Raw genomic sequence first — 115343 nt, 5'->3', positions numbered from 1 at the left:
TGCGGGAGGGCCGGAGCGGTACGTTGATGCGCCTGTCCAAGGCTTTCAGCATCGGCGGCGCAGTAGGGCTGGCCCTTGGCGGTCACCGGTCGCGCACCGTCAGTGTCGTAGGTGGCCTCGCCGTGGCCGCGGGGTCGGCCCTGCTGCGGTTCGGTATCTTCGAGGCCGGAAAAGCGTCAACGCGCGACCCCAAGTATGTGGTGGTCCCCCAGCGCGAGCGCCTCAACGCTGCCGAAGCCGCCAGGAGGGAAGCCGCCGGCATCAAAGCAGCAGCCTGAGCCGGCCGCCCGAACGGAAGCCGGAGCCCGGGCCGGGACGCTGCGGAGCGCCCGGCCCGGTCAGAACCAGTCGCCGTCGGCGTAGGCGCTGCGTACGTGCGCCCGGAGGTATTCCCCCACCACGGCTGCGCCCAGGTCGCCGACGTCAGGAGCCACCACGCGGCCGTCCACCCGGCGTGCCAGGCGCTGGATGAAGCGCTCCAGCCCGGGATCGTTCCCAAGCCGGAAAAACGTGGTCTGCGTCCCCGCCCTTCCCAACCGGTCCAGCTCGGCAACGGTGGCCCGGATGGTTTCCGCGTCCGGCGGCCAGTTGAACCAGGCGTCTCCGTCCGGCAACAGGTGGGCGGTCGGTTCCCCGTCCGTCACCACCAGGAGCACCGGCTGCATGGAGGGGTGCCGGCGGAAGAAGCGGCCGGCCAGCAGCAGCCCGTGGTGGAGGTTGGTGCCCTGTTCCCGCAGGGCCGGCAGGGCCGTCAGTTCCGCGATGTCCATGGACTGGGCGTAACGGCCGAAGGTCACCAGCTGCAGCCGGTCACCGCGGAACCGGGTGGACACCAAATGGTGCAGGGCCAGCGCCGTGCGCTTCATCGGGACCCACCGCCCCTCCGCGGCCATGGAAAAGGAGACGTCCACCAGCAACGCGACGGCGGCCTGGGTCCGGGCCTCGGTTTCGGTTACCTCGATGTCTCCGACGGCGAGGCGCAGTCCGCGGGCCGGATCGCCGCCGTCGGCCATGGTGCGGCGGATGGCGTTGGTCAAGGTGCGCGTCACGTCCCAGGGCTCGGCGTCGCCGAACTCCCACTGGCGGCTGGAGCCGGACTGCTCGCCGGCGGCCCCCGCCGTCCGGGTATCCCTGTTTCCCTGCCGCCCGGACAGCTGTTTGGCGGTGTCGCGCAGCAGCGACCTGCCGAGCCGGCGCATGGCCTGCGGGGAGAGCCGGAGGTCGCCGTCGGCGCCGCGGCGCAGGTAACCGCCCTCCTGCATGGCCCGCTCGATTCCGGCAAGCGTGCGGGCGCTGACGGCCGCACCCTCACCAAGTTGCCGTGCCAGCGCGTCAAGGTCAAGGTCATCGAGCCGGGATCCGTTGTAGGACTGGGACAGCTGTTCGGAGAGCTCATCAAGTTCCGCGATGTCCTGCAGGACGCCTGTTCCGTCGCCCAGGCCGAGTCCTTCCTGCCCCTCGAACCGTTCCGAGCCGTTCCAGTCCTCCCCTGGACGCAGTGCCTGCAAGGAGGCGTCGAGCTCGCTGAGCTGGGCCATGAGTTCCGGCGAGCCGAATGCCTGGGCGGACAATTGCATCAATTCCGCGCGCTGTTCGGCGGACATGGACTGCAGGAGCCGCTGGGCGGCGGCGGCACGTTGCGCCAGGGCATCCACGAGTTCTTCCACCGATTGCGGGTCCTCGGGGAAGAACTGGCCGTGCTTGGCCATAAACTCCTGGAAATCGGCCTCGGTGTCTTCGCCGCGGCGGTGCTTCGCCAGCAGCCCGTTGAGGTCCCGAAGCATGGCATTGACGGCCTCGCGGTCCTCATCGGTGGCGCCCTCCAGCGCCTGTTTCATCCCGGCGAACCGCTGTTCCAGGACCTCCCGGCCCAGCAGGTCCTTGATCCGGTCGTAGGCTTCCTTGGCGGTTCCGGACTGCCAGTCGTAGGAGGCGAGCTCGTTGACCGCTGCGGCCGTGGACGCCGGCAGGTTCTGCAGCTGCATCTCCCGGAAATCGCGTTCGGTGTTGTCCATCATGGCGTCCCGGGCCAACTGCTTGCGTTCCTCCAGCACGGCGGTATCCAGGAGCTTCCTAACTTCCTCCAGCGTGCCGTCCAGCCGGTGCCTGCTGAGCAGGTCCCGCCGCCGCTCCTGCACGCGGCGGGCAAGGTCGTCCAGGCCTTCGCGGTTCCGTCCACCGCGCCGCAGGAACTCCTGCAGGGCATGCCGCGGCGAATAGCCTGCCATCACATCCTCGGCGACGGCGTCGAGGACTTCCGCCAGGTCCACCGGCGGAGCCAGCGGGTCAGGGCCGCCGGTGTACCGGCCGTACCTGGCGGACCGTTTGTGGATGGCCATGCTGCCTCCCGTGCTTAGCCGTAGATGGTTTCCTCGTCGTCGGACTCCTTGGAGATCCGCCGGCCCAGGTAGAGCCCTTCCAAGGCCAGTTCGACGGCGGCAGCCCGCTGTCCGTCGTTCGTCGCACCCAGGCGGCGGCCGATTTCGTCGTAGAGGCCGGAGCCGTTCAGGGACGGGAGGTTGCCGAGGAACTCCTGTGCCGTGACTTGCTCACCGGTGGTGACGGTCCGGTGGCCATCCAGGGCCGATACGAGCGGTCCCATATCCAGGCCTTGGAAGTGGGCCCTGACGGCCTCTGCGGTGGCGGTGCGGAGGAGGTGGTCCAGGATGCCCTGTTCGCGGCCTTCCTCACCCGATTCGAACTCGATCTTGCCGGTCAGGACTTCCACGGCCGGTTCGAGGTCGATGATCCGGGCCACGGCGTGGTCCTCCCCTCGGAGCCGGGCCCGGCGGAGCGCCGCCGCGGCCACGGTTTCGGCACCGGCGATCGCGAACCTGGCCGAAACTCCGGAGGTCTGGTTGATGGCCGGGGACTCGCGCAGCGCCCGGGTGTAACGGGCAAGGATCTCCAGGATGAAGGGCGGGACGTCAGCCACCAGCCGGCCCTCCTGGCGGATGACGGAGACCTCGTCCTCGAGTTCGATCGGGTAGTGGGTCCGGATCTCGGCACCGAAGCGGTCCTTCAGCGGGGTGATGATCCGGCCGCGGTTGGTGTAGTCCTCGGGGTTGGCGGAGGCCACAACAAGCACGTCCAGGGGCAGCCGCAGTACGTACCCGCGGATCTGGATGTCACGTTCCTCCATCACGTTCAGCATGGACACCTGGATGCGTTCGGCCAGGTCCGGGAGCTCGTTGATGGCGATGATGCCGCGGTTGGAGCGCGGAATAAGCCCGTAGTGGATGGTTTCCGGATCCCCGAGCCTTCGGCCCTCGGCCACGCGCATGGGATCAACGTCGCCGACGAGGTCCGCCACGGACGTGTCCGGCGTCGCGAGCTTCTCGACGTACCGTTCGGACCGGTGCCGCCAGCCAATCCTTAACCTGTCCCCCTCGGCGCGGACGCGGGCCAGGGACTGTTCGGTGATCGGCTGGTAGGGATGTTCGTTCAGTTCCGAGTCCTCAATCACCGGAGACCATTCGTCCAGCAGCCCGGCCAAGGTGCGGAGCAGGCGCGTTTTGCCCTGTCCGCGTTCTCCCAGCAGGACCAGGTCGTGGCCGGCGATCAGGGCACGTTCGAGCTGGGGCAGGACGGTCCGGCTGAATCCGTAGAGGCCAGGCCACGGGTCACGTCCTGATGCCAGGGCGGCGAGGAGATTGTCGCGGATTTCGTGCCTCAGGTCCTTGGGGACATGGCCCGCTGCTCGGAGTTCACCAACGGTGTAGATTTCGGGGCGGTCAGTCACTCCTCTACCGTAATCCCCACCCTGACGGTAATCGATAGGTTCCTCCAGATTCCTGGGCCGGCATGCCGCCCGCCGTCAGGAGCCGGCATATCACTGGGGTTCGGGGCGTCCTTGCACGGCCGCAGCGGCAGCCGGCGCTGCCTGCTCAAGGTACGCGCCGATGTGTTCCAGGAGGTAGTGCTGGCCGGCCACGGTGGGGTGGTCGCCGTCGGGGCCGATCAAGTCATCGAAGTCGCCGCTGATCCAGCCCTCGGCGATGGGGTCCACGAATTCACCACCGGCCCGGGCCGTGGCGGCTTTGAGCTGGCTGCTGATCTCCAGGAGCCCGGGATCCGGGTCCGAAGAGTACGACGGCGGTCCCACCACAATGATTTTGGCTTCCGGGGCGAGCGTCTCGGCCCGGTCCATCGCAGCCAGCGCGGCGTCGCCAACTTCATCGGACGCGTAGCCGAGGTCGTTTTCAGAGCCGAAGAACACCACAATGCCGGTGTTTGAGTTGACCAGGTCTTCAACCTGGGTGCCAAAAGTTCCGTCAAAATCGCCGGGGCTGACGTATCCGCTGCCGTCTTCTGCTGCGTTGACCACTTCCAGGCCGGCCCCTACGGGGTCGTTGCGCATCAGGGCCGGCCAGGCTTCCTGCGGCGAGGTGCCGTGGCCGGTGCTGAGGGAGTCCCCCACCACTACCACCCGGACCGGGGCCTCTCCCGTGGCCGGTGGCTGGGTCTGCGCCGCGCTGCCTGACGTAACGGCCAGCAGGACGCCGAATGTGCCGGCAGCAACGAGCCTGGCCGGGTGCCCGCGCAGCGGCACGTTGTGTTGCATGGGTGCCGCCTCCTGCCTGGAATCTGGCGGCGGCTATGTCGCCGGCCGCCACCTTATTGTCGTTTGTCCGTGTCCCATCGTAGGCATTCAGTGAGGATACTGTAGTGCCGGCGGGGCCAATGCGACAGATCGCACAGCAACTCCACAGGCAATTCACACCTTCTGCAACGGTTGCCGCCGGGCGGCCGGTCCCGTCCGGCGGCCCCTTGCCGGCTGCCCGGGACCGGCCCCAGGTGGTCAGCCCTGGTGCGGAACAACCACCGCGCGGGCGCTCAGTTTCCCCTCCGCCAGCCGGCGGTAGGCGTCCAGGCCGTCGTCAAGGGAGAAGGTCTCGATCTCCGGCACGATCTGGCCCGCTCGGTACATGTCCACCACCTCGTGGAGCTCCTCGATGGTGCCCCAGTAGGTGTTGGTGATGGTGGATTCGTAGGGCGTGTTGAAGAACGTCCATTCGTGGACTCCGCCGGCGATGCCCACCACGGTCAGCCGCCCGCCCTGGGCCACGGACCCGGTGGCGGTGGCGATCGTGGGGGTGACGCCCACGAAGTCGAAGGCCGCGTCCACGCCGCGGCCGCCGGTAAGCTCACGGATTTTGGCCACCTGGTCCGGGCCGCCGGGCACAGTGACGGCCCCTGCCGCTTCAGCTTTGGCCATGGCCTCCGGCTTCATGTCGGTGGCGATGATGGTGGCGCCCGTGAGTGCCGTGAGGATCTGGACTGCGATCTGCCCCAGCCCGCCAAGTCCCACCACCAGCGCAAAGCGGCCTCCGCCGTTCAGGTGCGGAAGGGCAGTCTTGATGGCGTGGTACGGCGTCAGTGCGGCGTCGGCCAGCGGTGCCGCGGCGATCGGATCCGCGGCACCGAGCGGGATGAGGTTGCGGACCGGGACGGTGACGTATTCGGCCATTCCGCCGTCGCGTCCCAGCCCGATGCCCAAGTAGGGGTTGGTCGCCGCATTCTCGCAGTAGGTGTCCTGGCCGCGGGAGCATGCCTTGCAGTGCCCGCAGCCGATGGGCCCGTACACCAGGTAGGCGTCGCCAAGGTTGATGCCGTCGACGCCAGGCCCGACCTCTTCAATCCACCCGGAGTTTTCGTGGCCGAGGATGAAGCCTTTTGACATGTTTCCGGGCACTTCGGCCGTGAAATCCTCGAAGATGCTCACATCCGAGTGGCAGGCACCGGCGCCGGCCACCTTGAGCAGGACCTCGCCGGGCCCCGGAACGGGCCGGGCTACTTCCTGAAGCTCGGGAAACTGCTTCCATTCGTTGAACACTATGGCGCGCATGCTGCTGCCCTCTTCTTTCTGTTGCGTTGTGGTGGGTTTCTGGTTCAGCGGGCGGTGTAGCCGCCGTCGACCACGAGTTCGGAGCCGGTCATGAACGCGGCGTCGTCGCTGGCGGCGAACAGGATGACCGCCGCCACATCCTCGGGGCGGCCCAGCCGTGCCATGGGAGTGGTGTCGGTGAGGAGTTTGCGGTCGGTGTCGCCCAGGATGGGCGTGTCGATAAAGCCGGGGTGGACGCAGTTGACGCGGACACCTTCCGTGGCCCAGCCGAGGGCGGTGTTCTTGGTCAGTGTCCGGACCGCGCCCTTGGCGGCCGCATAGGCCGGGGACGTCCCGAATCCACCCACGATGCCGAACATGGAGGACACGTTCACCACGGCGCCGTTGCCGGAATCCTTCAGGGCCGACGCGGCCGCCTTCTCGCCGAGGAAGACGCTGGTCTGCGTGACGGCTACCACCTTGTTGTAGGTTTCCACGCTGGTTGCTTCGATCGCTTCGTTGTCGCCAATCCCGGCGTTGTTCACCAGGACGTCAAGCCGGCCGAATTCGTTGAGGGCGTGGGCGACAACCCCGGCCCAGCCCGACTCGCTGGTGACGTCGAGGTGGAAGGCGCGCGCACGGCCGCCGGCCTGCTGGATCCCGGCGGCGACCTCCGCGGCGGCTCCGTCCTGGATGTCCGCGACGATCACAGCTCCGCCTTCGGCGGCAAACCTCTCGGCCGTGGCCCGGCCGATGCCGCTGGCGGCCCCCGTGATGATGCCGACTCGTCCGTCAAAGCGGGACATGGTGCTTCCTTTCAACCGTGGGCCGAAGGTACAGTGGCCCAATCGACTTATCCAACAAGTGTTGGATAGTTAGAACGCTACGCCCGCAACGACGGTTTATCCACCGCCGGCGGCCAAGATCACCAAGGAGTGTGACCGGCATGACAAAAGGACAGGAAGGGGGCGCGGTGGTACCGGCTGCTGAAGATCCGCGGGCGGCCAGGAGCCGTGCCAGGCTGGCCGCCGCCATCCTGGAGCTGGCAGCAAAGCACGACGCCGGGACGCTGGGGGCCGCGCAGGTCGCCGCTGCCGCGGGCGTCAACAGGTCGACGTTCTACCAGCACGCGGCATCCCCCGCCGCCTTGCTGCGCCAGGTCCTCTCCGCCGAACTGGATGCCCTGCGGGACGAGCACCTCTCCGTGTCCGGCGGCGACATTGGCCACGCCGTCGCAGCCGTAACCGCCGGGGTGGTCCGCCACGTGGATGCCCACCGCCGGATCTATCGCCACGGCCTGGCCGCCGAGCCGGGAACTGCGGGGTTGCACGGCATGCTCGGCGCCCATTTCGAGGGTTCGGTCCGCCTGCTGATCGAACGCCGGGCCATCGCCGTTCCGGCACCGGGCGGCCGCGACGTCCCGCCGCCCATGGTGGCGCGGTTCATTGCCTACGGCGTGGTGGGGGCACTGGAGTCACGCCTCCTGGAGGATCAGCCCCGGCCGGCGGAGGATTTCCTGGCGGACCTGTGGCAACTGCTTCCGGACTGGTGGCCCATCGGCTGACAAGACCGCTCCCTAGAACTTGCCGTACCGGGCCCGAGCCATGGAGTACACGCCGTAGCAGATGAGGCCGGCGGCGATGGCCGCCAGCAGGAACACGCCGTAGGGCTGTGAACCCAGTGCCTTTAGCCCGCCATCCAATCCCGAAGACTTGGACGGATCGGCGGTCGCAGCCGCCACGATGATCAGGACACCAACGACGGCGAGGACCACTCCTTTGGCGATGTAGCCCACGGTGCCGAGCCACTCGACAGCGGTACGGGCGTTTCCGGGATCCTGCAGGTCTTCCATGAACTTTCGGGTGAAGCCCCGGTACGCGTAGTAAACGCCGGCGGCAACGATCGCCAGGCCGACAACGACCAGCAGCACCACTCCAGCGGGCGCAGCCATGAGCTTGGCCGTGAAGTCACTGGCCGACTGGCTGGAACTCTTGGAACCGCCCGTCGCGAACACGGCGAACGTGAAGGCCAGGAAACCGAACACCACGGCCTTTCCCGCAGCGGATCCTGCCTCTTTCAGCTTTTTCTTCGAATCACTTTCGGAACGCGCACCGAACACGGCTTCGCCGACCATCCACAGGGCCAGGGCCGCGCAGGCAACCGCCCCTGCCCACAGGAGGATTCCGCCGCCGGGTTTTGAGGCAAGGGATCCAATCGCCCCTGACTGGTCCGCTTCTCCGCCCTGGCCCCGGTCCAGCTGCAGGGCGATCACGCCGATCAGCACGTGGACCAGGCCGATGAACACGAAACCGGCCCGGGCCAGAATGCGTAACGCCGGGCTGCGGCTGGCCGATGCCGCTTCCGAAACTGCCCGGTTAGCTCCCTGCGACGCGTTGCCCATGGTCCGCCCTTCCAGCTATGTACTTGATCCTCTGTTCCCACGCCAGCTTTCCCCGGCCGCAGCGTGTCGCGGGATGCTTCAGTGTAGATCCGCGGGGAACATCCCGACAGGCCTCCGGTGTGGCCTGATGCGCGGCTGACCGGCGCGTTTGTCCTCCGTGGGCAGGCTGGCAGAGCCTGTCCAGGGCCTCGTTGAGGGTGGACTCGATCTGGCCGTTGAGGAGGTCCCGGCGGCCGGTGCTGGCGGGGTCTTCAACCTCACCGGGCAGGGGCGGCGCCGTGACCGTCATTGCGGCTTGGTACCGCCCGTCGTCGCTGCTCACGGCAACGGTCTGGAAGTCCCGGAACGAGCCCTTGCCTTCCTGCCTCATGGCGGGTGAACACTGGTCCGCGAAGCGCCACAGTCCCAGCCCGAAGCGGCCAAAGCCGGGGCTGGTTTTCATCTCCTTCAGCGAGGACGAAGAAACGGCACGGCCTTGGAGGAGGGCGGCCATGAAAAGGTTCAGGTCCGCCACCGTTGACACCACCCCGGATGCCGGGGAGCCGGCGACGGACGCGTCGCCGGTGGTGTCGATGCGCTCGCCGTGAAGGGTGGCGTAGCCGTGGAGGACGTTCGGTGCCCGCGGGTCCGGCCGGTCCAGGGTGCTGTCCTTCAGTCCCAATGGGGAGAACACCTGCTCCAGCATGACCTGCGCGAATGGCTTATGGCGCAAGGCCTCCACCACGAGGCCCAGGGCCACATAGTCGGTGGTGGAGTATTTGAACAGGCCGACGTCGGAGGCCGGCCAAGGGAGCGTCCCGGCCGCCTGCACCTGCTTCCGGAGGTCCAGGGTCCGCGACAGGGCCGGGCGGAAGTCCACGTCGCGGGGCAGCGCCGCGGCGGCGTCCGGCATCCCGGACGTGTGGCTCAGCAGTTGGCGCACAGTGAGCGGTCCGGGCGGCCGCAGCACGCCCGCGAGTTCCGGGACGGCGTCGAGGACCGGCTCGTCAAGGCCGATGAGGTGGTCATCCACGAGCCGAAGTACCGCGACGGCGGTCATGGCCTGGGTGACGCCGGCAACCTCGACCCTGTCCGTGGGCTGCGCCGGCTCCAGGGAGTCGAGGTCGCGCACGCCAAACGCCTGCGACCATTCGCCGCCAGGCCAGCGGACCTGGACAACGGCCGAGACGGCGCCTTGGTCCAGGAACAGCTGGATCTGCTGGGCCATAGGCTCCAAGGCAGGAGGAAAGGTACCGGGCGGAAGGGGGTCGTCCGTGTAGGTGCAGCCGGAGACGGTGAGGGCCACCGCGAGCGCCGCCCGCCTCACGATGCGGTTTTTCGAGCCCACACCTCATGGTAGGGCGGCCCGCGCCTTATTGACATGCCGGGGCCGCTGCCCATAATTGGTGGCAGCACTTCAGTGAGACCGGAGAATGGCATGACGCGTTTGGTGAGCTCACTGCTGAGGCCCCGCAACAATTCAGAGCAGCGCGGACACGACCTTCTGGTCCACACCGACGGCAACCAGCGCCAGGCCGTCCTGGTGGAACTGCAGGTGGGGCACGGGACATTGGCCACATCCGCGGGGGCCCGGTTCGCCACGCTCTTCAACCTCACTTTTTCATCGGTTGCGGATCCGCCTTCCCCGCCGCTGCAGGTCTCAACCCTGTACCTCCAGTGCCGGCTCCGGCCCGACGAGCTCACCGACCTCCTGGCCGCGGATGCGGTACACGGCGTTGCGGAGCGCACCATCTACCGTGTGTGGCCCGACTACATCGTGCGCCCGCACATCGACAGGTCGGCCGCCACGGTCCAGGCTGATGCCGCCCTGCGCACGTTCGGGGCCTCGGGCCGCGGATGCGTTTGGGCCGTCATCGACTCGGGCATCGACGGCACGCACCCGCATTTCCTTCCCGTCCACGCGGGCAAAGCGGACAACCTGCATGACCCGCGGGTGGCTGATCTCCACCGCGACTTCACGGTTCTGGTCACCGGCCCGGATGCCGACGGTTCGGCTCCCAAAGACGCAGGAGACGTCCGCTCAGCCAAGGACCTGGTCCCGCAGGACCCGGCACCTGCCCTGGTGGACGACGTCGGACACGGGACACACGTGGCAGGGATCATCGCCGGCTCCGCTCCCCCGGCAGCCCTCATCATGATGAGCCGGTCCACGCCGGACGGGCTGCCGGAATGGATACCGCGGGAACTGGACCCCGGCCGGTCGCTGGCCGGCCTGGCCTCCGAGGCCCTGCTGGTGAGCCTGAAGGTCCTCAACAACCAGGAGCACACGCTGTCCAGCGCCGTCATCGCCGCACTGAACTACGTCAGGGCGGTCAACTCCTACGGCCGCAACATGGTGATCCACGGCGTCAACCTTTCGCTCGGCTGCGATTGGTATCCCGGTGACTTCGCCGCCGGCCAAAGCCCCCTGTGCCGGGAGATCGACCTGCTGGTGGGCTCCGGCGTCGTGGTGGTGGTCAGCGCAGGCAACGGTGGAGACGCCCGGGACGACAACGGCGACTTCTACGGCCGGCTCTCCACCATCACCGACCCGGGAAATGCGGCCAAGGCGATCACGGTCGGTTCAACGCACCGCGACCAGCCGCACGTCTTCGGGGTGTCCTATACCTCCTCCAAGGGACCCACCCTTGACGGGCGCCTGAAGCCGGACCTTGTGGCCCCCGGCGAGCGCATCACGTCAGCAGCCGCCGGAAAGAACCGCAGCCAGGTCCCGGGCTTCAAGGACGCGGCCGCTCCCATGCCCTGCTATGTGGAGGACAGCGGAACCTCAATGGCTGCGCCGCACGTTTCAGGGGCCATCGCCGCTTTCCTCTCGGCGCGGCCGGAATTCATCGGCAAGCCTGAGGTGGTCAAAGAACTGTTCATGCAGAATGCAAGCTCGCTGGGGCGGCACCCGTTCTTCCAGGGCAGCGGCCTGGTGGACCTGATGCGGGTCCTGAACTCGATCTAACCATCCACCAAGCAGGAGCAGCCATGACCGGTCGCATCGGGAACCTCGACTACTACGAGCTGGCATTCGCCGCCGATGGCAGCGCCGACCCCGGAAGCCCCTCGGACGGTGCTTCCCTGGCCGCCGCCGTTGCGGACGGCGGCATCCGTGACATCTTCGTCCTCTCCCACGGCTGGAACAGCGATGTCCAGTCAGCGCGCAGCCTCTACCAGTGGATGTTCGGCAATCTGTCCGACCAACTGGGGCAGCAGGCGGACGGCTGCGCCGCCGTCGGAATCATCTGGCCCTCCCTGCTCTTTCCCGAGGACCAGTCAACCGCAGCGCAGGCAGCCCCGTCCACGGGGGCAGCACTGGCGGCGCACCTGGCCGCGGCGTTCCCCCGGAACGAGCAGGACCTCGGCGCAATCGGAGACCTGTTGGACCGGCAACCGGAAGATCCGCAGGAACTCGAACGCTTCCACCACCTTGCACTCGGGCTGGTCAGCTCCCCCGTGCCGCCGCCTGAATCCGAGGACTCGAACCTGCAGGCAGCGTTGTCAGCCACCACAGCGCCCCTCCTGACGCACGCTGCGGCTCTGGCCGCCCCGTCGCAGTCGAGCGCGCAGGACATCGGGAACCCGTTCGGCATGCTGTGGAAAGGGGCCCGCGAGGTGCTGCGCGCGTTCAGCTATTACGAAATGAAGAACCGTGCAGGCGTCATCGGCAGCCAGGGACTGGGCCCCTACCTCGGTTCCCTCGCAGGACCCGGCGGCCAACCACGCATCTACCTGATGGGGCACAGCTTTGGGGCCCGGCTGGTGGCCAACTCGCTCGCCGGGCTGCCGGCGTCCGCTGCCGGCCCTGCCAGCCCCGTCAAGCTGCTCTACCTCATCCAAGGAGCCTTCTCACACTTCAGTTTCGCGTCCCCGCTCCCCACCGACCCCGCACGGTCGGGCCTCCTGGCATCCTGTGCCGGCCGGGTGGACGGGCCGTTCATCGCCACCTTCAGCAAAGCCGACCGCGCGGTGGGGACCTGGTACCCGACAGCAAGCTTCCTCCAGCGCCAGGACAACGAGGACGTGCACGACTTCATGTACCGCTGGGAGGGCATGGGCCACGACGGCTACCAGCAGGCCGGCGCAACAACGGTCCCCCTGCGCCGGCCTGGTGAGTCCTACGGATTCAGCGCGGGCGGGTTCTACTGCCTTGACGCCAATGCGGTGATTTCCCAGGACCAGAACCCGTTCGCCGGTGCCCACAGCGATATCAGGCACCCCGAGGTGCTGTGGCCGGCCGTGGACGCCTTCACTGCCGCCGCCGGACGGTGACGCTGCCCGGCCCTGCGGGTCGGCGCCCGTGTCCGTTCACCCGCCAAAGCGCAGGATCACCACCAGGCTGATCAGGGCGAGTACCCCGGCAAGCAGCATCCCGGCCCTGGGGTTGCCGAAATTGAGGGTCCAGCCCAGGCCGAACCGGCGCGGCACCATGAGCGCGTGGTCCTCACGGTTGATGTACAGCAGTCCGCCGCGCCAGAACCTGTCGTCGTCCCGGTGGGTCAAGCCGGTTTCCCGAGGAGTCCCGCGGGGTTCGCGGTTGTGCCGCGCGAGGACCACCATGCAAAGTCCGACGCCGGCCAGCACCGGGACCACCACGGCCAGCGCAGCCCACGGAGTCCGGGTCCCGGTCCACATCAGCAGGGACGCCCCCATCATCCCCAGCGTGATCATGCCGGCCAGGCCGAGCAAGGTCCGTGCCCCGAGCGAGGCGTACTCGCGGTGCCAGCGCGCCGAGGCATCCGGGTGTGCGGGGTCGAGGTCGGGCCGGCCGCGGAGGATGCCGGCTGCGATGGCGGACAGCAGCGCGGTGACGATCACCTGGACAATAACCAGGGAAAAGGCGGTTCCGATTGACTTCGGCGCCAGCCGGTCGGCCTGGCCGCCGGCACCGTAGTGCACGGCCAACTGACCGGGCATCGCCGGATACCGGATGATCCCGGTCACCGCGGTCGCCACCGTCACTATGGCCGGGAATGCCAGCCACAGCCAGGGGAACCTGGGCGGGTCCGACCGGAGACCGGTGTCGACGGCGACGCCCTGCCGAAGGCCGCCGTACCAGTTTCCGGCGGCCTTGGCGGCACGGATTTCCTGGTTGGCGAGAAAGAAGCAGCCGTACCAAGCGCCCAGGAGCAGCAGCACAGAGACGGGCAGCAGGAACGTTGCGCCCGTGACGGCGAACATGCCCACCCCGGCCACGGCGGTGACGACACCGCTGAGCAGCACCCTCCACCGGTAGTGCCTGGACTGCGCCACCACCACCGGATCATCGACGTGGCCGTCCGGCACCCGTACTCCAAACGGCACTGTGGGGCTGGTGATGGAGGGCAGTACCAGCGCCAGCAGGAGCACCAACGCCAAAAGAACTGAACTCAGGATGATCCCGACGGTCATGGCGAATCCTTGGTCTGCGGGGTGTGGAAGGAGGCGAGCATGGACTGGCAGGCGGCCATGACCTCGTCGGCCGGGACTCCCCTGGCAATGGCCTCAGCCAGCAGGGTTCGGGCCCGGGCCGTCCATTCCGCATGGAACACCGGGTCCGCAGCCGCCGCAGCCGCCACGACTGCCCCGGTCTTGCGGTTGAGCCTGATCAGGCCCTGCTGCCGCAGCAGGGCGTAGGCCTTATTGACCGTATGGAAGTTGATGCCGAAATCGGCCGCCAAGGCGCGAGTGGCAGGTAGCGGGCTGCCCTCAACCAGGGCGCCCTCGGCGATACCTTCCGTGATCCGGTCCCGCAGCTGCACGTAGAGCGGTACGTCGCTGGTGAGATCAAGCGTCAGAATCATGCTGCACCTCTTTATGCCATCTGTTATAGAACAAAGGAATCCCGGCGGCAAGGGGTCCGCGGCTTACGGGGACCCGTGGCAATTCCGGCCCTGGGGCGGGTGCGGCCCTCCGCCGTCGGCCGCTCCTTTTCTGTTGCCGCAGGCAAATATCAGCCCAGCTCTGGACTCTTGGGCGGGGCCCAATCAGACTGTCTACAACAGCTGGCCGGGCGCGCCGACGACGACGTGAATTTCGACGACGGGATACCGGACGGCTGCATTTATTGGGGATTTACCGTGATGCCTGTTCCGCGGCATCGAAAGGACCTGGACATGCCGGATTTCACCGCATTCTTCCCGCTTATTGCCACCATTCTGGCGGTGCTTGTCGCCATCGGATTCATTTGGACGGCAACAAAACTGATGTGGAAGGTGGCCGAACCCAACGAAGCCCTGATCATTTCCGGGCTGACCCGCGGAACCCTCGAAACCCGGGCCGGGATGGACTTCAAGATCGTCACCGGCAAGGGCGCCCTGGTGCTGCCCGGGCTCCAGACCGTGCGGACCCTCTCGCTCACGCTGAATGAAACGGAACTCAAAGTTTCCTGCGTTACCTCCCAAGGCATCCAGGTGATCGTGGAAGGGGTTGTCATTTACAAAATCGGCGATGCCCCGCCTTTTATTGCCAATGCGGCCCGACGTTTCCTGGGCCAGCAACCAAAAATGGAAAGCCAGGTCTATAACGTTTTTGAAGGACACCTGCGCTCCATTATTGGCAGCATGACCATGGAGGAAATCATCCGCGAACGCGACAAGCTGGGTTCGCAGGTCCGCAGCGCCAGCGGCGTGGAGATGGAGAAACTGGGCCTGGTGGTGGATTCGCTGCAGATCAAGGACCTGCAGGACCCCACCGGCTACATCCAGAACATCGCCAAGCCGCACATCGCGCAGGTGAAGATGGAGGCCCGCATTGCCGAGGCCACCCGCAACCGCGAGGCTGCCGAGAAGGAAGCGGAGGCTGCCGCGCTGATTGCCGACGCGCAGAGCGTCTCGGCGATCAGGCAGTCAGTGGCCCAGGCGAACGCCGAACGCGCCAAAGCCAACGCTGCGCAAGCCGGCCCGCTGGCGGAGGCCACGGCCCGGCAGCAGGTGGTGGTCCAGGAAACCGAAGTTGCCAAGCTGGAGGCGGACCGGGAAGAGCAGAAACTGCAGACCACCATCCGGAAGCCTGCCGATGCCAAAGCGTACGCCAAGCGCACCGACGCGGAAGGCCAAAAGGCCGCCGACATCTCCGCCGCAGAGGCCCTGGCCCGGCGCACCGAGCTTGAGGCCACGGCCAATGCCCGCCGAACGGAACTGCAGGCGCAGGCCAACGCCAACGCCGCAGCTGCTGCCGCCGGGGCCACCAAAGTCACCGGTGAGGCCGAGGCCGCGGCCACCAAGGCCAAGGGTGACGCTGCAGCCTCGGCAATCAAGGCCAAGGCCCTGGCTGAGGCAGACGGCATCAAGGCCCGGGCCGAGGCTTTGGGAACCAACCAGGACGCCGTGATTTCGCAGCAGCTCGCCGAAAACATGCCCGCGATCATCGCCGCAGCGGCCGAGCCCTTCTCCCACGTGGGCCAGATGACGGTCCTGAACGGCGGCGAGGGGGTCAACAAGATGCTGGGCGGGATCCTGGCACAGGTGGGTGACTATCTGCCGGCCCTCTCGTCCGCGCTCCGGAAGGGCGGCGAGGACAAGCGTACGCCCAAGGCTCCGGGCGCATAGGGACAGCCGATGCACAAAGAGGTGGACCGGAGCCTGACGGGAAAGATTGGGCGGGTGACCGGCCGCATCGGGCCGGGCACCATCGGGGAGGTCATGCTGCCATACCTGGGCGGCATCATGGCGTTCCACGCCTACCCGTACGACAAATCAAGCGGCTTCGCCGTGGGCGAGGAAGTGCTGGTGATCTACTACGACCCGCCGCAGACGGTGTACGTGGACCAACTGCCCGATGTGCTGAAGCACCCGGCGTAAAGGCCCACGCACCACCGCCTCCTAGCGGCCGCCCTCCATCTTGCGGCTGCGCTGCTCCTGCGCCATCGGCCCGTACGGGTACACACCCGTTTGCGGCCGGCTGGCCTCAGTCAGCAGGCTGACTTCATCGCTGCTGAGCCGCAGGTCCGCAGCAGCCATGTTGTCGGCCAGCTGTTCGGTGGTACGGGCTCCCAGGATCACCGAGGTCACCGCCGGCCGGTCCGCCAGCCAGGCCAAGGCCACCTGGGCCGGGCTTACCCCGTGGCCGGCGGCGATGTCTTCGACGGCGTCAATGACCGCCCAGGTCCGGGGGTTGTCGTTGCGTGCCTTCCACGCCTCCATGCCGCGTTCGGGGTTCTCCCCAAGGCGGGTTGCGCCGGCCGGACGCTGGTCCCGCTTGTACTTGCCGGACAACCAGCCGCCGCCCAACGGGGACCACGGCAGCAGGCCAATCCCAGCGTCGAGGGCCGCAGGGACAATCTCGAACTCGATGTCCCGGACCAGCAGGCTGTACTGCGGCTGCAGGCTCACGGGCGCACTCCAGCCCTGGCTGCGCGCCGTGTGGACGGCCTTGGTCAGCTGCCAGCCGAGGAAGTTGGAGAAACCGTAGTAGGCGATCTTGCCCCGGCTCACGGCGTCGTCGAGGAAGCGGAGGGTCTCTTCCAGCGGCGTGATGGGGTCCCACGCGTGCAGCTGGTAGAGGTCGATCTGGTCCACCCCCAGCCTGCGGAGGGAATCGTCCAGGGCGCGCGTCAGGCGCCGCCTCGAAGTTCCGACGTCGTTCGGTGCCGTTCCCATGGGGAAGCGTCCCTTGGTGGCGATGACCGCTGTGTCCCGCAGTGCGGGACGCTGGGCCAGCCAGCGGCCAATGATCTCCTCCGACGTGCCCGAACTGTAGACGTCGGCGGTGTCGATGAAGTTTCCGCCCGCGGCGAAGTAGCTGTCCAGGATGGCGTGCGAATCTTCCTCGGTGGCTTCCGCGCCGAACGTCATGGTTCCGAGCGCGTAGTTGGTCACGACAGTGCCGCTGTGGCCCAGGGTTCTGTACTGCATGGATGTCCTCACGTTCAGGGGTGGGTTGATGGAATGTTCCGGCTGGCCGCATCGCGGGTGCTGGTGCGGATCCGGTACAGGCTGGTGGTCGCGGTGAAATAGAGGTCCCGGCCGTCCGGGCCGCCGAAGCACAGGTTGGAAACCGTCTCCGGGACGTCGATGGAAGCCAGCAGCTCGAAAGACGGTGAGTAGATCCTGACGGCGGGGCCTGCGGAGGTCCAGATCCTGCCCTCGACATCGACCCGGAGGCCGTCGGCAGCCTGCCCGTCGGGGAGTTCCACCACGACGCGGCCGGGCCCGCAGGCGGCGTCGCGAACGTCGTAGGCCACGATCCTCAGCGGCACCCCGTGGCTGGATCCGGCGGTGTCCGCCACGTAAAGGACGGCCTCATCCGGGGAGAACGCCAGCCCGTTGGGGTGCACGAGGTCGGTGATCACTGCATCAAGGTTTCCGGACGCCGGGTCGAGCCGAAACACATAGCATCCTCCGTATTCCTGCTCGCCCTCGTGCCCTTCCCTGGTGCCGGGGAGGATGCCGTAGGGCGGGTCGGTGAACCAGATGGACGCGTCGCGGGCAATGACCACGTCGTTGGGCGAGTTCAGCCGGCGGCCCCGGAAGGAATCGACCAGGCCGGTCACGGTGCCCTCCCTGTCCCGTTCCACCCGGCGGCGGCCGTGGCTGCACTGCACCACGCTGCCGTCGTGGTCGAGCGTGCGCCCATTGGTGAACTCGACGTTCCGGGCGTAGTCGCGGACATCGCCGGTTGCGGGGTCGAATTCCAGGATGCGGTTGTTGGGAATGTCGCTCCAGCGCACGGTCTGCGTCGAGGGCACCCACACGGGCCCTTCAGCCCAGACGGTTCCCGTATATAGGCACTCCAAGGCGCCCGTCGTCAGTCCATCAGCCATCGGCGCACCTTCGCATAGGCACCACGATAGCCGCACGGCCGGACGCGGCGCCTGTCCCGCGCCGAGGCCGTGGATCAGTCCGTGAAGCCGTGCGGCACGGGTGGCTGCGGGGTCACCAGACGGAGTCGCCGCGCAGGACGGCGTCGCTGCCGCCGTCGATGTAGACCACCTGACCGCACAGATGGGTATTTTCCTCGCCGCCAAGCCAGGCCAGCAGGCGGGCCACGGCGATCGGTTCGGCGATGCCGTTCAACGGCATCGGCACCATCGAAAGCAGGGCCTCCCGGCCTTCGGCTGTTTCAATCAGGCCCGCCGTCATGGGGGTGGCAATGATGCCGGGGGCGACCGCGTTGAGCGGGATGCCTGCGCCGGCCCACTCCGGGGTGGCCGCCTGCCGCCGGACCCAGCGGGAGAGTGCCAGCTTGGTGGAGGCGTAGATCAGACCCCCTGTGGTTTCCGGTTCCCGGGCCAGGACCTCGGCGCGGGCCAGCGACGCCGCTTCGTCCCCTGCCGTAAGGAGTGAAACGAGGTCGGGGTCGCTGGGCATCAGGGCGGCCATGGAGGATACCAGCACGGCCCGCGGGGCAGGGGAACCGGCCAAGAGCGGGCGCAGGCCATCGAGGGTGGCGACGGTGCCGAAGAAATTCACCGCCACGGTGGCCGCCGTGGGGGTGGCCAGGCCGGCCACCGCATACACGGCGTCCACCTGCCCCGCCAGTTCCCTGACTCCCTGCACCAGTGCTGTCCGCCCTGCGGGGGTTGAAAGGTCGGCGGTCACATCAGTGCCGTGGATGTCCACGCCAATGACGCGGCCGCCCCGCTGCTCCAGCAGCTCCTTGGTTGCCTTGCCGATGCCGGAGGCGGCACCTGTGACGACTGATATCCGGGTCATTGGATCCCCTTGCGCGTTGCTGCGGTGACGTGTGCGGTTTCACAGTAAAGGGGGCGTTGGCGGGCAGGACAGGGTCCAACGGCCCCTACGGCCCGGACCGGTCCGATGGCTCCCTGTCCTCACTTGACCCCGCCGGGGGCCAGGCGTATACCGAAAGAATCATCATGCTGGCCCCCGCTGGGCCCTGTATGGAGCCGGCTGCCCCTTGGTCTTGGACACGAAATATCTGGAGTTGTGATGGGTAGCGAACGTTTCGACGTGCTCCGCGAACAGGTCCGCGGGCAGGTCATCGAAGAGGACGACGCCGAGTATGAGGCTGCGCGCCTCGTCTACAACGGCATGATCAGCCGCCGTCCGGCAGCAGTCCTGCGGGTCTCGCAGGTGGCGGACGTCCTGGCGGCCGTCCGGTTCGCCAGGGGCCTTGGGATCGATGTCGCCGTGCGCGGCGGCGGACACAGCGCCCCGGGATTCGGGACGGTCGACGGCGGCCTGGTCCTTGATTTCTCGGCCCGCCGCGGCGTCCGCGTAGACCCCGCGGCACGGCTGGCCCGGGTGGAGCCCGGCGCCACGTGGGCGGACTACAACCACGCCACGCATGCGTTCGGGCTGGCCAGTACCGGCGGGATTATCGGTTCAACCGGGGTTGCCGGCCTCACGCTCGGCGGGGGCATCGGCTACCTCTCCCGGAAGTATGGGCTGAGCTGCGACAACCTTGCTTCAGCGGACGTGGTCCTTGCCGACGGCACCTTCGTCACGGCCAGCGAAGCGGAAAATGTGGACCTCTTTTGGGCGCTGCGGGGCGGAAGCGGCAACTTCGGCGTGGTGACGTCGATGGAATTCCGGCTGCACCCGGTGGACATGGTGCATGTGGGGATCATGTTCTTCGATGCCTCGGCCGGGGCTGCGGTGGGCGCTGCCTACCGGGAGTGGATTGCTGCCGAGCCCGACGAGATGGGGGCCTTCCTTGGATTCCACCAGGGACCGCCGGTTCCGTTCCTTCCCGAAGAATGGCACGGGAAACCGGTGGCCGTGATTGCCGGCATGTGGACGGGCGATCTTGACGCGGGGCCGGCACACTGGCGGCCGATGCTGGACGCGGGAACGGTGCTGGGCAGCTTCTTCGCACCCATGCCGTACCCGGCGCTGAACATCATGTTCGACGGACTCAGCGGCGTGCCGGGCCTGCAGGGCTACTGGAAGGCTGATTTCCTGCGCACCCTCAGCGACGAGGCGTTGCGGACCGCCGTCGAGTACGCACCCGGCATTCCCAGCGTCCACTCCGCCAACCACTTCTATCCGATCGACGGGGCGGTCCAGCGGGTAGCGCCCGAGGCCACCGCTTTCGCGTACCGCGACGTTGACTTTGCACCGGTCATCGCGGCGCAGTGGCCCGACCCGGCAGAGAACGAGCGGAACATTGCCTGGGTCCGGGAGTACTGGTCCGCGCTGCACGAATTCTCCGAGCCCGGCGGCTACCTCAACTTCCAGGACGCCGACGACCAGTGCCGGATCGAGGACACCCTCGGATCGAACTATGCGCGGCTGGCCCACCTCAAGGCGAAGTACGACCCCGACAACTTCTTCCACGTGAACCAGAACATCAAGCCCGCCGCGGCGGCGGCAGCCACGCCTGGATCGGAAGCCGTGCCGCACGAGGACGCTGCGCCACCCGCGGCACATCCGGCCGAGGGGGCCGCAGCGTCCTGAGGTGCGGGTGGCCACCTTAGGAAGGCGCGGGTCCTAACGCCGGAGCTGCGCCCACACGGCGGAGGGGTCTACGGAGGTGCCGTCGGCGAACACGAACTGGCCATCCGGGCGGAAGCCGGCGGCGTCCAGTTCCGCAGTGGTTCCGTTCCCACCGAGCCCGACGACGGCCGCGTAGTCTCCGTCAACCGCTGCGCCGGTGGTACCGGCCCACGGAATGGCCACCTGCTCCCCCACCGGGTGCGGCGTGTCCGACTGCCAGGTGCCGGCGTCGTCAAGGTCATGCCCCCAGCCCACGGGTCGGACCACGCTGCTGAGCGTGGACCCGGCGGGGACCGGCCACCCGCCGATCCGCAGCCGTGCGTCCGCGCCGGACGCGCCGCGCACACGCACCAGGCGAAGCTCGACGGCGCCGCGCGTCACCGAAACCACGGTCACTTCCGGACCAGGCGTGGCGGTACCGGCAGCTCCGCTGCCGTGGTCCGGACCGCCGTCGGGATCGATGGCAATCCAGTGCGTGGCCGCACGGGAAGCGCCCACCTGCACCCCGCCGGCGCGGAACTGGCCCAGGAAGTCAAAACCTGTGCGGTGGGTCAGCCGCCCGCGGGAATCGGCGAACACCACCGCATTGTCCAGGGACTCGGATGCCAGGTCCGGGAAGGTGGCCGTGGAATAGCCCAGGCGGGCGTACAGCGGTGAATCAGCCACCCGGGTTCCGGGGTTGGCATGGTCGGTTCCATGGTTGCGGACCCGGACCACGCCGTCCGCTGCCGTGCCATCCACCTGCCACCCCGGCGCCGGGATGAACAGCCGGGTATCTCCGGTCTCCACCGGCAACGGCTCCTCGACGGCGGTCCACGCCGGGTGGTCCGCCGGAAGGGCCAGGCCCAGCATCCCCTTGGCCGCCCAGTAGGGCGAACCTGCTCCGGAGTAGGACTGCTTCATGCCCGGGAACTCGCCGTGGAACCCAATGGTGAGCAGGCCGTCGTCGTTCGTCGCCCCACGGCCCATGAAATAGGCCAGGACACCGGACGCGGCCCGCCGCGAAACACCCGGACCCAACCGGGTATGGCCCAGCAGCTGCCCGCTCCAGAACGGGGCTGCCGCCGCAAAGCGGTAGATCAGGCTGCGGCCCTGGACCAGGGGCGCACCGTCGGCCCCCACCAGGTGGATGGCGTCGTCGAGGAAGTCCGCCAGCCGGCCGCCGTCCAGCGCCGCCCGCGCCTGCACCCGGGGATCCCCGGGCGCCATGAGCTGCAGCAACTGCGGATACACCTGGAAGGCCCAGCCCACATAGTGGTCGTACGCGCGCTCCGGTCCGTCGGCAAACCAGCCGTGCCCGCGGTGGAGCGAGTCGTGGACGGCCAGGCCGGCGTCGATATCCGCGTCCGAGGACCTGCCGCCAACGCCGGCGAGGAAGATCTCCACCACGATCTGGAACCACACCCAGTTAATCGGCGGGTAGGTTTCGCCAATCACCGTCTCGAACCACGCGATCAGCTGTTCCTGCACCCGGCGGGGCAGGGTGTCCCAGAGGACGTCGCGGGTCAGGGCCAGTCCTACGGCCAGCGATGCGGCTTCCACTTTGGCCTGGTCCAGTTCGCCCGGCGTGGGCCAGCGGTCGGGGTTGGCGGGGTCGGTGCCGGCGTCGAGGCCTTGCGCGTACCAGTCCGCGAGCCAGCGGGTGCCCTGCGGGTCTCCGGCGATCCGGAAGGAGGCGAGCAGGAAGGTCCGGGCGAAGGCTTCGAGCGAGTCGCTTCGGCGACCGTAGGCGCTGGTGGCGCCCGGAAGGAACAGGTTGGCGTGGTCCGCGGTGGCGAATCTGTGCGCCGAACGCAGCAGGTGGTCAGCGTAGGCGCACCAGTGGTCACGGGTCAGGCCGGTGAAGGGCGACAAGTTCCGGTCCAGCGGGGGTAGGACGAGGGCGGCGGGTCGGGCAGGGACAGTCATGGATTCCTAGGTTGAGTGTTGCCCGCGTGCCGGGCAGCGGGCCGGGCAGCAGGCCGCCCGCGGAAAGGCGTCAGGATTACGGCGAGTCCAGCAGCACACCCGTGGCAGCGCGCGGCGCTCCCACCGATGAATCACGCAGGATCAGGTCGGGATTCAGTTCCACCCGGTGCACCGGCCGCATCCGGCCCTCAGCGAGCCGGGCGGCCATGAGCTGGACCGCCACCTTGCCCACGTACTGCTTGGGCGGGCGGACGGCTGAAATGGCGGGTTCGCCGAGGTAGGCCACCTCGTCGTCGTATCCCACCACCGCGAGGTCCCCCGGCACGGCCAGTCCCTGGTCCACGCAGTGCTGGACGAATGCGACCGCCTGGGTGTCCGAATGCACCAATATGGCAGTGGTACCAGTTGTGGTGCACAATTCCAGCACTTGGTCGAAGTGCTTGGCCCGGTCACCGTTGACCTGTTTGACGGAGTCTTCGAGGACCGCTCCCTGGACCGGAATCTTGAGCGCGGTGAGGGCCTGCTGCCAGCCCCGCACGACGTGCGGGCTGGTGGGACTGGAGGAGTCCGTCAGGCAGCCGATCCGCCGGTGCCCTTCCTGCCACAGGTGACGCACGGCCATGCCGGCGCCAAAGGCATGGTCCGTGGCCACCCACTCGAGCCGGTGCGCCGGAACCTCGGGCGGCGAGCGGCGTTCGGCCAGCACCACCGGGATGGGCAGGGCGTTGAGCCACCGCAGCAGCTCCTGCCCGTGCTCGCCGCCCATGTCCGGCGCCACGATCAGTCCGTCGATGTTCTGGGTATCCAGGAGGGCCTGGACCTGCCGCCGGTTGTCTGCCGCGTCATAGGCGGATCCACGGACCAGGATCCGGAGGTTCTGCACTTCCGCTTCGGCACGCGCACCGCTGATCACCTGCGGCCAGTAGTAGTCCAGCGACGGAACCACCATGCCGATCGAATAGCTGTGGTTTGCCGGCCGGGCCGCCGCGGTGCGGTCCAGGGGGCTGGGCAGCGTGGCACCGCCGTGGACCCGGGACACCAGCCCTTCATCCGCGAGGGTGTTCACGTCGCGGCGGATGGTCAGCTCACTGACCCCGAACCTTGCTGCAATATCCCTGACGGTGATGGCACCATGGGCGCGCAATTCCTCCATGAGCCGTTCCCGGCGCTGTAGCGAGAACAGTGATTTCGCCTCCGCGCCGGCGGATTTTTCAGGACTCATGGTGTTGCCTCCACAGTGAGGGTGAATGCGCCCGGGGCGCCGGACGGGGTTGGCGCGCGGAAGCGCAGGCGGGTGAGTTTCGGTCCCCAGACGGCGGACAGCAGCGGGTCTTCCAGGTGCCATTCGTCCACGAGGACGACGGCGGATCCAGGCTCCCAGCGCAAGGCGGCTCCCCGCCCGGTTGCCGGGGCGCCGCCGGAGTCCGTGCCGGGAATACCGGCCGGGTGGACTTCCGCGCTGCCCGCCGGACCGACGCGGACGGTGCCGGAGGCCAGGAACGTGATGTCGACGTCGGACGCCGCTCCGTCCGGTGTTGAAGCGTGCGAGCCTCCTCTGTGCGGGCCGGCCCGGAGGTCCCAGTGGTCGGCAATAGTGACCCGGCCCGTGGCACGGTCCAGGGTGGACGTGCGGATCCACTGGTGCGGCTGCAGCCCGTAGGCTGCCCCCAGGGCGAGTCGAAGTCGTGGCTGCTCTGCCGTGGGCAACCCGAGGACTTCGGCCGCGAACCCGCTGCCTGTTCCCTGCTCCATGCCGAACGGGGCGGGGACGTTGTGCCAGCTGCTCTGCATGGCGCGGATATGGTAGCGGTCCGGACCAAACGTCTTTGCGGTGTACGTGGGCTGGCCGGCGTCCACCAGCAAGGGGGTGCCGTCCACGGCAACCACCACGGATCCGACGTCGCGGTGGTTATGGTGCTCGCCGTTGTGGCCGCCCTTCGCGGCCAGGAGCAGGCCGCGGGTGGAACCTGCTGCTTCCCGGGCAACCATGATCTGGACCGACGGCAGGTAGGTGAACGGCACCAGCGGGAAGGGGGCATTGACGCCCTGGTGGTGGCGCCCGGGCGCCGATATACCCAGGAACAGCGAGTGCAGGACACGGCCCAAACCGGCGGCTGCCTCCGGCGCCCCGGAGGGCATCGAGGCCGCGTGCCGTGCCGCGTTGTCCTCCCCCAGGCGCACCGCCCAGCGGTGGAGCATGTCCCACGGAAGTGCCGTGGCGGCGCGTGCAGGACCATCCGCCACGTTCAGGAACCAGGTGCCGCCGATATGCATCCGGTGCGGGAAGGCCACGAGCTCCCGGATTACCGGCAAGTCGGCACCAAGAACACCGCCAGTGGCCTCCTCCAACAGCGCCAGGCCTTCCAGGGCGCGGCCCGCCCCATTCCACCAGTAGGCGAATCCTTCGTCGATGGCGCCGTCCGCCGGGATGGAGGCCAGGAAACGGTCCAGTCCCTCGATGCAGCGGGCCAGGACCCGGGCCTGCAGGCGGGGATCGTCCACCAGGAACAGTGCCGCGGTGATGAGGTTCGAATGGATCCACGGATTCCAGTTGTGGACGTCACCGTCCAGGCCCAGCCAGTGCCAGTCGAGCCGTTCCAGGAAGGGCTGGATCACCCGTTGGTGGGTTTCCTCGCGCAGGCGCTTCCGCAGGCCGGGCGCCCGGCTGTCCAGGCCGGCGCCCAGGACGTGGTCCAGCCAGGCCAGTTGGGCGGCCACCTCGCCGGCACCCAGGTCGAGGAACGGCCGCCCCCGGTCCGGAACCACGTCCCCGGAGCAGCGGAATACGTCGTCGTGTGCCGCCCAGGACCAGGAGCTTTGCTCGCAGAGGAGGTAGGCGCCGTCCACAACATCATCGAGCCACTCGCCGGCTTCATCACGGTCGGCAGGTGTCAGGGCCATCACCACGGCCCGCGTGAGCCTCTGCTGCCGGGCAGCCACCAGATCCTCGTAGGCCGTGCGGTTGCCGTCACGAAAGTAGCGCGCGTAGTGGGAAACCAGCGGTTGCGGCCAGGCGGTCCCGTGTTCCTGGACTGCCTGCCGCTGCAGCGCCGCCAGGCTGGTGCCGGCCACGGACCGCCAGGCGGGATCTCCTGACGGGCGGACAGTGATGCGGGCCTCCGCGCCCTCCAGGGCGCGCAGCAACTCATCCGGTCGGGAGTGCGTTCCCCATGCCGAAGCGAGGGGGGCGCCGGGCGGCGTTGCCACGGCGGGGGTCTGCGGAACTGGCATCAAAGAACCGATTCTGTTGTTCGATCTTGATCGCTTAAGAGCGATCCAGATTATCTTGGTTGTTCTGTCTTGTTCATGAGTATGTACTGATTGTTAGATGTGATGCAAGACATGAACAGCGGTTCGACCCGCTCTCCAACCAATGAAGAAAGGAGGCCCAAATGTCGCGTAAACCCAAGGCCCTGCTGGTCATGAACCAGGGAACCTTTGCCGACCAGTTCGATTCCGTGCGGCTCGCCCGGCTGGCGGCGCTGGTGGACCTCGGCGAAGCGCCGTGGACCGATTCCCTGGATGATCCGGCGCTGGCCAACCACCTGGCGGATGTCGAGATCCTGCTGACCAGCTGGGGGGTGCCCCGCCTCGATGCACCTGCCCTTGCACGGATGCCCAACCTGCGCGCGGTGTTCCATTGCGCAGGTACGGTCCGCAGCTTCGTCACCCCGGAGCTGTGGGAACGCGGCATCCTGGTGACGAACGGCGCCGACGCCAACGCCATCCCGGTGGCCGAGTTCACATTCGCTTCGATCGTGCTGGCCGGCAAGAAGGCCCACGTGCTCGCGAATGACGCACGGATACACCGCGAGGACTGGGGCTATGCCACGGCGCGTGGGGAACTGGGAAACATCGGCCGGGTGATCGGCGTGATCGGGTTTTCCCGGATCGGCCGCCGGGTGGTCCGGCTGGTCCAGCAGCTGCAGGACGTGACCTGCCTGGTCAGCGACCCCCATGCGGATCCCGCGGCCGTGGCTGCCGCCGGCGGGAAGCTGGTGTCCCTGCATGAGCTTCTGGAATCCTCGGACATCGTCACGGTCCACGCCCCGGCCCTGCCGGAGACCCGGCACATGATCGGGGCCGCCGAGCTGCAGGCCATGAAGGACCACGCAACACTGATCAACACGGCGCGGGGTTCGCTGGTGGACACAAAGGCCCTCGAAGCCGAGTGCGCCACCGGCCGGATCCAGGCACTGCTGGACGTCACCGAACCCGAGCCGCTTCCGGCGGAATCGATCCTCTATGACCTGCCCAACGTGGAGATCACACCGCATATCGCAGGCTCCCTGGGAACGGAAACCCGGCGGATGTCTGATGCAGCACTGAACGACCTTGAACGCTACCTGACCGGGCAGCAACTCGCGGCGCAAGTGGTCTCAGCAGACCTCTCCCTCAGCGCCTGAACAACCTCACGCCGCACACGGCACACAACCAAAACCTCAAAGGAGAACGCAATGAAGCGCAGGACTTTCACCGCCATGGCGCTGGCCGTCACCGCAGGGCTCGGCCTGTCCGGATGCGCCGGGGCCGCAGGCACGGCACCGCAGGCGCAGGACGGCAAGACCACGTTGACCGTATCCGTGTGGAACTACGCAGGGACACCGGAATTCAAGGCCCTCTTCGACGGCTACGAAGCCAGCCACCCCAACGTCCACATCGAACCCGTAGACATCCTCGCCGACGACTACCCGCAGAAAGTCACCACCATGCTGGCCGGCGGCGACACCACCGACGTCCTGACCATGAAGAACGTCATCGACTATGCCCGCTACGCCAACAACGGGCAGCTCCAGGAAATCAACAACGTGGTGGACGCCGTGGGCAAGGACAAGCTGGCAACCCTTGACGCTTTCAACATCAACGACAAGTACTACGCGGCCCCGTACCGCCAGGACTTCTGGCTGCTCTACTACAACAAGGACCTCTTCAAGGCGGCCGGCATCGACGACCCCAAGGACCTGACCTGGGACAAGTACGCCGAGACCGCCAAGAAACTCAGCGGCACCGCCCCCGACGGCAAGAAGGTCTACGGTACCTACCAGCACATCTGGCGCTCGGTGGTCGAAGCCATCTCCGCGGCCCAGAACGGCAAGGACCAAAACAGCGGCGACTACAGCTACTTCAAGGACCAATACACCATGGCCCTTGACCTTCAGAAGAGCGGCGCCTCCCTGGACTACGCAACGGCCAAGAGCCAGAAGACCAGCTACCGGACCATGTTCGAAAGCGGCCAGGCAGCCATGATGCCCATGGGCACCTGGTACATCGCCGGCCTGCTGCAGGCCAAAAAGGACGGCAAGACCAACGTCAACTGGGGCCTTGCACCCATGCCGCAGAAGGACACGAACGGCAAAGTCACCACTTTCGGCTCCCCCACCGCGTTCGCCGTGAACAAGAACGCCACCCACTCCGACGAGGCCAGGAAGTTCATCGAGTGGGCCGCCGGCGAAGAAGGAGCCAAGGCCATCTCCAAGGTGGGCGTGGTCCCGGCCCTGCAGGACGACGCCGTGACGGACGCCTACTTCAAGCTCGACGGCATGCCCACCGATACCCTGTCCAAGAAGGCATTTGCGCCGGACAGCACCGCCCTGGAGATGCCGGTCAGCGACGAGTCCGCGGCCACGGACAAGATCCTGAACCAGGAGCACGACCTCATCATGGTCGGTGAGAAGTCGGTTGCCGACGGAATCGCCGAGATGGGCAAGCGTGTCAAGAGCGAAGTCCTGGGCCAGTAACAGGCAGCCATGACTACCAAAACCATCACCCTGGCCGCCGCGCCCGCAGCAGCCCCGGCGCCCGGCCGGGGCAACCGGAAACAGGCGCGGCGCAACACCCTGATCGGCTGGACGTTCATCCTGCCGAACTTCCTGGGATTCCTGGCCTTCACGCTCATCCCGGTGCTGGCCGCATTCGCCCTTTCCTTCATGGAATGGACCTCCTTCAGTGCCCCCAAATGGGTGGGACTGGCGAACTTCCAGCGGATGCTGGCCAGCGACTCCTTCTGGGTGGCCCTGCGGAACACCGTGGTCTACGCGATCGGGCACGTGCCGCTGACCATGGCCCTGGCCCTACTGCTGGCCATGCTCCTGAACCGCAAGCTCAAAGGCATTGGCTTCTTCCGGGTGGCCATCTTCTTCCCGTACATCACCTCCCTGGTGGCTGTCGCCGTCGTCTGGAACATGCTCTTCAGCCCGGACAACGGACCCATCAACCAGTTCCTGCACGCGATCGGCATCGCCAACGCGCCGGGCTGGACCTCCAGCTCGGACTGGGCTCTTCCCGCCGTCATCATCACCAGCGTCTGGCGTGACATGGGCTATTACATGGTGCTGTACCTGGCGGGCCTGCAGGCCATCCCCGCGGAACTTTACGAGGCCGCGGAGGTTGACGGCGCCAGCGCCTGGCAGCGGTTCTGGAACGTCACCATTCCGTCGCTGCGGCCCACCACGTTCTTCGTGGTGGTCATGCTGACGGTTTCCAGCTTCAAGGTCTTCGACCTCATCGTTGTGATGACCAACGGAGGTCCCGGCCGCTCCACCACGGTCCTGTCCCAGCTCATCTACCAGGAGGGCATCGGCGAAGGGAAGTTCGGCTACTCGTCCGCGATCTCGCTCGTGCTGTTCCTGATCGTGCTGACGGTCACCGTCCTGCAGTTCAAGATCCAACAGCGGAGGGAACGCTGATGACCAACATGGCCGAAGACCTCAAGGCCGAGTCCCGGCTCCTGGGAACCGGGCTTCCCCCGAACACCGCCGAAGAGGACCGCCGCACCGAACGCCGCCGTTCACCGCGGGAGCAGAAAAAACGCACCACAGACCTTGTCATCTACGCCGTGCTGGCCGTGCTGGTGGTGGCGCTCATGGTGCCGTTCATCTGGATGGTCTCCTCCTCGCTGAAGGAAAACAACCAGGTCCTGACGGTGCCCATCCAATGGATTCCCAGCGAGTTCGTGTGGAGCAACTACACGGACATCTGGACCCGGATCCCCATGATGGGGTACCTGCAGAACTCGCTGTACCTGGCCGTGATCATCACCTGCCTGCAGGTGCTCACCGGATCGCTGGCCGCCTACGGCTTCTCCAAGGTCCGTTTCCCGGGCCGGGACGTCCTGTTCCTTTGCTACATCGGCACCATCGCCGTGCCCTGGCAGGCCTACATGGTGCCGCAGTACATCATGATGCAGAACCTGGGCCTGACCAACAGCTTCAATGCCCTGATCCTGCTCCAGGCGTTCGGCGCGTTCGGCGTATTCCTCATGCGCCAGTACTACATGACCATTCCTGATGAACTGTGCGAAGCGGCCCGGATCGATGGCTTGAGCGAATACGGGATCTGGGCCCGGGTGATCCTGCCGCTGTCCAAGCCGGCGCTGGCCAGCCTGGCGCTGCTGACGTTCGTGAACACGTGGAACGACTACATGGGCCCGTTCATCTACCTCACCTCCAACCGGCTCTGGACCGTGCAACTGGGGCTGCGTTCCTTCGTGGGCCAGTTCGACGCCGAGTACGCCATGATCATGACCGGCTCGGTGATCTCGGTGATCCCCATCCTGGCCATCTTCCTGATCGGGCAGCGGTACTTTATCCAGGGCATCGCCACGAGCGGGATGAAGGGATGACCTCCGTGGCACAGGACCACACGTCCCGGCCTGGAGGGCCCGCCCGGCGCGGCCTGGCCGGGCGCATCCCCAGCCCCGGGTTCGACGCGTTCGGCAGCATCTTTGGCTTCATCTACACCTTCCTGGCCGGGAACGTGCTCATGGCACTCGCCAACGCCCCGCTGGTGCTGTGCCTCGCACTGGTGGCGGATCCGGCTGCGGCATGGCCCTTCTTCCTGGCGCTGTGCGTCACCGTCGCGCCGTCTCTCGCCGGACTCTTCGCCTCCTTCCAGGCATTGCACGACGACGGCGCCGCGGCCAAGCCGGTGGCCTCCTTCCTGCGGGGCTACCGGCGCGGTTTCCGGCGGGCAGCCCCGCTCGGACTCGCGGCCGTGGCGGTACTGCTCTTCCTTGGCGTGGACCTGGCGATCGTGCAGTCCATGCCGGCCGCCGCACTCCTGGTGCCCGTGATCGCGGTGGCCGCCGCGATGACCATGAGCGTGGCCGTGATGGCGATTGCCGGCGTCGTCCTCCTTCCCGGCAGCGGGTTGAAAAGCCTGCTCAAGGCCTCCCTCTACCTGTCCGTCCAGCGCTGGTACCTGAGCCTGGCCATGCTGGTGCTGCTGGGGATCATTGCCTCCGCGGCCCTGCTGCAGCCGGTCCTGGGCGTGGCCCTGGCGCCGGCACCGCTGCTGTTCGTGGCCTGGAGCAACGCCGCCTACGCCTATTCTTCCGTCCTGCGCACTCCCTAGGATTCCCTCCGTGCACACCTTTGCCATCGGCAGCCACGACTTCCTGCTGGACGGGGAGCCGTTCCGCATCCTCTCCGGCGCCATCCACTACTTCCGCATCCACCCGAACCTTTGGGCAGACCGGATCCGCAAGGCGCGGCTGATGGGCCTGAACACCATCGAAACGTATGTGCCTTGGAACGAGCACTCCCCCGCCCCCGGAGAGTTCCGGACCGACGGCGGCCTGGACCTTGCCCGGTTCCTGGACCTGGTAGACGCGGAAGGAATGCGGGCCATCGTGCGGCCGGGGCCCTATATCTGCGCGGAATGGGACAACGGCGGGCTGCCGGCGTGGCTCTTCACCGATCCCTCCATCGGTATCCGCAGCAGCGAACCCCGTTACCTGGCGGCGGTGGATGGTTTTATGGGGAACCTGCTGCCCACCGTGGTGGAGCGGCAGGCCACCCGCGGCGGGCCGGTCATCCTGTTCCAGATCGAGAACGAGTACGGCGCCTACGGCTCGGACAAGGCGTACCTGCAACACCTGGTGGAGGTGGCCCGGCATGCAGGCGTGGACGTTCCCCTGTTTACCTGCGACCAGCCGTTCGGGACCATGATTGAGGACGGCTCACTGCCAGGGCTGCACAAGACAGGCACCTTTGGTTCCCGTGCCGCAGAGCGGCTGGCGTTCCTGCGGGAACGGCAGGCGGACGGCCCGCTCATGTGCGCAGAGTTCTGGAACGGCTGGTTCGACACCTGGGGAACGCACCACCACACCACGGACGCCGCCGCGTCCGCCGCCGAGCTGGACACCTTGCTGTCCGCCGGGGCGTCGGTGAACATCTACATGTTCCACGGCGGCACGAACTTCGGCTTCACGAACGGTGCGAACGACAAAGGCATCTACGAACCCACCATCACCTCCTACGACTATGACGCCCCGCTGTCCGAAGACGGATACCCCACCGACAAGTACTTTGCGTTCCGCGAGGTTATCGCGAAGCATTTCCCCGTTCCTCCGGAGGTCCCTTCGCGGCGCCCGGCTGCTGCCGGGTCGGCGGTGGTTGTGGGGTCGAGCGCCGCGCTACTCGACGTTGCCGGCGCCCTGCCCGCCGCAGCGGTACCCGGCCCCGTGCCGCCGGCCGAGGCCACCGGACAGTACCGCGGCTTCGTCCTCTATGAACGGCACATGCCCGACGCCGGAGTCCTCACCTTCAGCGACGTCCGGGACCGCGCCCAGTTCTTCCTCGACGGCGTCCCGGTGGGTGTCCTGGCCCGCGAACTCGGCGAACGGACCGTCGTCCTGCCGTCAGGAGGGAAACTGCAGGTCCTGGTCGAAGACCAGGGCCGGGTCAACTACGGGCCACGGATCGGCGAAGCCAAGGGCCTGATCGGGCCGGCGCTGCTGGATGGCGTTGAGCTTCCGGACTGGAGCATCCGGCGCGTGGACCTTTCGTCCCTCACGGCGTTCCGGGCCGCAGCGGTGCTGCTGCCTGGATCCGGGGGCGTGCAGCCGCACGGCTCCGGCGGCGTGGCCGGACCGTCCGTCTCCTTCGCCACCTTCACGGCCGACGGTCCAGGCGACCGGTATTTGCGGCTGGACGGCTGGACCAAGGGCAACGCCTTCATCAACGGCTTCAACCTGGGCCGTTACTGGAGCCGCGGGCCGCAGCGCACGCTCTACGTGCCAGGACCCCTGATCCGGGCGGGCAGCAACGAACTCGCCATTCTCGAACTGCAGGGCAGCGCCACCCGCGCAGCGCGCTTCGTGTCCGGGCCGGACCTTGGGCCGGACGAAAAGTAGGTCCGCCCGCCTGGAGGCGGCGACACCTGCCGCGGGACGTCGTCGTTAAAGGATGCGCTGGTACATGCGGTGGTCCTGCCACTGGCCCGCGATCCGCAGGTATGCCCGGGCGGTGCCGTACGCCTCGAAGCCATTCTTTTCCAGCACCCGTTGCGATGCCGTGTTGTGGACGAGCGTGGCGGCCTCTAGGCGGTGCAGGCCGAGTTGGGCCTTGGCAATGATCATCGCCGCGGCCAGCGCGGACGTCATGAGCCCTCCCCCTTGGGCGTCCTGCGCGGTCCAGTAACCCACATGGGCGTTTTGGAAGGCGCCGCGGACGATCGAGCTCAGGTTCAGCAAGCCGACCACTGAGTTGTCCGCCACGAGGACCATGGGGAGTGCGGTGCCGTCGTCGAGGTCCTTCAGCCGGCGGGTGAGGACGTCATGCTGGCCCTGGACCGTGTAAAACTCCTCGGGCCTGACCGGTTCCCACGGTGCGAGGTAGGCGCGGTTGGCCTGGAACGCAGCGGCCAGCGGCCCGGCATCGGACAGGTGGACGGGACGGAGCACGATGCCGTTGGCGAGTTCGCAGGAGAAGTCCACGCGCCCAGACTACCCGCCGTGCGGGTGTGGCGGATCGCCCCGGCAGGGTGCTACAGCGCGGCCCGTGCCCGCCGTGCTACTGGGCGGTGCCCGTCTTCGCGGCATACGCAATGGCCTGCGCGCGGACCTGCCGGATGTAGGGATCTGACTGGTTGTACGAGTAGATGGCATCTGTCCACCCCTGCGCGGTGGTCAGGTCGCGGCCGTGGGCGCACAGGTACGTCGCGGCGGTAAGGGCTGCGTCGTCCAGGTTGAACGGATCCGCCACGCCGTCGCCGTTTCCGTCCAGGCCCGCCATCTTCCAGGTGGAAGGGATGAACTGCATCGGTCCAACGGCGTGGTCCCAGCGGGCGTCACCATCCAAGGCACCGCCGTCCGTGTCAGGGATGGCGGCGAAGCCGGCGCCGTTGAGGCTTGGGCCCACGATGGGGCCCGTTGCTTGACCTTCACTGTCCAGGCTCCCGCCGCCGTAGCTTCCGTGCGCCGATTCGACGAAGCCCACCGCCGCCACCGTGTTCCAGCCAATCCCGCAGCCAGGATTGGACCCGTTGGCAGCCGCAGCCGCGGCAACATATGCGCGCAACGCGGGAGCGGGGATCCCGGTCTGCGCGGCCGCCTGCGCGAGCCACCCACCGTCCGGGGTTCTGGTCACATTCACCGCCGTCGTCATGCCGGCGGACAACGCATCCATCTTTACGGCCGCCCGGGGCGGCGGCGAAAAGACCCCGCGTGCGTCCGCCGCCGGCTGCCCGATGACCCAGAACGAGAACGCCGCGATGGCGCCCACCAGGAAGAGGCAGAGAACCAGGTAGCGTTTGAAACGGAGCACTGACCAATCAAACCATTTCCGGCCGCGGCCGGTTGACGGCTGGGTACCATCAGGCATGGGCAGAAGGAATTACCTGGTGGAAGGTGGTTCAGGGACTGGAAAGACCGCAGTATGCAACGAGTTGCGGCGGCGCGGTTTCCAGGCCATCAACGGCGACCGGGAGCTGGCCTACCAGGGTGATCCGGAAACCGGTGAACCGCAGGCGGGCATCACGGGCGTCGCTGCGCATCAGCACCACCTCTGGCGGGTGGGTGAGGTGGAAGCCATCGCCTCGGACCGCAGTGAAGCGCTGACCTTCTTCTGCGGCGGCTCAAGAAACCTCGAAAAGTTCGTCCACCTGTTTGACGGCGTCTTCGTCTTGGAGGTGGACCTGGAGACGCTGCAGCGTCGGCTTGACGGGCGGCCCGATGACGAATGGGGCGGGCGGCCGGCGGAACGGGCCCTGATTGAGCACCTGCACAGGACACGGGAGGACATCCCGGCTGGCGGCATCACGATCGACGCCACCGTGCCGCTCCGTGACGTGGTGGACGAGATCCTGCGGCGGGTCCAGCCGACGGGCGGGGCCTGACGTTCCCGCGGTGCCACCCTTAGGGCGGTCTCTTGAGGTGGACGGCCGCGGCCCGCGGCGCCCGCCGGGAAGTCACCCCGGTCCGGCGCCGGGGAGTTTAAGTGCGGTCTTCCATCGAGCGCGCGGCGGGAGCAAACTGCGAGAACGCGGGTGCCCGCGTACACACCATCCAGCAGAAAGGCGTTCCAATGACCACTTTCGAACCTCTCCTTGGGATCGGCGTCAGCGAGATGCAAAGCGCCGCGGGGAGGGAAGTCAAGAGGATCATGGCCGAGGCAGGCGGCGACCGTCTCAAGGCCGACAAGATCGTTCTCAACAAACTCCTTGAACTCCAGTTCATCACCGAAGCCGAGTTGCCCGTATTGACGCACATCTGCGAACTGGGATACGCCGTCACGGGCGGCAAACACGACGCTGCCGCGGCCCACACCGAGGTCAAGAAGGCGTACGAGGAGCTCCTGGTCCGCGGCAACGCCACCCCCGTGGCACTGTCCTATGCGTCGGGCGCCATGGGATCCTACGTGCCAACCGGTTCCGGCGGACAGACCACAGTCGTCTACAAGAAATCAGGCGGCAACTGGCAAGGGACCCTGGCCGGGGCGGGAGCCATCATCGGAGGATACTTCGGGGGGCCGGGCGGCGCGGCCGTCGGTGGCGCCATCGGCGGTGTCCTCGGCAAGATTGTCGACGACTGCTGACGTGGGGCACTGAAACACCCGGGTGCGCAACAGGTGCACACGGCATCTTTGGGTGTGCTGACTCGCGCCTCGCCGCGGAGATCATTTTCGACGTCGGCCTCGGCGATGTCTTTGTGGTGCGGACAGCAGGGCACGTCCCCGACTACGCCGTGCTCGGCCCGCTCGAATACTGCTCACGACAGCCGGCGTCCTCTGGGTCGGCCATACCGGGCTGGCGCCTGCAGGGCCTATTCGATTCCGGGCAAAGAAAAATGCAGCGCGCCATTGGCGCGCTGCATTTTGTAGTCACTTCTGAGGAGGCGTTAGCCGTCGCTGCCGGCAGCGGACGTGCCGGCAGATGAAGTGCCTGGCCGGGGGTGGCCGAGGGCCGAGGAGCCTGCGGCAGGGGAAAGACCCAAACGGCGGACGATTTCGGCTGCTTCCTCTGCAGGAGTCCGGCCCACGTCGATGACGACAGTATTTTCCTCTGGTCCCGGAGGTTCCAGCGTGGCGATCTGTGAATCCAGCAGGGTGGCCGGCATGTAGTGGTCCATGCGGCTCGTCAGGCGCCGGGCGATCTGTTCCTTGGAGCCCGACAGATGCACGAAGACGACGTTCTTTTCGCGGAGCCGGTCACGGTAGATCTTCTTCAGCGCCGAGCAGGTAATGATGCCTGGTATCCCGGCCATGGTGTGTTCGATGATCCATGAGGCGATCGTGTCCAGCCACGGCCAACGGTCGTCATCGGTCAGGGGGATGCCGGAGGCCATCTTTTCGATGTTCTCAGGTGAATGGAGATCGTCGCCCTCCTCGAGGTCCCAGCCAAGCTGGCCGGCGAGGATGCCAGCCACCGTGGACTTGCCGGAGCCTGACACACCCATGATGACAAGGACGGGCTGTTGGTCCTGCCCTGGTGCGTGCACTGAGTCCTGCGTCATGGAATCACCACGGAAAGAAGCATCACCAGGCCGAAGCCGACGAGCGAGATCAGCGTCTCCATCACGGACCAGGTCTTGAAGGTCTGGCCCACGGTCAAGCCGAAGAGTTCCTTTACCAGCCAGAATCCTGCGTCGTTGACGTGGGAGAGGAACAGCGATCCTGCGCCCACCGCGAGTGCCAGCAGGCCTGCGTGCACCGGCGAAAGGGACGTGGCCAATGGGGCGACAATGCCGGCGGCCGTGACGGTTGCCACGGTGGCCGAACCCGTGGCCAGCCGCATGGCCACGGCGATGAGGAACCCAAGGACCAGCACGGAGATGTTCGCACCGGTGGCCCATTTCGCGACGGCGTCTCCGACGCCGGCGCCGATCAGTGTCTGCTTGAACCCGCCGCCGGCGCCGACGATGAGGATCACCGCGGCGATCGGTCCCACGGAGGCACCGATTTTGCCGCCGATCTTGTTGCCGGAGAAGCCGACGGCGTAGCCGAAGGTCACCAGCGCCAGGAGCACTGCGAGGGTCATGGCGACAAGGGGTTCTCCGATGAAGTCGAAGAACACGCGTGCGGCGCTCGGGTTCTTTGCGTCCGGGGAGATGATGTCAACGATCGCCTTGAGGAGCATGAGTACGACGGGGAAGACGATGGTCAGCAGGGTGACGAGGAAGGACGGCTGGCGTTTGGCTTCCGGGTCGGCCTGCGTGTGTTCGGTGTCGATACCGCCGGCCAGCTTCGGTGCGTCGACGGGAACCCAGCGCGCGGCGTAGATCGCGAAAAGCGGTCCGCAGATAATAACGGTGGGAATGGCGATCAGGAGGCCGAGGGCCAATGTGATTCCGAGCGGGGCGTTCAGGCTTGAAATGGCAACCAGGGGGCCGGGGTGCGGCGGAACCAGTCCGTGGAGCACGGAAAGGCCGGCAAGGGCTGGAATGGCGACCCGCATCAGTTTTCCGCCGGACCGCTGGGCGACCAGCACGATGACCGGCAGCAGGAGGACCAGGCCGATCTCGAAGAACATCGGCAGACCGATGATCACCGCCACCAGGGCCATGGCCCATGGCAGGAGCTTCGGGGAGACCTTGCCAAGCAAGGTGTCCACCACGCGGTTTGCCCCGCCGGAATCGGCCAGCAGTTTGCCCAGCATCGCGCCCAGGGCAATCAGCAGGCCCACTTCCTTCAGGGTGTTGCCCACGCCATCTTCGAAGTTGCTGATGACCTTGTCCAAGCCGACGCCGGATGCCAGCCCGACAAAGGCCGAGCCGAGCACCAGTGACAGGAAGGGATGAAGTTTGAATTTGACGATCAGCAGCACAATGAGGGCGATGCCGATCGCGGCGACCACCACGAGTTGGGTGTCGTGGCCGTTCCAGGGCTGCGCTGCCGCAGGAAGGAGGAGGGGTGTCATGGGTTTCCTTGGGTTGGGGCGGAACCGGGATCTGTTTGTTTTTGACCGGACCGCCAAATATGCTGTGGATCACCGTACACACTAAATACGATTTATGGAACCCGGCGGCGCTGCCAACAAATTAACGTGCCTCCGGCCCAAGGGGGACGCTGCGATGACTGATCAACCAGGGACCGCCCGGCATGTCAGCCGGCATTCTGCGATTGTCGAGCGGCTCGGAAGCGACATTACGTCCGGCAAGCTGGCCACCGGCCTGGTACTCCGCTCCGAAGACATGGAGCAGCAGTACGACGTCACGCGATCTGTGCTCCGCGAAGGCCTGCGCGTCCTGGAAACACTGGGAATGGTGACCTCCCGGCGCAGCGTGGGCGTATCCATCCGCCCCCAAGCCGAGTGGAACGTCTTCGATCCACTCGTGGTCAGGTGGCGCCTGAACGGTTCAGGCAGGGCAGCCCAGCTTCGGTCTCTGACCGAGCTCCGCTCCGCCGTCGAACCGCTGGCCGCGAAACTGGCTGCCACGCGCATAGCGGCGGAGGACGGCCGCCTGCTGCTTGAACTCGCGGCAGGACTTGAAGTCACTGCCGAAGCCGGCGACCTCGAAGCCTTTCTACCCTTGGACATCCAATTCCACGCGCTGATCCTCAAAGCGTCCGGGAACGAGATGCTGCTCAACCTCGAATCGGCGATCGGAGAGGTCCTGACCGGGCGAACCCAACACGGGCTGATGCCCGACAGGCCCGAACCCGAGCCGCTCCGCCTGCACCTCGAAGTCGCACGGGCCGTTGTCGCCAGCGAACCCGCGGCAGCACATGCGGCCATGCAACGCATCGTGGACATCGCGGGCCAGGAAATGGACGCAATTTTGGGGTAGGGACCCGGTATGCAGGTAGAAACCCAGGTTCCCCTCCCCGGAGGCAGGGCGTTAGGCCCTGTCGGTGCCACCAGGTCAGGTATCTACTGAAAGGACGGCGGGCCTTGCGTGGCCCCTAACGGCCAGCGAATCGAGCGCATGGTGACTCACCCTGCCGGGCGGGAGAGGAGCACATATGAGCGGACAGCAGCCCCCTGCGCTGCAGTTCCTTGGCGCGACAGATACCGTGACAGGTTCCCGGTACCTGATTCGTTCGCAAAATCACCGGATCCTTGTTGACTGCGGACTTTTCCAGGGCTACAAACTCCTCCGTGACCGAAACCGCGCTCCGTCGCAGGTCAGCCCCGCGAACGTTGATGCAGTGATCCTCACCCACGCCCATTTGGATCACAGCGGGTACATCCCCGCCTTGGTACGCGATGGCTTTCGCGGTCCTGTTTACTCAACACCCGGCACCGCGGAACTGTGTTCCCTCCTGCTCCCGGACAGCGGTTATCTCCAGGAGGAGGAAGCCCGGTATGCGGACCGCACCGAATCGTCAACGCACCATCCGCCCATGCCCTTATATACCGCTGACGACGCCGTCCGGTCGCTGGACAGTTTTCAAACCCGGAACTTCGACTCCCCTTTCGTACTGCCAGGGGGAATCGAGGCAACATTCCTTCCCGCCGGCCACATCCTCGGGGCAGCACAAGTACACCTCAGACTCGCAGGCCACACCATGCATTTCACCGGCGATCTGGGACGCAGGAACGACCCCCTGATGTACCCGCCCCGAGACCTTGAGGCCACTAACGTCCTTGTCACGGAATCCACGTACGGCAACCGGGCACATCCAGAAGGAGACCCGGAAGCTGAACTCGGCAAAATCATCAGCCGCGTGGCCAAACGACATGGAGTCATCATGATCGCTGCATTCGCCGTCGGCCGGGCCGAGACAGTCCTGCTGTACCTTTCGCGCCTGGTGGCCCGGCATGCAATTCCCGCCATCCCCATATACCTCAACAGCCCGATGGCCATCGACGCCTCCGGGATGTATCAGCGCCACCGCGAGGAACACAGGCTGGAACAGCACGACTTCGAAGCCATGTACAAGGTCGCGAAGCCCATCCGCAGCGCGGACGAATCCAAATTGCTCAACCTCCGCGGCGGACCCATGATCATCATCTCAGCCAGCGGCATGCTCACGGGCGGCCGGATCCTGCACCACCTCGCGGCCTACGGCCCGGACAAGCGCAATGCCATCATCCTTAGCGGATACCAGGCGGGAGGCACACGCGGCGCAGCACTCGCCGCAGGTGGGAAACACCTCCGCATCTACGGACAGGATGTCCACATCGAAGCCGAAGTCATCCAGATGGAAGGCCTCTCCGCGCACGCCGACTCCAATGAACTGCTCCAATGGATGCAGACCGCCCCACAGGCGCCAGACATGACCTACGTCACGCACGGGGAACCGGACGCCGCCGACGCCCTCCGTGCCCGAATCAAGCGTCAACTTGGCTGGAACGTCCGCGTTCCTGAACACCAGGAGACCATTTCGCTCGAAAACCCCCGCTGACACCCGGCCTTTCACAGCCACCGCCTGCCTGATCGTCCCGCACCCTGCACACGTGCTCTATTTGCAGCCCTCAAGGGTACGGGCAATGGAATCATGCTCGGCCTGCGTGACCCAGAGACTGTATTTGGCCTTCACAGACGTTTGGCGGGCGACATACTCGCATCGGAAGGCTTTGTTCGGCGGCAGCCACGTCGCCGCGTCACCATCCCCTTTGGCGGCGTTGGTCGGTCCGTCCGCCGCCATGAGATTGAGCGGGTCATTGGCAAGCTCCTCGCGCAGCTCATTACTCAGTTCTTGCGCACCCTTTTGCCATGCATCACTGAGTGGAACGATATGGTCGATCTGGACCTTGGAGCTCGTGTCCTGGCCGCGGACGAAGTTGATTGTTGTGGCGGTGTATTTGTCGGCCAAAGTGCCGCTGGCAACTACACAGTTGTTAGTGTTCGGCTTGAAAGTCTTGTCGACGAGGTCCCGCGCGAGAATGTCATTGCGGGTGTCACAACCGTTGTGGTCAATATCCGCCCACGCTGGACCAAACTCATCGCGGGTATAGCCGGTCTTGGGGGCCCGACCCTTGACTTGGATGGTTTCCAGTAGGTCGAGAGCTTTCGCGGCGTCAACGGAAGCTTCAGGATCCACCGTTGTTCCCGAGGCGATGCCTGGGCCACCCCGGACGTCGTCAAAGGCGTGGGCTGTGGCGTCGCATCCGGCCAATGACCCACCCAGCAGCAAGACGGTTGCGGCGGTTAGGACTTTGGAAGTCTGAAGGGCGGTTTTCATGGTCCTCTGGATCGCTGGGGGTCGTTCCACGCTAGCTTTGAACGACCGCCGCGGCGTGTAACCGCCTCCGTGGTGCCTGCCACACGCGTCGGACCTGCAGTCCCCGGCAACATCCGTTCTGACACCGTGTTCTCCATCCGCTGAGCAAAGAACGCCGTGTACGCTGTGGGCCATGACGGCGCCGCAAATCTATGTCATGTTCCCCGGCACGGCGCGTGAAGCACTTGCTTTCTACGCGGACGTTTTCGGCGGCGAACTCTCCTTGTTCACTTACCGGGAGTTCAGCCGGGATGATGGACCACCGGATGCCATAGCCCACGGCGTCCTCTCTGGCCCGGTCGCCGTGGCCGGGGCGGACGCGGCCACAGGCGAGAAGACTGTCCGATCTGAGGGGCTGATGCTCTCGCTGCTGGGAACGGCCGAACCTGCTGTTCTTCACCAGTGGTTCGACGAGCTCGCCTTGGGCGGCCACGTGATCGATCCCCTTGGCCCGAAGCCATGGGGCGCGGCGGACGGCCAGGTCATCGACCGCCACGGGCTCCACTGGCTCATCGGCTATGAGACGGCGCCCTGAGCATGCCCGTCATTTGTAGTCGATGGCGCGGCCTTTGGCGAGGGTTTCCGCCCACCACTTGAGCCCTTCGGCTAGGGCTTTGAGCCGGGGTTCGATAGGCTCGAAGACGCTGAAGTCAGCAGGGTCTTTGGATTTTAACGCTGGGCGTATGACTTCGGGCAGGATGTGCACGGCCTGGCGGATGGCTGCCATCTCAAGTTCCATGGCCACGAGTCGGAGTTGTTCGATCGCCCGCGCGCCCCCTACCCCGCCCCAGCCGACAAAGCCAACAGGTTTGCGCTGCCATTCGATGAAGGTGTGATCGATGGCGTTCTTCAATACTGCGGGGTAGCCGTGGTTATATTCCCCGGTCATGATGACGAACCCGTCCGCTTCATCAATTTTCCGGCCCAGGGCGGCGATTTCCTCGGTTGGGTAGTTACGCCCGGTGACGGACGGCGGTTTCTGGTCGAAGAACGGCAGCGGATAGTCGCGGAGATCAAGCAGTTCCACGTCCAATCCGTGCTCCGTCAACCGTTGCTGCACCCAAGGCGCTACACGTTCGCTGAAACGGCCCGTCCTGGTTGTTCCCATGATGACCTGGATCCTGGTCAATTGGCACCTCCTGGCCGAACTGGCACTCATTGACGAAACGCCGGCGCCGATGGCGTTATTTCATCGGAGCTTTGGAACATCTGGACACGGTCCCCCGAACGGCTGATGAACACTGGTCGAAGGCACGAATAACCCCGGTGCGTGGGAGCGGGCCCCGACTTCATGGCGCTTTAGTGTCGACATCCATGATCACCCCCAATCATCGTCACCGCCTCGCGGTCACCATCGCGCTCGCCGTGTCCCTCCCCTTCGCCTTCCTCACCCCCGCGTGCGTTTCCACCGCGGCGCCAACGGCACCCGATCCGCAGGCGGCTGCACCGGCACCGACGTCACACCTGGACCTCGGCGCGCAGAATCTGCCCGAGTCGCGGAACGTGACCACACTGGCCCCAGGCCTGACCCGGACCACGATCACGCGCGGCGCCCCTAACCAGGATTTCTCCTGGACCGCCGAAGTCGCAGTCCCGTCCATCTCGCCCGACCCTGACGCCCCGGCCTCCGCCCTGTCCACCCAGGCACAGGCGCAGAGGGTTGCCGACAAGGTCAACGCAGCCGGAGTCCCCGCCCGTGTCGAGCACGTCCAGTCACCCCAGCTCGCCGACGCCGGCGGCGACCTCGGCTACCGGGTCCGTGCGGGCCACTTCCAGACCAAGGCCGACGGCACCGCCACCGTGGACCAGATCAAAGCCGCGGGCTTCAAATCCTCCGTCATCTACACCGGCTGGGACGGCGACGCCGGCACCAGCGAAAATGACCGCGGACCTTGGAATCTCCAGGTGCTCACGATTGATCCGAAGGAATTCCACGGCGACCTCACCTCCTCCTTCGGCCCCAACCTGGAAGACCGCGAAACCACCAGCCAGCTCTCCGCAGCAGCAGGGGCACTGGCCGCCGTGAACGGCGGGTTCTTCACCATGGACCCCGCAGCGGGCGCCCCCGGGGACCCCGCCGGAACCGCAGTCCACGACGGCAAGGTCCTCAGCGAACCCGTCGCCGACCGGCCCTCCCTCATCCTGGATAAGAACGGCACCTCCATCCAGCGACTGCACTGGCACGGCACGGTCGCCGGCCCTGACTCGACCGGGCTCCCCCTCGACGGCATCGACCGGGTCCCCGGACTCATTCGCAACTGCGGCGGCACCGACGACACCCCGACCAACCTGCCCTTGCATGACTTCACCTGCACGGACGCGGACGAGATCGTCGCCTTCACCCCGGAGTTCGGCCCCACCACCCCGGCCGGCCCTGGACTCGAGGTCGTCCTGGACGCCCAAGGGACGGTCACCGCCGTCAACCACACGCGCGGGGCCGCTGTGCCCGCCGGCGGGCAGACGGTGCAGGCGATCGGCGCCGACGTCGACAAGCTCGCCGCCGTGGCCGTCACGGGCAAGAAGCTGAAGGTCGACGCCGATTTGCTCACCGAGAGCGGCAAGGCGCTGAAAACAACCCCTTCGACAGACGTCGTCAACGGCGGCCCGACCCTGGTCCAGGACGGGCGGCTGGACGTAACGGCCAAGCGCGACGGCATGGTCCGGACAAACGACAGCAACAGCTTCTTCTACGGCTGGGTCCACAAGCGCAACCCACGCACCTTCGCCGGAGTGGACGCCCAGGGCCGTACCCTCCTGGTCACCGCCGACGGCCGCCAAACAACCAGCCTTGGCCTGAGCCTGAACGAAGAAGCCCACGTAGCCAAGTCGCTCGGGATGGTCAATGCGATGAACCTCGACGGCGGCGGATCCACCACCATGGTCCAAGGCGGCCAGATGGTGAACTCCCCCTCGGACGCCACCGGCGAACGCCCCGTCGGGGACGCCCTCCTCGTACTCCCGGGCCGCAAGCCGTAATCCAACCCCACCCATCCAAAGATCTGACCGTCCCGTTACCCAAGTCCGGTCGACGGTGGGCTGGTTCGCCAGGTGAATTGGGGGTCGTAGCCCAGCAGGCGGCGCGCCTTTTCGATGGAGAGCAAGGTCTCGTGTTCGGCCAAGTCCTTGGTCACTCTGACCTTGGGGTACACCTCGGCCGCCAGGCTGGCGCTGGAGCGGGTCATGACGGTGTCCGCGTTGGCGATGATGAAGGCCTCGAACCCCGGTTTGCCGTTCTCCAGCGCCCGGAGCACGGCTTGCGCCCCGTCGCGGCCATCGATGTAACCCCAAAGGTTCCACTTGCGCAGCATGGCGTCGGCGTCGAAGGACTGAAACGCTTCGTAGTCCTCCGGATCCATGACGTTCGAAAACCGCAGCCCAACGATGCTCAGTTCCGGGTCCCAGCGCGTCAGCTCGATGGCCATCTGCTCCTCCAGGCATTTGACGAGAGCGTACGTGGTTTCCGGCCGGGCCGGGTACTCCTCATCGACCGGGAGGTAGGGCGGGTCGACGTCGAACGGTGTTCCCAGCACCGTCTCACTGGAGGCGTACACCACCTTCTTTATCCCGGCCCGGCGGGCCGCCTGAAACACGTTGTAGGTGGAGAGCATGTTGTTCTCAAACGTCGCCGCATCCGGCATGAGGCCCGGGGCGGGGACCGCGCCCAGGTGGACGACTGCATCAAAGCCTGAGTGCCTGCGATCCACGCCCAGGAACGCGTCGACCACTTGGCCATAGTCCCGAAGGTCCACCACGACCAGACCGGGGCTTCGCTCACCAGCCCGGTCCAGGTTCAGCACCCAGTGCCCCTCACTCGTGAGGCGCCGCACCACGTGCCGGCCCAGCTTCCCGCTTCCTCCAGTCACCGCAATCTTCATCGATATTCTCCTCAGAAAGGTTTGGCCGCGCCCACATCCACGCTTGCGGCAGGCCGCAGGGGTACACTGACCGTGTCAATTGGGACCAATCAACACCAAACGTAGACCGCAGACGCTCGTTCGCGCGTGGCCCTCCCGGTCCTAGGACAACCCGACCTACCCCCGTGCAAAAGTGAACGTAGTTTCCGATCAGGACCCGCAGCATGTCCTTCATGGTGGTGCCCTCGTGGGCGTTTCTCCGGGCTCGGAAGCTGGAATGTCCTAGACCGTGCGGGGTCCATTGCCGATAGGCTGTTGCTCCGAGACAGGGACAGCTACCTGAACAACGAGGTCTAAAAAGTGGATTCTGCTGCCATTCCCGTTACCCCCGTTCGCGTGGCCGAGTTGTTGCCGGAAGGCCAGCCCACGCCAATGCCCGTCTATGTGCACGTCATAGACCATCCCGAAGGACGCGTGCTGGTGGACACGGGCATGACTGACCTTCACCCGGCGGTCGCCGATATGGACCCCCGCCTGTATCCGCTCAAGGACCAGGGCTTCGACATCCGGAGTGTGGACATGATCGTCAACACGCACCTGCACTTCGACCACTGCGGAGGCAACCACCTCTTCGCGGGCACGCCGATCTACGTCCAGCGACAGGAACTCGACGACGCCCGCAACCAGAATGACTACACCATTCCTGAATGGGTGGATGCGCCAGGGATTCACTACATCCCTGTAGATGGGGAATTCGTACTGCTACCCGGCCTGAGGCTTCTTCCAGCCCCCGGGCATACACGGGGATCACAGGTCGTCGTCATCGACAGCGACGCCGGACCGACCATCATCGCAGGCGATACCGCAGTCTGGTTCGACGAACTCGACAGCCCCAAGACGGAGGGCCAACACCTGGTCCGCTCCCTGACTCCGCAAACCGTGTGGATGACGCATGAGCATACTCCCTGGACGCCTCGAACCAACACAACCCGGTAAGCCAAACCCAGATTGAGCTGCATGAGAGCTGCGGCCGGCGTGATCAGCCGGGCGTCTCCGCCACCGCGGGCTCCAGGCCCGGGCGATTGCGGATCACGGACGTACTTCAGGGGTGGCGCGCGCCCCGCTCTTGGGCGTGTTTGGCTCCCGTCAGAACGCTGCCCGCGTGTCGAACGCCGCAGCCGATTCGCTTAGCAGCCGAGCAACGGTATCGAGACTTGGGACCCGCCGATAAGCTCGCATGCGAAGCAGATTCCGAGGCATCGGCGACTGTAGAAGCCTGCACCAGGGATGCCGGAAATTGTACGGAGATCTCCAGTCAACTCCCCCAAAACAGATTAGGGAGGCAGAACAATAGATTTACGCGCTAAGTGATCCTTAGAATTGGCAGACCAAAACGCGGCCTTTTATGGCCCTAATATCCGGGTTTTCCCTACCGGCGCAGGGAGTGCAGGGGCTCCCCACTGAATTCAGCTCGTAAGAATTGCCAGGAGGCAACAATGAATTCGCTCCCCCGCAAAATCGCAAAGTTTCTCTCGATGGCCACATTTCTCACCCTGGTCATATCCGGCTGCAGTTCGCAGCCGGATATACCTGCCACCCAAGGGCCACCCGCCGCCCCAGCAACTTCTGCGGCTCGCACAGCGGATTCTGCAACGACACCAGCGACCAATACGGACACCCCGCAATTTGAAACTCCCACCCCTGCCGTCACACCCACAGCGCAAAGGCAAACCGTCATCGCGACGGCTCAACTGCCAACCGCCACCGCAACTGCCAGTTGCTCAAGCACCGACAGGCTTAACCCGGGCCATTGCATTGAGAGCGACTCATTGGGAGATGCACCGCTCGGTGCTGCGCCTCCGCAAAGCCAGATCATTCCAGGGAGCGACTACTCGTACACCGTGGAGCAGTACCTGAATTTCGTTATGGAAGATGTAGGAAACCAATGGGCGAAGTGGTTCCCTTCAGTTGGCCTGCCGCAACCATCCGTTTACTTCATCCTCGTCGAGCCAAATACGACAACCACGAGTAAATGCTTCACTGCACCCCTCTCCAGTGATCATCCGAACTCTTATTACTGCCCCAAGGACAGCGACAGCCAACATGACGGGACAATTATTCTCCCCGTCACGACCTTCCAGAAGATGTGGACAGGGGACGTCTTCGAACGCAACAGCAAGGCCAAGGGTGATTTTGCAGCCGCCATACTTGTGGCCCACGAGTTCGGCCATCACGTTCAGAATGCGATCCGACTGGGTTACAACAAGTTACATCCGGAAGCGCCAATATCGGCGGCACCTCAAGGAAAAAACATTGAACTCATAGCCGACTGCTTCGCAGGCAATTGGATGGCTACCGCCTATTACGAAGGGCTGCTGGAACCAGGTGACTACGAAGAAGCCATTGCTGGCCTGGAGGCCATTGGCGACACACTCCCCGGCGGAACGGCCCCGCACGGCTCGGCAGACGAACGGAAAACGGCGCTCTTGACCGGCTACAACGGTACGTCGGAAACGAAGTCGGGCGATCCCCTCGCCTGCATCTCCACCTACTGGAAGTAGGGGCGGCAGGCTTGTTCGCCAGGCCGGCAGGGGCTCGTCGCAGGCTTTGCGGGCCGTCAGCCTCATGACCTGAAGCGTGCCCCTTAGCGAAAACAGGTGAATTCTATGTAAGGGAAAGCGCGACGCTAAGGGAAGATCCTGCGACGGCGGCATCAAGGCACCTCTTGTAATACAAGTTATCCACTTGTATTATATGTGAGCGGGGTAACGTCGCCCCTTTCCATAGGAGAATGAATGAGTACCGTCGATCTGATCCGGCACGTCAAGCTGTCCACCGCACGCCTGCCCCTCACTGTTCCCATCAGTGACGCCAAGGTATTTACCGGCCGGCAGAAGCCCATGACCGAGGTGGTCTTCCTGTTCGCCGAGATCACCACCGAACTCGGGCATTCGGGAATCGGCTTCAGCTACTCCAAGCGGGCCGGCGGTCCGGCACAGTACGCCCACGCCAAAGAGGTCGCCGAGGGCCTGATCGGCGAGGACCCCAACGACATCGCCAGGATCTACACCAAACTCCTCTGGGCCGGCGCCTCCGTGGGCCGCTCCGGCGTCGCCACCCAGGCCCTGGCCGCCGTCGATATCGCCTTGTACGACCTGAAGGCAAAACGCGCGGGCCTGCCACTGGCCAAGCTCCTGGGCTCGTACCGCGACTCGGTGCGGACCTACAACACCTCCGGCGGCTTCCTCAACGCCACCCTGGACGAGGTCAAGGACAGGGCCACCCGCTCCATCGAGGAAGGCATCGGCGGCATCAAAATCAAAGTCGGCCTGCCGGACAGCAAGGAGGACCTCCGCCGGGTCGCCGGCATCAGGGACCACATCGGCCCCGACGTTCCCCTGATGGTCGACGCCAACCAGCAATGGGACCGCGCCACAGCCCTGCGCATGGGCCGCCGCCTCGAAGACTTCGACCTGGCCTGGATCGAAGAACCACTGGACGCCTACGACTTCGAAGGCCACGCCCACCTGGCCCAGGCCCTGGACACCCCCATCGCCACCGGCGAAATGCTCGCCTCCGTTGCCGAACACAAAGGCCTCATCAACGCCAACAGCTGCGACATCATCCAACCCGACGCCCCACGCGTCGGCGGCATCACCCAATTCCTCCGCCTCGCCGCCCTCGCCGACGAACGCGGCCTGGGCCTTGCCCCGCACTTCGCCATGGAAATCCACCTCCACCTCGCCGCCGCCTACCCGCGCGAACCTTGGGTGGAACATTTCGACTGGCTGGACCCGCTGTTCAACGAACGCCTCGAAACCAAAAACGGCCGCATGATCATCCCGGACCGCCCCGGCCTCGGCATCACCCTCAGCGACCAAGCCCGCGCCTGGACAACCGAAAGCATCGCCTTCGGCGCGTAACCTCCGCTTCGGGGCGCGCACGTCTACCGGCACCCACACAACCCAAGCCAGCCGCCGTTAGCACCCACGGCGACACGGCCGAAGCACCCAACGCTCCGGCATCCCCCTGCGCCCCGAAGCGCAACCCTACCCCCGCGCTTTTTCACGATAAGGAACGTCGATGTCCAATCCCATCATCCAATCCCCTACCCAGGAAGCCGGACCAGCACGTCCCGCAGGCACCAAGTCCCATACACGGTTCCTTGTGCTGGGGCTGATCTTCTTCGTCACGGTAGTCAATTACGCAGACCGCAGCAGCATGTCCATCGCGGGAACAGACATGACCAAAGAACTCGGGATGACATCAGTGCAGCTCGGGTTTGTTTTCTCAGCCTTCAGCTGGGCCTACGTCGTCGGGCAGCTTCCGGGCGGATACCTGCTGGACCGGTTCGGAGCCAAAAAAACCTACGGGCTCAGCCTCGCGCTCTGGTCCGCAGCCACTCTCGTAGTGGGCTTCGTCGGCCTGATCTCCACACCTGTCCTGGTATCCGTGGGCATCCTGTTCGCCCTGCGCCTGTTCCTCGGGCTTGTGGAAGCCCCCGCCTTTCCTGCTAACGCACGTATCACCACCATGTGGTTCCCCACCACGGAACGCGGTCAAGCCACGGCAGTGTTCAACTCCGCCCAATACCTCGCCACCGCGATGTTCGCCCCCATCATCGGCTGGATGACCTTCACCTTCGGCTGGCGCATCGGCTTTTACGTCCTGGGCGCACTTGGCCTGGCCATGGCCGTCGTCTGGTTCCGCTGGATGAACGTCCCCTCCAGGCACAAACGCGTCTCCGCCACAGAAATCGAAACGATCCGGGCAGGAGGAGGCCTGGTCGACCTCGACGAATCGGCAACCTTGGCCCAGAGGAGGGCGACGATCACCCGGTCCCAGTTCAAGCAGCTCTTTACCAGCCGTATGTTTTGGGGTCTTTACGTAGCGCAATACGCCGTCAACGCCCTTACCTATTTTTTCATCACCTGGTTCCCGATCTACCTGGTCAGCAGCAGGCACCTGAACATCATGCAGGCCGGCTTCATCGCGGCCATCCCCGCGCTCGCAGGCTTCGCTGGCGGCATCCTGGGCGGATTCATCTCCGACCTCCTCCTCCGTAGAGGACTCCCCCTTACGGCGGCACGAAAAATTCCGTCGGTCGCCGGCATGGCACTGGCCATGCTGATCATGCTCTGCCCATTCACCGACAGCACGCCCCTCATCGTGACCCTCATGACGCTCGCGTTCTTCGGCAAGGGGTTTGCCGCACTGGGCTGGGCGTTCGCCACCGACATGGCCCCCAAGGAAGCCAACAGTGTCTCCGCCGCCATCATGAACGCCTTCGGCAACATCGCCGGCATCGTCACCCCCATCGTCATCGGATTCGTTATCGCGGCCACCGGGAACTTCGACGTCGCCCTCTGGTTCGTCGGCGCCCACGGAGCCGTCGCCCTGTTCGGCTACCTCATCATGGGCAAGGTACAGCGGCTCGAATTCACCCCCGACAAAGCACCGAACTAGACGCCCTCTGGCGCGCCAACTCGACTCGCCGAAGAGAACGCGGTGAGACCGACCCGTGCCGCCGGCCGGTCTCACTGCTGCTTCGTTTAGGGGTCGACTGGACCGCACTCCTGCTTACATCAGACTGGATAGAAACCGTTTCTCGCTCTCACCCGAATCGCCTGGCGGCCTTCAGGGAACGCATATCACTATGCCTCCACGACAGGCATGAACACTGAGGTCATGAGCTCGGATTCGGGCGTTTGGCTCGGATCGTTGCGATAAATGTTGAAGTGGTGCGTCGCGAGGTCGTCATCTTCCCTGGCCGGCCGCAACCCGCTATCAGCGATAAACGCTGCTATCGCGGCATGTGCCCGGGGAATCGCATCCGTGTACGGCCCGGTGACTGTAGCGGTCACCACGCGACGTGCGGGAAAGTGCAGCACGCTCAATGGCTCCGCGGCCTCCGTATCGGGCGCTACCTCAAGGAAGACCGACTCGTCGACGTCGTGCTCGCGGTATTCACCGTCGTGTTCGATGCACCCGCCAGCGCCCGTGATGTGGATCCCCTGGGCTGAGATCTCAGGCGTGAACCGGGCCCACAGTTCGCCCTCGGCAGTGTAGTCGGGCACCCGCCCGCGAAGGGTGATGAGGGTTTGCTCGGGCAAGGTGGCGAGTTCGGCAGAGATGGTAGACATGGCGTCCTCCTGACGTTGTTGGTCCAGCATTCGTTCAATGATTACGAGCCGTCGCAGGGCGGCTGACGATTCCTCGGCAAGGGCAGCTCGCTGAGCGGACAGGGCTTGTGCGTATGCGGGGGTCCCCCGGGCAGCAAGGAGCGCCCCTATGGCAGACACACCAAAGCCCACGTCCCTGAGCCGCCTGATTTCGTTTGCCTCGCGGAGCTGGTCGTGGGCATACCAGCGGTAGCCGTTGGCTTGATCGACAACAGCCGGAGCGAGGACTCCGTTCGCGTCGTAATGCCGCAGCATCCTGACACTGATCCTGCTGAGCGAGGAGAAGTGGCCGATGGGCATGAGCTTCGAGATATCGGTCATGCCTCTGATTCTCCGCGCTGACATCGTGTCAGAGTCCACTTTCTCGAAGACTCATTTGGCGGCGCACGGCGACCGACCAGCCGGGGTGCCAACCAAAAAGTAGCCCAAGTCCACCTCTCTTGGGCTACCCGCGCCGATGCTGCCACTGCCAGGCGTGCCAGAACATGAGGCCCATGAAGGTCAAGAGAGTCCGCTAGCCTTCGCAGACCAATTAGGCTCCGAAAGCACCAGCCTAACTGCCGTCACAGGTGGTCGATATAGACGGATGCTCTTCGGAAGCCACCTTCTCCAGCCGCCGATCGAGGTTCTCAGGAGTGGCACGCATCTAACGAAACCCTCCATTCAGTGGGCGACGGCGGACATGGCGAAAAAACCTTTGACACCAACCAACTAACGCGGGTAACTTAGATCACGCATCAAGGTAACGCGAGTTACTAACCGTAGGTCCGGTCCACTAGTGGCCAACGTCCAGTTCAACGAAGACTTCTGGAGCATCCAATGGCGGACACAGCCTCCCAACGCCGCGCACGGAACTACCCAGGCACTGCTTCGGCCGGCAGCCAGTGCTGCACACCGAGCGTCAAGGAGCCCCGTGGAGGTGAGTATCCAGGAACAAACACTTCAGAGTTCATCAACCCATATAGCAGGAGAATCGACCACTGCCATCCGGCAGTTGATCGACCGTCCTGCTACTGGACGCTCTTCGGTCTGACCGCGAAATCAACGTCGAAGAGCGAAACCCAACCCACCCTTCACCTTGCTGATGAAGACAGGAAGAGACAGCCCATCATGACACAACCCAGATTCTTTCTTCAGGTCGAGCCAGGCGCTCACCCGACGCGATGAACTTGGGAGCCCCCGGCTCCTGCAATTGAAGCCACTTCGATTTCGCGGCGCTCCCTTTACGCCAACACACGCCCGCTCCACAGGTCCGCGGACCTCAGTCACGGCCATGAAAAGAGAACAATGAACAGCGTCACCACCACCGTTGAGACCTACAGGCCGGCAATGCACTTCGCCGCCAAAGACACGTGGCTCAACGATCCGAACGGGCTTGTCTTCCACGAGGGCACGTACCACCTGTACTACCAGAACAATCCCTTCGGAAACGTCCACGCCAATATGTCCTGGGGCCATGCGACTTCTACCGACCTGGTCAGCTGGACGGAACAACCCGTAGCGATTCCCTGTGATGACGACGAGGAAATCTACTCCGGCAGCATTGTGGTGGACGCCGGCAACACCAGCGGATTCGGCGCGGACGGGACGGCTCCCCTGGTGGCTATCTACACCAGCGCGTACAAGCCGGGCTCCCTCCACGAGGGCACGCAGGCGCAGTCCCTCGCGTGGAGCACGGACGGCGGATACTCCTGGACGAAGTACGCCGGCAACCCGGTCCTGACCCGGAACTCGCCGGAATTCCGGGACCCCAAGGTCTTCCGCTACGACGGCCCTTCGGGCAGCTATTGGGTCATGGTGGCGGTGGAAGCTCATGATTTCACCGTCCTGCTCTACCGCTCCCAGGACCTCAAGAGCTGGGAATATCTCAGCACCTTCGGCCCCGCCAATGGCACGGGAGGCATCTGGGAATGCCCGGACCTTTTTGAGCTGCCCCTGGACGGTGACTCCTCAGCCACGAAATGGGTCCTGACGGTGAACATGAACCCCGGGGGCCCCAACGGCGGGTCCGCAGGGCAGTACTTCGTGGGAGAGTTCGACGGCGTCACGTTCAGTTCCGAGACAACCCTCACCGAGGGGATGCAGGACCCTGAGCGCGTACCCGACTACCAGTGGCTGGACTGGGGCCGGGACTACTACGCCGCCGTCTCATTCAGCAACGTCCCGGAGGGCCGGCGGCTGATGATCGGTTGGATGAACAACTGGCAGTATGCCAACCACATCCCCACCTCGCCCTGGCGCAGCCCCATGAGCCTGGTCCGGGACGTGTCCCTCGTTTCCGTGAACGGGCAACCCCGGCTCCTGCAGCGCCCCGTACCGGAGGCGAGGGCAACTTCGACACCCGGTCCCGAGCAGCGGCTGGCCCTGAACGGCCCCGCAACCGTCGAGGGCGGCACTGCGGTACAGCTTATTGACATCACCTTCTCCCCTGGTGATGCCGAGGAGTTCGGGCTTGTGGTCAGAGGGTCAGCGGACGGGACGGTCGGTACACGGATCGGGATCCGCGCCGGCAGCGGGGACCTCATCGTGGACCGCACCCACTCCGGCGACACCGACTTCCACGAAGCCTTCGCCTCGACCAGCCGCGCCCCCATTGCCCCAGCCAAGGACGGCAACTACACCCTGCAGATCTTTGTCGACCACTGCTCAGTGGAGGTCTTCGCGAACGATGGGCTCGTCTCGGTGACCGAACTGGTCTTCCCGGATCCAGCCCAAACTTCCCTCACTCTCTACTCCACCGGCGGCACAGCCGACGCAAAGCTCCAACTCACCAACTTCGACAAGGATGATGCCTAATGGAATACCGCAAATTGGGAACCTCCGGCCTGTACATCAGCGAAATCGCCTACGGAAACTGGGTCACCCACGGCGAGCAGATCGACCAGGCCGCTGCGACGGTATGCGTCAAGCAGGCACTGGAGTTGGGCATCACCACCTTCGACACTGCCGATGCCTATGCCGGAACCCGGGCGGAGGAAGCTCTGGGTGTCGCGCTCAAGGGAACACGCCGTGAAAGCGTGGAGATCTTTACCAAGGCCTACTTCCCTACCGGGGATGGCCGGAACGACCGCGGCCTGTCCCGCAAACACGTCATGGAGTCCATTAACTCGTCGCTCCGCCGGCTCCAGACTGACTACGTCGACCTGTACCAGGCACACAGGTATGACTACGAGACTCCGCTGGAAGAGACCATGCAGGCTTTTGCCGATATTGTCCGGGCGGGGAAGGCACACTATATCGGGGTGTCGGAGTGGACGGCGGACGAGATCCGCTCCGGCGTTGCCCTTGCCAAGGACCTTGGGGTCCGGCTCATCTCCAACCAACCGCAGTATTCCATGCTGTGGCGCGTCATCGAACCGGAGATCGTTCCCCTGAGCGAGGAACTGGGCATTGGCCAGATCTGCTGGTCTCCGTTAGCCCAGGGAGTCCTCACCGGCAAATACACCCCCGGCGCGGTGGCCCCGGAAGGCTCCCGCTTCCGAGGCGACAACGGCGAGCTGAAGAACGACCACCGCTTTCTCAACGAGGACATCCTCACCCGCGTCCAGAAACTGAAGCCCCTGGCCGAAGAGACGGGACTGTCCATGGCAGCCTTCGCGGTTGCATGGGTACTGCAAAACCCCAACGTCTCGGCGGCCATCGTGGGAGCATCCCGGCCCGAGCAGCTCGTGGACAACGTCCGGGCCGCAGGAGTGAAACTCGACCAGGAAATGCTCCTGAGGATCGATGACATCCTCGGCCCTGTCATCGAAAGAGACCCCGGGAAGGTCGAGTCCTTCAAGGACCGCCCCTAACGGCAACAGCTAAAGAAACGTATTGACACCGGCTAGTAACGCGGGTAACTTAGATCACAGCCTGAAAGTAACGCGAGTTACTAAGCTTAGATTCACCCACTTACTTCCGTTTTACCACGGGCAACCCCGGCTCAATGAAGACCTCTGGAGCATTCAATGGCGAAGACCACCTCACCCGACAAACCCGGCACTGCCCGGCAGCGTGGCGTCACCATGAATGACGTAGCCAGGCATGCCGGAGTGTCCAGGACAGCTGTTTCTTTCGTGCTGAACAACCGTGAGGACGCCAGCATTTCGGAGGAGACCCGGGTCCGCATCGCTGAGGCGGTTCAGGCTTTGGGTTACCGTCCAAATGCCGGGGCGAGGGCGCTGGCATCCCAGCGCAGCGATTGGTACGGGATCGTCACCGAGATCGTCACCGCCCCCTTCGCCGTGGACATCATCAAAGGTGCCCAGGACCAGGCCTGGAGTGACGGCCGGTTCCTCCTGATCGCCCCGTCGGACCAGGGTGATGCGGCCGGCCCCAACCAGGGGATGGAGGATGCTGCTGTGGAAAAGCTGCTGGAGCAGCGGGTGGAAGGCCTTCTGTACGCCGCAACCCACCACCGTGGCGTCCATGTGCCCCGCAGCGCGCACGAAGTGCCCACGGTGCTCGTCAACTGTTTCGACCTGGACGGGAAGCTGCCCTCAATCGTCCCTGACGAACGCGCGGGCGGACGGGTCGCCGTCAAACGCCTCCTCACGGCCGGCCACACCAAGATCGGTGTGATCAACCTGGACCCCCGCATCCCGGCAGCTGTTGGGCGTTTGCAGGGAGTCCGGGAGGCCTTGGCCGACGCCGGCCTGGAGCTTGATCCGGAGCTCGTGGCGGCCGGGTATGCGACGGCAGACGGAGGCTACGACGCTGCCTGTCAGATCCTTGACCGGTACCCGGCCAAGGACCGGCCCACCGCCCTGTTTTGCCTCAATGACCGTATGGCCATGGGGGCTTACGACGCCATCAAAGAACGTGGCCTGGCCATCCCCGGTGACATCGCCGTGATCGGCTTCGACAACCAGGAACTCATCGCGGCCTACCTCAGGCCCAAGCTGACCACTGTTGCGTTGCCGTTCGAAAAGATGGGCGCTCTGGGAGTCCAGACGCTCGCCGCCCTTACAGCCGGACAGCCGATCACTGCCAATCAGCAGTTGGTCGACTGTCCGCTGTTAGAACGCTCTTCGGTCTGACCGCGAAATCAACGTCGAAGAGCAAAACCCCAACCCACCCTTCACCTTGCTGATGAAGACAGGAAGAGATAACCCCATCATGACACAAACCAGGTTCCTCAAGTCCGCCCGCATTGCCGCGGCCGGACTGGCGGTAGGCGCGATGCTGCTGACCGGCTGCGCCGCCACCGGCAACAAGTCCGGCGGCACCGACGCCGCAGCAAATGCCAGCGCGTTCCTCACCATTCCCCGCGAAGACATGGGCACGTTCGTGCAGAACTTCAACCCGTTCGCACCGACCGTCAACCCCATGGTCCAGCAGTCCATCTACGAGTCCCTCCTGGTCTTCAACCCGGCCAAGGGCAATACGGTGCCGTGGCTGGCCACCGACTGGAAGGCCGCGGACGACGGTAAGTCCATCACGTTCACCCTGCGTGATGGTGTGAAGTGGTCCGACGGCCAGCCGTTCGTTGCCGACGACGTCGCGTACACGTTCGAGCTCCAGAAGAAGCTGAAAGGCGGCTACGAGTATCTCGACGGCGTGACGGCACAAGGCAACAAGGTCACCTTCAACTTCAACAAGCCCTGGTCCCCAGCCCTCTACGACGTCGGCCAGCTCAGCATCCTGCCCAAGCACATCTGGTCCGCGCTGGCCGATCCGGAAAAGGACGCCAACGCCAAACCTGTGGGCACCGGACCGTACACCGAGGTGGACAACTTCCAGGCCCAGTCCTTCGTGCTGAAGAAGAACCCCAACTACTGGCAGCCGGACAAGCAGAAGATAGCCGGCATCAAGATGCTCGCATTCGCCGGGAACGACGGCGCCAACCTTGCCGCCGCCAACGGCGACGTGGACTGGGCGCCCCAGTACATCCCGAACATCGAAAAGACCTTCGTCTCAAAGGACAAGGACCACCGGCACTACTGGTTCCCTCCGACCGGTGCCATGATCAACTGGCAGCTCAACACCACCAAGGCCCCCTTCAACGATGTTGATGTCCGCAAGGCGCTGAGCATGGCCGTGGACCGGGACCAGGTCACCAAGATCGGCATGAGCGGCTACGCCCAGCCGGCCGACTGCACGGGCCTCTCCGGCAACTACGAGACCTGGAAGAACACGCAGGTCAAGGACAACTGCACCTGGACCAAGCACGACGTCCAGCAGGCAAACGACCTGCTGGACAAGGCGGGCTACACCAAGGGCTCCGACGGCAAGCGCACGCTCAAGGACGGCAAACCGTTCGAGTTCAAGATTTCCGTGGGTGCTACCTCGTCCGACTGGCTCTCCGTGGCCAACGTGATCTCCCAGAACCTGGCGGAGGTAGGCGTAACCGCGAAGGTGGACTCCCCGGACTGGGCTGCCGTGGTGGCAGGGTACGAAAAGGGTGATTTCGACTCCGGCATCGTCTGGAGTGCCAACGATCCCAGCCCGTACAAGTACTTCAACACCACGATGGGTTCCTCATCGGTGAAGCCGGTGGGCACCAAGGCCTCCGACAACTACCACCGTTTCGGCGACCCCAAAGCTGATGCCCTTCTGAGCGACTTCGCTGCAGCGACTGACCAGTCCAAGCAAAAGGATATTGCCAACAAGCTGCAGGAAGAATACAACGACGCCGCACCAGTGGTGCCGCTGTTCTCCGGCCCGGAATGGGGCGCGTACAACGACATGCGCTTCACCGGCTGGCCCACGCAGGACAACCCGTACGCCACTCTCTCGGTTCGCGCACCCTCCACGGTTCTGGTGCTGACCAGCCTGGAACCGCGCAAGTAGTCCCCGCCCCTGAGGCCCATCTGGCCCTCAAGGCACCACACGCCCGACGGCCTGGCTCATGCCATCAGCCGGCCGTCGGGCGTACCCACAATCTTGACCACTCCCGAATTGGAGGGAAACCGTGCGCTTCATCCTGCGCCGACTGGGTTTCTACCTGATCGCCTTCTGGGCATCCATTACCCTGAATTTCCTGCTCCCCCGCTTCATGCCCGGGGACCCCGTATCACGCATGTTCGCCCGTTCCCAGGACAGAATGCAGCCCGAACAGCTCGAAGCCCTGCGCAAGCTGCTTGGCGTGGACGACCGGCCCATCTGGGAGCAGTACGCCGGCTACCTCCAGAACATCCTCACCGGACAGATGGGGGTATCGATTACACGCTTCCCCACCCCCGTCACCGAAGTCATCTCATCCCAAATCGGCTGGACCCTCCTGCTTGGCGGAACCGCGCTGGTGATTGCCGCCGTCGTGGGCAACCTGCTGGGCATCCTGGCAGCCTGGCGCCGCGGCAGCGCCCTCGACTCTGCCCTGCCTCCCGTGCTGGTCTTTATCGGATCGTTCCCCTACTTCTGGCTGGCAATGGGCGCTCTGTACCTGTTCGGCGTCGTGCTCGGCTGGTTCCCCATCCGCCACGCGTTCACCGACGGCCTGGAGCCGGCGTTCACTGCCGAGTTCATCGGTGACGTCGGCGCCCACCTCGTGCTACCGGCGCTGACCATCGTGCTGGTCTCCATCGGTGGCTGGATGTTGGGCATGCGGAACACCATGATTGCCACGAACTCCGAGGACTACATCACCATGGCCGAAGCCAAGGGCCTTCGCCCCGGACGGATCATGCTCCGCTACGCAGCCCGGAACGCGATGCTGCCCTCGGTGACCAGCTTCGGCATGGGCCTGGGCTTCGTCGTCGGCGGCGCCCTTCTGACCGAGGTGGTCTTCGCCTACCCCGGCGTCGGATACCAGCTCCTCAACGCCGTCCAAGGCCTCGACTACCCGCTTATGCAGGGCCTGTTCCTGACCATCACCGCCGCCGTGCTGCTGGCGAACTTCCTGGTGGACATCCTCTACGTCCGCCTCGACCCCCGCGTGCGCAGCAACTGAGCAGTGCGTACCCAGTAACCAAGGGACCGACCATGACCAGCGTTATCCTCCAGCAGCCAACTGAAGCAAAAGCTGCCCGCAAAACCAACCGTGGATTCATCCACGGACTCATCACCAACAAGAAGGCCATGACCGGCATGGCCATCATGCTCGTCTTCATCGTCCTCTCCCTGGCCGCGCCGGTACTGTTCCCGGACGACCCCTCCCGGATCACCGGGATGGCCTCACTGGAACCAGACAGCGAACACTGGCTCGGAACCACCGCCAAGGGCCAGGACGTGCTCGCCCTGACCATCCACGGCGCCCGAAGCTCCCTGCTCGTAGGGCTTACCGTCGGGTTCGCATCCACCTTCATCGGAATCCTCGTTGGCCTGGCATCAGCCTATTTCGGCAAATTCATCGACGAAGCACTGTCGCTGCTGACCAACGTCTTCCTCCTCCTTCCCGGCCTGCCGCTGCTCGTCATCCTGGCCGCCTTCCTGCCCCCGGGGCTGGGCACGGTCATCCTGGTCCTCACCGTCACGGGATGGGCCGGATCAGCGCGCGTACTCCGGGCACAGGCCCTGTCCATCCGATCCAAGGACTTCGTCGCTGCCGCCGTCGTCTCCGGTGAGCGCGCCGGCCGCATCATGTTCCGCGAAATCCTGCCGAACATGGCATCGATCGTGATGGGAACACTGCTCGCCTGCGTCATCTACGGCATCGGGGCCCAGGCCGGCCTCGAATTCCTTGGACTGGGTGACGTCAGCACTGTCTCCTGGGGCAACAACCTCTTCTGGGCCGGAAACGAAGGCGCCCTGCTCACCGGAAGCTGGTGGGTCTTCATCCCCTCCGGCCTCTGCATCGCCCTGGTCGCATTCGCCCTGGCCCTCATCAACTACGCCGTCGACGAAGTAACCAACCCCCGGCTGAGGAAGATCCGCAAACCCGCCACCACCGAAAGGGGCGCCGCACAGTGACCGTCTCCCAAACCTCCTTCGGCTCCCATGAACCGGTCCTCGACGTCAAGAACCTCACCGTCAAATACGTCGGCGACTCCCGCTCGACCACGGCCGTGAACGACGTCTCCTTCAGCATCGGCGCCGGTGAGGTCTTCGGGCTGGCCGGCGAATCCGGTTGCGGAAAATCAACCATCGCCAACTCCATCATGCGGCTGCTCAAGGACCCGGCGAAGATCGCCGCCGGCAGCATCTCCTTCGGCGGCAAGGACGTCCTCGCCATGAACCAGGACGAGCTGCGCCGTTTCCGCTGGCAGGACGTCGCCATGGTGTTCCAGTCCGCCATGAACTCGCTGAACCCGGTGCTCACCATCGGGGAACAGATGGCTGACATCTTCACCACCCACGCCGGCTACCCGCGCAAAGAATCCCTTCGACGCGCGGCGCAGCTGCTGGAACTGGTCCGCATGGACCCCGCCCGCCTCAAGTCGTACCCGCATCAACTCTCCGGCGGCATGCGGCAACGCGCCGTCATCGCCATGGCTGTGGCCCTGAAGCCCTCACTGCTGATCCTGGACGAGCCCACCACCGCACTGGACGTGGTGGTGCAACAGGAGATCATGGCCCAGATCAAGGATCTGCAGCGCGAACTGGGCTTCTCCGTCCTCTTCATCACGCACGACATGTCCTTGATGGTGGAACTCTCCCACCGGATGGCCGTCATGTACGGCGGCCGGATCGTGGAAACGGCCAAAGCCCACGACATCTACACCGCCCCAGGACACCCCTACACCCAAGCCCTCATGGGCGCGTTCCCGCCGCTCACCGGCCCGCGGATCCCGCGTAAGGGCCTGCCCGACGGCGTGAAGTTCCGGAACATCCCGGACCTCGCCGAAATTGCGCCCGGCCACTTCGTGGCACCGTTTGATGCCGACGCCGAAGCCGCCGTCCTTGAAGGAGCAGCACAATGAGCCACGCCGTCCACTCCCCGGCACGGCCGGATGTTTCGTCCCTGACTCCTGCCCTGGAGGTGCGCGGACTTGGTAAGTCCTTCCACATCGGCGGCCTGTTCTCCAGCCAGGCGGTCCGGGCGCTCCACGGTGTCGACCTGACCATCGGCCGCGGAGAGATCGTGGCACTGGTCGGCGAATCCGGTTCAGGCAAGAGCACCCTGGCCCGCTGTGTCGCCCGGCTCGAGAAACCGAGCGAAGGGGCCATCCTGGTCGACGGCGTCGACGTCCTCAAACGTGACCGCTTCCAGGCCTCACGGGAGTTCCGGTCCCAGCTGCAGATGGTCTTCCAGGACCCCTTTGGCTCACTGAATCCCGCCCACCGAATCGAGCACTTCCTCCGCCGGTCCCTCACCATCCACGGCAAAGGCGGCACCCGCCAACGCGGTTCCGAAGTGCAGACCAGGCGCCGTCTCGAAGAGCTCATGACCACCGTCGGGCTTCAGGCCGACATGCTCGACTCCTACCCCCATGAGCTCTCCGGCGGGCAACGTCAACGGGTCGCGATCGCGCGGGCCCTGGCCGTGGAACCAAACGTCATCCTCGCCGACGAACCGACTTCCATGCTGGACGTTTCGGTCCGCATCGGCGTGCTGAACCTGATGCGGAAACTGCGCGATGAGCAGGGCATTTCCATGCTCTACATCACCCACGACCTCGCCTCCGCCCGGTACCTGGCGGACCGGACGGCCGTCATGTTCGCCGGCGAAATCGTGGAAGAAGGTGAATCACTGGACCTGCTGGCCAACCCGGCCCACCCCTACACCCAATTGCTCGTCTCAGCCGTCCCCGACCTGGCGCGGGCCGGATCCTACGACCCCATCCACCGCGCCCAGCTCCGGCAAGCCGTCATGGCTTCGGCCAGCTGCGCCTTTGAGAACGACCCGGAGCAGCGCTGCTCATCCGAGGAACCCGTCCGCCACCAGGTGGGCGACCCCCTGAACCGCCACTGGGTCCGCTGCCACCTCTACCGCCCGCGCGCCGGCGCCGGCGGCCATGCATTGGCCACAGAACCGGAGCCTGGAGACTGACGTTCCCGTTTCCACGTCCAAACATCAACATTCACGCCCCTGGCCGCACCGTCGCTGCCCGCCGAAAGGTAACTGATGGAAGACTCACCCGCCGTATCCCGGCGTGCCCTCCTGACCGGAAGCGGGGCCGTTGCCCTCACCGGATCGCTCGCCCTCGCAGCACCATCCGCTCAGTCAGCGGCAGCGGCACCACCGAACGCCCCCGGCACCGCACCGGCCAAGCCGCCCTACAAAGGACCAACCCGTATGCGCCCGACCTATCACTTCAGCGTCCCCGACAACTGGAAGAACGACCCCCAGCGGCCCATCTACATCGACGGCGAATACCACTACTACTACCTCTACAACGCCGATTACCTCCAGGGCGGCGGCGGCACATCGTGGCGCCGTGCCACCACAACCGACCACGTCTCCTTCCGCGACCGTGGCGTGGCCATCCCCAAGTTCAGCAACGGCAACGGCGACTGCTGGTCAGGCTGCCTTGTCATCGACGAACGAAACACTGCCGGCTACGGTGAAAACGCCGTCATAGCCCTCGTGACCCAGGCACCCCAGGGCCGCCAGGCCCAATACCTCTGGTACTCAACTGACCGTGGGCGTTCGTTCCAACCTGGTGGGACGGCGCCGGTACTTCCAAACCCAGGCGTGCAGGACTTCCGCGACCCGAAAGTCATCTGGGACGCCGACCGCGGGCAGTGGTTCATGGTCAACGCCGAAGGGCAGAAGCTCGGCTTCTACACATCTGCCAACCTGCGTTCCTGGCGGCGGGTCGGCGAATTCGTCCGGACGGACCTGGGGTTGCTGGAGTGCCCGGACCTTTTCCGCATGACCGCCGACGACGGTACTTCGCACTGGATCCTGGGCACCAGCGCCAACGGCAAAGGCCGTGGACTGCCGGCAACATACGCCTACTGGACAGGAGCCTTCAACGGAATCACGTTTGCTCCCGACCATGCCGAGCCGGAATGGCTGGACTACGGCTATGACTTCTACGGAGCAGTGACCTACCCCCACCACGACGCCTCCGGCGCGGAGGATGCCACCCTGCGCAGGGCGCTTGGCTGGGCGAACTTCTGGGACTACCCCCACAACACCCCCACCCTGGCGACCGACGCGTACAACGGTGATGACATGATCGTGCGCGACATCCGGCTCAAGAAGGCAGACGGAAGCTACCACCTCGCCTCAACCCCCACCACCGGCCTGGCCAACCACATCAAACGCACCCACAACCTCGGGGACGTCAAGGTCACGGGAACGCATGACCTCGATATCAGTTCACTGGCCTATGACCTGACCTGTGAACTCGTATGGGACCCGGCGGCCCCTCCGTCCAACATCGGCCTTGAGATCTGCCGTGCAGCCGGTGGGGGCCGGCACGTTGCCGCCGGTGCGTTCCTTCGCGGCCCCTTCGCCTACGTCAACCGGCGGCCCACCATCAACCCCACTGGCGGGGAAAGCCAAACACCTATCGATCCCTCGGCAGGGCGCCTCACACTCCGCCTCCTGGTGGACCGGACCAGCGTCGAAATGTTCGTCGGAGACGGACGGGTGGTGCACTCACACCGCGTGTTTCCCCTGGAAGGTGACAACAACATCCGGCTCTACGCCAACGATGGAACGGCCACGTTCAGTGACCTCACGATCAACGAGATCGACGCGACGACTTAGCCATTCCCCACTCAACACTGCCCGAGAGACAAACATGGATTACCTCAAAGCAGCCTGCCCCGACGCCCAGCAGCCTTTTGACGCCGTCGTTGTCGGCGAGGCGCTGATCGATGTGGTCACCACCCCGGACAGCCAGGTTGAGCATCCTGGCGGATCGCCCGCCAATGTCGCCTATGGCCTCGGACTCCTGGGGGTCACCACGGGATTGCTCACGGCCATTGCACCCGATGAGCGGGGAAGAACCATAGAGAACCACCTCCACGGGGCAGGAGTAACACTTCTGCCCGGATCAAAATCCCTCACCCGCACCGCAACAGCGACCGCAACCCTCGGACCCGACGGATCCGCCGCATACGACTTCGACATCCGCTGGCAGCTGCCAACAGCAACGCCTGCCTGTTTCCCCCAAATCCTGCACACCGGTTCCATCGCCACCTTCCTCAACCCTGGGGCCGGTGCCGTCAAAACCCTGCTCGAACAAGCCCACAAGCATTGCACCATCACCTACGACCCGAACATCAGGCCATCCCTGCTTGGCAGCCACGCCGAAGCGAAGGAAACCTTCGAAGCAATCGGCGCACTGACCGACGTCGTTAAACTCAGCGACGAGGACGCCCAGTGGCTCTACCCCGCGAAAACACTGGAAGAAACCGCTGAGCACATCCTCCGCCTCGGCGCCAAGCTGGCGGTGATAACCAAGGGTGCTGCCGGCTCCCAATTCACCTCGCCGTCCGCGAGTATCACCATTCCCGCCGTCAAAGCGACGGTGGCGGACACCATCGGCGCCGGCGACTCCTACATGGCCGCACTGATCCTGGGCCTGCTCACCCGCGGCACCGGGGGCTTTGCCCCCGCCGTCATGGAGCAGCTGGGACGCACCGCAGCCGCAGCAGCGGCCATCACCGTGCAGCGCGCCGGGGCGAACCCACCCACCCTTGACGAACTGACAGCTGCTGTCGAAGCAAACGCCTCCGCACCACGAATTTCGCATGCGACCAGGCATAAACAAAACGACCCTGCGGGCAACAGAAGTCTGGGACGCCGTTTACCCTGTTAGGAGGAGCCAACAATGACGTCTGAAAAGACACAAGGGCACCAAGCCCCTGCGCATTCGCTGCGGTCCAGCAGCAGGTTCGCGCAACTCACCCGGCGTTCCATGCTGGGCCTGGGCGGGCTCGCCGTGGCTGGGGCCACTGTGGGCGCCTGGCCCCGACTTACCGGCGCCGACATTCCGGGCCGCGGAAGCAAGGCCCTGAACATCGCCATTCTGGGAACGGCCGCGGATGCGGCGGGACGCCAGGGCCTGATCGAGGCTTTCACCGCCGCCCACCCCGACATCCCAGTGCGGCTGCAGGCGATTCAGGGTGCGGACTGGAAGGACTTCTTTTCCAAGATCCTGACCATGGTGGCCGCGGGCACGCCCCCGGATGTGGTCTATGTCGCCACCGAAGGCGCGCAGTTGTTCGCCGACAAGCTGGCCGAGCCTCTGGATGGATACGTCCGCCGGGACGCCGCGGCGATGAGCGATTACTTTGACGACGTTCATCCGAGCCTGCTGGAAGCTTTCATGTACCAGGGAAGCCTGTACCAGCTTCCCCTGGACTGGAACGCTGCGAACATGTACCTGAATACCACCACCTTCGCTCAGGCCGGCCTTGACCGGCCAAGCGACGACTGGACCAAGGACGACTTCAGCTCCACCCTAAGGGCCCTGCGTAAAGCCCGCCCCTCCGATTTCACCCCGTACTACTGGACCAACCGGCTATTCGGCGGGGTGGTCCCGTGGCTTTACGCCAATGACACCAGCTTCCTGTCCGAAACGAAGGCGCCCGGCGGGGACTGGCTTTGGGACCGCTTCTACCCCACCGACCCTGCCCGCGGCACCCGTGGTGGCGGGTACCAGTGGCTGGCCCCCAACGCCGAGGACGGGCGGGTGGTCGAGACCTTCGACTATCTGCGTGAACTGGTAGCCGAAGGACTCGGCGTGCGGCCGGAATCCGGGGGCGGCAACGCCCTGGTGGGCCTGTTCGGCAACAACCGCATCGGCACGACGCCGGCCGGCGGCTATTGGGCGCAGGGCCTGCACGAGGCGGGGATGACCGCCGATCAGTTCGACGTGCAGTTCTTCCCGCGGTGGCGGACCCAGCGGCACCAGTTCGGTGCTGCCGGCTACGCGATCATGCGCACCGCGAAAGACAAGGACGCGGCCTGGGAATGGGTGAAGTTCTGCTCCAGCCGCGAAGCGATGCAGCTGGCCATTCCCAAACCGAACACCACCCCCACACGCCGTTCGATGGTCAACGAGTCCTTCTACGCCGCCACCGGGCCGCGGCACTGGAAGGTCTTCTACGACACCCTGGACCGGTTCCCCACCTCCGGTCCGATCCCCGCCCCGCCGCAGCAGGCGGCCGTCGAAACTGCCCTGATGAAGAACGTCTCCACCGCGGTCAGCGGCAGCTCCGCCGATGTACGGACAGCGATGGGCAACCTTCAACGTGACCTCGAACTGGCCCTGAGGAGGAATTCATGACCACCACGTCCACCGTCCCGCGGCCAACAGTGAAGCCACCGGCCGTGCGCCGGTCCTTTGTCGAGCGGTGGCTGGCAAGGATTTTCCTTGCTCCTACGGTGATCGGGATGGCCCTTTTCACCTTTTTGCCGATCATTGCTTCGCTGGTCCTGGCTTTCTTCCGCTGGGACATCATTTCAGCGCCGCAGTTCGTCGGGTTCGCCAATTTCGCCTCACTGGCACAGGACCCCACCGTCCGCGTGTCCTTCCTGAACACCATCGGATTTGTCATAGTCGCGGTAGTCCTTCAACTGGGCATCGCCCTTGGCCTGGCCGCCATGCTTCAGGCCAGGATGCCGTCCTGGCTGATGGTATTCCTCCGTTCCACCTTCTTTTTTCCCCTGGTCCTGTCCGCCGCGTCGGTGTCCATCTTCATGCGGTACATGTTCAACGAACAATTCGGCGTGGTGAATTGGCTCCTGTCACTCGTCGGGATCCCCGCTGTGCCGTGGCTGACAAGCCCCGCGGCGTCCGCCGCCGTCGTCGTCCTTGTCTACGTGTGGCAGAACTTCGGGTTCTCTTTCCTGCTCTTCCTCGGCGCCCTCACCAATATCCCGAAAGAACTGCATGAAGCAGCGAACCTGGATGGCGCCACGGGCTGGAAACAGTTCAGCAACGTGACCCTTCCGCTGATCAGCCCCACGGTGCTCGTGGCCTCCGTCATGGCCATCATCAGCGCCCTGCAGGTCTTCGACCAGCCCTATGTCCTGACCAACGGCGGCCCCGGCGACTCCACCCGGACCGCTGTCATGGTCATCTTCGAATCCGCCTTCCAGCAACTGGAGTTCGGCAAAGCCTCGGCCATCGGCCTGGTACTCACCGTGCTGATCCTTGCCGTCACCGCCCTGCAATTCCGCCTTAGCCGCCGCTTCGTCTTCTACCAGTGAGGTCCGCAATGTCCGGCCAGACCCTGCACAGCGGGACCGACTTGCCTTCCGGTTCCACCGCCGAACCGTCCGCCACCCGTACGCCCCGCCGCTTGCCCGCAGCCGGCACTGTCGGCAGATACGCCGCCTTGGCCGTGGCAGCGGCGCTGACCCTCGGCCCTGTCCTGTGGACCTTGTCCACGTCGCTGCGAACGCCGTCGGAATCGTTCAACCTGCCGCCCTCCTTCCTGCCCATCAACCCTGACTTCACGGCCTACCAGGAAGTGTTCAAGCAGATCAACGTCGGCCTCCTGGTCCTGAACAGCGCCCTGGTGACCGGCCTGATCGCACTTGGCCAGATGGCGTCGGCCACCCTGGCCGGCTACGCCTTCGCCCGCCTGGACTTCCGCGGCAAGAACGCCATCTTCTCGCTGGTGCTGGCCACCATGATGGTCCCGGTCCAGGTCACCATCGTCCCGGTGTTCATGCTGATCCGTGGAATGGGCCTGTCCGACACCCTGCTGGCCCTGATCCTGCCGGCTATTCCCACAGCATTCGGCACCTTCCTGATGCGCCAGTACTTCCTGGGCCTGCCGAACGACTTCGCCGAAGCAGCCGCCCTGGACGGTGCCGGGCCGTGGCGGATCTTCCGTTCGGTCTACGTCCCCCTGGCGGTCCCCGGCATGGCGATCGTCGGGATCCTCGCCTTCAACTTCCATTGGAACGAGTTCTTCCGGCCACTGATCCTCACCATCAGCGAACAGAATTTCACCCTTCCCCTCGGCCTGGTCACGCTCCAGGGCAACCTCGGCACCGGGAGCATCTCGGTGGTCCTCGCCGGCGTGATCCTGTCCATGCTGCCGGCACTGGTCGTGTTCATCTTCGGCCAACGAACCCTGCGAGAAGGCCTCACCGCCGGCGCCAGCAAATAGCGGCGCTGCAGGAAAGAAACACGCCCACGCAGTGGGGTGCATCATCTCGGGACGGCACGGCGAGCACCGCGGCGGCCCGGCCACAGCAATCGACAGAACCCTCAGAGCGACGAGAATCAAGCTCCGTCTAGACGCTATAGGCACGCGGAGCTCCTCGTTTAGCTCCATCACTGGCGTCCTCACCTTGCCCGCCGCTGGTCGGCACGCGGGGCGCGCTTCGACGACGGCGCTGAGGAGAAGGCCGCCGCCAAAGTTCCGTCTGCGCCCGGCTGGCTTAGTCGACCAAGGAAAGCCTGTACAGGACCACCTGATCGGGGTGGATTCGTGGTGAGGCGACGCCCACCTTTTCCAGTGAACTGCCTGCGAACACAGCGCCCGGAAAAGTCACGTCGTCCTGGACGGTCGCCCGCAGGGACGTCCGCGCAATGGGCACTCCGGCGGACGTTGGTTGGCCCCACCATTCCGGCGGCACCAGCCCGGATGGGGTGGGTCCGGTAAAGACCGGCGCCACCTTATACCTCGCTGTCGGGTCGAGTCCGCGGAAGCGGAGGCGCCCGGCCGGGTCCGGGTAGAGGCTGTCCAAGGCGGCTTGCGCGAACATCGCTTCCGAGCGATCCGGACTGACGACTCCATGAATAAGCACCTGGGAATCGGGGCCGTCTATGCGGATCACGTCGCCGGTGAGCAGCAGTGCACGTTCGTGTTTGTAGAAGGAGATCCACCGGCGCAGGTGGTCGAGTTCCTCGTCGGTGGCGATGGTAAGGTCCCATTCAACACCGAGGTGCCCGAAGACGGCGGTGCCGGCGCGGAACGCAAGGTCGTGTTGGCGGCCGGTGGTGTGGGAACGGCCTGATGCAATGTGTGATCCCAGGTATTCGGGTGGCAACAGCTGCGTGGTCCAGCGGAGCATTGTCTGCCGGTCGTGGGGGTCGATGTTGTCAGACACCCAGACCCTGTCAGTGTGCTCGAGTACGCCGAGGTCTATGCGCGCTCCTCCCGAGGAGCATGATTCAATCTCCAGGTCGGGGTGTTCCGAACGGATCTCCTCCAGCAGCGCATAGAACGCCAGGGTCTGCCGGTGAACACCCGGGCGGCCACCCTCCAGCTGGTTTCCGGCCTCAATGAGGTCCCGGTTGTGGTCCCATTTGATGTAGTCCAGCTTGTATTCGGCGAGGAGCGCGAGGATCTGCTTCTTGACGTGCTCGTATGCCCCTGGGATTCCGAGGTTGAGGACCTGCTGGTTGCGTGATTCCATGGGCCAGTCGGAGCGGGCCGCCATGATCCATTCCGGGTGGTCGCGGGCAACGTCACTGTCCGGGTTGACCATCTCGGGTTCGAACCATAGTCCGAACTGCATTCCAAGTGCGTGGACGCGGTCCACCAGCGGGTGGAGCCCGGCCGGCCACACGTCCGGGGAGACGACCCAGTCCCCCAATCCCGAGGTGTCGTCGCGCCTCGAACCGAACCAGCCGTCGTCGAGCACGAAGCGCTCAACGCCTGCGGCGGCTGCATGTTCCGCCAGGTCGAGGAGTTTTTCTTCTTCGTGGTCGAAGTAGACGGCTTCCCACACGTTCAGGGTCACGGGGCGATCGGCGGAGACCGGAGAAGTGCGGCTCCGCACATGGGCATGGAAACGCTTGGCGACGGCGTCAAGGCCTGTCCCGTAGGAGGCGTAAACCCAGGGGCTCTGATAGGTATCTCCAGGGTCCAGCCGGACCTCGCCTGGAAGAAGCAGTTCGCCGCCACCGAGCAGCTGGTCGCCAAAGAAGCGCTCCGTATAATGCCGGTGGTTTCCGCTCCAGGCCGTGTGCACCGCCCAGATCTCGCCGTGGCCGAATCCGAATCCGGGAGTTCCGGCGTGGAGGATGAAGGCGCTGTCAGACCCGGTCCGGCCCTTTCGGTTCTCACGCAGGTGCGTCCCTGTGCGCAGGGTTCCGCGCTGTGGAACCCGTTCAAAGTTGTGGCTGCCCGCGAAATCGAGCAGTTCCGTTGCCTCAGCGGGAACCGGGAAGGCCACGGAGACCTCGTCGACCGCATACGTTTTCTCGTGCAAATTGGTCAGTTTCGCCCGGGTGCGCATCAGGCCGCCGGGAAGCAGGTCCAATGTCAGGTCAAGGCGTAACCGTTGCGCGTCGTCGATTGCGCCGACCAGCACGCGGCCTGCTCCGGCGGGTGCGAACCCGGTCACTGGTGCGCCATCGAGGGCCACGGTGTGTACCTTGAATTTCGGTGACCAGCCCACACCGTCGAAGGACCCGCGTAGTCCTGGGCGCCCCATCCAGCCTGAGTCCTGTCCGGGCAGGAGACCGGGCCGGGGCGGGACGCCGATGGTACTCGACCCTGTGACGGGCGTACTGGCGCCCACCAGTGTCCGGGCCTCTTCGGCAGTCAGCACCGGCAGTTGTTCGCCCCAGTGCACGATAGCGGGCAATTGGCCGTCCGTGGCGTCCACGACCACGGACACTCCACCTGCTGTCAGGTGCAGGATCGCTCCAGGGTGGCGGGCGGGCATGGAAGTCCTCATGGGTTCTTGGGCGACGGGACGATGGCCAGGGCTCCCCGTTCGGGATCCCAGTGCACCGGCAAGGGGTCGGACACGAGGCCGTCGAACGTTCCGTCGCTGTTGGCGTCATGGCAGGCCATCATGAACCATTGTCCGGACCGGTCCTGGACCAGCTTTCCGCTGTAGAGCGGCGCGGTGGTGACGACAGCGGCGGATGCAATGTCGAAGGGACCACTGGGGTGGCGGGTTTCGAGGCTCCAGATGCCGCCGCCGTCGAACCCTGCCGCTTTCCCGGCGGAGAGTGTCTCCGCGCCGCACGAGAACAAGAGGAGATGCCTGCCGTCAAGCACCAGGGTCTGGGGAACTTCGAGGTGCCCGAAGCCGGCGCCGGGACGGCTCAGGGGTGGCCTGACTTCCCAGGAGGAGAGATCGGGTGAGACTGCGTGTCCGATGACGCCTCGGTTGTCATCGTCACCTTCATTCGTGCGGGCGGTGATCAGCATGTGCCAGCCGTCGCCGTCCGGGTCGGCGAAGACCCAGGGGTCCCGCCATGCCTCTTCCGGCCAGCTGCTGTCCCCGTATCGTTCGTACCAGCGGCCGTCAGGTTCGATGACGACGGCGGGTTGCTTGGTCCAGGTGTAAAGGTCCGGGGACGTTGCAACACCGATGGCTTCGATGTTGTGGGTGTCGTAGAAGCGGGCGCCGGTGTAGAACATCCGCCACAGCCCGTCCGGGCCCTGGACCACGCTGCCCGTCCATGTGGAGGTTGCGTCGAATGCCTTCGGATCATCTGGCTGCAGGACCACGCCTTGGGGCTCCCATGTGACAAGGTCCTTTGAGGTGGCGTGCCCGATCCGGGCATTGCGGTGCCGCAGTGCCGGGTCTCCCAGGCTCTTGGGGGCGTGGAGGTAGTACATGTGGAAGGTGGCGCCGTCGTCGGCGATCCAGAAGTCCCATACCCATGAGTCTTTGAGGCTGAAGGCCAAGGTAATGCATCCGTTCTGTTCGTTGGGGAGGGCCGGTTGAGTCGACGCGGAGCGTCAGCCCTTGATGGCGGAGCTGCTGATACTGGCGACGAACCATCGCTGGAAGATCAGGAAGACCGCCAGGACCGGGACGATAAACATCGTGCCGAAGGCAAGCACCTGGCCCCATTCGGGAGGCTGCTGGTTTTGGAAGATGCTTATCGCCAGCGGCAGTGGCCGGACGGTCGGGTCTGAGACCATCAGGACTGGCCACAGGTACGACCCCCACTGGGCGAGGAACGTCAGGATGGCCACTGTGGCGAATGCCGGCTTGGTGATGGGGATGATGACTTGGAAGAACGTCCTGAAAGGCCCGGCTCCGTCCAGCCTCGCGGCCTCTTCGATTTCGCCTGGGACATCCAGGAAAAACGTGTAGAAGAGGAAAATCGAGAACGCGTTGGCTATGAACGGGATCGCCTGGATGATGACAGTGTCCCGCTGTCCCGAAAACATGTAGTACAAGGGAAGAGCGACGGCTTCGAACGGGATGATGGTCAGGATGATCACCAGCAGGAACAGTACCTTCTTGCCGCCCCATTTCATCCTCGCGAACGAGTAGGCCGCCATGGAGTTCACGATCAGGCTGCCGGCAACCACGGCCGTGGTGACGATGATCGAAACAAGCGCGAACTGGACGAAGTGGCCGGTGGCATCTGAACTGAGGTGGTCGAAAACGCCGGCGTAGTTGGCGAAGGACAAGTTGGTTGGCAGGAAGCCGCTCAGGCCGCTCAGAACCTCCGAGGATGGCCGGAAGCTGCCAACAATCAGGTAGTAGACGGGCAGGAAGAAGAACAGCGCGACAACCGTCAGGATCAGGTAATGGAGTGCGGTTTGCCAGCGACGGGTGCGTTTCACGCTGCTGGATCGCCGGGTCCGCTCCATAGTCTTGGACATCGTCATCAGACCCCTCCCCGCTGGCGCACGGCGGCGCGTTGGATGATTGCGATCACGGTGATGATCAGCATGAAGATGACAGTCATGGCAGCGGCTTGGCCCACGTTGTTGTTATCGAATCCTGTGTTGATGATTTGCGTCATGACGGTCTCGGTGGAACCACGGTCAACGCTGCCGGAACGGCTCAGCAGGTAGACCTGGTCGAACAGCCTGAACGAAAAGATGGTGGTGATGAGTGCAACGAAGATCAGGGTGTTGCGTATGCCGGGAACAGTGACGTTCAAGAACTGCTGCCACTTGCTTGCCCTGTCCAGCGATGCGGCTTCGTAGAGTTCGGCAGGAACGCTCTGCAGGGCCGCCAGGACAATGATCATTTGGAAACTTACGCTCTGCCAGATCGACATGACAATGATGGAACCGAGCGCTGTGGAGGGGCTCCCGAGCCAGTCGTGGCTGGACAACGCGCCGCCACTGATCAGCCCCAGGATGGAGTTCAGGAGCCCCTCGTCGCCGCGGGAGTAGATGAGCCGCCAGATCACGGCGGTAAGTGCCAGCGGAAAGACCAACGGCATGAAGATGAAAGTCCTGAAGACCACCATGCCACGCAGCTTGCGGTTGACCAGGACCGCCAGGGCCAAGGCCAGGACCGTCTGCACCGGAACAACAATGACGGCGAAGGTGAAGTTGTTCAGCAGTGCATGGCCGAAGGCTGCGGACAGGTCAGGGTCGGTAAACAGGCGCGTGTACTGTTCAAATCCTACGAACCGTGCGGGCCGCGGGCTGTTAAGCTGCACCCGGTAGAAGGACAGGACGATCGCGAGCACAAACGGCGCCACGAGGAAGATGGCAAGGCCGATCAGGGCGGGGCTGGCGAACAGTGGACCCGCGAACCGGTGGCCGGTAAGACTGCCGGATGACTTTCGCTTGGCCGGCGCCGCTGCGGGGGCCGGGATATTTCGGGTTTCAGTGGTCATGATGGAGGCTTTCGCTGGGAGCGAGTCCGCCGCGTCCGGCCACCCCGAAATGGGGCGGCCGGACTGCTGCGGAGGTCTATTTCTTATATCCGTCGTTGTCGGCGAAGTTCTGGTCGATGGCACGGGCTGCGGCGCTCAAGGCTTCCTTGGCGTCCTTGCCCGCGTAGATGGCGGCTTCTGCTTTACCGACCTGGTCCGTCACGATGGGGTAGCCGGCGGTCACCGGCCGTGTGACGCTGACACACGTTTCGGTGATCTGGTCTTCGGGACCGCAGGCCTTGCTCAGCTGGTCGCCCAGCAACTGCAGCTGCTTGCCGGGACCGTAGAGGCTCGAAGCTGCCAAAGCCGTTTTGGTCGCCGGGGGAGCTCCGTTGGCGTCGGTGTAGATGCGGACGCTTTCGTCGGACATCAGGAAGTCCAGGAACTTCCCGGACGCGGCGCCGTTCTTGGTGGAGGCGCCCATGCCCCACGCGAAAGTACCCGACGCAGTCTTGGTTCCCTTCCCGAAATTAGGCAAAGGAATTGACACCAGATCGCTGCCCAGGGCTTTGTAGGTGGGATACGTCCAGTGACCAACCCAACTCAGCGCAACCCGGCCGTTCGGGAACGCCTGGCCGTCAGCATTCGGATCCGTGTATTTTTTCCACGATGCGAACTTCGTCAGTGACTTGACGTTGGCATCGGAATCCAACGCCCCGGCTGCCTTGTTGTCCTTGAGCATCGTGCCACCGCCTGACCAGATGACCGGCCCGGCAGAACAGCACGTTCCCCACTCCCCGGCGAAGCCATACTGTTCAGACAGGTCCAGCGGCTTTCCCCCTGGGACGACGGCGGCGAGCTTATCCAGGACCCCGGTGAACTCCTCAGCTGTCCAAGCCTTCTCCGGCGTGGTCGGGTACGCGACGCCCGCAGCATCAAGGAGTTTCTTATTGCCCCACAGGGCGAGGCCTGCATTCATCATGCCGACGCCATAGACGGCGCCGTCCACAGTGTTCTGCGCCTTGATGGAATCCGTCTGATTGGACAGTGACTCTTGGGAGACGGAGCCCGTCAAGGGTGCCATCTTGCCGTTGTATACGAAACTGGCCAATGTGGGCCCGTCGAAGTCGAGTACATCGGGCAGGTCGCCCGGGGCCGCCGAGTTGACCGCCTTGGTGTACTGGTCCGAAGGAAACAGCTTGAGATTTACCTTGATCTTGTTCTGCGACGTTTCGAAGTTGGCGATGATCTTCTTCAACGCGTCATTCTCGGCCGCCTGGCCATCTACGGCCCAGACGTTAATCGTGCCCTCACCGGACCCCGCCTGGACGGATGCGCCGGCGTTGCCGGCATCCGGTCCACCGCAGCCGGCCAATGTCAGTGCCGCCACGGAAACTGCAGCCGTGGCTGCAATGATCCGTACCTCGCGACGGGACTTTGAAATGGTCATCATCATTGATTCCTCTGGAAAATGTGGAACATATGGAAGCGTTTCGATGCCTGGATATCGTCAGGCGGGGCGTGAGAAGGGTCACTTCCCTCTGCTGAAAATGAAGTCTACGCGGGTAGACTACAGTCCGCAAGAGACAAGTTTTTTCCCTCAAAATAGATGGATTTTGTTCTTTGTTACTGAGTCCACCCGGGTAGACTCAATCCAACAATGAGGTGAAAGGTGTTCCTGATGGCAAGCATGCAAATAGGTTCCGGAAAGGTCACACGGACTGACGTTGCCCGATATGCGGGCGTCAGCACCGCCGTCGTCAGTTATGTGATCAATGGCGGACCCAAGCCGGTTGCGGCTGCCACAGCGGAACGCGTCCGGGAAGCCATCAGGGCACTCCAGTACCAGCCCAACGCAACCGCCCGCGCCCTGACCATGGGCTCCGCCCGCCTGCTGGGGATTATTGTCCCGGACAGCACCAACCCGTACTTCGCCGAACTGACGGATACCATCGCACAGGCGGCGGCAGCCCGCGGCTACGCCCTCCTCACGGCAAACTCCCGGACCGACGCCGAGACCGAGCGACAGAATACGGTCAATCTCGTATCCCGCCAGGTTGACGCGATCATCCTCGCAACTGTCCTGCCACCGAGCGAGGTCGCGGCAATGCAGGTCCAGGGCATTCGCCGCGTGCTTATCGACCAGTCCAGCATCGTCCATGGCATACCAATCATCAGCACCGACTTTGAGCAGGGAGCCACCATCGGCGTTAAGCACCTGATCGGTCACGGGCATCAAGACATCGGCATATTGGTGGGCAGGGATATTGACCCTACGCGCCCGGACCCGCGGCAGAATGGCTGGAAAAAGGCCCTCGCCGACGCAGGCCTGCCGGAGGGGCCGGCCGAACTCACCGACTTCACCCGCCAGGGCGGATATGAAGCAACCCGCCGCCTGTTGGCACTGCCGAAACCGCCCACAGCGATCTTCGCAAGCTCCGATCTTCTTGCTGTGGGCGCACTGCGGGCCATTCACGAAGCCAACCTGTCCATACCGGACGATATTGCCGTTGTTTCGTTCGATGGGACATCTGAATCGGAATTCAGCTGGCCGCAGCTGACCACCGTGCGCCAGCCCATCGACCGGATTGCCGATCGGGTCCTTGCGGCCGCCTTGTCCACGGAAGAACCCGCCGGCGGGATCGAGCTACTCACCACTGAGCTCATTGTTCGCAGATCGTGCGGCTGCTGACCCTGGAGCCCAGGTAGCTTTCCCGCAGTTTCCTTCGTTTCTTGTCCATTTGATTCTCATGGGAATATATCCTGAGCGCACTCAGTTATGAGTGTAGTCACCAAGTTAAGGACGCATTAGCTGGCCTTAGCGTCCACGGCGGCCTTACACCGGCCGGGCGGGGTGACGCTCTGATACATCGAAACGCGAAGGACTAACCAGTGACCCTTTCCGCATTGTGGCAACCACTGAGCCTTGGCATCACTGAAGGCACACAGCCATCGGCAGACGGACAGGGCTACGCCAACACGCCGGGGATCTACACACCTGAGCACGAGGTGGGCTGGCGAAGCGTCACCGAAGCAGTCCATGCCCGCGGCGGGGCGGTGTTCATCCAACTCATGCATGCGGGCCGCATGTCCCACCCCGACAACACCCCTCACCACCGTCAGCCCCTGGCGCCCTCGGCGATCTCCGCAGGCCAGGATATTCTCACGCCGACTGGACCCCAGAAGACGCCGAGACCCAGGGCGTTGAGCGTGGAAGAAATCCATGCCACCGTGGCTGACTTCCGCCACGCGGCAGCATCGGCCATCGCCGCCGGCGCCGACGGAGTTGAAATCCATGGAGCGAACGGATATCTCCTCCACCAGTTCCTCTCCCCCAAGGCAAACCACCGCACCGACGCGTACGGCGGATCAATAGCAAACCGGTCGAGGTTCGTGATCGAACTCACCCAGGCCCTGGCCGATGAAATCGGCGCCGACAGAGTGGGTATCCGCCTCTCCCCCGCCATGCCACTGGGTGGAATCAACGAGGGCGACACCGACATGGTGCGCGCCCAGTACCGGCACCTGGTAGCCGAGCTCGCGACCCTGAACCTGGCATACCTGCACCTTCACCATGCAGGCGACGACGAACTGCTCCGCTCCCTCAAGAACATATGGCCGACGGCGGTGCTCGTCGTCCGCTACGGACGCAACCGCGAGCAGATAGCCGACGACGTTGCGGCCGGCCTTGCGGACGTGGCCCCATTGGGCCGTTTCGCACTGGCCAATCCCGACATCGTTGAGCGCCTGCGCTCAAACGCTCCGTTGAATCCGGTCGATCCCAGCACCCTTTACGGTGGCGGCGCAGCCGGGTACACCGACTATCCGGCCCTTGCCAACGCCTAACCCCACACCATTCAAGCCAACCGGCACGGATGAACATCAACACAAGAAAGTCACGAAATGAACTCGCTTAATGGAGCAGTCGTCCTCGTCACCGGCGCGAACGGCGGCATCGGAACCCACTTCGTCCACGGCGTCCTCGCCCGGGGCGCCAGCAAGGTCTACGCCACCGCCCGCACCCCCCGCACCTGGGAGGACGAACGCATCGTCCCACTGACCCTCGACATCACCGACCCGGCCTCAATACGGGCGGCCGTCGAGGCTGCGGGCGATGTCACAGTACTGATCAACAACGCTGGAGCATCCGTGACAACCCCCGGCATCCTAAGCCACACCGACGCCGAGATCCGGACCAATGTGGAGACAAACTTCCTCGGCCCGCTCTTCCTCGCCCGCGCGTTCGCGCCGATCCTGGCAGCGAAGGGGAATTCCGCGATCATCGATATCCACTCCGCCATGAGCTGGTACGCCGTCGGCGGCATCTACAGCGCCACAAAGGCCGCCCTCTGGTCTGCCACCAACTCGTTGCGCCTGGAACTCGCACCGGAAGGGGTGCACGTGGTCGGAGTCCACGTGGGCTACGTCGATACTGCGATGGCCGCGCACTCCACCGACCCCAAGATGGATCCGGCCGATCTGGTCAGCGCGGTGTTGGATGCTGTCGAAGCTGGCGAGTACGAGGTCCTCGCCGACGAGACGTCCGTGCAACTCAAGGCCGGCCTCAGCGCCCCCATCGAAGCGCTCTATCCCCAACTTGCGTCCGGGAAGTCTTAGTAGTTGATGCGCCGTGGTGATGGGCACCATCGCCACGGCGCATCTTTGAATGCTTGACTTTTAACTGAGCATACTCATAATTGATTGCAGTCACCTAAAGAAGGAGCGTTGCGGCATGCGGGCATTCGTCATCACCAAATACAAGGAAGCCCTCCACGAAGCCGAGGTCGCCGAGCCTGTCGTCGGCGGACGGGACGTGCTGGTCCAGGTGCAGGCCGCCGGCCTGAACCAACTCGACGAGAAGATCCGCCTTGGGGAGTTCAAGCAGATCCTTCCCTACAAACTCCAGCTGATCCTTGGCAACGACGTCGCGGGGACCGTGCTGCAAGTCGGGTCAAAGGTCACGGGATTCAAGCCCGGAGACGAGGTCTACGCCCGTCCACACCAGGATCGCATCGGGACGTTCGCCGAACGCATTGCCGTCGCGGAGGAAGACCTTGCACTCAAGCCCATGTCCGCCAGCATGGCGGAGGCAGGCTCGCTCCCCCTGGTAGCCCTCACAGCATGGCAGGCGCTTGTGGAGCGTGGCCATGTCAAGCCAGGACAGAAAGTCCTCATTCACGCCGGCGCAGGCGGAGTCGGTTCCATCGCCATCCAGCTCGCCAAACATCTCGGCGCGACCGTTGCAACCACAGCCAGCAGCTCCAACGCCAGGTTCGTGCGGGACCTCGGTGCTGACATCGTTATCGACTACCGCACCGAGGATTTTGAGCAGCTTCTGAGCGGATACGACCTGGTGCTCGACAGCCTCGGAGGGCAGAATCTGCAGAAATCACTGCGCATCCTCAAGCCAGGCGGAAAAGCGATCGGAATTGCAGGCCCGCCCGATCCGGCCTTCGCCCACGAAGCCGGCCTCAACCCCTTGCTGCGCCTGGCAATCACCGGGCTCAGCAGTAAAATTCGGAGGCAAGCCAGGAAGCTCGGCGTCAGCTACGAATTCCTCTTCATGCGCGCCAACGGAAACCAGCTGCGGCAGATCAGCAAACTGGTGGACGCTGGAGTATTGCGCCCCGTCGTCGGGAAAGTGTCCCCCTTCGACCAGGCGCCGGAGGCACTGGAATCCCTCGCAGCGGGAGGCTTCCGGGGCAAAGCAGTGCTCACCCTCACCACGTGACCCAGCGCCAGCCACTCACACCAAGATCCAGGAGAAACACCGCCATGGAAGACACCAGCGCCCCGAACGAGCCCGTCGTAACCTCATACGCCCAGGCACCCGCCAGGACCATCACCGCAGGAGGTGTTAGTTACGCCTACCGCGAGCTCGGGCCAAAAGGCGGCATTCCCGTCGTGTTCTTCGTTCATCTGGCAGGCACCCTTGACAACTGGGACCCCCGCATCATCGATCCCATCGCCAGGAACCGCCACGTCATCACCTTCGACCAGCCCGGCGTCGGCGCTTCCAGCGGACACGTCCCTGGCAGCATCGAAGAAATGGCCGACGACGCTTACACCTTCATCCAGGCCCTCGGGTTCAACACGATCGATGTCTTCTCCTTCTCACTGGGCGGCATGGTCGCCCAGGACTTGGTCACCAAACATCCCGGTCTTGTCCGCAAGCTCGTGCTGACCGGAACCGGTCCGCGCGGCGGTAAGGACATCGACAAGGTCGTGGGCACCACCTACTGGGACATACTGCGGGCGGCACTGACCCGGTCCGACCCCAAGGAGTTCCTCTTCTTCAACCGCAACACCGCCGGCAAGACCGCCGCAAAGGCGTTTGTCCAACGTCTTCAGGAAAGAACGAGTCATCGTGACAAACCAATCAGCCCCCGCGCCTTCCAGACGCAGCTGAACGCAATCCGGAAATACGGCCGGTCTGCCCCGTCCGACCTGTCCACCCTCACCCAACCCACCCTCATCGCCAACGGCGACAACGACCGCATGGTGCCCTCCAAGCTCTCCGACGAACTGCACCAACGCATCAACGGATCCGAACTGATCATCTACCCCGACTCGGGCCACGGTGGCATCTTCCAGTACCACGACAAGTTCACACCCGCCGTCGTCGAATTCCTCTCCCCCTGACCACAACACCCGCAAAAGAAGGCCCTAATGGGCACCTCACCGGCACCAGCCCAACCCCGGCCTCTGGCCCGCAATCACAGGCGAAGAAACCGCCATCCCGGCGAACCGGAAGATCGACGGCATCGCGGAAGTCACGCGGACCGTAGGAAACAGACTTGTGCCCGCCTTGGTTGGTACCCGGACGCTCAAGGAACTGCGAACCCAGTCCTTCATGCCTTGGATCGCGAAAATGTGAGACACTCTGCACGTCGCCCACGACAACCCGGCAGGCCAGCGCTTCCACGCATTAATCATCCTGGGATTCGCCGATCGGGCAGCACGCGCCGCATTCTTCACCGTTACCACCGTCCGCAACCTCTCACTTCAACTGGCGCCAGTGGTCTCCGCCATCCACGCCTACGAGTTGAAGCAGCACTGACCCAGTAAAGGAAGGCAAGATCCTCCCCTGCTTCGAACAGTAAAGGCGGCTGCCGGGCAACCCGGACCTCCACAGTTTCGACGATATACTCAATACTGAGTCCAGTCAGTTACGGCCGAGGAGCCATCATGCCCGTCACATCCCCGCCGCTCGGCAGGCGCGAGCGGAACAAACAGGAAAAGCTGGGCCGCATCAAAGCCGCAGCCGCAGAGCTGTTTGCTGAGCACGGCGTCGAGGACGTCACCACCCAGCAAATCGCCGACAAAGCCGACATTGGCACCGGAACCCTCTTCCTTTACGCCAAATCCAAAGGCGAACTCCTCCTCCTCGTTCAAAACGCCCATTATGCCGAGGCCCTGCAACGGGGACGGGCTGACGCTGGAGCCATCGAGGATCCCCTGGACGCGGTGATGGCCATCGTGCGGCCGATCGTGGAGTGCAACCGGACCCAGATCGACAACGGACGCTTCTACCTCCGGGAAATGGTCTTCGGCGACCCCACGGAGCCACACCACAATGAAGCCCTCACCATCGTTGCCCAAACCGAGGAGGCCATCGCCGCCATACTGGGCCGCAACACAATGGCTGCTGCCGATGCTGCGACAAAGGCGCGCATCGTCTCGGCGATCATGTTTGTCGCAATGGCAGCAAGTGTGAATGCCGGATTGGACGTCAATACGATCGTGCAGGAAATCAGGACACAAATCACCCTGCTGATACCCCGCTGACCGGGAGGGCACCTCCGTCAGGCCAGCAACGCATATCTTTTTTGCGGCCTGCGAGCTTAGCCCTGACGTCGAGGCGCCAAAGAGGAAAAGACTGCTCGACCGAGCTGGTCCCTCTCCTTGCCCTAGCACAATCCCTACCGGTGAACCCTTCGGGCCGGGGATGGTAGTTCAGGCAGAAGTATCGTTCGAGGAGATCTTCGCCCCTATTCGTCGTCGTGACGACGATACGCGATGAGTCTGAAGCTGTGGCGAGGGTGGCGGCCTCGACGAAGTAGTCTCCCGCTGATCGGGCTCCTGCGCCCGGATGAGGTACAACCCAACCTGACGTTCAAGCGCCTCAACAGGGGGAATTCGGTTGTCAGTGGAACTCCAGTCCTCTTGTTGGCAACCTGCGGAACCGCAGCGAGTGACTTCGCCCTTTCCTGGCACATCAACGCAGTGTCATTGCCTCGGATTTGATTCCTAAGCGCTGTTCCCCCAGCCTTGACGCCGACAGCCAAGAAGTCTGCCGGCGTCAGGGGTGACGTCCTAGTTCTATAGGTGTTGTTGACGAGTCAGGCCGTAGGGAACGGCTGGGTGCGCTCGAACAATATAGCGGCCGGCCCCCACGCGGGTGACCATGATCCCGGTTTGGTGGCGGCTTGCCGCATCCTTGATCGCCTCGATAGCCTCGTTTAGGGCGGAGTCCAGGTCGGAGCTGTCGTTTACGTTGACCTCGACCATCCCAGGGGAAGTCTGCCTCTTCGCTGCCGTAGTCATGGTTTCAGGTTGATCGTCGTTGCGGACGGCAGATCCGTGACGGAGAATCCGGCCCGGATCTGGTAGTTGCCGGGTTCGTAGTTCCAGCCGTTGTTCCAGTATGCGAGGAGTCGGGTGGGGATCTGCAGGTTGACTGAGGTGCTTTCGCCCGGCTCTGCCCAGACGGGCGTCGAACCTATGAGCCAGCGGACGGGACGGTCGACGGCGGAGTCCTTCTTCTCCGCGTAGACCTGAACAACTTGCTTGCCGCCCCTTTTACCGGTGTTAGTCAGGGCGACCTGCAGGGCCAGGCTGTCGCAGGGGGCCACAGTGGTGGGCCCTTCCACGTTATCGAGGGTCCATGTTGTGTATCCGAGGCCGTAGCCGAAGTCGTAGGCGGGGGTGGCGCCGGCTTTGAGCCAGGCGCGGTATCCGATGTGGATACCCTCGTCGTAGCGGAGCTTGCCGTCGGCATCGGGGGTTGTGTTGAGGACCGGGACGCTGGCCTGAGTTGCCGGCCACGTAGTGGGCAGACGGCCTCCGGGCTCGGTGGTGCCGGTGAGGATGTCGGCCAGCGCGTTTCCGAATTCCTGACCGCCGAAGTAGCCGATCAAGGTCGCGGCGACTACGTGGCGCCACGGCATGATGACGGGAGAGCCGGCGTTGACGATCACAACGGTGCGGGGGTTCGCTGCGGCGATGGCGTGCACGAGCCGGTCCTGATAACCAGGCAAATCCAGGCTGGTCCGGTCGTAGCCTTCGGATTCGACCCGGGAGTTTGTGCCAACAACGACGACGGCGACCTCCGCTTGCCGCGCAGCTTTCGCTGCTTCGATGATGAGCACCTCGGGGTCGATTTGAGCGGGTTCGGTGCCGAGGGTGACGCTCAGGGCGTTGTCGAGGGGGCCCCTCCGGTTTGATGTGTCCAGTTCGACGAGGACTTCCACGGCAACACCTGCGGTTACCGGGATCTCCACCGTTGATGACGGCGGGGCGAGGAAGGACTCGGCGATGTCTTTGCCGTTCACCTCCACCTCCGCCTCATGGACGAGAATTCCGTCCACGTGGATCCGTACCCCGCCTACGGTGGCGGCCCCCAAATGGACAGAGCCTGTTTCGTCGGGCGTGTAGATCGTGTGCAACCGGACCGTGGAGGATTCGCGGATGGGGGCGTCTCCTCCGAACCAGACGAGGGCGGTGGACCGGCGGTCCTCCGTGAACAGTTCCTTGCCGTCGGCGTCGAGGAACGCAACCCGCAGACCGGGAATGCCGGTGGCAGGGTTAGTTATCTGTGCCAGGGGCAGTTCGGCGACGCCTTCCTGCACGATGGCACCAGTGCTGTAGGTGACGCTGTCTGCCCCGAACGCGGCGCGAATCCCTTCAAGCGGGGTGACGATCTTTTCCGGGAGCACGGTCGCTGACCCGCCGCCCTGGGTCCGGGCGTACTTGGCGTTATGTCCGATGACCGCGATCGTGCCCACTGCGGCTGGGTCCAGCGGCAGCACGCCGTCGTTCTTCACCATCACAGTCCCCGCAGCGGAGGCTTCCCGGGTAAAGGCCACCAGGTCCTCCCGGTCCACGGGTTCGGCGCTGACAGGTTCGAAGCCTTCCAGGGCGCCGACCCGGGCGGCGAGCTGCAGGATCCGCAGGACCTTCCGGTCGACGCTTGCTTCTGCCACCTCACCGGCGCGGACCGCTGCGACCAGCGCGTCACCCCAGGGACCGTCAGGACCTGGCATGACAAGATCCTGGGATGCGTTGGCGGAGTCGACGCTGCGCACGGCGGTCCAGTCGCTGATCACGACCCCGTCGAAACCCCATTCACTGTTCAATGGTGTTTCGAGCAGGTCATTCTCAGTTGCGGTGGTGCCGTTGATCGAGTTGTAGGCACTCATGACCAGCCAGGCGCGGGATTCAACGACGGCCTTTTCGAAGGCCAGCAGGTACAGTTCCCGCAAAGGGCGCTCATCGACGATGGCGTCAACGGTGAAACGGTCGGTTTCGGAGTCGTTGGCGACGTAGTGTTTCGGCGTCGCCCCGACACCATTGCGCTGGACACCTGCGACATAGGCTGCCGCCAGTTCTGCTGTGAGGACCGGGTCTTCGCTGAAGGCTTCGAAGTGCCGGCCGCCCAAGGGCGAGCGGTGCAGGTTGATGGTGGGCCCGAGGACGACGTCGACGCCCTTGCGCCTCGCTTCGACCGCGGATGCCGCTCCGAGACGGTCAGCGATGGCGGGGTCCCAGCTGGAGCTGATGGCCGTGGCGGAAGGGAAATTCACGGACGGCTGGCGTTCATCCCAGACTTCGCCGCGGACCCCGGTGGGGCCGTCGGAGACCAGGATGCGGCGCAACCCGATCTTTTCCATCGGCCAGGTGGTCCAGAAGTCGCGGCCGGTCAGCAGCTGGACCTTTTCTTCAAGGGTAAGTTGGGGCAGCAGGGCTCGGAGGCGGTCGTCGATGGCTTTGTTGGAGGTCTTCTGTGCGCTGAGGGTTTCCATGGGCTGGTGGTGGTTCCTATGCGTGGGTTGGAAGGATGATGAGTGGGTGCAGGACGGTCAGTCGTGCTGGAGTGCTTCCTGCCGGCGGGTCTCGAGGATGTTACGGACCTTGGCGACGTCCCGCGGGTAGCAGCCGTAGAGAGCGGTGAGGACCACTGCATTGACGAGCATCAGGATGACGAGAGTCCAGAGGAACACGGTCTGGATGCCAAGCGACGCTGCGAGTGCGCCGGCGCCAAGGGAGAAGACAGCCCAGCCGATGGTTTCGAAGACGGTCAGGAAGATCGCGAAGGCCTGGTTGCGGAGTTCAGGCAGGACGACGGCGGCGACGATGGGGCGGTTGGCGGGCGGGTTGGCGCCTTGGGCGAAGCCCATCAGTGCCCAGAAGATGCCGTAGATGCCGATGTTTTCGTAGTTGAACTGGGTGGCGAAGAACGCGACGACGGCGAAGAGGACCTGTGCGCCTTGCAGGTAGGCGACGCGGCCGCGGTCCGGCAGGATGCGGTCGAGTAGTGCCATGAGCCAGCCGCCGCCTGCGGTGCCGGCGAAGTAGCCCAGCCCGAAGGGCAAGAGCACGATGGCGGCCACGGCGTTGGTGAAGTGGCGTTCGGCGACGAGGAACTGGATACCGAAGATCACGATCAGCAGGTGACCGGACAGCAGCCGGGAGAGCATCATGACGGAGAAAGTGGGGATGCGGAACAGGGAGAGCACGGTGCCGAGGGTGACTTTCGGGGCCAGGGTTTCGCGTCCTGTCAGGTCGGCGAGCTGCTTTTCGGACGCGCCCACTCCGGGGTCCTTGAGGAAGAACATGACGAGCAGGCCCGCCGCGATGCAGATGGCGCCGATGGCCCACATGCCGTACCGCCATCCGTCGGTCAGTCCGGTGAAGAGCGCGATGAGGGGGCCGATGAATGAGCTGATGAGGCTGATGAAGCCGTAGAAGTAGCCTGCGGCCTTGCCGCGCTGGCTGTCGTCAAAGGAGTCGGCGATGATGGCGTTCGCGATCGGGCTGCCGCCGATGATGGCTGCGGACATCAGGGTGTTGAAGATCAGCAGCTGGACGAAGTCGTGGGAGAAGCCGGCAGCAATGCCGAAGGCACCGCCGACAAAGGTTGTGGCGACCAGGGCCTTGCGGCGTCCGATTCTTCCTGCCAGCCAGGCCCAGGCGGGGCCTGCGGGTACAGCGACAAGTTTGCCCAGGGCCGCCAGGAGCCCGAGGTGGCTGCTTTGCAGTTTCAGCGCGGCCGCTATGGTCGGAAAGAGCGTTGTGCTGAGACCGGCTTCGGTGTTGTCGACGACGGTGACACCGGTGAGGACGGCAAGGTTGCGCCACCGGTGCGGGACGTTTTGGGCCTGCGTGGAACCTTCCACTGGGTTGGCAGCGGCTGTCTTCTGGGCCGGGGTTGTGGGGCTGTGGTGAGTGCTCATTGAAGGATTCCTGTCTTCGTTGCCAGGGGATAGATGGGTGGGTTGTGTCAGGCCGTGGGTACGGCGGTGAGTGCTTCAGCGATGGGGCTGAGGACGGCTGCCGGGACAGCGGCGACCGCAGCAAGTTGGTAGAGGGTGAGCTGCGCCGGAAGGTTGACGAGTTCGGTGCTGACGAGATCAGGTAGGTGCCTTTCCAGGACCTCGCGTGCCTGGGGGTCCTGAAGGAGTTCGAGGACGGGGACGGTCAGTGCCGCTCCCCCACCGGGAAGGGACTCCAGGGCGGGCAGCGGTTCCAGGGCCAAGCGGGCGCGGTCGGCCTGCTTCCGGACCAGCAGGTGGTCTTCGCTGGGTTCGCCGGCCACGGGAAGTCCTAGGCGTTCGAACTGGCTTGCAGGAGCTTCACTGGCGTGCATGAGCTTCACCAGGAGCCGCAGCATGCGCAGTTCAGTTTCGTCGTCCGTGAGCGGGTTGTTCTGCTGCGGGTCGTTCTCGAGGTCAAACAGCAGAGTCCCGTGGGTCCAGGGGTTCATGAAGGAACTGGTCTGCACGGACATGGTCCGCAGGCCCTTGGTGAAACCGAACGGTTCGGCGGGTTGCCAATTGGCCAGTTCGGGCACGGTGAAGCGGCTGCGCATGTGGGTGGGCATGAGGGTGTAGTCCTCCAAGGGCCCGTTGCCGGAATCGGCTGCGGCGCGCATATAGACGTACCGGCCATCGGTGACGTTGACGTGGCCACCATGGATCCCGAACAAGGCAGCGTCGCGGACTTCAGCGGAGTCGTTTTCCATGACGAGGGCGAGGTCTTGGCCCTGCATGTCCGGGGTGGGTTCGAGGCCGAAGAAGCGCAGCATGGTGGGGGCGATGTCAATGGTCTGTGCCAGGGCTCCCCTGCGGGTGTCGCAACCGGCGGTGCGGGGATCCCAGAGGAACATCGGCAGGTGGACTAGTTCGTTGAACCAGGGCTGGACTGATTTGGCCCACCAGCCGTGCTCGCCCAGCAGGAAACCGTGGTCGGTGTTGACCAGCAGGAGGGTGTCCTCCCAGAGGTTGTGCTTGTCCATCGCGTCGAGGATCCGGCCGAGGGACTTGTCACACATGGATACCAGGGCGGCGTACTCGTAGCGGGCGTGTTCCACCTGGCCCTGGGATTCGCTGACCTTCTGGTAGCCCGGCCAGTCGAACTCCGGACCGTCGTACTGGTGCGGGTACATTGCCTTGTAAGCCTCGTGGGTGAAGAACGGCTCGTGCGGGTCGAACAGCTCAATCTGAAGCATCCATTTATCCGCGTCCTCGTTCACGTCGAGGAAGTGAAGGCCGGCGTCAACGGTTCTGGTCTGAGAGTGTTCCTCTTCAGTTGCCATGTAGGAGCGGTTGATCAGGTCCTGCCGCTTCATCTGCGACCGCCAGTCCCCGCCCTCGATTGCCGGCTCGACGACGCCCTTCCAGGGGTCGCCTTCCTGACCGCGGAAGAATTCCCAAGTGGTGTAGCGGGGGTGGTAGGTCGCTCCGCCGTCTTCCCAGTAGTGCGGGTGGTCGGACACCAGGTGCGTGTGGACGCCAGCCTGCTTCAGAAGCTCGGGCATCGAGTCATCAAAGGGCTCCAGCGGTCCCCAGGAGCGGTGCAGGAAGTTGTACCGGCCGGTGTGCATTTCCCGCCGCGCGGGCATGCAAGGCATGGATCCCGCGTAGAAGTTATCGAAGGTGGTCGCCTTGGCCGCGAGCCGGGCGAAATTGGGTGCGTGCACGATGGTGTCGGCTGCGTAGGGGGAAAGCATGTGCCTGTTGAGGCTGTCGAACATCAGGATGATGGCCCGCATGGGGAATCCTTTCAAAGACAAGAAGTCAGGCGCGTGGAGGAGGTGGGCGAGCATGCCGTCATGGAGTTAAGGCACGCGTGCACTAAAAATGGAACCGCGAGTGTTATCCGCGGGGTTCAACGGGGAGTTCATCCCCGGGAAGCGCCGTCAGCGAGCGAGAAGAGAGCTTCCCGTCCAGCAGATCGCGGCGCAACTCGATCATGGCAGCGACGTGGGCGTCGATGGCCGCCGCCCCCATCAGGTGCATGCGCTCCCCTACGGCATCGGCAAGTTCTGCGTCAAACGGGATAGTCGGCGCCCAGACCTGCCTCCGGTCCCTGTTGCGGTAACGGGCAATTTCAGACTGCCGGGTTTCAATCTCGGTATCCAGGATGCGGAGCAGTTGCTCTGCGCTCATGAACCCCGAGAAGGTCAGGCGAACGCCCAGTTCGGGATCCTGAAAGCGCGACGGCGGCTGGTAGGGTCCCGTAAGCCAGTCAAGGAAGACAGTGGCTCCTTCCTGCGTCACGCGGTAGGTTTTTGCGTCTTGGGCGCCGGGGCGGGGATCGAGCTCGTGCATGACCCACCCTTGTTTCTCCATGGCGTTAAGCGAGCGGTACACCTGGCTCATTTGGGTGTTTGAGCGCAGGAACCGGCCGTGGGTATCGAGGTACTTCTTGAGGTCGTATCCAGTGCTCGGGTGCTCAAGGAGCACTCCAAGGAGAATGCTCTCCATCTTCATTGATGCCTCCGGAAGGTCGTTGGATGCCGTGAGGTGGATCACCTCGTTCTCATTGAGCATGACACAAGTGGAATAACAGGTCAATAGCACTTGTGGAATGGTTTCTGACGTCGCATAGTAGATGAAAGCTTCAAGGGAGTAACCGACGAGGACCCCTTTTAGTGAAGGAGGAGCATGGACTGCCACACCCCGGGGACCAGCCCCAGTTGCTGCGCACCCAATGGCGGAGCAAACACCCGCACTGCCGCAAAGCAAGACGCGCGACCAGCAGTACGAGCTTCCCCCACTACCGCATCGACAGCGCCTATACACCAGGACGTCCCCGTCCCGGCAGGTTCATTCCTCATGGGCGACGCATTCGGGGAGGGCTACCCAAGCGACGGAGAAGGCCCCATTCACAGGGTGGAGCTGGACGCATTCAGGATCGACGCGACCACGGTGACAAACCGGATGTTCGCCGCCTTTGTGGCGGCCACCTCTTACCGTACGGAGGCCGAACAGTACGGCAGCTCGGCCGTGTTCCACCTCCTCGTAGACGCACCGGATGCAGACATCCTTGGCCGCGCGGCCGGAGCGCCCTGGTGGATCGACGTCCGCGGTGCGGACTGGGCACATCCAGCGGGCCCGTCCTCCAACTGGACCCAGCTTCCTGGTCACCCGGTCGTTCACGTCTCCTGGAATGACGCGCAGGCGTACTGTCAGTGGGCCGGCCGACGACTGCCGACCGAGGCGGAATGGGAATGTGCCGCGCGCGGCGGACTGACAGGGAAGCGCTATGCATGGGGGGACGAGCTCACTCCGGGCGGGGAGCACCGCTGCAACAAATGGCAGGGGACCTTCCCAACAAACAACAGCGAGGATGACGGCTTTCTCGGCACCGCCCCCGTAAAGTCCTACCCCGCCAACGGCTACGGGCTCTACGAGGTTGCCGGAAATGTCTGGGAGTGGTGCAACGACTGGTTCCTTCCCAACTTTTACCGGACCTCGCCCAGCCAGGATCCGCAGGGGCCCGTCACTGGGGCCGGCCGGGTCATGCGCGGCGGTTCCTACCTGTGCCACGAGTCGTACTGCAACAGGTACCGGGTCGCCGCCCGTACCTCCAACACGCCGGAATCCTCCAGCGGAAACTGCGGCTTCCGAACGGTGACCCTCTAATGGTCAAGGTCAAAGAACCCAAATGGCGCCGCAACGGGGAGATGCCGGACTACCGCTTCTCACTGGCAAACGAACGCACCTTCCTGGCCTGGATCCGCACCGCTATGGCCATCCTCGCCGGCGCCATCGCCGTCGACCAGCTCACCCCGCAGATCGCCCCGCCCCCGGTCCGGATCATCCTGTGCCTCGTGCTCGCCGTCATCGGCGCGCTGCTGGCCCTGGAAGCCTACCGGCGCTGGTCTCTGCAGGAACAAGCCATGCGCCAGAAACGGGAACTCCCCCACGCCTGGCTGCTCGTGGCGATGACGACCGTCATCGCACTGGCCGGCACCGTCGTCGCTGTTCTCATCCTTGTCCGGTGACACCACGGGACCCAGGGCTGCAGCCGGAACGGACCGCACTCGCCTGGCGGCGCACCTTCCTGGCAATGATCGTTTCCGACTTCTTTATCTGGCGCGCTTGGACAACATCCCTCACCCCCCACGGCGGCGACATCGCAGGCTCCTCGCTCGGTCTCGGCATCGCAGCGGCCGTCGCGGCGAGTGCCACCGCCGTAATCGGAATCTGCATCCTGCACCGCAACGCAAACCTCCGCGACAAAAAAGCGGCGCATCCAGTCCTCCTCCGCACCGCGACGGGGGCAATCATTGCCGTCGGTACCGCCACCATCTCTTCAATCCTGCTGGGCGGGTGAAACACCGGCCGAGAACAACCGTGTGGGAAACGCACCGATACGCGCCCGCACACACGCGCGATAGTCGCCAAACCCGCTTTCCGACCGAGCCAAGTTGCCGGGCGGGTTCAACGACACGGGCTGGGCAGGCTTTGGTGGACGAGCCCAGACGCGAGTGGCGGGTCTTCTTGGTGCCCACAGGTTCGCCCAGAAGAGAACGCCCAGTCCGAAAGGAGCAGAGGATGCTGCCTCATCCAGCGCTCAAAGCCAGAGTGGTGGTGCTTGCCAGAATCGACGACTGTCCGAAACGTCAAGCTTTGTCAACACCAAAAACATAATAAGCTCTTGACCTGCGGAAACACTGTGCCCGAGGTGGGACTCGAACTTCATTCCCGCCCTTGAAAACACTGGGCTCCCGCGAAAACATGCGGAATTCGAAGAAGTCCGTCAGCTGTACGAGGCAGTACGAGACGAAAAGTGTGAACATTGTCCACACGCCTTTCGGGGCGCTGGAGAACTACCGGGGCACCAGATGCCTGGAAATCTCGGCGGCAGAGTCCAGCAAGTCGATGGTGCCCGCGGCGACTCCGACGACGAGGTCGAAGCCCTCCTCGGTGGTGAAGCCATGCCGGGAACCGTTGATCCACAGCAGCAGCACCATGAGCGTCCACGCCGTCCGTTTGTTCCCATCAATGAGTGGATGGAACCGCGCGACCGACTCCAACAAGGCTGCCGCCTTCACCGCCAGTTTCGGGTAAGCCTCCGCACCCATGACAGTCGTGGCCGGCCTGGCCAACGCCGAGGCCAACAACCCGACGTCGCGGATAGGGAAGCCATACCGATCAACTATCTGAAGTGCATCCTCAATGTCCAGATACGCTGTCACGCGTCCTCAAGGCGCTTCAGCAAATCAGCGTCATGACTCATAACAAAATCAAGGCCCTCGCTGATCTCACGCCGCCGCGCATGGCGCTGCAGAACCAACTCTGCACCCTGCAACAGAAGCGCGGACTTCGACGTATGTTCCTCCGCAGCCAACGTCTCCAGCCGCCGATCGAGGTCCTCAGGAACACGAAGATTCATAGCCATGTCACCATGGTACCAAAACGGTACTGACACCTCAGCAGGCGGCACGCGCCTTCGATTCGAGTCCCGAGCTCAAGGGGCGGGAGCACCGGGATGAAGTTCGCTGCCCGAATCTTTCAGTCGGCCGGGCGCCTAAATCCGAAGGGTCCCGTCGGCTTTATCGAACGGCCGATATCGGCCTTCGAATTTGACCTGGGGATGGCTCGGAGAAGGACGCCCCTGGGCTTTTCTCTCGCTTACCAGCGCGTGACAGGTTGTCCCCGGCCAGTGCCGACGTTTTACCCTCAGTCGCCGGCGCCTGCCATCACCCTTGGCGAAGTGGTGCCTCAGGGGTAGCCCAGGCGGCAATCCCGAGCCATGATGGCACCATGACTGATCCCCAACGGAAGCTGTCCGCCGCCGAACTCGCCGAGGCCGGGCCTACCGGCTGGCACGTGACCGGCGAGGCCCTCGCCGCCACCTTCAGGACCCGGAAGTTCTCCACCGGCCTGGAGCTCGTAAACCGCATCGGCGCCTCCGCCGAGCAGGCCAACCACCACCCCGACCTCACACTCACCTACCCCGAGGTCGGCGTCACGCTCTCAAGCCACGACGTCGGCGGCATCACCAGTCGCGACATCGACCTCGCCCGCACCACCAGCGGCCACGCCGCGGACCTCGGGGTCGCCGCCGTGGAGTGAGTCCGCGCCGTCGAGCACAGGGCGAACGGACCATCGAGGCGCTAAGCGGCCTTTACGGAATCTTCATTATCAGCCTTTGAAATCAGACAGGGAGTGCTCGGTATAGGGCTACTTCCGGCCGATATCGTGACGGTTTCTCCCCAAGCTCTCCCAGTCCAAACTGCCCCACTCTGCGTCTAGACGCCGGGCGGCGCCACGAGCTGGCCGCGAAACGCTCCCTCTTATTTATCAGGCCGGAATGAGGGAGGACGTCGCGTCGAGACGGTGGATTTCCAGTTCTGTGAGGGCCAGGGAGGCTGCACCCATGAGGTCGGGCAGCTGTTCCGCGGTGCGGGCGCTGGCGATTGGGGCGGCGATATTGGGTCGGGTGAGAAGCCATGCGAGGGCTGTGGTCGCAATAGTGGTGCCTCTCTCCTGCGCGATGTCGTCGAGGACGGAGATGACCCGCAAGCCTTCGGTACTGAAGTAACTGCCTGCCATCTTTTCTCGGGGTGTGCCCACGAGGTCTTCACGGGTCCGGTACTTGCCGGTGAGGAATCCGCTGGCGAGGGACCAGTAGGGGATGACCCCGAGCCCGTTGGTGGCAGCCAGTGAAGCCAGTTCGCCCTCGAAGTCAATTCTGTGTACCAGGTTGTAGTGCGGCTGCAGGGCCACGGGACGGGCATAGCCGTTGTCGTCCGCGATCCTGATCCATTCCCTGATCCGGTCCGCGCTGTAGTTGGAGAGGCCGACGTGACGGACTTTTCCGGCGATGACGAGATCATCGAAGGCTCCGACGGTCTCCTCCAGAGGAATAGTCTCGTCATCGAAGTGCGCATAGTAGAGGTCGATGTAGTCGGTGCCGAGGCGTCGCAGGGATGCTTCGGATGCTGCCACGATGTTTTTCCGGGACAGGCCGGCAAAATCGGGGTGCTGGCTGACTTTCGTTCCGATGATGACCTGAGACCTGTTGGAGCGCCGTGCCATCCAGTCTCCGATGATGGTCTCGGATTCCCCTCCGATGTTGCCCTCGGCCCAGGCCGAGTAGCTGTCTGCTGTGTCGATGAAGTTGCCGCCCTGTCCGGTGAAAGCGTCCAGAACACTGTGGGAAGTCTGTTGGTCAGAGGTCCAACCGAATGTGTTTCCTCCCAGGGCGAGCGGGAAGATGCTGAGATCCGAATGTCCGATAGTCGTCATTTTCAAGGTCCTTTAGTAGTGGTTCTGTCAGACGGAGAGCGCGTCGATGGCTTCCATCTCGGCCGTGTTTAGGGTGAAGCCGTTCAGGTCGAGGTTCTGGACGATGCGTGCGGGATTGGTTGAACGCGGGACGATCTGGGCGACGCTGACGTCATGGTCTTCGGCCAGATGAAGCAGTGTCTTGTTTTGCAGGACGGGACCGCCCTGACCCAGCGGTGACCAGGCTGTCGTGACGATGCCGCGTGCGGTATTTTCCGCGACCAGGCTCTTGCGCTGCCGTAGAGGGTTTAGTTCGATCTGGTTTACCGCGGGGGTGACGTCCGAGTGCTGGGCCAGGAGGTCAAGATCGGCGGCTTCGAAGTTTGAAACACCGATGGAGCGGACGGTTCCGCGTTCCAGGAGTTTTTCCATGGCCCGCCAGGTTTCGGCGACCAGTCGGGAGTCGGGCTGGGGCCAGTGGATGAGATAGAGGTCGATGACGTCGGCATCGAGCAGGCGGCGTGAGGTGTCGAACGCTTTCAGGGTTTGAGCGTAGCCCATGTCGGCGCGCCATACCTTGGTGGTGAGGAAGACGTCTTCGGGGGTTAGCCCTGCGTCGCGGATGCCCTGACCTACGGCCTGTTCGTTCGCGTAGAAGGTTGCGGTGTCAAAGGCGCGGTATCCGGCGCGCGCGGCGGCGGCAATATCGGCGCGGGCGGTCTGCCAGCATCCGTATCCGACCGGTGGGATGCTCGCTCCGGTATTCAGCTGGATGTTTCCTGCGGTGGTCATGCTGTGATCCTTTTCTTGCCAGGGTTTGGTGTGGTGCGTTTCTGGTGCGTTGCGGACGCGAGCCAGATAACGAGGGCGATGAGAACGAAGGCGCCAGCCTGCACGCCGACGAGGGGCATCCCTCCGGCGCTGAAGGCAACCGTGCCCGTAAAGGCTCCGGCTGAGCCGCCCAGGAACACTGCGAACATGAAGACCGTGTTGGCCTGGGCTGATTGGACCGGGTTCGCCGCCAGGGTCCGGGCCTGGTTAGCGGAGAGGACTGTCTGGTTGGCCCAGGTGATGACGAACATGCTCGCACCAAACAGGACGGCCGACGAGGGATCTATGATCACCGACAGCACGCCCAGGAGCAGGACCAGCAAGAACACGAGACCGACCGGAAGGGGCCCGAAACGGTCAACGAAGCGGCCGCTGAATGGGGTAGCGATTCCGGCGGCAAGTCCGACGGCCCCGAAAAGGCCGGCCGAAAGGACGCTCCAGCCGAATCCAGGTCCGGTGAGGTGCAGCACCGTGACCGTCCACAGGGAGTTGAAGGTGGCGAACACGAAGAACTGCATCAGCGCAGACTGGATCAGTTCAGGGCTCCGCCGGCTCAGCTGAAGGGTCGAGGCCAGCAGGTGCCGGTACTTGCCGCCGGCGGCGTGCAGCTGGAGCTCTGTGGCCAGGGCAGTGCGCAGGAACGGCAGCACGGCCAGGACCAGGACGGCGAAAGACAAGACGACCCACCGCCATCCGATGGTCTGGACGAGCAGGCTTGCGATGATCCGGCCGCCAAAAATTCCGATCAGCAGGGCGCCGGCCACTGTTGCCAAGGCAGCGCCCGCCTTCCCTTTGGGGGCTAACCGGCTCGCGGCCGGGATGAGGATCTGGGCAATGTTTGCCACCAGGCCCACTGCCAGGAATCCCAATGTGACTCCCACAATCTCGGGCAGCACCGCCGTTACCGCAAGGGCCGCGGCAAGGAGAACCGACTGAATCGTGACCTGCCGCCGGGGCTGGACGCGATCAGCGAGGGGAACCAGCAGGAAGATGCCGATGGCGTAACCGGCCTGAACGCTGGTCGCGATGACACCGGCCGCTGCCGGGGCCACGCCAAAACCAGCCGCCAGCACCGTCAGCATGGCCTGTGGCAGGTAAATAACGCTGACCGCTGTAGCTGCGGCGACCGCGAGAACGATCAGTCTGGCGGCCCAGGACCATTCCCGCGCATTTCCCATCAGGGCACGTACCTTTCAGATGACTGGCTGCTTAGCACAACGGGCGGAATGATCCGATCGGCCTCAAGTTCACGGAAGAGTTCCAGGAACCGGTCTTCGCTGTCGAGGCAGTCGGTGAAGCCGGCCTGGCGGGCCTTAATGGTGGAGGAGACGTTGTCGAACCCGGACCGCAGCAGGAAGTCGCCGAATTCCCATCCGACCAGGTCTTCATACGGAGTCGGGACCAACGAGTGCCGGGCCACCAGCCGCTCCCAGACGTATTTGAGCTGAGGCATCGCGTCAGCCAGGGGCACCGGCTGGGGTTCGGCGTAATCCATGCCGAGGTGACGGGCGAAGGCCGGCCACAGCTGGCGCCAACGGAACTGGTCACCGTTGGTGATGTTGAAGACTTCGCCGGCGGCCTGTGGATCCGAGCCCGCCCATACTGTGGCCCGGGCAAGCAGCCCTGCATCGGTGACCTGATAGAGGGCGTCAAAGGCGGCAATCGTGCCGGGAAACCGTAGCGGCTGGCCCAGTTCACGACAGATGCTGGCGTAGACGGCGATCACCATCAGCAGGTTCATTGGGTTGCCGACAGCGTAGCCGACTACCCCTTCGGGACGCAGGATGGTCAGGTCAAAGCCGCGCTCCGCTGCGGTTTGACGCAGCAGGTCCTCCTGGTCGTAGTAAAAGTTCGGCTGCACGAGGCGCGGGTCCCGCTCCTTGGCCGGTGTGTTGAAGTAACCCGGATGCGCCCCGTAGGCCTTTCCGCCCTTATACAGGGTGACGTGACGCAGTGGGGCACCGGCGCTGTAAAGGCCGTCAAGGGTATTGCGCAGCAATCCGACGTTGGCCTCTGAAAGCTCCCGGGACGTCGGGCGCTCGGCGTAAGCGCCGAAGACCAGATGCGTTGTGTCTTCGGCCTCAGCCAGACCTGACGCGGAGGCTGCGGGATCGCTGAGATCTACCGACAAGTGGTCCCAGCCGGCGCCCTGGACGGGGCGCCGGCTGATGCCGCGAACCTGCCAGCCCTGACGTGCATACTCATCGGCGGCATGCCGTCCGATCACTCCCCCGGCCCCGGCAACAAGCACGCTGCCCTTCCGGCGGGGCTGGTCCGGATCCCTGAGGTGCTGCTCAGACAAGGCGGGCTCCGCCGTCAACGTGGTGGATTGTTCCGGTCGTGAAGCCGTTATCGATCAGGTGCAGGACTGTAGAGGCGAGATCCTCAGGACGTCCGATGCGGCCGGTCGGCAAGGATTTGGCCTGCTGTTCAAAAGCTGCTGCTTTTTGGTCGTCGGGGAGGTGGGACCAGCCCTCGGTGTCGGTCATGCCCGGGCTGACGGCGTTAACCCGGACGGGAGCTAGTTCGACGGCGAGAGAACGGGTGAGGCCTTCGACGGCGGCATTCACTGCTGTCACGGCGACCGTGCCGGGCGCGGGGCGGTCGGCGGCGACGCCGGAGAAGAAAGTGATGCTGCCGGTGTCCGGCAGCATCGGCCCGAAGACCTGGACGGCGCGGTAGTAACCCCAGAATTTTGCTTCGAAGACGTTCCGGGCGTCGTCGATGGCAAGTTCCCGGAAAGGGGCATAGGCCAGGGCGGCGGCGGAGAGGACCAGGTGGTCGATAGGGCCTGTTGCCGCAGCGGCTGCCCGGATGCTGTCCATGTCAGTGAGGTCAATCTCGAGGCCGACGGCGCCGCCGCCAATGTCCCGGGCCGTGGCCTGCGCGCGGGATTGCGTGCGTCCGGCAACGATGACCGCGTCACCGCGTGATGCCAGCAGTTTCGCGGTGTCGCGACCTATGCCGGAGGTTCCGCCGATAATCAGTACTGTCTGCGAGGTGCTCATGCCGATGTTCCTTTGGGTTCGGGCCGTGAAGGCAAATTGGTCAGTTACGGGGTGGTGCACAGGGCGCCGGTGGAACCCGGATCCCTGGTGACGTATGAGCAGGCATGGCTTTTCAAGAGGCGGGCCGCCGCGGCGGCTTGACCCGCTTCGAGGGCTGCCATGATTGCGGCGTGTTCTTCCACCGAGTTGGGGAAGCCCACCTGGTCGTGGGCAGCGCCTAAGAGGGTGAGCATTTCGATTCCCAGGGCGTTCCAGGCCCGGGTGAGTGCATCGTTGCCGGCGCTTTCAACGATGTGGCGATGGAAGCGTGTGCTGTGGAAGCACAGCGCGATGAGGTCGCCGTTTTCCTGCGCGGCCCGCATTCCGTCCAGCGCGCTGGCCAAGTCCGTTGTCTTGCCCTTCAGATGACGTGCAGCGGAATGTCCGGCGATTTCCTCGAGGGCGGCCCGGACGGGGTGGGCCTGTCGCAGGTCCTCGCTGTCCAGTTCCCGAACGCGGCAGCCCTTATTGGGTTCGGACTCTACAAAGCCCATGCCCGCAAGGTCCCGCAGCGCCTCCCGCGCAGGTGTCTGGCTGGTGCCCAGGCTCCGGGCTATCTCCAGTTCTGTCAGGCGCTGGCCCGGGACGTAGGTCCCATCCACGATCCTGGCCGCGATGTGGTCGCGGACGCGGACGCGCAAGGGCGTGGCAACCAGGGGGCCGCCGGAAGAGGAGTCCGGATCCTTCACGGTGGACTCCCCCGCTGTCACTGTCATTTGTTGCTTACCTCCCTTAGATGAGCCTTACCAACCTAGATACTACATTATCGATAATGGATAATTGATTTGTGACTGAAGAAGAGATCGATCCCACGCTCACCGACCATGGTCCCGCGCCTTATGTCCTGGACATCGAGAGTGCTACGGAGGCCAACGATGACTACCGAAGGACAATCTGGACGGGCGGCCGGCTGCAGGTCACCGTCATGGCCATTGCCCCGGGGGACGACATCGGACTGGAAGTGCACCAGGACGTGGACCAGTTCCTGCGGGTGGAGAGCGGACAGGGCAAGGTCCAGATGGGTCCGGCAGCCGGGAACCTGATCCATGAATGGGACGCTCGGGACGGCGATGCGATCTTTGTTCCGGCCGGAACCTGGCACAACGTCACAGCCGTCGGCGCTGTCCCCCCTAAGCTCTACTCGATCTATTCACCACCGGAACACCCGCACGGCACTGTGCAGACCACAAAATCCGATCCCGAATAACTGACCACACATCGATCGGACGCCTGCGGCGGATCAACGTCCGACAATGCGGATCCCGATCCGAAAGGAACGCCAAGCTAATGCCTGAAAGAAGCATTTCCCGGCTGACGGCCGTGGCCGTGACCCTGGCTGTCGTCATGGACCTGCTGGATACCACCGTGGTCAATATCGCGGTGCCTACCCTTCAGGAGGAGTTCGACGCCGGCCCTGGGCCGGTCCAGTGGGTGATCACCTCCTATCTTTTGGCGATCGCGGTGTCACTGCCGATGAGTGGCTGGATCAGCCGCAGTCTGGGCCAGGGCCGGGCATTCCTGATCGCGCTGGGAATCTTCGGGATGGCCTCGGCCCTCACTGCCTTGGCATGGTCCCTGCCGGTCCTCATCGCGTTCCGGGCTCTACAGGGTCTCGGCGGAGGGTTGATCCTCCCGATCGGCATGGCCATGCTTTTCGCCGCGTTCCCCGCCGACCAGCGGGCGAAGGCCTCCGCGCTCATTTCGGTGCCGGCGGCCCTCGCCCCGGTCCTGGGCCCGCTGATCGGTGGGTGGTTTGTGCAGGACATCGGCTGGCGGTGGGTCTTCTGGCTTAACGTGCCCATCGCCCTCGCCGCCATTCTGACCGGCCTGCGTTTGCCGGCGCAACGGCCGGCCACCCCCGGTGCCCGGTTCGACGGCGTTGGCCTTGTACTTGTCTCGGCAGGCCTTGTGCTTTTGGTGCTGGGTCTTACCGGAGCCGAAAACGGATACCCCGCCGCTCTGCCCCTGATCGCCATCGCCACCGCAGTGCTGCTCCTGGCCGGATTCGCCGTGCGGCAGCTCCGCCGCGAAGATCCCCTGCTCAATGTCCGGCTGCTCGTCAATCGGGAGATCTGGAGCAGCAACCTCGCCTTCCTCCTGACCGCCCTGTCCTATGGGGCGCTACTGTTTCTGCTCCCGCTGTATCTCCAGGGCCACGGCGGGATGTCCCCGCTGGACAGCGGATTCATGACATCCCTGCATGCCGTCGGCATCCTGCTGGCCACCCCGGTCACCACGCGCCTTACCCGGCGCACGGGCCCGCGTGCGCCGCTGGCTGCAGGATTGGGTCTCATGGCAGCGGGAGCGGGGGCACTGTCACTGGCGGGCCAGGCAACGCCGGGGTGGCTGTCGGCAGCCGCGATTCTGGTTGCGGGTGCGGGTTTCGGCACAACCATCGTCCCGCTGCAGACGGCTACCGTCACCGGACTGCACGGTCCGGAGCTGGCCGACGGTTCGACAATCGTGAACATGGCCCGGCAGATCGGCATGGCGGTCGGCGTGGCCGCCGCCGCTGCTGCCCTCAATGCCTTGAACAGCACCAACGGCCCCGGTTCCGGATATGCCGGCGCGTTTCTCCTCGCCGCGGCCCTGGCAGCGCTGGCCATTGTCCCCAGCCTGGCCTTCAGGGACCCCAAGCCCGCACCGCGAGATCCAGAACATGCCCCGAAACGGCCTGAACGGACGGGCGCCACGAGAGCATCATGAAAGACTGGGGAAATGGCGGTATCAGCAGCATTTGAGAACGAGAGCCTCTCGGAAAAGGTCAAGCGCACCATCGTGGACAGGGTCGTTGACGGCACCTACCCTCCCGGTATGCGCCTCGTGGAGCTCCAGCTCGCCAAAGAATTCGGCGTCAGCCAAGCGCCGGTCCGCGAGGCCCTGCGGGAGCTGTCCTCCACACGGCTGGTCGAAAACATCCCCCGCCGCGGAACCTTCGTCCGGTCCGCCTCCCAGGATGACCTCGCCGAAGTCTACTTCGTCCGCCTCGCGCTCGAGGGAACCGCCGCCGCCGCCGCATATCCGGCACTGCACGCCGACCCTTCGCCCCTGCGCAATGCGTTGGCGGGTATGCGTGAGGCCGCGGCGACGAATGACGCCCACGGCATCGCCAAGTACAGTACCGACTTCCACCGGGCTGTTGTGGTTGCGACCGGGAACCGGCTGATGCTGGAGATCTGGGATTCCCTGTATGTTGAGGCCCGCACCATGGCCACCGTCGTGCGCGGCCACGTCGACCTGCACGCAGCGGCCGAAGCCCACGTCCCGATCCTGGAAGCCTTCGAGAGCGGCACGCCGGACCTCTGCACCAAGCTCGTCATCGAACACCAGCACGAGTACTCCATCCTCCCCCAGGAATAGGCCCTTCATCCTCCCCCAGGAATAGGCCCTTCATCCTCCCCCGGAAGGGCCCGCACCCCTTCCAAAAGAAATTATCGATAATCGCTTGTGATGCCAGTCACGGTCGTGTAGAGTCAGCTCATCAATTATCGATAATCGATTCGAAGGGGAATCACTTTGAAACTCGTTACGTTCCGCCACAACGGCACCCAGCAGACCGGCGTCCTCAACACCGACGCCACCACGGTGACTGCAGTACCGGGCGGGCAGGACCTGCTCTCACTCATCGACAACTGGGACAGCGCAGCTGCCCAGCTCGCCGCCGTGACCGGGGAAGCAGTCCCCGCGACCGACGTCGAGCTGCTGGCCCCCATCCCGCTCCCCCGCCGCAACATCTTCTGCGTGGGCCGCAACTACGTCGAACACGCCAAGGAATTCGCCAACTCCGGCTACGACGCAACCGCAAGCGCCACACCCCAGCCGGAATACCCGGTGGTGTTCACCAAGGCACCCTCCACGGTCATCGGCACCGGCGCGGAGGTTGACCCGCACACCGGCGTCACCTCCGAACTGGACTACGAAGCCGAGCTCGGTGTCATCATCGGCGCGGGCGGCCGGGGCATCAGCAAGGCGGATGCGCTGGACCACGTCTGGGGTTACACGATCATCAACGACGTTACCGCCCGTGACCTGCAGAAAGACCACAAGCAGTGGTTCCTGGGCAAGAGCCTCGACACCCACTGCCCCATGGGGCCCTGGGCCGTAACCCGCGATGAAGTCGGCGACGGGCCCCTGGACCTGCTCTGCACCGTCAACGGCGAAACCCGCCAGAAGGCCACGACAGCGGACCTGATCTTCGACATCCCCACCATCATCGAAACAATCAGCGCCGGCATCACCCTCCAGCCCGGCGACATCATCGCAACCGGCACCCCGGTCGGCGTCGGCATCGGCTTCACCCCGCCGCGCTTCCTGACCAGCGGAGACGTCGTCGAGATCACCATCAGCAAGCTCGGCACCCTGCGGAACCGGATCGGAGAAGGCCGATGAGCACCGCGACCATCCCCGCAGGACTGACAGCCGTCGGAACCCAACACCTCTTCGTCGAAACCACAGGCACCGGAGAGGATGTTGTCCTGGTCCACGGACTGGGCGGCACCACCAGCTTCTACGAACCCCTCGTCGCCTCACTTGCCGAACGCTTCCGCGTCACCCGCTACGACTTCGCCGGACACGGCCGCTCGCCCCGGGTGGGGGAACTTAGCCTGGAATCCCTGGCCGCCGAATTGGCCCTGGTCATCGAATCCCAGACCACGACAGGCCGCGCCCACCTTGTTGCCCACTCGATGGGAACCCTCATCGTCCAGCAGCTGGCCTCAACACGTCCTGACCTGGTCCGGGAAATCGTCCTGCTCGGCCCGGTCCGCAAACAGGCCCAGGCAGCCAAGGAAGCCACCCGGGCACGCGCGGCCCTCGTCCGCGAAAAGGGCATGGCCGCGGTGGCCGACACCGTCGCGACCGCCGCCACGGCCGATCATGCAGCGATCGGGAACCCGCTGGTGCGCCCCTTCGTCCGCGAACTGCTCCTGGGCCAGGACCCGGAAGCCTACGCGCAGGCCTGCGAAGCCCTGGCCTCAGCAACCAACCCGGACCTGGCCAGGATCCAGTCCAAGGTGCTGCTGCTGACCGGCAGCGAAGACAAAGTCAGCACACCGGAATCGAACGAGGCCATCGCAGGGGAGCTGGGCCAGGCCGAACTCCTGGTCGCCCCGGGCACCGGCCACTGGACGGTGCCGGAGGCGCCGGACTTCGTCACCGCCGCGGTCCTGGACTTCCTCACCGGTTCCACGCTCAAGCCGGAGACGAAGAAGACGTGTGCCTGCAGCAGCTCCAGCCCCGGCTGTCAGTCACGCCGCCAGCAGACCATCACCATGCAGATCCGCAAAGCCCCCTAACAACCGCACCACCGTCTCCAACTCAAGATAAGGACAACGAAGTCATGTCGAAAACCCTCTTCACCAACGTCAACATCCTCGACAGCACCGGCGCCCAGCCCTTCCTCGGCGAAGTGCTCGTCGTCGATGAGCGCATCACCGACGTCCGTCCCGGCACGGGCAACCTGCCCCGCGAAGGAGCCCGCGTCATCGACGGCCGCGGCCAGACCCTGATGTCGGGCCTGTGCGACGCACACACCCACTTCACCTGGAACGACGGCGACCTCAACAGCCTGGAAACCATGAACGTTGAGGAACACCTGCTGCACACCGTCGAGTCCGCCAAGTACTACATCGACTACGGCTACACCATGTGCTTCGGGGCGGCCAGCGCCAAAAAGCGCCTCGACGTCGTCGTGCGCGACGCCATCAACGCCGGCCGGATCCCCGGCCCCCGCTACCTGGCCAACGGCCAGGAAATCGCCACCACCGCAGGGGACCTCGTGCCCGGCATCACCCAGATCGCCGACGGCGTCGAGGAAATGCGCAAAGTGGTCCGGGAAACCATCGGGCTCGGCGTGGACCAGATCAAACTCAGCATCTCCGGTGAGGAAATCACCGGCACCAAGGCAGCCACCGACACCTACATCACCGAAGAAGAACTCCAGGTCGCCGTCGACGAAGCACACCGCCGGCACGTGCGCGTATGCACCCACGCCCGCAGCCGCGACTCCGTCCTCATCTCCCTGAAAACCGGCGTCGACATGATCTACCACGCCTCCTACATCGATGACGAAGGCATGGACCTGCTCGAGGCCGCCAAAGACCGCGTCTTCGTCGCCCCGGCCATCAACTGGCTGGTCGCAACCCTCCAGGACGCCGAAGCCTTCGGCTACTCCCACGAGGCAGCCGAACAGGCAGGCTACGCCCGCGAACTCGACATCGCTGTCAAAGCAATGCAGGAGATGCGCCGCCGCGGCATCCGCGTGCTGCCCGGCGGAGACTACGGCTTCGCCTGGACACCCCGGGGCACCTACGCCCGGGACCTGGACCACTTCGTGAAGCTCTTCGGCTACACCGAAATGGAAGCCATCATCGCTGCCACCGCCCTCGGCGGGGAACTCTTCGAAAAGCCCAACGAACTCGGCAAGGTCCTGCCCGGCTTCTACGCCGACATGATCCTCGTCGACGGCAACCCGCTCGAAGACATCACCATCCTGCAGGACATCAACAAAATCACCGCAGTGATGAAGAACGGCGAGTTCCACCGCGCACCGGTGGAACCCACGCCTGCGACTCCCGACAACGCGGACCCCGCCGACCTCGCCCTGACCCACCTCTAAACACTCCCCACGTAGTACGGCCCCGGCGTCCTTGCCGGGGCCGTACCACCAGATTCACCCGCACCCAAAAGAGCTAACACCCGCTCCGCGTTCTGCGCACTTCAGCGAAGCCTGCACATGCACACTCCCTCAGCTTTCCTTTTCAAAAAGACAATGACGCCATTTTGACCCTAAGGAACTACCCATGAAGCCCCTTGTCATCATCGGAATCACCGTCGGCATCCTCGCCGGGCTCTGGACCCAATTCAGCACACCCCTGGGCCTCATAACCTGGGTCGGATTCCTCTCCTGGGCATGCTTCTTCGCAGCCGGCGGAAAACGCGCCGCACTCCTCAAAACGATCCCTGCCAACCTCTCCGGAGTCCTCTGGGGCGCCATCATCGTCTGGGGAGCGCCGAACCTCCCCATCCCGGCGCGCTCGGCATCTCCGTCGCCATCGCAGCGTTCGCCATGTGCGTCCAGGCCCGCTGGAGCCTCCTGGGCTTCATCCCCGGAGCGTTTGCCGGATGCGCCGCCTACTTTGGCACCACCTTCGACGCGGCCGGCACCTGTCTGGCCTTGATCGTCGGCGCCTGCCTTGGGTGGCTCTCCGAATACACCGCGGGGCTCCTCACCACGGCTAAAAAGGACCAGGAACCCGTCCCGGTCGCGGACACGCAACCCGTCGCCTGAACCACAGCAAGCCTGCTCGACCCACCAATCCCTCTCAGGTGCCACGCCCAGCTCCCCGGCGGTCGGTGGCACCTGACCCCACCCCTGCCCGCCGCCACCTAAGGAACCGTGATGAACGCACCAACAGCCCATGCTGCGGCCGGGTCCTTCCCGATCGAACGCAGAACCTTCACCCCCCACCCGCCACAGTCCTACCGGCTCGATGACTGGTTCCATCTCCCGACAACAGCAACAGTGGAAATCCGCCGAAACGGCACATACGTCAGAACCGCACGCATCGAAGATGCCACCCCCGACTCCCGAATCCTCTGGCTCGCACCCGAAGGCGTCGACTCACGCATCCTCATCGACAAACTCGACGGATACGAAGTGTGGATTGACGCCGAGCAGCTCTACTACATCCAGCAACACCGTTAACCGAAGGAGGCAGCCATGACTATCGTTACCGAACGGCCCGGCACTCTCGATCCCACCCACGTGCGGGACACCATGTCCATGGTGCCCACCAGCGTCGCCGTCGTCGCCGGACAGTCTGAACTCACCAGTGACCGTGCCGCCATGATCGTCGGATCGTTCGTCTTTATCTCCCTGGACCCGTGCCTGGTCGGCTTCTTCATCGGCCACGAGTCTTCCAGCTGGCCACAACTCAACAAGGCCACCGTGCTGGGCATCAGCGCTCTTGCATCATCACAGGCGCAGTTCTGCCGCAAGCTGGGTAAAAAGGACGCGGACCGCTTCGATGACAGCTTCTGGATCCAAGGAGCATACGGAGCCCCACTAGTCGCAGGCGCAGTCGCGGCCTTGGAATGCCAAATCGAGAACGTCACGCCCATCGGGGACCACGCCTTTGTCCTGGCCAGGGTCCTGGGCCTCAACACCGGGAACGCCAAAGATCCCTTGGTCTTCCAAAACCATGAATTCGCGGGACTCCTCCCCCGCTAACGCCCTTTGCGTCCGCGCGCAGCAGCTTGGAATGCCTTCACCTCGCTCGCGCTAGGCCAGGGCACCGGACGCCGCCGGAGGGAAAGGCAGGGGCACGATGGTCCACACGATGGGACGCTCCCGCATGGGAGCACACCCCACCCTCACAGCGTCTCCTGGGTCGTCGGATGTCAGCGAAGCCGGGAGTCTTCGACCATCCGGGCGACGTGAAGGGTCAGGTATGTCACTTCTTCTTCGGTCAGGGGGGTGCCCAGCCGCAGCTCGAGTACTGCCTGCAGCTTGAGGGCGGTCGCGTACGCCTCCGGGTAGGCCTCGCGGATTGCTTTGCTGAGAGTGCTGGCCCCGTCGTCCAACTGTTGGCCTGTCTGTGCGCGCACGACGAAGTAGCGCAGGTGGGTGATGAACCGGGCCGCGTTGACCGTGTCCCGTTCAAAGGGGCGCCCATAGGCCTGTTCGAGGACGTTAAGTAGCTGCGTAAAAACACCCGTCATTTGATAGGTGAGGGAGAGGTCTCCTGTTGCGAAGCCGGCGTTTACTAGATGCAGGGCTATGGGCACAGCCTCTTCTTCGGGCAGTGTTTGCTCGGCGCGGGTGTTGACGAAATCAAGGACGCGCTGGGCTGTGCGCAGTTCGTCCGGGTAGAGGTGGGCTACTTCAGCCCGCAACGGGTATTCCAGGTGGATGCCTTGACGAAGCCGTTTGATGGCAAAACTGAGATGATCCGCCAGGGCTACAACAGTTGTGGAGCTCACAGGTGTAGTGTCTCGTCTTGCCATTTGCAGTGCTTGATCTGCCGGGGCGAGGTGCTCCGGGGGGATGGCCGCCACAAGAGCGCCGAAGTTGTCCGCGTTTCGACCATCCTCGGGCAGGAAAACGCGGACTACCTTGGCTTGATCCACCTGTGCACGGGGTTTGGTTTGAAATCCCAGCCCCCGCCCGGTGAGAATCACATCTCCCCGTTCGGCGTCACGGGCGAGGACGACGTTGTTGTTGAACACACGCAACACCTCCACGCCACCCTCCTCTCGTGATCGTTGAACGATTGTCTTCCGCAGCGAATGCCGGCGCCAGCTTGCTGACCGGCACCGGCATTGTCGCAGTGGCGCTAGTCTTCCAGGCTGGCACCGTTGGTGGCGATGACTTCCTTGTACCACCCATAGGACTTTTTCGGGTGGCGCTGCAGCGAGCCGCTGCCGTCGTTATCGCGGTCCACATAGATGAAGCCGTAGCGCTTGCTCATCTGTACTGTGGAGGCGCTGACCAGATCGATACAGCCCCACGAGGTGTACCCCAAGAGCTTGACCCCGTCCTCTACGGCCTTGCGGGCCTGGACCAGGCTGCGAGTCCGATTCGTTCAGCGCCGCGGTGGGTTCGTCCAGGATGAGGATCTTCACGGACTTGTTCAGCGCCTTGGCGATTTCCACCAGCTGCTGCTTGCCGACGCCGATTTCCTTGATGGGAGTGTCCGGGTCATCCCGGAGGCCCACCCGTGCCAGCAGGTCCAACGACCGCAGGCGCGCCTCGGCCCAGTCGATGACGCCCCGCTTGGTGGGCTCGTTGCCCAGGAAGATGTTCTCCATGATGGACAGTTCGGGTATCAGCGCCAGTTCCTGGTGGATGATCACGATGCCGGCGTATTCGCTGGCCCGGATGTCCCGGAACTGCTGGACCTGCCCCTGGTAGACGATATCGCCGTCGTAGCTGCCGTACGGGTACACACCGGAAAGGACCTTCATGAGGGTGGACTTGCCGGCCCCGTTCTCGCCGCAGACGGCATGATCTCGCCCGCCTTCACCCGCAGGTTAACGTTGGACAAGGCTTAAACGCCCGGGAACTCCTAGGTAATGGAACCCATCTCAAGGATGACCGGATCCGAATGCGCCGTCTGGCTCGTCATATTGCCCCAACCCTCAAATGCCATGACTTCTTGTCTTCTCGTTGTTCACAACTACTAAGGGAGTGCGAAACGTTGCTAACTCTAAATAAATGCTTCGATGAGCAATGCTCCGGAAAGGCCCGCTAAAGATAGCAGGGTCACCATGAGAGTCCACGTCTTGAATGTCTGGCTGACCGTGAGACCTAAAAACTCCTTCACCATCCAAAAACCAGGATCGTTCACATGGGACAAGAAGAGTGAGCCAGCACCGATTGCAATGACCAAAAGGGATAGTTCCGGTGATGAAAGACCGACAGCCAAAGGAGCCAAAATTCCGGAGGCGGTTACCGTTGCGACGGTTGCTGACCCGGTGGCAACGCGGACCAGAGCTGCGACCAACCATGAGAGCAATACGATGGAGATACCGCTGCCCAAGGCAGCTTTCGCCAACAGACTTCCAATTCCGGCATCAATGAGGATCTGCTTTAGGCCGCCGCCAGCACCGACAATGAGCAAGATTCCGGCTACAGAAACCAGCGCGTCGCTTGCGGACCTTCCTACATCACTTTGCCGCATGTTGCTCGCGCGGACGAAGAAGATCATTGCGTAGATCAAAGCAAAACCCAGAGCAATAGTAGGAGTTCCTATGAAATGAATCAAAGTTGAGAACAAATCAGTGGCGTTTGGGTCCAGCGATTCGTTCACGGCGCGAACAAGCATGCAAACGATAGGGAGAAGAATTCCTATTGTTGTCACGAGCGCGGACGGCCGCTTTCGGACAACGGCCGTTGAGAGCTGTGTCTGCTCCTTCAGTTCCAAGCCCACAGAATGACCACCGTGTTGACCAGCGAGAGGCCTGGATGAGTCATCATTATTGTTCGCTTGGAGAACGCCGCCACGGGCTTCTCCAGTGAACATTTCGGGAACTCGAACGTGCGGCATCCATCGTGCGGCAGCAAAGCTGAGCACGGGGCCGGCGAGCACCACGAGGGGCACCGCCAATGCTGCCCCGATGGCTAGACTCAGGCCGATGTTGGCGTTGAGCGTGGAGATGGCCACAAGCGGACCTGGATGCGGAGGGACAAGCCCATGCATCGCCGAGAGACCTGCTATCGCTGGCAGGGCAACCTTCAGCAGATGCACGCCGCTGCGGCGTGCCACCAGAAGAATGATCGGCATTAGAAGGACCAGACCGACTTCAAAAAACATCGGTAGGCCAACTACGGCGCCAATGACCGCCATAGTCCAAGGCAGCGACCGAAGCCCTGCTCGATGCAAGAGCGCGTCAACGATGGCGTCGGCACCGCCAGAATCGGCCAGGAGCTTACCAAAGATAGCGCCTATAGCGATGAGAACGCCGACGCCCGCCATTGTGGCCCCGAAACCATTTGTGAAGCTATCGACTGACTTTCCCGGTGCCAGGCCAGCGGCGATGCCGGCGCAGATGGCTGTGCCACTCAGGGCAAGAAAAGGATGTACTTTGAGCCACGAGATGAGGGCGATGATAAGCGCCACTGCGATGAGGGCGACCGTGATCAATTGCGCCGGACCACTTGCCGGCGGGACGTCAGCTGATCCGCCAGCCGTGGCGACTATTAGTGGAAACAAGATTTACCTCCGGTATATGGATTTGCATTCAGCTCAACTTTGAGCTGGTCATCGGAAATTTGCGGGTGCTGACGGGTTGGGACATAGAAATAAGGGATTCAATTCGAGTCAGCTGAGAGGCTAGGTTCCCTGGGCCGCCCAGGGTTAGCGTGGGAACTCTACGCAGCTACCTTTTCTAATCGGGTTTCCATCCTGCGAGGTGGTGAGCGGGGATCCTGTCCCTGTCGTATGTGATTTCTGCATAACCGTGCGGCTCAGGCTTGCCCTCGACGTCCAGGTTTACAAACACGATCTCTTCGATGGTGAGGATGCTTCGCCGGGTGATCATGTTTCTGACTTCCGCTCGCATAGTCAGTGAAGTCCGGCCAAATTTGCTTGCAGCTAGACCCATCTCGATGAGGTCCCCTTGCACGGCGGAGCTGACAAAGTTGATTTCTGAGATGTACTTAGTCACCGCCCGGCCATTGCCAAGCTGGAGAATGGCATAGATTGCCGCTTCCTCATCGATCCATTTGAGAAGACTTCCACCGAACAGGGTTCCGTTGGCATTCAGGTCTTCTGGGCGCACCCACTTTCGAGTGCGGAACGTTATATCGGAGGACTCCATTGTGAACCTTACTTCTGTGGTCTTGCATTCGTTCCAACGCGAGGATCAGTCGGGGGAGCCTTGGTCTAGTTGCCGGCTCGATTCCTGAGGACGATTGACGGTGACTTCGAAACGATCTGCTTGCTGGTGCACGCCATGTTTTGCAGCTTTGGCGAGGACGCAGGGCTGGTGATGCTATCTGAGGAGAACCAGCACCCTTTTCGCCAAACTGAAGATGGCTGCGAGAAACTATCGCGGAATAAGGGGTGCCTTGATTGGGCTTACACAGGCGCGACGTGCACCCAGACTTCGTACGAGGCGGACTTCTCGTACAGCCGCCTTTGGTCGGATGGGGGCTGAAGCCAGAGGATCATGCCGTCAGAACTGACAGCATCAACAATGCCGGCACAGCGGACCTGCCCGTCTTTCCGAATCTCGACCCTGGATCCCGTCAAACCGATCCAATCGTCGACATGGCGGGTATGGACCTTCGGCGGCCGACTCTCCTGAGATGGACAGTTGCATTTCACTGGCATAGTTACAACCACGTCTACTCTCTTAGGACTGGACGCAGCGTGATGGTGCTGCTGCGGTCCTTGATACAGGCTTTTCACGTCGTTTCCCAAAGCCCATTTCAGGGCGACGAAGTGGTAATGTCCCGGAATCTTCGGGGACGGGCCGCAAAAGGAGAGGCGGGCAGCTGGGCATGCGGCCTCGATGATGGGCAGGCGGTCTGACCCCGCCCAGGCGGATGGGGCCAGACCTCCTAGCAGTAAAAGAACCTGCCACGAGCATGGTAGCTAGACCTTGCCCAGCATCAGCGATGGGTCAGATGGATGGGGATCCAGCGGTCGAATTGTTACTGACATAAATTCCCTCAGCGGTAGGGAGCCCAACAGCGTCTGGAGTTCGGTTACGTCTTCGGCCTCCCACAGACCGATATTCCGCCATCCCGGCACTTGGGGGCGCCACAACCGAAGTAGATGCCCGGAGGCAGCGAGCTGGTCGGCCCGTCGTGCTTCTGCCGTTTTGAGCTCCTCGAGAACGCCAGAATCCATTCCAACTGGAGTTGTGAAAGATATTTCAACGAGGAACTCCACCGCTTTTACACCCCAATGGCGTGGCCAGCAGGCGCGCTGCTCACCAACGTCGTGGCTGCCGCGACTATCCTGCCGGTGGTCGGCAGCAGCGCATCCTGCAGTGCAGGCGCCGATGGCATACGCACATCCGGGGTACCCACCCGCTGGACTGGAGCGCTGAGTTTCTCGAAGTGCAGTTCTGTAATCCTTGCGGCGACTTCAGCACCAAAGCCCCCACTGGTGTGGGCCTCATGGACGACAAGGATGCGTCCAGCAGAAGCAGTGACTGCGCGAGCAATGGCATCCAGGTCCAATGGCCGCAACCATCGAAGGTCGAGAACCCCGGCGGAAATCCCGTCTCGTTCCAATTCCTTTGCGGCTTCCAACGCCAAGGAAAGTGTGCTGCCCCACGTGATGATTGTGAGATCCTTGCCGTCGCGGTGGTGACGGGCGCCCTCCGCACGTTCAACTACCCCACCAAAGTCCACCGGAGTGGAGACCTGGTACAGCGCACGGTTCTCGAGGAGGATGGTTGGGTCTGGGTCTGCAATGGCCGCTCGTGTCATGTTGTATGCATCCTGCGGTGTTGCCGGCAGACCTACCTTGATACCCGGGATGTGGGCCAGGATCGCCTCTATGCTCTGGGAGTGTTGGGCACACGATCCCGGCGTGACGCCCTGCTGCATCCGAATGGTCAAGGGGGCATGGATGGCTGAACGGTTTATGTACCTGACGTTCGAAGCCTGGTTGATGATCTGGTCCAGAGCAACGAATACGAAATCAGCCCACATGATTTCCGTAACCGTCCGTACGCCCTCCATGCCGGCCCCAACGGCAGAACCGAGAATTGCGGACTCGGAGATGGGGGTGTCGAAGACGCGCTCTTCGCCATACTTCTTCTGAAGACCGCGGGAGACGCCGAAGATGCCGCCTGCAAACCCAACATCCTCTCCGTAGACCAGAAGGTCCGGCCTGCTGTCCAGTTCATCCGCGAGTGCCTGGTTGACCGCTCGCTGGTATGTGAGCTCTTTAGTCTGGGTGTGCTTGGCATTGGCATCGAGTTCTACGGCGGACCCGTAGAGGTGATCCTGTGCAGTTGCCGGGTTTGGAGCTGGCATGGCCAAGACGCTTTGCACAATTTCCTCGATTTCGGCTGCGATTTCGGCGTCAATTGCCGCGACCGCGTCCACATTCAGCCCGCCGCTGGAACGGAGGCGGGTGAGCGGCTCGGTGTCGATAGCGTTCTGCTTGTCGGCCTTAGGGCGGTAGTGTTCGATGTCCCGGTTGTAGTGCCCGCTCAACCTGACGGTTTTGCACTCGAGCAATACTGGGCCCTCGCCGCGCCTGCAGGTTTCTGCTGCTGCTGCGACTGCGTCGCGAACAGCGAACGGGTCGCCACCGTCTACGACGTGACTTTCAATGCCCAGGCCTTCTCCCCGCATGGCGAGATCGGGGCCCCGGGTTGTTCTGTCCTGCGGTGTCATCTCGGCCCAGCCGTTGTTTTCGCAGATAAAGATAACGGGAAGATTATTCGCAGCCGCGAAGATCATGCCTTCGGTGGTTGCGCCCTGGTTCATGGCACCGTCGCCAAAGGTGGTGACAACGACGCGGTCGGAGCCTTGAGTTTTGGCTGCAAGGGCGACGCCGGAGGCAATGGGGGATCCGGCACCCACGATGGAATTTTCCCCAAGGAAACCTACTGCCGGGTCGCTGAGCAGGGGAGAACCGGCACGGCCCCCATTAACTCCGCCTTCCCGCTGTGCGATTTCGGCGAGAACCCCGGTAGGACTGCTGCCGCGAGCGATCGCCCACCCATGTCCTCTATAGGTAGCAAGAACGCGGTCGGCCGGCCCGAGCGCCGCCAAGGCTCCAACAGGAATGGCTTCCTGGCCGAGGCACAGGTGCACTGAGCCTGCTACGTGGCCGTCAAGCGACAACGCCAGTACACGCTCTTCGAACGCGCGAATGAGCGCCATCCGCCGGTAGGCCTCAAGGGGTGTCAATTCGCTGGAAATGGTCATTTTTCCTCACTTCGTGTTTACTAACCGGACTGCGGAGTGCCGACGGTCTGGCCCATGCCCAGGCCACTCGAGGACCCCGGAATCGACGCGGTGCGGCAGATAAGGGAGATTTTCACGGCAGAGCCTCCTGCCCTGAGGGGAGTGCGCGGAGGTGCCGTCATCAGCTTGAAGTTCCCGAGACCTTCATCCCGGCTGACACGGATGCAGCGCCCGCGCGGGTCCTGGGGATGGGAGCAACGTCCCATCTGCAGGACGCGAAGTCCCCAAGCCGAAAGACATCGCATCGCCGCGCGCTCGTCTCTCACAGGGCCCTGATTCCATCCGACTTCGATGTCGTTCACCTTAGGAAGTCTGACAGGGACGCATCTACATTGTCAATATATTGAATCTTTTCAAGATAGCTATAAAAACTGCGCCTGGTACATTGATGCCGCCGCTGCGCTATGGCCATATGAAAGACATTTCATATATTTACACTTTCGGGCGCGGTCGGCTATCCTTGCTGAAGTTCGAAGTCCGCCTGATTGACTGCCGCCCCAAAGCCGTGGAGGTTCCCTTATGCCCAGTATGTCTGCCATCGTGAAGCTCAGCCCGGGCAGGGGCGCTATGTTCCTGACAGAGGTCGAACGGCCCACTCCAGGACCAGGTCAGGTTGTCGTTGAGGTCTATGGTGCCGGACTCTGCGGTACTGACCTGCACATCATGGACGGCGAGTGGCCTACTAACCCACCCGTCGTGCTTGGGCACGAAGTTGCCGGCATTGTCCGCCAGCTTGGTCCAGGCGTGGACGAAGCCTGGCGGGATTCCCCTGTCGCCCTTGAAAGTTTCTTTTCCACATGCGGGCACTGCCCATCCTGCCTGTCCGGTCACCGCAATCTATGTCCAGAGCGGGTCTCCATCGGCAGCCATGTCAACGGGGGCTTTGCTTCAGAAGTGCTCGTCCCCGTCCGAAACCTGCACCGCCTTCCGGACGGGATGGACCTGCACCATGCGGCACTGCTGGAACCGCTGGGGTCCGTGGCGAACTGCCTGTTGGATCCGCCCATCATCAACCCCGGCGATTCCGTTCTTGTCACGGGGCCCGGCACGATGGGGATTCTCGCGGCTCAGATCGCACAGTCATCGGGAGCCCAAGTAACCGTCGTCGGTACTGCCCGAGATGCCCAACGGCTGCATATCGCCAACTCCCTTGGCTTGGCCACGGCTACCGACGAAAGCTATACGCCAGGGACACGCCCGGCCGACGTCGTTATCGAATGCTCCGGCCACCCTTCAGGTGCTGCTCTGTGCCTTGAAAACGTGGGACCCCGCGGAGCCTACGTTCAGGTGGGAGTATTCGGAAAGCCCGTGACTGTCCCACTGGACAAAGTGCTGATGAAGGAATTGACCATCACATCTGGTCTGGCCTCTCCGACCGCTGCCTGGCACCGAGCCATCGCACTGGTGACGAGCGGAAAAGTTTCCCTTGGGCCCCTCGTGACCGAAGTCGCCGGCCTGGGTGACTGGGAACGCATTTTCAAAGCCACCCGTGAGGGAGACGGGATGAAGTTCGTTTTTGATCCCCACCTGTAAGACTAAGTAACGACTAGCAGCTAAGAGGAGACCAGTGCGCATCCGTGCCATTGCCGACCTGAAAACAAGCCTCGGAGAAGGCCCGCTCTGGGACGCGGAGCAGCAGATGCTCTATTTCATTGACTCCGCCGACGGCCGGATTTTCCGATCCACAGCGGACGGTCGGCAAATCAAGGCATGGGATGTCCGCCAAAAGATCGGGTCCATGGCGCTCCGTGCGGACGGGCAGAGCGCAATCGTGGCTCTTCAGCAAGGACTGTACAGTTTCGACTTCAAACACGACCGGCTTGAGCTGCTCCACTCCCCCGAGTCCGATATTCCGTCCAACCGCTTCAACGACGGCAAGGTCGATTCCCGCGGCCGATTTGTCGTGGGGTCAATGGACACTAACGAAAAGGCCGGAACCGGAAAGTTGTACAGCCTTGACCCTGAGCTCACCCTCACCACCCTGGACTCGGGGATCGTCTGCTCAAACGGACCTTGCTGGAGCCCTGACGAAAAGACCTTTTACTTCACCGACTCATGGGGCAACGACATTTGGGCCTACGACTACGACCCGGAAACCGGGGCCGTATCGAACCGTAGGAGCTTTGTCGGCATGGACAAATCAGACGGTGGAGTCGCGGACGGCATGACGGTCGACGCCGAAGGCTATCTGTGGGAAGCGCATGTCTTCGGAGGCAAACTCAACCGCTACGCACCAGACGGATCGCTGGACCGCACGGTCGCCATGCCGGTCAAGAAGGTCACCAGCGTCATGTTTGGTGGCCCCAATCTCGACATTCTGTACGTGACGAGCATGGGCCGGCCACCCCTGCCTGGGCTGCCCGACGACGGCCCGATGCGAGGCGCCGTTTTCGCTATTGAGGGCCTCGGCGTTAAAGGCCTGCCCGCACATCGTTTCGGTTCCTGATTCATAAGTGGACGACGATTAACGGTAACGCGGGCAAGAACTGAGAGTGCCGGTCGCAAATTGCTCTTAGGGCAATCTGGCAGAGCTGATAAGGCGGAGGATGTCTCGGGAGCGCTTCGAAGAACCCTGCACGTGCTCATTATGATCAGCCGGAGAAACAGCGGATGGGACTTATCGAACCGCGCTGCCGGATCGTGAGAGTCAGCCGTACATTGGTGCGTCATGTTCAGCTGGCGGCTCGGCCACTCAAGGGAAATCTGTTCGCCGATTCCACCCCGGCTTCGCCAAAAGTATCCCGGGAAGCGGCATTCGGGTGCGCGACAACCGGTGCCCTCCGCCCATCAAGCCTGTCGTAGTCGCCGGGCTACCGCCTCAGCACTCTGGTCCGAACGCTCGGATCTTGTGTTTTGGGCGGGATTCTATGCAAACGCGCTTTAATTCGATGGAGCAAAGGCCCTAGCGCTGCCGATGCCGCAGTCTTGAGGCCATTTAGGGAACGCAAAAAGGAGATCGGCGAGGGCGCACCCGCACCGATCTCCTTCTACGTCAGCTGAGGCAGCGGCTCGGCTTCATTCAAGCCGTTAGCTGCGGATCCGCGTACCTTGGGCCGCTTTTTTCTTCAATGGTGCCCCCGCCTGCCGCTGATGCCT

At 64.2% G+C, this 115343-nt stretch carries 103 protein-coding genes and 4 pseudogenes (1 of these 107 running past the window's edge); 59 read left to right on the top strand and 48 right to left on the bottom strand.

What is annotated here, in order from left to right; all coding sequences use genetic code 11:
* Positions 1-278, top strand: the final stretch of a protein-coding gene (gene nrfD, locus QRM95_RS00535) for an NrfD/PsrC family molybdoenzyme membrane anchor subunit (protein ID WP_285245984.1). Its footprint begins 667 nt before the window's first position; the window shows 278 of its 945 coding nt (coding positions 668-945); the start codon falls outside the window, past its left edge; it ends in the stop codon at positions 276-278.
* Between the two features lie 60 nt (positions 279-338).
* Here the strand turns inward: nrfD and QRM95_RS00530 are convergent, their stop codons facing one another.
* The 5 genes from QRM95_RS00530 to QRM95_RS00510 all read right to left on the bottom strand — a co-directional run bounded on the left by QRM95_RS00530 (position 339) and on the right by QRM95_RS00510 (position 6633).
* Positions 339-2339 (bottom strand): vWA domain-containing protein, encoded by a 2001-nt coding sequence (locus tag QRM95_RS00530; RefSeq protein WP_285245983.1) that lies wholly within the window; start codon positions 2337-2339, stop codon positions 339-341.
* A 14-nt stretch (positions 2340-2353) separates the two neighbouring features.
* Positions 2354-3742 carry a sigma 54-interacting transcriptional regulator gene (locus QRM95_RS00525; RefSeq protein WP_285245982.1) on the bottom strand — a complete coding sequence of 463 codons (1389 nt, stop codon included), beginning with the start codon at positions 3740-3742 and terminating at the stop codon, positions 2354-2356.
* A 90-nt stretch (positions 3743-3832) separates the two neighbouring features.
* A complete protein-coding gene (locus QRM95_RS00520) occupies positions 3833-4564 on the bottom strand; it encodes an SGNH/GDSL hydrolase family protein (protein WP_285245981.1) in 732 nt (243 codons plus the stop codon).
* 237 nt (positions 4565-4801) lie between these two features.
* Complete coding sequence (locus QRM95_RS00515) at positions 4802-5848, bottom strand: NAD(P)-dependent alcohol dehydrogenase (RefSeq protein ID WP_285245980.1); 1047 nt, start codon at positions 5846-5848, stop codon at positions 4802-4804.
* 44 nt (positions 5849-5892) lie between these two features.
* Positions 5893-6633, bottom strand: a complete 741-nt coding sequence (locus QRM95_RS00510) for an SDR family NAD(P)-dependent oxidoreductase (protein WP_285245979.1) — start codon at positions 6631-6633, stop codon at positions 5893-5895.
* Positions 6634-6773: 140 nt separating this feature from the next.
* On the opposite strand from QRM95_RS00510, the gene QRM95_RS00505 reads away from it, so the two are divergent.
* On the top strand, positions 6774-7391 hold the full coding sequence (locus tag QRM95_RS00505) for a TetR family transcriptional regulator (RefSeq protein ID WP_285245978.1): 618 nt from the start codon (positions 6774-6776) through the stop codon (positions 7389-7391).
* Between the two features lie 12 nt (positions 7392-7403).
* On the opposite strand, the gene QRM95_RS00500 is transcribed toward QRM95_RS00505, so the two are convergent.
* Both QRM95_RS00500 and QRM95_RS00495 read right to left on the bottom strand, forming a co-directional pair.
* Positions 7404-8228 (bottom strand): DUF1206 domain-containing protein, encoded by an 825-nt coding sequence (locus QRM95_RS00500; protein ID WP_109044659.1) that lies wholly within the window; start codon positions 8226-8228, stop codon positions 7404-7406.
* Entirely contained in the window at positions 8203-9555 is a 1353-nt protein-coding gene (locus QRM95_RS00495) for a serine hydrolase domain-containing protein (RefSeq protein WP_285245977.1), read from the bottom strand. Before QRM95_RS00495 ends, QRM95_RS00500 begins: the two co-directional genes overlap by 26 nt.
* A gap of 90 nt (positions 9556-9645) precedes the next feature.
* On the opposite strand from QRM95_RS00495, the gene QRM95_RS00490 reads away from it, so the two are divergent.
* Both QRM95_RS00490 and QRM95_RS00485 read left to right on the top strand, forming a co-directional pair.
* Positions 9646-11178 (top strand): S8 family serine peptidase, encoded by a 1533-nt coding sequence (locus QRM95_RS00490; RefSeq protein ID WP_285245976.1) that lies wholly within the window; start codon positions 9646-9648, stop codon positions 11176-11178.
* A 23-nt stretch (positions 11179-11201) separates the two neighbouring features.
* Positions 11202-12485: a serine/threonine protein kinase gene (locus tag QRM95_RS00485; protein ID WP_285245975.1), complete on the top strand. Its 1284-nt coding sequence runs from the start codon at positions 11202-11204 to the stop codon at positions 12483-12485.
* A gap of 36 nt (positions 12486-12521) precedes the next feature.
* On the opposite strand, the gene QRM95_RS00480 is transcribed toward QRM95_RS00485, so the two are convergent.
* Together QRM95_RS00480 and QRM95_RS00475 are read right to left on the bottom strand one after the other, a co-directional pair.
* Positions 12522-13604, bottom strand: coding sequence for a DUF1648 domain-containing protein (locus QRM95_RS00480; RefSeq protein ID WP_285245974.1), 1083 nt, complete (start codon positions 13602-13604; stop codon positions 12522-12524).
* Positions 13601-13996 carry a GntR family transcriptional regulator gene (locus tag QRM95_RS00475; RefSeq protein WP_285245973.1) on the bottom strand — a complete coding sequence of 132 codons (396 nt, stop codon included), beginning with the start codon at positions 13994-13996 and terminating at the stop codon, positions 13601-13603. Before QRM95_RS00475 ends, QRM95_RS00480 begins: the two co-directional genes overlap by 4 nt.
* Positions 13997-14308: 312 nt before the next feature.
* Here QRM95_RS00475 and QRM95_RS00470 point away from each other — a divergent pair, with 312 nt between their 5' ends.
* Positions 14309-15742 carry a flotillin family protein gene (locus tag QRM95_RS00470; protein ID WP_285245972.1) on the top strand — a complete coding sequence of 478 codons (1434 nt, stop codon included), beginning with the start codon at positions 14309-14311 and terminating at the stop codon, positions 15740-15742.
* Positions 15743-15751: 9 nt separating this feature from the next.
* Positions 15752-15994, top strand: coding sequence for an NfeD C-terminal domain-containing protein (locus tag QRM95_RS00465; RefSeq protein WP_109044663.1), 243 nt, complete (start codon positions 15752-15754; stop codon positions 15992-15994).
* Positions 15995-16015: 21 nt separating this feature from the next.
* Here the strand turns inward: QRM95_RS00465 and QRM95_RS00460 are convergent, their stop codons facing one another.
* The 3 genes from QRM95_RS00460 to QRM95_RS00450 form a co-directional block, all read right to left on the bottom strand.
* Positions 16016-17047 (bottom strand): aldo/keto reductase, encoded by a 1032-nt coding sequence (locus tag QRM95_RS00460; protein ID WP_285245971.1) that lies wholly within the window; start codon positions 17045-17047, stop codon positions 16016-16018.
* 14 nt (positions 17048-17061) lie between these two features.
* A complete protein-coding gene (locus QRM95_RS00455; RefSeq protein WP_285245970.1) occupies positions 17062-17955 on the bottom strand; it encodes an SMP-30/gluconolactonase/LRE family protein in 894 nt (297 codons plus the stop codon).
* A 112-nt stretch (positions 17956-18067) separates the two neighbouring features.
* Positions 18068-18847: an SDR family oxidoreductase gene (locus QRM95_RS00450; RefSeq protein WP_285245969.1), complete on the bottom strand. Its 780-nt coding sequence runs from the start codon at positions 18845-18847 to the stop codon at positions 18068-18070.
* Between the two features lie 237 nt (positions 18848-19084).
* Here QRM95_RS00450 and QRM95_RS00445 point away from each other — a divergent pair, with 237 nt between their 5' ends.
* A complete protein-coding gene (locus QRM95_RS00445) occupies positions 19085-20554 on the top strand; it encodes an FAD-binding oxidoreductase (RefSeq protein WP_285245968.1) in 1470 nt (489 codons plus the stop codon).
* 33 nt (positions 20555-20587) lie between these two features.
* Here QRM95_RS00445 and QRM95_RS00440 read toward each other — a convergent pair whose 3' ends face one another.
* The 3 genes from QRM95_RS00440 to QRM95_RS00430 all read right to left on the bottom strand — a co-directional run bounded on the left by QRM95_RS00440 (position 20588) and on the right by QRM95_RS00430 (position 25732).
* Positions 20588-22501: a DUF2264 domain-containing protein gene (locus QRM95_RS00440; RefSeq protein WP_285245967.1), complete on the bottom strand. Its 1914-nt coding sequence runs from the start codon at positions 22499-22501 to the stop codon at positions 20588-20590.
* 76 nt (positions 22502-22577) lie between these two features.
* Positions 22578-23723, bottom strand: a complete 1146-nt coding sequence (locus tag QRM95_RS00435) for a LacI family DNA-binding transcriptional regulator (RefSeq protein ID WP_285245966.1) — start codon at positions 23721-23723, stop codon at positions 22578-22580.
* Positions 23720-25732 carry a heparinase II/III family protein gene (locus tag QRM95_RS00430; RefSeq protein ID WP_285245965.1) on the bottom strand — a complete coding sequence of 671 codons (2013 nt, stop codon included), beginning with the start codon at positions 25730-25732 and terminating at the stop codon, positions 23720-23722. The genes QRM95_RS00435 and QRM95_RS00430 overlap by 4 nt, the downstream gene beginning before the upstream one ends.
* 161 nt (positions 25733-25893) lie before the next feature.
* Between QRM95_RS00430 and QRM95_RS00425 the strand changes: the two genes are divergently transcribed.
* From QRM95_RS00425 to QRM95_RS00400, 6 genes are read left to right on the top strand one after another with little or no spacing between them, the layout of a single operon-like run.
* A complete protein-coding gene (locus QRM95_RS00425) occupies positions 25894-26907 on the top strand; it encodes a hydroxyacid dehydrogenase (RefSeq protein ID WP_285245964.1) in 1014 nt (337 codons plus the stop codon).
* Between the two features lie 51 nt (positions 26908-26958).
* Positions 26959-28239 (top strand): ABC transporter substrate-binding protein, encoded by a 1281-nt coding sequence (locus QRM95_RS00420; protein ID WP_285245963.1) that lies wholly within the window; start codon positions 26959-26961, stop codon positions 28237-28239.
* Between the two features lie 9 nt (positions 28240-28248).
* On the top strand, positions 28249-29187 hold the full coding sequence (locus QRM95_RS00415) for a carbohydrate ABC transporter permease (RefSeq protein ID WP_285245962.1): 939 nt from the start codon (positions 28249-28251) through the stop codon (positions 29185-29187).
* Complete coding sequence (locus QRM95_RS00410; protein ID WP_285245961.1) at positions 29187-30122, top strand: carbohydrate ABC transporter permease; 936 nt, start codon at positions 29187-29189, stop codon at positions 30120-30122. Before QRM95_RS00415 ends, QRM95_RS00410 begins: the two co-directional genes overlap by 1 nt.
* Complete coding sequence (locus QRM95_RS00405; RefSeq protein WP_285245960.1) at positions 30119-30853, top strand: DUF624 domain-containing protein; 735 nt, start codon at positions 30119-30121, stop codon at positions 30851-30853. Before QRM95_RS00410 ends, QRM95_RS00405 begins: the two co-directional genes overlap by 4 nt.
* Positions 30854-30863: 10 nt before the next feature.
* On the top strand, positions 30864-32636 hold the full coding sequence (locus QRM95_RS00400; RefSeq protein ID WP_285245959.1) for a glycoside hydrolase family 35 protein: 1773 nt from the start codon (positions 30864-30866) through the stop codon (positions 32634-32636).
* 45 nt (positions 32637-32681) lie between these two features.
* On the opposite strand, the gene QRM95_RS00395 is transcribed toward QRM95_RS00400, so the two are convergent.
* Entirely contained in the window at positions 32682-33218 is a 537-nt protein-coding gene (locus QRM95_RS00395) for a GNAT family N-acetyltransferase (RefSeq protein WP_285245958.1), read from the bottom strand.
* 76 nt (positions 33219-33294) lie between these two features.
* The gene (locus QRM95_RS00390) at positions 33295-34047 is read right to left on the bottom strand and encodes a lytic transglycosylase domain-containing protein (RefSeq protein WP_285245957.1); all 753 of its coding nucleotides are present in this window, start codon (positions 34045-34047) and stop codon (positions 33295-33297) included.
* Positions 34048-34102: 55 nt separating this feature from the next.
* On the opposite strand from QRM95_RS00390, the gene QRM95_RS00385 reads away from it, so the two are divergent.
* The 3 genes and pseudogenes from QRM95_RS00385 to QRM95_RS00375 form a co-directional block, all read left to right on the top strand.
* Entirely contained in the window at positions 34103-34618 is a 516-nt protein-coding gene (locus tag QRM95_RS00385; RefSeq protein ID WP_285245956.1) for an AAA family ATPase, read from the top strand.
* Positions 34619-34806: 188 nt separating this feature from the next.
* Positions 34807-35316, top strand: a complete 510-nt coding sequence (locus QRM95_RS00380) for a hypothetical protein (RefSeq protein ID WP_285245955.1) — start codon at positions 34807-34809, stop codon at positions 35314-35316.
* A 44-nt stretch (positions 35317-35360) separates the two neighbouring features.
* Positions 35361-35486: pseudogene (locus QRM95_RS00375) on the top strand (carbonic anhydrase); the annotation flags it as partial.
* 132 nt (positions 35487-35618) lie between these two features.
* Here QRM95_RS00375 and QRM95_RS00370 read toward each other — a convergent pair.
* A complete protein-coding gene (locus QRM95_RS00370; protein WP_285245954.1) occupies positions 35619-36233 on the bottom strand; it encodes a gluconokinase in 615 nt (204 codons plus the stop codon).
* A complete protein-coding gene (locus QRM95_RS00365; RefSeq protein ID WP_285245953.1) occupies positions 36230-37636 on the bottom strand; it encodes a GntT/GntP/DsdX family permease in 1407 nt (468 codons plus the stop codon). The genes QRM95_RS00370 and QRM95_RS00365 overlap by 4 nt, the downstream gene beginning before the upstream one ends.
* A gap of 154 nt (positions 37637-37790) precedes the next feature.
* On the opposite strand from QRM95_RS00365, the gene QRM95_RS00360 reads away from it, so the two are divergent.
* Together QRM95_RS00360 and QRM95_RS00355 are read left to right on the top strand one after the other, a co-directional pair.
* Entirely contained in the window at positions 37791-38507 is a 717-nt protein-coding gene (locus QRM95_RS00360) for a FadR/GntR family transcriptional regulator (protein ID WP_285245952.1), read from the top strand.
* A 175-nt stretch (positions 38508-38682) separates the two neighbouring features.
* Complete coding sequence (locus QRM95_RS00355) at positions 38683-40068, top strand: MBL fold metallo-hydrolase RNA specificity domain-containing protein (protein ID WP_285245951.1); 1386 nt, start codon at positions 38683-38685, stop codon at positions 40066-40068.
* 57 nt (positions 40069-40125) lie between these two features.
* On the opposite strand, the gene QRM95_RS00350 is transcribed toward QRM95_RS00355, so the two are convergent.
* On the bottom strand, positions 40126-40848 hold the full coding sequence (locus tag QRM95_RS00350) for an HNH endonuclease family protein (protein WP_285245950.1): 723 nt from the start codon (positions 40846-40848) through the stop codon (positions 40126-40128).
* A 172-nt stretch (positions 40849-41020) separates the two neighbouring features.
* Here QRM95_RS00350 and QRM95_RS00345 point away from each other — a divergent pair, with 172 nt between their 5' ends.
* Positions 41021-41422 carry a VOC family protein gene (locus tag QRM95_RS00345; RefSeq protein WP_285245949.1) on the top strand — a complete coding sequence of 134 codons (402 nt, stop codon included), beginning with the start codon at positions 41021-41023 and terminating at the stop codon, positions 41420-41422.
* A gap of 9 nt (positions 41423-41431) precedes the next feature.
* Here QRM95_RS00345 and QRM95_RS00340 read toward each other — a convergent pair whose 3' ends face one another.
* The gene (locus QRM95_RS00340; protein WP_285245948.1) at positions 41432-42016 is read right to left on the bottom strand and encodes an NADPH-dependent FMN reductase; all 585 of its coding nucleotides are present in this window, start codon (positions 42014-42016) and stop codon (positions 41432-41434) included.
* A 185-nt stretch (positions 42017-42201) separates the two neighbouring features.
* Between QRM95_RS00340 and QRM95_RS00335 the strand changes: the two genes are divergently transcribed.
* Positions 42202-43863: a phosphodiester glycosidase family protein gene (locus tag QRM95_RS00335; RefSeq protein WP_285245947.1), complete on the top strand. Its 1662-nt coding sequence runs from the start codon at positions 42202-42204 to the stop codon at positions 43861-43863.
* Positions 43864-43898: 35 nt separating this feature from the next.
* On the opposite strand, the gene QRM95_RS00330 is transcribed toward QRM95_RS00335, so the two are convergent.
* Positions 43899-44762 (bottom strand): NAD-dependent epimerase/dehydratase family protein, encoded by an 864-nt coding sequence (locus QRM95_RS00330; RefSeq protein WP_285245946.1) that lies wholly within the window; start codon positions 44760-44762, stop codon positions 43899-43901.
* 339 nt (positions 44763-45101) lie between these two features.
* Here QRM95_RS00330 and QRM95_RS00325 point away from each other — a divergent pair, with 339 nt between their 5' ends.
* From QRM95_RS00325 to QRM95_RS00310, 4 genes are all read left to right on the top strand, one after another.
* Complete coding sequence (locus QRM95_RS00325; protein WP_285245945.1) at positions 45102-45737, top strand: MBL fold metallo-hydrolase; 636 nt, start codon at positions 45102-45104, stop codon at positions 45735-45737.
* 500 nt (positions 45738-46237) lie between these two features.
* Complete coding sequence (locus QRM95_RS00320; protein WP_285245944.1) at positions 46238-47302, top strand: neutral zinc metallopeptidase; 1065 nt, start codon at positions 46238-46240, stop codon at positions 47300-47302.
* 234 nt (positions 47303-47536) lie between these two features.
* A complete protein-coding gene (locus QRM95_RS00315) occupies positions 47537-48664 on the top strand; it encodes an L-talarate/galactarate dehydratase (protein WP_285245943.1) in 1128 nt (375 codons plus the stop codon).
* Positions 48665-48824: 160 nt separating this feature from the next.
* Positions 48825-50207 carry an MFS transporter gene (locus QRM95_RS00310; protein WP_285245942.1) on the top strand — a complete coding sequence of 461 codons (1383 nt, stop codon included), beginning with the start codon at positions 48825-48827 and terminating at the stop codon, positions 50205-50207.
* Positions 50208-50395: 188 nt separating this feature from the next.
* Here QRM95_RS00310 and QRM95_RS00305 read toward each other — a convergent pair whose 3' ends face one another.
* Entirely contained in the window at positions 50396-51244 is an 849-nt protein-coding gene (locus QRM95_RS00305; protein ID WP_285245941.1) for a MerR family transcriptional regulator, read from the bottom strand.
* 966 nt (positions 51245-52210) lie between these two features.
* Here QRM95_RS00305 and QRM95_RS00300 point away from each other — a divergent pair.
* From QRM95_RS00300 to QRM95_RS00240, 13 genes are all read left to right on the top strand, one after another.
* Positions 52211-53719 (top strand): glycoside hydrolase family 32 protein, encoded by a 1509-nt coding sequence (locus tag QRM95_RS00300; RefSeq protein WP_285245940.1) that lies wholly within the window; start codon positions 52211-52213, stop codon positions 53717-53719.
* A complete protein-coding gene (locus QRM95_RS00295) occupies positions 53719-54717 on the top strand; it encodes an aldo/keto reductase family protein (protein WP_285245939.1) in 999 nt (332 codons plus the stop codon). Before QRM95_RS00300 ends, QRM95_RS00295 begins: the two co-directional genes overlap by 1 nt.
* Positions 54718-54873: 156 nt before the next feature.
* Positions 54874-55944 carry a LacI family DNA-binding transcriptional regulator gene (locus QRM95_RS00290; RefSeq protein WP_285245938.1) on the top strand — a complete coding sequence of 357 codons (1071 nt, stop codon included), beginning with the start codon at positions 54874-54876 and terminating at the stop codon, positions 55942-55944.
* A 79-nt stretch (positions 55945-56023) separates the two neighbouring features.
* Positions 56024-57697, top strand: a complete 1674-nt coding sequence (locus tag QRM95_RS00285; RefSeq protein WP_285245937.1) for an ABC transporter substrate-binding protein — start codon at positions 56024-56026, stop codon at positions 57695-57697.
* A 121-nt stretch (positions 57698-57818) separates the two neighbouring features.
* On the top strand, positions 57819-58796 hold the full coding sequence (locus QRM95_RS00280) for an ABC transporter permease (protein WP_268003065.1): 978 nt from the start codon (positions 57819-57821) through the stop codon (positions 58794-58796).
* Between the two features lie 32 nt (positions 58797-58828).
* Entirely contained in the window at positions 58829-59755 is a 927-nt protein-coding gene (locus QRM95_RS00275; protein ID WP_133832848.1) for an ABC transporter permease, read from the top strand.
* Positions 59752-60705, top strand: coding sequence for an ABC transporter ATP-binding protein (locus QRM95_RS00270; RefSeq protein ID WP_285245936.1), 954 nt, complete (start codon positions 59752-59754; stop codon positions 60703-60705). Before QRM95_RS00275 ends, QRM95_RS00270 begins: the two co-directional genes overlap by 4 nt.
* Positions 60702-61775 carry an ABC transporter ATP-binding protein gene (locus QRM95_RS00265; protein ID WP_285245935.1) on the top strand — a complete coding sequence of 358 codons (1074 nt, stop codon included), beginning with the start codon at positions 60702-60704 and terminating at the stop codon, positions 61773-61775. Before QRM95_RS00270 ends, QRM95_RS00265 begins: the two co-directional genes overlap by 4 nt.
* A gap of 246 nt (positions 61776-62021) precedes the next feature.
* Positions 62022-63446, top strand: a complete 1425-nt coding sequence (locus QRM95_RS00260; protein WP_350223873.1) for a glycoside hydrolase family 32 protein — start codon at positions 62022-62024, stop codon at positions 63444-63446.
* A gap of 34 nt (positions 63447-63480) precedes the next feature.
* Entirely contained in the window at positions 63481-64503 is a 1023-nt protein-coding gene (locus QRM95_RS00255; RefSeq protein WP_285245933.1) for a PfkB family carbohydrate kinase, read from the top strand.
* Positions 64504-64515: 12 nt separating this feature from the next.
* Positions 64516-65976: an extracellular solute-binding protein gene (locus tag QRM95_RS00250; RefSeq protein ID WP_285245932.1), complete on the top strand. Its 1461-nt coding sequence runs from the start codon at positions 64516-64518 to the stop codon at positions 65974-65976.
* Positions 65973-66902: a carbohydrate ABC transporter permease gene (locus QRM95_RS00245; protein WP_285245931.1), complete on the top strand. Its 930-nt coding sequence runs from the start codon at positions 65973-65975 to the stop codon at positions 66900-66902. Before QRM95_RS00250 ends, QRM95_RS00245 begins: the two co-directional genes overlap by 4 nt.
* Before the next feature lie 8 nt (positions 66903-66910).
* On the top strand, positions 66911-67813 hold the full coding sequence (locus tag QRM95_RS00240) for a carbohydrate ABC transporter permease (RefSeq protein WP_285245930.1): 903 nt from the start codon (positions 66911-66913) through the stop codon (positions 67811-67813).
* 274 nt (positions 67814-68087) lie between these two features.
* Here the strand turns inward: QRM95_RS00240 and QRM95_RS00235 are convergent, their stop codons facing one another.
* The 5 genes from QRM95_RS00235 to QRM95_RS00215 form a co-directional block, all read right to left on the bottom strand.
* Positions 68088-70337, bottom strand: a complete 2250-nt coding sequence (locus QRM95_RS00235; RefSeq protein WP_285245929.1) for an alpha-galactosidase — start codon at positions 70335-70337, stop codon at positions 68088-68090.
* Positions 70334-71302: a family 43 glycosylhydrolase gene (locus QRM95_RS00230; RefSeq protein WP_285245928.1), complete on the bottom strand. Its 969-nt coding sequence runs from the start codon at positions 71300-71302 to the stop codon at positions 70334-70336. The genes QRM95_RS00235 and QRM95_RS00230 overlap by 4 nt, the downstream gene beginning before the upstream one ends.
* A gap of 54 nt (positions 71303-71356) precedes the next feature.
* Complete coding sequence (locus QRM95_RS00225; protein ID WP_285245927.1) at positions 71357-72241, bottom strand: carbohydrate ABC transporter permease; 885 nt, start codon at positions 72239-72241, stop codon at positions 71357-71359.
* The gene (locus QRM95_RS00220; RefSeq protein WP_285245926.1) at positions 72241-73209 is read right to left on the bottom strand and encodes a carbohydrate ABC transporter permease; all 969 of its coding nucleotides are present in this window, start codon (positions 73207-73209) and stop codon (positions 72241-72243) included. Before QRM95_RS00220 ends, QRM95_RS00225 begins: the two co-directional genes overlap by 1 nt.
* Positions 73210-73285: 76 nt before the next feature.
* Positions 73286-74641 (bottom strand): extracellular solute-binding protein, encoded by a 1356-nt coding sequence (locus tag QRM95_RS00215; RefSeq protein WP_285245925.1) that lies wholly within the window; start codon positions 74639-74641, stop codon positions 73286-73288.
* 228 nt (positions 74642-74869) lie between these two features.
* On the opposite strand from QRM95_RS00215, the gene QRM95_RS00210 reads away from it, so the two are divergent.
* From QRM95_RS00210 to QRM95_RS00185, 6 genes are all read left to right on the top strand, one after another.
* Positions 74870-75880: a LacI family DNA-binding transcriptional regulator gene (locus tag QRM95_RS00210; RefSeq protein WP_285245924.1), complete on the top strand. Its 1011-nt coding sequence runs from the start codon at positions 74870-74872 to the stop codon at positions 75878-75880.
* Positions 75881-76080: 200 nt separating this feature from the next.
* Positions 76081-77034, top strand: a complete 954-nt coding sequence (locus QRM95_RS00205; RefSeq protein ID WP_285245923.1) for an oxidoreductase — start codon at positions 76081-76083, stop codon at positions 77032-77034.
* A gap of 57 nt (positions 77035-77091) precedes the next feature.
* The gene (locus tag QRM95_RS00200; protein ID WP_018763822.1) at positions 77092-77805 is read left to right on the top strand and encodes an SDR family oxidoreductase; all 714 of its coding nucleotides are present in this window, start codon (positions 77092-77094) and stop codon (positions 77803-77805) included.
* Positions 77806-77920: 115 nt separating this feature from the next.
* Positions 77921-78919 (top strand): NADP-dependent oxidoreductase, encoded by a 999-nt coding sequence (locus QRM95_RS00195; RefSeq protein ID WP_285245922.1) that lies wholly within the window; start codon positions 77921-77923, stop codon positions 78917-78919.
* Positions 78920-78963: 44 nt separating this feature from the next.
* Positions 78964-79830: an alpha/beta fold hydrolase gene (locus QRM95_RS00190; RefSeq protein ID WP_285245921.1), complete on the top strand. Its 867-nt coding sequence runs from the start codon at positions 78964-78966 to the stop codon at positions 79828-79830.
* A gap of 546 nt (positions 79831-80376) precedes the next feature.
* Entirely contained in the window at positions 80377-80976 is a 600-nt protein-coding gene (locus QRM95_RS00185) for a TetR/AcrR family transcriptional regulator (RefSeq protein ID WP_285245920.1), read from the top strand.
* Between the two features lie 534 nt (positions 80977-81510).
* Here the strand turns inward: QRM95_RS00185 and QRM95_RS00180 are convergent.
* The 5 genes from QRM95_RS00180 to QRM95_RS00160 form a co-directional block, all read right to left on the bottom strand.
* Complete coding sequence (locus tag QRM95_RS00180) at positions 81511-81699, bottom strand: hypothetical protein (protein ID WP_285245919.1); 189 nt, start codon at positions 81697-81699, stop codon at positions 81511-81513.
* 32 nt (positions 81700-81731) lie between these two features.
* Entirely contained in the window at positions 81732-84212 is a 2481-nt protein-coding gene (locus QRM95_RS00175) for a beta-glucosidase family protein (protein WP_285245918.1), read from the bottom strand.
* 57 nt (positions 84213-84269) lie between these two features.
* Positions 84270-85643 carry an MFS transporter gene (locus QRM95_RS00170; RefSeq protein ID WP_285245917.1) on the bottom strand — a complete coding sequence of 458 codons (1374 nt, stop codon included), beginning with the start codon at positions 85641-85643 and terminating at the stop codon, positions 84270-84272.
* Positions 85644-85690: 47 nt separating this feature from the next.
* A complete protein-coding gene (locus tag QRM95_RS00165) occupies positions 85691-87460 on the bottom strand; it encodes a sulfatase (RefSeq protein WP_285245916.1) in 1770 nt (589 codons plus the stop codon).
* Positions 87461-87563: 103 nt separating this feature from the next.
* Positions 87564-88241, bottom strand: coding sequence for a PadR family transcriptional regulator (locus tag QRM95_RS00160; RefSeq protein ID WP_285245915.1), 678 nt, complete (start codon positions 88239-88241; stop codon positions 87564-87566).
* Positions 88242-88355: 114 nt separating this feature from the next.
* Here QRM95_RS00160 and QRM95_RS00155 point away from each other — a divergent pair, with 114 nt between their 5' ends.
* The 3 genes from QRM95_RS00155 to QRM95_RS00145 are packed head-to-tail and all read left to right on the top strand — an operon-like array spanning position 88356 to position 90030.
* Positions 88356-89336: a formylglycine-generating enzyme family protein gene (locus tag QRM95_RS00155; RefSeq protein WP_502934916.1), complete on the top strand. Its 981-nt coding sequence runs from the start codon at positions 88356-88358 to the stop codon at positions 89334-89336.
* Positions 89336-89698, top strand: a complete 363-nt coding sequence (locus QRM95_RS00150) for a YidH family protein (RefSeq protein WP_285245914.1) — start codon at positions 89336-89338, stop codon at positions 89696-89698. Before QRM95_RS00155 ends, QRM95_RS00150 begins: the two co-directional genes overlap by 1 nt.
* Positions 89695-90030, top strand: coding sequence for a DUF202 domain-containing protein (locus QRM95_RS00145; protein WP_285245913.1), 336 nt, complete (start codon positions 89695-89697; stop codon positions 90028-90030). Before QRM95_RS00150 ends, QRM95_RS00145 begins: the two co-directional genes overlap by 4 nt.
* Positions 90031-90526: 496 nt before the next feature.
* On the opposite strand, the gene QRM95_RS00140 is transcribed toward QRM95_RS00145, so the two are convergent.
* Both QRM95_RS00140 and QRM95_RS00135 read right to left on the bottom strand, forming a co-directional pair.
* A complete protein-coding gene (locus QRM95_RS00140) occupies positions 90527-90895 on the bottom strand; it encodes a type II toxin-antitoxin system death-on-curing family toxin (RefSeq protein WP_285245912.1) in 369 nt (122 codons plus the stop codon).
* Complete coding sequence (locus QRM95_RS00135) at positions 90892-91098, bottom strand: hypothetical protein (RefSeq protein WP_285245911.1); 207 nt, start codon at positions 91096-91098, stop codon at positions 90892-90894. Before QRM95_RS00135 ends, QRM95_RS00140 begins: the two co-directional genes overlap by 4 nt.
* Positions 91099-91463: 365 nt before the next feature.
* Here QRM95_RS00135 and QRM95_RS00130 point away from each other — a divergent pair, with 365 nt between their 5' ends.
* On the top strand, positions 91464-91775 hold the full coding sequence (locus tag QRM95_RS00130) for a 4a-hydroxytetrahydrobiopterin dehydratase (RefSeq protein WP_285245910.1): 312 nt from the start codon (positions 91464-91466) through the stop codon (positions 91773-91775).
* A 228-nt stretch (positions 91776-92003) separates the two neighbouring features.
* On the opposite strand, the gene QRM95_RS00125 is transcribed toward QRM95_RS00130, so the two are convergent.
* The 6 genes from QRM95_RS00125 to QRM95_RS00100 are packed head-to-tail and all read right to left on the bottom strand — an operon-like array spanning position 92004 to position 97524.
* The gene (locus QRM95_RS00125; RefSeq protein ID WP_285245909.1) at positions 92004-92951 is read right to left on the bottom strand and encodes an aldo/keto reductase; all 948 of its coding nucleotides are present in this window, start codon (positions 92949-92951) and stop codon (positions 92004-92006) included.
* Positions 92952-92978: 27 nt separating this feature from the next.
* The gene (locus QRM95_RS00120; protein ID WP_285245908.1) at positions 92979-93722 is read right to left on the bottom strand and encodes an aldo/keto reductase; all 744 of its coding nucleotides are present in this window, start codon (positions 93720-93722) and stop codon (positions 92979-92981) included.
* The gene (locus QRM95_RS00115) at positions 93719-94939 is read right to left on the bottom strand and encodes an MFS transporter (protein ID WP_285245907.1); all 1221 of its coding nucleotides are present in this window, start codon (positions 94937-94939) and stop codon (positions 93719-93721) included. Before QRM95_RS00115 ends, QRM95_RS00120 begins: the two co-directional genes overlap by 4 nt.
* Complete coding sequence (locus tag QRM95_RS00110; protein ID WP_285245906.1) at positions 94939-96063, bottom strand: SDR family oxidoreductase; 1125 nt, start codon at positions 96061-96063, stop codon at positions 94939-94941. Before QRM95_RS00110 ends, QRM95_RS00115 begins: the two co-directional genes overlap by 1 nt.
* Positions 96056-96769, bottom strand: coding sequence for an SDR family oxidoreductase (locus QRM95_RS00105; protein WP_285245905.1), 714 nt, complete (start codon positions 96767-96769; stop codon positions 96056-96058). The genes QRM95_RS00110 and QRM95_RS00105 overlap by 8 nt, the downstream gene beginning before the upstream one ends.
* A gap of 44 nt (positions 96770-96813) precedes the next feature.
* On the bottom strand, positions 96814-97524 hold the full coding sequence (locus tag QRM95_RS00100) for a GntR family transcriptional regulator (RefSeq protein ID WP_285245904.1): 711 nt from the start codon (positions 97522-97524) through the stop codon (positions 96814-96816).
* A gap of 71 nt (positions 97525-97595) precedes the next feature.
* On the opposite strand from QRM95_RS00100, the gene QRM95_RS00095 reads away from it, so the two are divergent.
* The 10 genes and pseudogenes from QRM95_RS00095 (at position 97596) to QRM95_RS00050 (ending at position 105038) form a co-directional block, all read left to right on the top strand.
* A complete protein-coding gene (locus tag QRM95_RS00095; RefSeq protein WP_018763832.1) occupies positions 97596-98015 on the top strand; it encodes a cupin domain-containing protein in 420 nt (139 codons plus the stop codon).
* Between the two features lie 80 nt (positions 98016-98095).
* Complete coding sequence (locus QRM95_RS00090; RefSeq protein ID WP_285245903.1) at positions 98096-99514, top strand: DHA2 family efflux MFS transporter permease subunit; 1419 nt, start codon at positions 98096-98098, stop codon at positions 99512-99514.
* 12 nt (positions 99515-99526) lie between these two features.
* Positions 99527-100168: a GntR family transcriptional regulator gene (locus QRM95_RS00085; protein ID WP_285245902.1), complete on the top strand. Its 642-nt coding sequence runs from the start codon at positions 99527-99529 to the stop codon at positions 100166-100168.
* 156 nt (positions 100169-100324) lie between these two features.
* Positions 100325-101197, top strand: coding sequence for a fumarylacetoacetate hydrolase family protein (locus QRM95_RS00080; RefSeq protein WP_285245901.1), 873 nt, complete (start codon positions 100325-100327; stop codon positions 101195-101197).
* Positions 101194-102102 (top strand): alpha/beta fold hydrolase, encoded by a 909-nt coding sequence (locus tag QRM95_RS00075; protein ID WP_285245900.1) that lies wholly within the window; start codon positions 101194-101196, stop codon positions 102100-102102. The genes QRM95_RS00080 and QRM95_RS00075 overlap by 4 nt, the downstream gene beginning before the upstream one ends.
* A 44-nt stretch (positions 102103-102146) precedes the next feature.
* The gene (locus QRM95_RS00070; RefSeq protein ID WP_285245899.1) at positions 102147-103424 is read left to right on the top strand and encodes a metal-dependent hydrolase family protein; all 1278 of its coding nucleotides are present in this window, start codon (positions 102147-102149) and stop codon (positions 103422-103424) included.
* 184 nt (positions 103425-103608) lie between these two features.
* A pseudogene (locus QRM95_RS00065) lies at positions 103609-103770 on the top strand (DUF1097 domain-containing protein); the annotation flags it as partial.
* 104 nt (positions 103771-103874) lie between these two features.
* Positions 103875-104096, top strand: coding sequence for a DUF1097 domain-containing protein (locus QRM95_RS00060; protein WP_285245898.1), 222 nt, complete (start codon positions 103875-103877; stop codon positions 104094-104096).
* A 111-nt stretch (positions 104097-104207) separates the two neighbouring features.
* Positions 104208-104513, top strand: coding sequence for a hypothetical protein (locus QRM95_RS00055; RefSeq protein WP_285245897.1), 306 nt, complete (start codon positions 104208-104210; stop codon positions 104511-104513).
* 15 nt (positions 104514-104528) lie between these two features.
* Positions 104529-105038, top strand: coding sequence for a flavin reductase family protein (locus QRM95_RS00050; protein ID WP_285245896.1), 510 nt, complete (start codon positions 104529-104531; stop codon positions 105036-105038).
* Positions 105039-105208: 170 nt separating this feature from the next.
* On the opposite strand, the gene QRM95_RS00045 is transcribed toward QRM95_RS00050, so the two are convergent.
* The 7 genes and pseudogenes from QRM95_RS00045 to QRM95_RS00015 form a co-directional block, all read right to left on the bottom strand.
* Entirely contained in the window at positions 105209-105790 is a 582-nt protein-coding gene (locus QRM95_RS00045) for a BglG family transcription antiterminator (RefSeq protein ID WP_285246326.1), read from the bottom strand.
* Between the two features lie 353 nt (positions 105791-106143).
* Positions 106144-106362 (bottom strand): annotated as a pseudogene (locus tag QRM95_RS00040) (family 1 glycosylhydrolase); the annotation flags it as partial.
* Positions 106363-106375: 13 nt separating this feature from the next.
* Positions 106376-106935: pseudogene (locus QRM95_RS00035) on the bottom strand (ATP-binding cassette domain-containing protein); the annotation flags it as partial.
* Between the two features lie 81 nt (positions 106936-107016).
* Positions 107017-108453 (bottom strand): GntP family permease, encoded by a 1437-nt coding sequence (locus tag QRM95_RS00030; RefSeq protein ID WP_285245895.1) that lies wholly within the window; start codon positions 108451-108453, stop codon positions 107017-107019.
* 244 nt (positions 108454-108697) lie between these two features.
* Positions 108698-109129, bottom strand: a complete 432-nt coding sequence (locus tag QRM95_RS00025; protein ID WP_285245894.1) for an acyl-CoA thioesterase — start codon at positions 109127-109129, stop codon at positions 108698-108700.
* Between the two features lie 779 nt (positions 109130-109908).
* The gene (locus tag QRM95_RS00020) at positions 109909-110208 is read right to left on the bottom strand and encodes a muconolactone Delta-isomerase (protein ID WP_285245893.1); all 300 of its coding nucleotides are present in this window, start codon (positions 110206-110208) and stop codon (positions 109909-109911) included.
* A 5-nt stretch (positions 110209-110213) separates the two neighbouring features.
* The gene (locus tag QRM95_RS00015; RefSeq protein WP_285245892.1) at positions 110214-112208 is read right to left on the bottom strand and encodes an alpha-ketoacid dehydrogenase subunit alpha/beta; all 1995 of its coding nucleotides are present in this window, start codon (positions 112206-112208) and stop codon (positions 110214-110216) included.
* 567 nt (positions 112209-112775) lie between these two features.
* Here QRM95_RS00015 and QRM95_RS00010 point away from each other — a divergent pair.
* Together QRM95_RS00010 and QRM95_RS00005 are read left to right on the top strand one after the other, a co-directional pair.
* Positions 112776-113780, top strand: a complete 1005-nt coding sequence (locus QRM95_RS00010) for a zinc-dependent alcohol dehydrogenase (RefSeq protein WP_285245891.1) — start codon at positions 112776-112778, stop codon at positions 113778-113780.
* Between the two features lie 34 nt (positions 113781-113814).
* The gene (locus tag QRM95_RS00005; protein ID WP_285245890.1) at positions 113815-114693 is read left to right on the top strand and encodes an SMP-30/gluconolactonase/LRE family protein; all 879 of its coding nucleotides are present in this window, start codon (positions 113815-113817) and stop codon (positions 114691-114693) included.
* The last annotated feature ends 650 nt before the right edge of the window (positions 114694-115343 follow it).

Source organism: Pseudarthrobacter sp. efr-133-R2A-89 (genome assembly GCF_030209315.1).
In the GTDB taxonomy this organism is placed as follows: Bacteria; Actinomycetota; Actinomycetes; order Actinomycetales; family Micrococcaceae; genus Arthrobacter.
This window is presented reverse-complemented; position numbering and strand designations above follow the sequence as displayed.

Coding starts and splice junctions, on each gene's coding strand:
- QRM95_RS00530 (WP_285245983.1), bottom strand. CDS start 2,339: ATGGCCATCCACAAACGGTCCGCCAGGTACGGCCGGTACACCGGCGGC.
- QRM95_RS00520 (WP_285245981.1), bottom strand. CDS start 4,564: ATGCAACACAACGTGCCGCTGCGCGGGCACCCGGCCAGGCTCGTTGCT.
- QRM95_RS00515 (WP_285245980.1), bottom strand. CDS start 5,848: ATGCGCGCCATAGTGTTCAACGAATGGAAGCAGTTTCCCGAGCTTCAG.
- QRM95_RS00510 (WP_285245979.1), bottom strand. CDS start 6,633: ATGTCCCGCTTTGACGGACGAGTCGGCATCATCACGGGGGCCGCCAGC.
- QRM95_RS00505 (WP_285245978.1), top strand. CDS start 6,774: ATGACAAAAGGACAGGAAGGGGGCGCGGTGGTACCGGCTGCTGAAGAT.
- QRM95_RS00500 (WP_109044659.1), bottom strand. CDS start 8,228: ATGGGCAACGCGTCGCAGGGAGCTAACCGGGCAGTTTCGGAAGCGGCA.
- QRM95_RS00490 (WP_285245976.1), top strand. CDS start 9,646: ATGACGCGTTTGGTGAGCTCACTGCTGAGGCCCCGCAACAATTCAGAG.
- QRM95_RS00485 (WP_285245975.1), top strand. CDS start 11,202: ATGACCGGTCGCATCGGGAACCTCGACTACTACGAGCTGGCATTCGCC.
- QRM95_RS00480 (WP_285245974.1), bottom strand. CDS start 13,604: ATGACCGTCGGGATCATCCTGAGTTCAGTTCTTTTGGCGTTGGTGCTC.
- QRM95_RS00475 (WP_285245973.1), bottom strand. CDS start 13,996: ATGATTCTGACGCTTGATCTCACCAGCGACGTACCGCTCTACGTGCAG.
- QRM95_RS00470 (WP_285245972.1), top strand. CDS start 14,309: ATGCCGGATTTCACCGCATTCTTCCCGCTTATTGCCACCATTCTGGCG.
- QRM95_RS00465 (WP_109044663.1), top strand. CDS start 15,752: ATGCACAAAGAGGTGGACCGGAGCCTGACGGGAAAGATTGGGCGGGTG.
- QRM95_RS00460 (WP_285245971.1), bottom strand. CDS start 17,047: ATGCAGTACAGAACCCTGGGCCACAGCGGCACTGTCGTGACCAACTAC.
- QRM95_RS00455 (WP_285245970.1), bottom strand. CDS start 17,955: ATGGCTGATGGACTGACGACGGGCGCCTTGGAGTGCCTATATACGGGA.
- QRM95_RS00450 (WP_285245969.1), bottom strand. CDS start 18,847: ATGACCCGGATATCAGTCGTCACAGGTGCCGCCTCCGGCATCGGCAAG.
- QRM95_RS00445 (WP_285245968.1), top strand. CDS start 19,085: ATGGGTAGCGAACGTTTCGACGTGCTCCGCGAACAGGTCCGCGGGCAG.
- QRM95_RS00440 (WP_285245967.1), bottom strand. CDS start 22,501: ATGACTGTCCCTGCCCGACCCGCCGCCCTCGTCCTACCCCCGCTGGAC.
- QRM95_RS00435 (WP_285245966.1), bottom strand. CDS start 23,723: ATGAGTCCTGAAAAATCCGCCGGCGCGGAGGCGAAATCACTGTTCTCG.
- QRM95_RS00430 (WP_285245965.1), bottom strand. CDS start 25,732: ATGCCAGTTCCGCAGACCCCCGCCGTGGCAACGCCGCCCGGCGCCCCC.
- QRM95_RS00425 (WP_285245964.1), top strand. CDS start 25,894: ATGTCGCGTAAACCCAAGGCCCTGCTGGTCATGAACCAGGGAACCTTT.
- QRM95_RS00420 (WP_285245963.1), top strand. CDS start 26,959: ATGAAGCGCAGGACTTTCACCGCCATGGCGCTGGCCGTCACCGCAGGG.
- QRM95_RS00415 (WP_285245962.1), top strand. CDS start 28,249: ATGACTACCAAAACCATCACCCTGGCCGCCGCGCCCGCAGCAGCCCCG.
- QRM95_RS00410 (WP_285245961.1), top strand. CDS start 29,187: ATGACCAACATGGCCGAAGACCTCAAGGCCGAGTCCCGGCTCCTGGGA.
- QRM95_RS00405 (WP_285245960.1), top strand. CDS start 30,119: ATGACCTCCGTGGCACAGGACCACACGTCCCGGCCTGGAGGGCCCGCC.
- QRM95_RS00385 (WP_285245956.1), top strand. CDS start 34,103: ATGGGCAGAAGGAATTACCTGGTGGAAGGTGGTTCAGGGACTGGAAAG.
- QRM95_RS00380 (WP_285245955.1), top strand. CDS start 34,807: ATGACCACTTTCGAACCTCTCCTTGGGATCGGCGTCAGCGAGATGCAA.
- QRM95_RS00370 (WP_285245954.1), bottom strand. CDS start 36,233: ATGACGCAGGACTCAGTGCACGCACCAGGGCAGGACCAACAGCCCGTC.
- QRM95_RS00365 (WP_285245953.1), bottom strand. CDS start 37,636: ATGACACCCCTCCTCCTTCCTGCGGCAGCGCAGCCCTGGAACGGCCAC.
- QRM95_RS00360 (WP_285245952.1), top strand. CDS start 37,791: ATGACTGATCAACCAGGGACCGCCCGGCATGTCAGCCGGCATTCTGCG.
- QRM95_RS00355 (WP_285245951.1), top strand. CDS start 38,683: ATGAGCGGACAGCAGCCCCCTGCGCTGCAGTTCCTTGGCGCGACAGAT.
- QRM95_RS00350 (WP_285245950.1), bottom strand. CDS start 40,848: ATGAAAACCGCCCTTCAGACTTCCAAAGTCCTAACCGCCGCAACCGTC.
- QRM95_RS00345 (WP_285245949.1), top strand. CDS start 41,021: ATGACGGCGCCGCAAATCTATGTCATGTTCCCCGGCACGGCGCGTGAA.
- QRM95_RS00335 (WP_285245947.1), top strand. CDS start 42,202: ATGATCACCCCCAATCATCGTCACCGCCTCGCGGTCACCATCGCGCTC.
- QRM95_RS00330 (WP_285245946.1), bottom strand. CDS start 44,762: ATGAAGATTGCGGTGACTGGAGGAAGCGGGAAGCTGGGCCGGCACGTG.
- QRM95_RS00320 (WP_285245944.1), top strand. CDS start 46,238: ATGAATTCGCTCCCCCGCAAAATCGCAAAGTTTCTCTCGATGGCCACA.
- QRM95_RS00315 (WP_285245943.1), top strand. CDS start 47,537: ATGAGTACCGTCGATCTGATCCGGCACGTCAAGCTGTCCACCGCACGC.
- QRM95_RS00310 (WP_285245942.1), top strand. CDS start 48,825: ATGTCCAATCCCATCATCCAATCCCCTACCCAGGAAGCCGGACCAGCA.
- QRM95_RS00305 (WP_285245941.1), bottom strand. CDS start 51,244: ATGACCGATATCTCGAAGCTCATGCCCATCGGCCACTTCTCCTCGCTC.
- QRM95_RS00300 (WP_285245940.1), top strand. CDS start 52,211: ATGAACAGCGTCACCACCACCGTTGAGACCTACAGGCCGGCAATGCAC.
- QRM95_RS00295 (WP_285245939.1), top strand. CDS start 53,719: ATGGAATACCGCAAATTGGGAACCTCCGGCCTGTACATCAGCGAAATC.
- QRM95_RS00290 (WP_285245938.1), top strand. CDS start 54,874: ATGGCGAAGACCACCTCACCCGACAAACCCGGCACTGCCCGGCAGCGT.
- QRM95_RS00285 (WP_285245937.1), top strand. CDS start 56,024: ATGACACAAACCAGGTTCCTCAAGTCCGCCCGCATTGCCGCGGCCGGA.
- QRM95_RS00275 (WP_133832848.1), top strand. CDS start 58,829: ATGACCAGCGTTATCCTCCAGCAGCCAACTGAAGCAAAAGCTGCCCGC.
- QRM95_RS00265 (WP_285245935.1), top strand. CDS start 60,702: ATGAGCCACGCCGTCCACTCCCCGGCACGGCCGGATGTTTCGTCCCTG.
- QRM95_RS00260 (WP_350223873.1), top strand. CDS start 62,022: ATGCGCCCGACCTATCACTTCAGCGTCCCCGACAACTGGAAGAACGAC.
- QRM95_RS00255 (WP_285245933.1), top strand. CDS start 63,481: ATGGATTACCTCAAAGCAGCCTGCCCCGACGCCCAGCAGCCTTTTGAC.
- QRM95_RS00250 (WP_285245932.1), top strand. CDS start 64,516: ATGACGTCTGAAAAGACACAAGGGCACCAAGCCCCTGCGCATTCGCTG.
- QRM95_RS00245 (WP_285245931.1), top strand. CDS start 65,973: ATGACCACCACGTCCACCGTCCCGCGGCCAACAGTGAAGCCACCGGCC.
- QRM95_RS00240 (WP_285245930.1), top strand. CDS start 66,911: ATGTCCGGCCAGACCCTGCACAGCGGGACCGACTTGCCTTCCGGTTCC.
- QRM95_RS00235 (WP_285245929.1), bottom strand. CDS start 70,337: ATGAGGACTTCCATGCCCGCCCGCCACCCTGGAGCGATCCTGCACCTG.
- QRM95_RS00225 (WP_285245927.1), bottom strand. CDS start 72,241: ATGACGATGTCCAAGACTATGGAGCGGACCCGGCGATCCAGCAGCGTG.
- QRM95_RS00220 (WP_285245926.1), bottom strand. CDS start 73,209: ATGACCACTGAAACCCGAAATATCCCGGCCCCCGCAGCGGCGCCGGCC.
- QRM95_RS00215 (WP_285245925.1), bottom strand. CDS start 74,641: ATGATGACCATTTCAAAGTCCCGTCGCGAGGTACGGATCATTGCAGCC.
- QRM95_RS00210 (WP_285245924.1), top strand. CDS start 74,870: ATGGCAAGCATGCAAATAGGTTCCGGAAAGGTCACACGGACTGACGTT.
- QRM95_RS00200 (WP_018763822.1), top strand. CDS start 77,092: ATGAACTCGCTTAATGGAGCAGTCGTCCTCGTCACCGGCGCGAACGGC.
- QRM95_RS00195 (WP_285245922.1), top strand. CDS start 77,921: ATGCGGGCATTCGTCATCACCAAATACAAGGAAGCCCTCCACGAAGCC.
- QRM95_RS00190 (WP_285245921.1), top strand. CDS start 78,964: ATGGAAGACACCAGCGCCCCGAACGAGCCCGTCGTAACCTCATACGCC.
- QRM95_RS00185 (WP_285245920.1), top strand. CDS start 80,377: ATGCCCGTCACATCCCCGCCGCTCGGCAGGCGCGAGCGGAACAAACAG.
- QRM95_RS00180 (WP_285245919.1), bottom strand. CDS start 81,699: ATGGTCGAGGTCAACGTAAACGACAGCTCCGACCTGGACTCCGCCCTA.
- QRM95_RS00175 (WP_285245918.1), bottom strand. CDS start 84,212: ATGGAAACCCTCAGCGCACAGAAGACCTCCAACAAAGCCATCGACGAC.
- QRM95_RS00170 (WP_285245917.1), bottom strand. CDS start 85,643: ATGAGCACTCACCACAGCCCCACAACCCCGGCCCAGAAGACAGCCGCT.
- QRM95_RS00165 (WP_285245916.1), bottom strand. CDS start 87,460: ATGCGGGCCATCATCCTGATGTTCGACAGCCTCAACAGGCACATGCTT.
- QRM95_RS00160 (WP_285245915.1), bottom strand. CDS start 88,241: ATGCTCAATGAGAACGAGGTGATCCACCTCACGGCATCCAACGACCTT.
- QRM95_RS00155 (WP_502934916.1), top strand. CDS start 88,356: ATGGACTGCCACACCCCGGGGACCAGCCCCAGTTGCTGCGCACCCAAT.
- QRM95_RS00150 (WP_285245914.1), top strand. CDS start 89,336: ATGGTCAAGGTCAAAGAACCCAAATGGCGCCGCAACGGGGAGATGCCG.
- QRM95_RS00135 (WP_285245911.1), bottom strand. CDS start 91,098: ATGGCTATGAATCTTCGTGTTCCTGAGGACCTCGATCGGCGGCTGGAG.
- QRM95_RS00130 (WP_285245910.1), top strand. CDS start 91,464: ATGACTGATCCCCAACGGAAGCTGTCCGCCGCCGAACTCGCCGAGGCC.
- QRM95_RS00125 (WP_285245909.1), bottom strand. CDS start 92,951: ATGACGACTATCGGACATTCGGATCTCAGCATCTTCCCGCTCGCCCTG.
- QRM95_RS00120 (WP_285245908.1), bottom strand. CDS start 93,722: ATGACCACCGCAGGAAACATCCAGCTGAATACCGGAGCGAGCATCCCA.
- QRM95_RS00115 (WP_285245907.1), bottom strand. CDS start 94,939: ATGGGAAATGCGCGGGAATGGTCCTGGGCCGCCAGACTGATCGTTCTC.
- QRM95_RS00105 (WP_285245905.1), bottom strand. CDS start 96,769: ATGAGCACCTCGCAGACAGTACTGATTATCGGCGGAACCTCCGGCATA.
- QRM95_RS00100 (WP_285245904.1), bottom strand. CDS start 97,524: ATGACAGTGACAGCGGGGGAGTCCACCGTGAAGGATCCGGACTCCTCT.
- QRM95_RS00090 (WP_285245903.1), top strand. CDS start 98,096: ATGCCTGAAAGAAGCATTTCCCGGCTGACGGCCGTGGCCGTGACCCTG.
- QRM95_RS00085 (WP_285245902.1), top strand. CDS start 99,527: ATGGCGGTATCAGCAGCATTTGAGAACGAGAGCCTCTCGGAAAAGGTC.
- QRM95_RS00075 (WP_285245900.1), top strand. CDS start 101,194: ATGAGCACCGCGACCATCCCCGCAGGACTGACAGCCGTCGGAACCCAA.
- QRM95_RS00070 (WP_285245899.1), top strand. CDS start 102,147: ATGTCGAAAACCCTCTTCACCAACGTCAACATCCTCGACAGCACCGGC.
- QRM95_RS00060 (WP_285245898.1), top strand. CDS start 103,875: ATGTGCGTCCAGGCCCGCTGGAGCCTCCTGGGCTTCATCCCCGGAGCG.
- QRM95_RS00055 (WP_285245897.1), top strand. CDS start 104,208: ATGAACGCACCAACAGCCCATGCTGCGGCCGGGTCCTTCCCGATCGAA.
- QRM95_RS00050 (WP_285245896.1), top strand. CDS start 104,529: ATGACTATCGTTACCGAACGGCCCGGCACTCTCGATCCCACCCACGTG.
- QRM95_RS00025 (WP_285245894.1), bottom strand. CDS start 109,129: ATGGAGTCCTCCGATATAACGTTCCGCACTCGAAAGTGGGTGCGCCCA.
- QRM95_RS00015 (WP_285245892.1), bottom strand. CDS start 112,208: ATGACCATTTCCAGCGAATTGACACCCCTTGAGGCCTACCGGCGGATG.
- QRM95_RS00010 (WP_285245891.1), top strand. CDS start 112,776: ATGTCTGCCATCGTGAAGCTCAGCCCGGGCAGGGGCGCTATGTTCCTG.